General features: G+C 27.5%; 76 protein-coding genes and 4 tRNA genes (1 of these 80 running past the window's edge). 56 read left to right on the forward strand and 24 right to left on the reverse strand.

All coding sequences use genetic code 4. The features are described from left to right. The 6 genes from V2E24_RS00005 to trpS all read right to left on the reverse strand — a co-directional run. A partial coding sequence (locus V2E24_RS00005) for a hypothetical protein (RefSeq protein ID WP_330500378.1) occupies positions 1 to 2,224 on the reverse strand: 2,224 nt, incomplete at its 3' end. A gap of 276 nt (positions 2,225 to 2,500) precedes the next feature. Next, complete coding sequence (locus V2E24_RS00010; RefSeq protein ID WP_330500379.1) at positions 2,501 to 11,269, reverse strand: hypothetical protein; 8,769 nt, start codon at positions 11,267 to 11,269, stop codon at positions 2,501 to 2,503. Positions 11,270 to 11,484: 215 nt separating this feature from the next. Continuing rightward, positions 11,485 to 12,672 carry a phosphopentomutase gene (locus tag V2E24_RS00015; protein ID WP_330500380.1) on the reverse strand — a complete coding sequence of 396 codons (1,188 nt, stop codon included), beginning with the start codon at positions 12,670 to 12,672 and terminating at the stop codon, positions 11,485 to 11,487. A 134-nt stretch (positions 12,673 to 12,806) separates the two neighbouring features. Beyond that, a complete protein-coding gene (locus V2E24_RS00020; RefSeq protein ID WP_330500381.1) occupies positions 12,807 to 13,226 on the reverse strand; it encodes an MAG3450 family membrane protein in 420 nt (139 codons plus the stop codon). Further along, a complete protein-coding gene (gene thrS, locus V2E24_RS00025; RefSeq protein WP_330500382.1) occupies positions 13,219 to 14,961 on the reverse strand; it encodes a threonine--tRNA ligase in 1,743 nt (580 codons plus the stop codon). The genes V2E24_RS00020 and thrS overlap by 8 nt, the downstream gene beginning before the upstream one ends. A gap of 9 nt (positions 14,962 to 14,970) precedes the next feature. Beyond that, entirely contained in the window at positions 14,971 to 15,963 is a 993-nt protein-coding gene (gene trpS / locus V2E24_RS00030) for a tryptophan--tRNA ligase (protein ID WP_330500383.1), read from the reverse strand. 757 nt (positions 15,964 to 16,720) lie between these two features. On the opposite strand from trpS, the gene V2E24_RS00035 reads away from it, so the two are divergent. The 3 genes from V2E24_RS00035 to V2E24_RS00045 all read left to right on the forward strand — a co-directional run bounded on the left by V2E24_RS00035 (position 16,721) and on the right by V2E24_RS00045 (position 17,666). Next, positions 16,721 to 16,795, forward strand: a tRNA-Cys gene (locus tag V2E24_RS00035). Between the two features lie 5 nt (positions 16,796 to 16,800). Next, positions 16,801 to 16,877 (forward strand) — tRNA-Arg (locus V2E24_RS00040). Between the two features lie 93 nt (positions 16,878 to 16,970). After that, a complete protein-coding gene (locus V2E24_RS00045; protein ID WP_330500384.1) occupies positions 16,971 to 17,666 on the forward strand; it encodes a hypothetical protein in 696 nt (231 codons plus the stop codon). Here V2E24_RS00045 and V2E24_RS00050 read toward each other — a convergent pair. Beyond that, a complete protein-coding gene (locus V2E24_RS00050) occupies positions 17,650 to 18,678 on the reverse strand; it encodes an Eco57I restriction-modification methylase domain-containing protein (RefSeq protein WP_330500385.1) in 1,029 nt (342 codons plus the stop codon). The two genes, V2E24_RS00045 and V2E24_RS00050, sit on opposite strands and share 17 nt — an antisense overlap. Positions 18,679 to 19,056: 378 nt before the next feature. Between V2E24_RS00050 and V2E24_RS00055 the strand changes: the two genes are divergently transcribed. Beyond that, positions 19,057 to 19,632 carry a hypothetical protein gene (locus V2E24_RS00055; RefSeq protein WP_330500386.1) on the forward strand — a complete coding sequence of 192 codons (576 nt, stop codon included), beginning with the start codon at positions 19,057 to 19,059 and terminating at the stop codon, positions 19,630 to 19,632. Between the two features lie 163 nt (positions 19,633 to 19,795). After that, the gene (locus tag V2E24_RS00060; RefSeq protein ID WP_330500387.1) at positions 19,796 to 20,821 is read left to right on the forward strand and encodes an ATP-binding protein; all 1,026 of its coding nucleotides are present in this window, start codon (positions 19,796 to 19,798) and stop codon (positions 20,819 to 20,821) included. Between the two features lie 88 nt (positions 20,822 to 20,909). Here V2E24_RS00060 and V2E24_RS00065 read toward each other — a convergent pair whose 3' ends face one another. From V2E24_RS00065 to V2E24_RS00080, 4 genes are all read right to left on the reverse strand, one after another. After that, a complete protein-coding gene (locus V2E24_RS00065; RefSeq protein WP_330500388.1) occupies positions 20,910 to 21,461 on the reverse strand; it encodes a type III toxin-antitoxin system ToxN/AbiQ family toxin in 552 nt (183 codons plus the stop codon). Positions 21,462 to 21,649: 188 nt separating this feature from the next. Then, a complete protein-coding gene (gene der / locus V2E24_RS00070) occupies positions 21,650 to 22,954 on the reverse strand; it encodes a ribosome biogenesis GTPase Der (protein ID WP_330500389.1) in 1,305 nt (434 codons plus the stop codon). Further along, positions 22,954 to 23,619, reverse strand: coding sequence for a (d)CMP kinase (gene cmk, locus V2E24_RS00075; RefSeq protein ID WP_330500390.1), 666 nt, complete (start codon positions 23,617 to 23,619; stop codon positions 22,954 to 22,956). Before cmk ends, der begins: the two co-directional genes overlap by 1 nt. A gap of 11 nt (positions 23,620 to 23,630) precedes the next feature. Continuing rightward, positions 23,631 to 24,077 carry a hypothetical protein gene (locus V2E24_RS00080; RefSeq protein ID WP_330500391.1) on the reverse strand — a complete coding sequence of 149 codons (447 nt, stop codon included), beginning with the start codon at positions 24,075 to 24,077 and terminating at the stop codon, positions 23,631 to 23,633. 51 nt (positions 24,078 to 24,128) lie between these two features. Here V2E24_RS00080 and ftsY point away from each other — a divergent pair, with 51 nt between their 5' ends. The 31 genes from ftsY to V2E24_RS00235 all read left to right on the forward strand — a co-directional run bounded on the left by ftsY (position 24,129) and on the right by V2E24_RS00235 (position 57,621). Then, on the forward strand, positions 24,129 to 25,121 hold the full coding sequence (gene ftsY / locus V2E24_RS00085) for a signal recognition particle-docking protein FtsY (protein ID WP_330500392.1): 993 nt from the start codon (positions 24,129 to 24,131) through the stop codon (positions 25,119 to 25,121). After that, positions 25,114 to 25,344 carry a sigma-70 family RNA polymerase sigma factor gene (locus V2E24_RS00090; protein WP_330500393.1) on the forward strand — a complete coding sequence of 77 codons (231 nt, stop codon included), beginning with the start codon at positions 25,114 to 25,116 and terminating at the stop codon, positions 25,342 to 25,344. Before ftsY ends, V2E24_RS00090 begins: the two co-directional genes overlap by 8 nt. Before the next feature lie 61 nt (positions 25,345 to 25,405). Next, positions 25,406 to 25,813: a large conductance mechanosensitive channel protein MscL gene (locus V2E24_RS00095; RefSeq protein WP_330500394.1), complete on the forward strand. Its 408-nt coding sequence runs from the start codon at positions 25,406 to 25,408 to the stop codon at positions 25,811 to 25,813. Between the two features lie 199 nt (positions 25,814 to 26,012). Continuing rightward, entirely contained in the window at positions 26,013 to 26,957 is a 945-nt protein-coding gene (locus V2E24_RS00100; protein ID WP_330500395.1) for a hypothetical protein, read from the forward strand. Between the two features lie 19 nt (positions 26,958 to 26,976). Further along, positions 26,977 to 27,414: a transcription antitermination factor NusB gene (locus V2E24_RS00105; protein ID WP_330500396.1), complete on the forward strand. Its 438-nt coding sequence runs from the start codon at positions 26,977 to 26,979 to the stop codon at positions 27,412 to 27,414. 47 nt (positions 27,415 to 27,461) lie between these two features. Further along, positions 27,462 to 27,887, forward strand: a complete 426-nt coding sequence (locus V2E24_RS00110) for a hypothetical protein (RefSeq protein ID WP_330500397.1) — start codon at positions 27,462 to 27,464, stop codon at positions 27,885 to 27,887. Between the two features lie 9 nt (positions 27,888 to 27,896). After that, positions 27,897 to 29,051: an aminotransferase class V-fold PLP-dependent enzyme gene (locus V2E24_RS00115; protein ID WP_330500398.1), complete on the forward strand. Its 1,155-nt coding sequence runs from the start codon at positions 27,897 to 27,899 to the stop codon at positions 29,049 to 29,051. After that, on the forward strand, positions 29,041 to 29,475 hold the full coding sequence (locus tag V2E24_RS00120) for an iron-sulfur cluster assembly scaffold protein (protein ID WP_330500399.1): 435 nt from the start codon (positions 29,041 to 29,043) through the stop codon (positions 29,473 to 29,475). The genes V2E24_RS00115 and V2E24_RS00120 overlap by 11 nt, the downstream gene beginning before the upstream one ends. After that, positions 29,456 to 30,703: a Y-family DNA polymerase gene (locus V2E24_RS00125; protein ID WP_330500400.1), complete on the forward strand. Its 1,248-nt coding sequence runs from the start codon at positions 29,456 to 29,458 to the stop codon at positions 30,701 to 30,703. Before V2E24_RS00120 ends, V2E24_RS00125 begins: the two co-directional genes overlap by 20 nt. An 8-nt stretch (positions 30,704 to 30,711) precedes the next feature. After that, the gene (locus V2E24_RS00130) at positions 30,712 to 31,818 is read left to right on the forward strand and encodes a nicotinate-nucleotide adenylyltransferase (RefSeq protein ID WP_330500401.1); all 1,107 of its coding nucleotides are present in this window, start codon (positions 30,712 to 30,714) and stop codon (positions 31,816 to 31,818) included. Then, complete coding sequence (locus V2E24_RS00135; protein ID WP_330500402.1) at positions 31,808 to 32,518, forward strand: pseudouridine synthase; 711 nt, start codon at positions 31,808 to 31,810, stop codon at positions 32,516 to 32,518. Before V2E24_RS00130 ends, V2E24_RS00135 begins: the two co-directional genes overlap by 11 nt. Continuing rightward, positions 32,505 to 33,593, forward strand: coding sequence for an MAG0770 family lipoprotein (locus V2E24_RS00140; protein ID WP_330500403.1), 1,089 nt, complete (start codon positions 32,505 to 32,507; stop codon positions 33,591 to 33,593). Before V2E24_RS00135 ends, V2E24_RS00140 begins: the two co-directional genes overlap by 14 nt. Before the next feature lie 6 nt (positions 33,594 to 33,599). Further along, positions 33,600 to 34,073 (forward strand): YhcH/YjgK/YiaL family protein, encoded by a 474-nt coding sequence (locus V2E24_RS00145; RefSeq protein ID WP_330500404.1) that lies wholly within the window; start codon positions 33,600 to 33,602, stop codon positions 34,071 to 34,073. 241 nt (positions 34,074 to 34,314) lie between these two features. Further along, entirely contained in the window at positions 34,315 to 34,458 is a 144-nt protein-coding gene (locus V2E24_RS00150; RefSeq protein WP_330500405.1) for a hypothetical protein, read from the forward strand. 79 nt (positions 34,459 to 34,537) lie between these two features. Further along, the gene (locus V2E24_RS00155) at positions 34,538 to 35,920 is read left to right on the forward strand and encodes an ABC transporter ATP-binding protein (RefSeq protein WP_330500406.1); all 1,383 of its coding nucleotides are present in this window, start codon (positions 34,538 to 34,540) and stop codon (positions 35,918 to 35,920) included. Beyond that, the gene (locus V2E24_RS00160) at positions 35,904 to 36,755 is read left to right on the forward strand and encodes an ABC transporter permease (RefSeq protein WP_330500407.1); all 852 of its coding nucleotides are present in this window, start codon (positions 35,904 to 35,906) and stop codon (positions 36,753 to 36,755) included. Before V2E24_RS00155 ends, V2E24_RS00160 begins: the two co-directional genes overlap by 17 nt. After that, a complete protein-coding gene (locus tag V2E24_RS00165; protein ID WP_330500408.1) occupies positions 36,748 to 37,647 on the forward strand; it encodes an ABC transporter permease in 900 nt (299 codons plus the stop codon). Before V2E24_RS00160 ends, V2E24_RS00165 begins: the two co-directional genes overlap by 8 nt. After that, positions 37,623 to 39,614: a hypothetical protein gene (locus V2E24_RS00170; protein WP_330500409.1), complete on the forward strand. Its 1,992-nt coding sequence runs from the start codon at positions 37,623 to 37,625 to the stop codon at positions 39,612 to 39,614. Before V2E24_RS00165 ends, V2E24_RS00170 begins: the two co-directional genes overlap by 25 nt. A gap of 17 nt (positions 39,615 to 39,631) precedes the next feature. Next, positions 39,632 to 41,428 (forward strand): hypothetical protein, encoded by a 1,797-nt coding sequence (locus V2E24_RS00175; RefSeq protein ID WP_330500410.1) that lies wholly within the window; start codon positions 39,632 to 39,634, stop codon positions 41,426 to 41,428. A gap of 492 nt (positions 41,429 to 41,920) precedes the next feature. Continuing rightward, the gene (locus tag V2E24_RS00180; protein ID WP_330500411.1) at positions 41,921 to 42,676 is read left to right on the forward strand and encodes a hypothetical protein; all 756 of its coding nucleotides are present in this window, start codon (positions 41,921 to 41,923) and stop codon (positions 42,674 to 42,676) included. A 155-nt stretch (positions 42,677 to 42,831) separates the two neighbouring features. Then, the gene (dnaJ, locus tag V2E24_RS00185) at positions 42,832 to 43,947 is read left to right on the forward strand and encodes a molecular chaperone DnaJ (protein ID WP_330500412.1); all 1,116 of its coding nucleotides are present in this window, start codon (positions 42,832 to 42,834) and stop codon (positions 43,945 to 43,947) included. A gap of 334 nt (positions 43,948 to 44,281) precedes the next feature. Then, positions 44,282 to 44,365 (forward strand) — tRNA-Tyr (locus V2E24_RS00190). Between the two features lie 5 nt (positions 44,366 to 44,370). After that, a tRNA-Gln gene (locus tag V2E24_RS00195) sits at positions 44,371 to 44,445 on the forward strand. 166 nt (positions 44,446 to 44,611) lie between these two features. After that, on the forward strand, positions 44,612 to 47,380 hold the full coding sequence (locus V2E24_RS00200; protein ID WP_407940483.1) for a cation-translocating P-type ATPase: 2,769 nt from the start codon (positions 44,612 to 44,614) through the stop codon (positions 47,378 to 47,380). Positions 47,381 to 47,786: 406 nt separating this feature from the next. Beyond that, complete coding sequence (locus V2E24_RS00205; RefSeq protein WP_330500414.1) at positions 47,787 to 50,087, forward strand: P68 family surface lipoprotein; 2,301 nt, start codon at positions 47,787 to 47,789, stop codon at positions 50,085 to 50,087. A gap of 87 nt (positions 50,088 to 50,174) precedes the next feature. Next, positions 50,175 to 51,536 (forward strand): thermonuclease family protein, encoded by a 1,362-nt coding sequence (locus tag V2E24_RS00210; protein ID WP_330500415.1) that lies wholly within the window; start codon positions 50,175 to 50,177, stop codon positions 51,534 to 51,536. A gap of 44 nt (positions 51,537 to 51,580) precedes the next feature. Continuing rightward, complete coding sequence (locus tag V2E24_RS00215) at positions 51,581 to 53,671, forward strand: ATP-binding cassette domain-containing protein (protein ID WP_330500416.1); 2,091 nt, start codon at positions 51,581 to 51,583, stop codon at positions 53,669 to 53,671. Beyond that, entirely contained in the window at positions 53,655 to 54,689 is a 1,035-nt protein-coding gene (locus V2E24_RS00220; protein WP_330500417.1) for a carbohydrate ABC transporter permease, read from the forward strand. Before V2E24_RS00215 ends, V2E24_RS00220 begins: the two co-directional genes overlap by 17 nt. Beyond that, positions 54,649 to 55,689, forward strand: a complete 1,041-nt coding sequence (locus tag V2E24_RS00225) for a carbohydrate ABC transporter permease (RefSeq protein ID WP_330500418.1) — start codon at positions 54,649 to 54,651, stop codon at positions 55,687 to 55,689. Before V2E24_RS00220 ends, V2E24_RS00225 begins: the two co-directional genes overlap by 41 nt. Before the next feature lie 8 nt (positions 55,690 to 55,697). Next, positions 55,698 to 55,973: a hypothetical protein gene (locus tag V2E24_RS00230; RefSeq protein ID WP_330500419.1), complete on the forward strand. Its 276-nt coding sequence runs from the start codon at positions 55,698 to 55,700 to the stop codon at positions 55,971 to 55,973. A 1-nt stretch (position 55,974) separates the two neighbouring features. Continuing rightward, the gene (locus V2E24_RS00235; RefSeq protein ID WP_330500420.1) at positions 55,975 to 57,621 is read left to right on the forward strand and encodes a hypothetical protein; all 1,647 of its coding nucleotides are present in this window, start codon (positions 55,975 to 55,977) and stop codon (positions 57,619 to 57,621) included. Positions 57,622 to 57,674: 53 nt separating this feature from the next. On the opposite strand, the gene V2E24_RS00240 is transcribed toward V2E24_RS00235, so the two are convergent. After that, the gene (locus V2E24_RS00240; protein ID WP_330500421.1) at positions 57,675 to 59,048 is read right to left on the reverse strand and encodes a hypothetical protein; all 1,374 of its coding nucleotides are present in this window, start codon (positions 59,046 to 59,048) and stop codon (positions 57,675 to 57,677) included. After that, the gene (holA, locus tag V2E24_RS00245) at positions 58,999 to 59,943 is read right to left on the reverse strand and encodes a DNA polymerase III subunit delta (protein ID WP_330500422.1); all 945 of its coding nucleotides are present in this window, start codon (positions 59,941 to 59,943) and stop codon (positions 58,999 to 59,001) included. The genes V2E24_RS00240 and holA overlap by 50 nt, the downstream gene beginning before the upstream one ends. A gap of 291 nt (positions 59,944 to 60,234) precedes the next feature. Between holA and rplJ the strand changes: the two genes are divergently transcribed. The 8 genes from rplJ (at position 60,235) to V2E24_RS00285 (ending at position 74,287) form a co-directional block, all read left to right on the forward strand. Beyond that, the gene (rplJ, locus tag V2E24_RS00250; protein ID WP_330500423.1) at positions 60,235 to 60,732 is read left to right on the forward strand and encodes a 50S ribosomal protein L10; all 498 of its coding nucleotides are present in this window, start codon (positions 60,235 to 60,237) and stop codon (positions 60,730 to 60,732) included. A gap of 36 nt (positions 60,733 to 60,768) precedes the next feature. After that, positions 60,769 to 61,134: a 50S ribosomal protein L7/L12 gene (gene rplL, locus V2E24_RS00255; RefSeq protein WP_330500424.1), complete on the forward strand. Its 366-nt coding sequence runs from the start codon at positions 60,769 to 60,771 to the stop codon at positions 61,132 to 61,134. 349 nt (positions 61,135 to 61,483) lie between these two features. Continuing rightward, positions 61,484 to 65,083: a DNA-directed RNA polymerase subunit beta gene (gene rpoB, locus V2E24_RS00260; protein ID WP_330500425.1), complete on the forward strand. Its 3,600-nt coding sequence runs from the start codon at positions 61,484 to 61,486 to the stop codon at positions 65,081 to 65,083. After that, positions 65,076 to 69,482, forward strand: a complete 4,407-nt coding sequence (locus V2E24_RS00265; RefSeq protein WP_330500426.1) for a DNA-directed RNA polymerase subunit beta' — start codon at positions 65,076 to 65,078, stop codon at positions 69,480 to 69,482. The genes rpoB and V2E24_RS00265 overlap by 8 nt, the downstream gene beginning before the upstream one ends. Before the next feature lie 416 nt (positions 69,483 to 69,898). Continuing rightward, a complete protein-coding gene (locus tag V2E24_RS00270) occupies positions 69,899 to 70,048 on the forward strand; it encodes a variable surface lipoprotein (RefSeq protein ID WP_330500427.1) in 150 nt (49 codons plus the stop codon). Positions 70,049 to 70,111: 63 nt separating this feature from the next. Further along, positions 70,112 to 71,443, forward strand: coding sequence for an IS1634 family transposase (locus V2E24_RS00275; protein ID WP_330500428.1), 1,332 nt, complete (start codon positions 70,112 to 70,114; stop codon positions 71,441 to 71,443). After that, entirely contained in the window at positions 71,413 to 71,757 is a 345-nt protein-coding gene (locus tag V2E24_RS00280; protein ID WP_330500429.1) for a hypothetical protein, read from the forward strand. The genes V2E24_RS00275 and V2E24_RS00280 overlap by 31 nt, the downstream gene beginning before the upstream one ends. Before the next feature lie 196 nt (positions 71,758 to 71,953). After that, complete coding sequence (locus V2E24_RS00285) at positions 71,954 to 74,287, forward strand: hypothetical protein (protein WP_330500430.1); 2,334 nt, start codon at positions 71,954 to 71,956, stop codon at positions 74,285 to 74,287. A 41-nt stretch (positions 74,288 to 74,328) separates the two neighbouring features. Here V2E24_RS00285 and V2E24_RS00290 read toward each other — a convergent pair whose 3' ends face one another. Next, on the reverse strand, positions 74,329 to 75,510 hold the full coding sequence (locus V2E24_RS00290) for a restriction endonuclease subunit S (RefSeq protein WP_330500431.1): 1,182 nt from the start codon (positions 75,508 to 75,510) through the stop codon (positions 74,329 to 74,331). 237 nt (positions 75,511 to 75,747) lie between these two features. Between V2E24_RS00290 and prfA the strand changes: the two genes are divergently transcribed. From prfA to V2E24_RS00340, 10 genes are all read left to right on the forward strand, one after another. Next, positions 75,748 to 76,830 carry a peptide chain release factor 1 gene (prfA, locus tag V2E24_RS00295; RefSeq protein ID WP_330500432.1) on the forward strand — a complete coding sequence of 361 codons (1,083 nt, stop codon included), beginning with the start codon at positions 75,748 to 75,750 and terminating at the stop codon, positions 76,828 to 76,830. A 1-nt stretch (position 76,831) separates the two neighbouring features. Then, positions 76,832 to 77,563: a peptide chain release factor N(5)-glutamine methyltransferase gene (locus V2E24_RS00300; protein ID WP_330500433.1), complete on the forward strand. Its 732-nt coding sequence runs from the start codon at positions 76,832 to 76,834 to the stop codon at positions 77,561 to 77,563. 178 nt (positions 77,564 to 77,741) lie between these two features. Then, on the forward strand, positions 77,742 to 77,972 hold the full coding sequence (gene secG, locus V2E24_RS00305; protein WP_330500434.1) for a preprotein translocase subunit SecG: 231 nt from the start codon (positions 77,742 to 77,744) through the stop codon (positions 77,970 to 77,972). Between the two features lie 13 nt (positions 77,973 to 77,985). Further along, a complete protein-coding gene (gene rnr / locus V2E24_RS00310) occupies positions 77,986 to 80,169 on the forward strand; it encodes a ribonuclease R (RefSeq protein WP_330500435.1) in 2,184 nt (727 codons plus the stop codon). A 2-nt stretch (positions 80,170 to 80,171) separates the two neighbouring features. Next, positions 80,172 to 80,951, forward strand: a complete 780-nt coding sequence (locus V2E24_RS00315) for a tRNA1(Val) (adenine(37)-N6)-methyltransferase (protein ID WP_330500436.1) — start codon at positions 80,172 to 80,174, stop codon at positions 80,949 to 80,951. After that, positions 80,944 to 82,482 (forward strand): methionine--tRNA ligase, encoded by a 1,539-nt coding sequence (metG, locus tag V2E24_RS00320; protein WP_330500437.1) that lies wholly within the window; start codon positions 80,944 to 80,946, stop codon positions 82,480 to 82,482. The genes V2E24_RS00315 and metG overlap by 8 nt, the downstream gene beginning before the upstream one ends. 12 nt (positions 82,483 to 82,494) lie before the next feature. After that, entirely contained in the window at positions 82,495 to 82,779 is a 285-nt protein-coding gene (locus tag V2E24_RS00325; protein ID WP_330500438.1) for an antibiotic biosynthesis monooxygenase, read from the forward strand. 67 nt (positions 82,780 to 82,846) lie between these two features. After that, positions 82,847 to 83,401 (forward strand): inorganic diphosphatase, encoded by a 555-nt coding sequence (locus tag V2E24_RS00330; protein WP_330500439.1) that lies wholly within the window; start codon positions 82,847 to 82,849, stop codon positions 83,399 to 83,401. Between the two features lie 256 nt (positions 83,402 to 83,657). Further along, positions 83,658 to 92,195, forward strand: a complete 8,538-nt coding sequence (locus V2E24_RS00335; protein ID WP_330500440.1) for a hypothetical protein — start codon at positions 83,658 to 83,660, stop codon at positions 92,193 to 92,195. 15 nt (positions 92,196 to 92,210) lie between these two features. Then, positions 92,211 to 100,733 (forward strand): coiled-coil domain-containing protein, encoded by an 8,523-nt coding sequence (locus V2E24_RS00340; protein ID WP_330500441.1) that lies wholly within the window; start codon positions 92,211 to 92,213, stop codon positions 100,731 to 100,733. 43 nt (positions 100,734 to 100,776) lie between these two features. Here V2E24_RS00340 and fmt read toward each other — a convergent pair whose 3' ends face one another. From fmt to V2E24_RS00375, 7 genes are all read right to left on the reverse strand, one after another. Continuing rightward, a complete protein-coding gene (gene fmt / locus V2E24_RS00345) occupies positions 100,777 to 101,619 on the reverse strand; it encodes a methionyl-tRNA formyltransferase (RefSeq protein WP_330500442.1) in 843 nt (280 codons plus the stop codon). Then, positions 101,620 to 102,501: a DnaA ATPase domain-containing protein gene (locus V2E24_RS00350; protein WP_330500443.1), complete on the reverse strand. Its 882-nt coding sequence runs from the start codon at positions 102,499 to 102,501 to the stop codon at positions 101,620 to 101,622. Continuing rightward, positions 102,494 to 103,489 carry a replication initiation and membrane attachment family protein gene (locus V2E24_RS00355; protein WP_330500444.1) on the reverse strand — a complete coding sequence of 332 codons (996 nt, stop codon included), beginning with the start codon at positions 103,487 to 103,489 and terminating at the stop codon, positions 102,494 to 102,496. The genes V2E24_RS00350 and V2E24_RS00355 overlap by 8 nt, the downstream gene beginning before the upstream one ends. Positions 103,490 to 103,523: 34 nt before the next feature. Then, positions 103,524 to 104,099: a dephospho-CoA kinase gene (locus tag V2E24_RS00360; protein WP_330500445.1), complete on the reverse strand. Its 576-nt coding sequence runs from the start codon at positions 104,097 to 104,099 to the stop codon at positions 103,524 to 103,526. Next, positions 104,077 to 104,958, reverse strand: a complete 882-nt coding sequence (locus V2E24_RS00365) for a 5'-3' exonuclease (protein ID WP_330500446.1) — start codon at positions 104,956 to 104,958, stop codon at positions 104,077 to 104,079. Before V2E24_RS00365 ends, V2E24_RS00360 begins: the two co-directional genes overlap by 23 nt. Then, positions 104,930 to 107,896 carry a DNA polymerase III subunit alpha gene (gene dnaE, locus V2E24_RS00370; RefSeq protein ID WP_330500447.1) on the reverse strand — a complete coding sequence of 989 codons (2,967 nt, stop codon included), beginning with the start codon at positions 107,894 to 107,896 and terminating at the stop codon, positions 104,930 to 104,932. The genes V2E24_RS00365 and dnaE overlap by 29 nt, the downstream gene beginning before the upstream one ends. Positions 107,897 to 107,973: 77 nt before the next feature. After that, complete coding sequence (locus V2E24_RS00375; protein ID WP_330500448.1) at positions 107,974 to 109,632, reverse strand: hypothetical protein; 1,659 nt, start codon at positions 109,630 to 109,632, stop codon at positions 107,974 to 107,976. 277 nt (positions 109,633 to 109,909) lie between these two features. Here V2E24_RS00375 and V2E24_RS00380 point away from each other — a divergent pair, with 277 nt between their 5' ends. Beyond that, entirely contained in the window at positions 109,910 to 112,396 is a 2,487-nt protein-coding gene (locus V2E24_RS00380) for a valine--tRNA ligase (protein WP_330500449.1), read from the forward strand. Beyond that, positions 112,384 to 113,223 carry a bifunctional 5,10-methylenetetrahydrofolate dehydrogenase/5,10-methenyltetrahydrofolate cyclohydrolase gene (locus V2E24_RS00385; RefSeq protein ID WP_330500450.1) on the forward strand — a complete coding sequence of 280 codons (840 nt, stop codon included), beginning with the start codon at positions 112,384 to 112,386 and terminating at the stop codon, positions 113,221 to 113,223. The genes V2E24_RS00380 and V2E24_RS00385 overlap by 13 nt, the downstream gene beginning before the upstream one ends. Positions 113,224 to 113,265: 42 nt before the next feature. Here V2E24_RS00385 and V2E24_RS00390 read toward each other — a convergent pair whose 3' ends face one another. The 3 genes in view from V2E24_RS00390 to mnmG are tightly spaced (at most 51 nt apart) and all read right to left on the reverse strand, a layout consistent with a single transcriptional unit that may run on beyond the window. Continuing rightward, positions 113,266 to 113,424: a hypothetical protein gene (locus V2E24_RS00390; protein WP_330500451.1), complete on the reverse strand. Its 159-nt coding sequence runs from the start codon at positions 113,422 to 113,424 to the stop codon at positions 113,266 to 113,268. Between the two features lie 51 nt (positions 113,425 to 113,475). Further along, positions 113,476 to 113,913 carry a 23S rRNA (pseudouridine(1915)-N(3))-methyltransferase RlmH gene (locus V2E24_RS00395; protein WP_330500452.1) on the reverse strand — a complete coding sequence of 146 codons (438 nt, stop codon included), beginning with the start codon at positions 113,911 to 113,913 and terminating at the stop codon, positions 113,476 to 113,478. Continuing rightward, on the reverse strand, positions 113,903 to 115,343 hold the 3' portion of the coding sequence (gene mnmG, locus V2E24_RS00400) for a tRNA uridine-5-carboxymethylaminomethyl(34) synthesis enzyme MnmG (protein WP_330500453.1). It continues 398 nt past the right edge of the window; only the last 1,441 of its 1,839 coding nucleotides appear in the window; its start codon lies off the right edge, out of view; the stop codon is at positions 113,903 to 113,905. The genes V2E24_RS00395 and mnmG overlap by 11 nt, the downstream gene beginning before the upstream one ends.

Below are 115,343 nucleotides of genomic sequence, written 5' to 3' on the forward strand. Positions count from 1 at the left end.
TAATAATTTCTTCTTTTTGAGATTCATCTAATAAGCTATGAGGATTAGTTTGAACGCTTTGGATTAATTCATCTATTTTAGAAGAAGTTTGTAGTTTGTAATCAGATAATTCTTGTGCAGCAGCATCATTTTGTTGTTTTGCAATCTCAAGTGCTTGATCTAGTGATTCTATCGAAGTTTTTATATTTTGTAAAACAGTATTATTATCTTGACCGGCACTAAAATTATTTGATGTTAAAGTGGATTCGAGAGATTGAATTTTTGAGTTTAAATCACTGTATTGTTGTGGTGTTAAAAGGTTCTTGTATTCTTCTAATTTTTTCTTTGCTTCTTCAATATTGGTGTTTGCTGTTTGTTTAGCTATATTTATTTCTGGTAATATTCTTAAATTATCAACTGCATTCTGCAGTAAAGAAGATTCTGTATCTTGGGATAACAAAGATCCCGATACTAATTTTTCTTTTATTAAATTCAATTGATCTTTTTGTTGTGGTGTCAAAGCGTTATTAAAAATTTCATTTTGATCATTTTTAGCATTTTCTAATTCAATTAATTGTTTAAATTGCTCAACCTGATTATTGTAGTTTGTAGCTTTTGTTGCTAGAGCTTCAAGTGTTGGAATATCTACAACTAAATTTGAATTGTTTATTTCATCTATTATTTTTTGATAATAATTGGATAATTCTTTATTATTAGTATTTTCATCGATTATATTTTGCAACGAAGTTTTTAATTGTTCAATATTACTTTTTTGATCATCATATAGTTGTTGACCATTTAAGGCTTGAATTTGTCTATTTATTCCGTCAGTAGAAGTAAGATTCGAAAATTGTGTCCATAATTTGGTGTCAGAGAAATTCAGATTACCAGTTGATCCAGATAAATTAATGTAAGCTGATACTTGCTTTGTTTTACCACCACCAATTACTTCAGAATTATTTAGCTGTTTTGTAAAAACGGTACCACTAAAATTTTCTGGAAATGCACTACCGGTTTTATACAAGTTAAATGTGAAATAAATATAATCGTATTTAAAATTAAAATTTTCAACAAAAAAGCTATATCTATAAAATTTATCTAAAATATCTTGGGCAGATTTATAAATATTTTCTGCATTTAGGTTTGTAGATTGTGAAAAATTAATGTCATTATTATAATAGTGTTTATATATATTAGCAAAAGCGGGTAAGATATATGTTACATAAATTCTGTTTTGTCTATTATTTGTATACAATATTTGTCTACTTTGTATTATACCATTAGCATTTGCTCTACTATAAGCCATATTGAAATAACCTAATCATTTAGTAACTGAAAAATTGGTTATATTGGTATTTATTTGATTCTCCTGTGCATCAGTTTGTAAAAATAGGAGTAAATCGTTTTCGTTTCTTAGCATCCCTATAACTAACACTAACTGTGATGTAATAATACCACCTTGTATATTGCTTAGTTCATTATCTTTATCAACAGTTCAATTATTAGGGTCACCATCAATAAAATACTTTTGGCTTTTAAATGTAAAATTTTTGATTATTGTATCGTATAAAAAATCATCTTTAAAGAGAAATTTTAAATATTTAAATTTATCTTCCCCTTGACCTTCCGGTAATGCCAAAACAGCGTCTTTAAAAATTTCATAATTATTAAAAGCTTCATTTAAAAATGAATTTATTTCGCTTGGGCTTGATAAAGGATTTGTATTTTTGTATGAATCTCAAAGTTCAGAATTTTTAAGTTTATAATTCTCGAATGCATTTTTATATGTTTCGTTTTCTAAATATTCTGGATTTGAAAGCAATTTATATGTATTTAAACCACCTTCAATTGTATTGTTTAGAGCGGATAATTCATCTGTATTTTGTGAAAATTCCGTACCTCCAAATGTAAAAATAATTAAGTTAGAATAAACTTGTATAGATTCAAAATACATTTTAAGAACTTCTTTTCTTAATTCTGTATAAGATTGATAATCATTTATAGAATCCAACTTGTTTAATAAATAAGTTTTTTGACCAGCTGTAATCCCTGGTGTAAAGCGTTTATAAGTTTTCGCTTCAATTAATTCTTTTATTTGTTGCTTAAACTTTTCTATTTGTTGATCATTCAGATTTTGCTGTGTATTTACACTTTGCTCACTAGAAGATATAACAAAAGGTGCCATAGCTGTTGGGCCAATTCCAGCTAAAACCCCTGTTAAAATAATCTTTTTATTTTTCTTCATTTTTTATCCTTATAAGTTTAAAAATGCATCAAAATTTTTATGATTAAAATCACAAAAGCTTTTTGTGCACTTTCATTATATATATTGAAAATAATGACTAATATATATATATATATATATATAAGTGTGTATTTATAGAATTATTGCCATATTTTTGTTGAAAAATATTTACATATATATTAAATTTTGAATTAATTATATATTTAGAATTAATTCAATTTTTGTAATAAACAAAAAAGAAACTAAGTTATTCTTAGTTTCTTTTCTTTTACTTAATTATTTTCTACGTTTTTTAGCTAATAAGTAAATTCCGTATGTTCCTAAACTTAAGGCGATAGCAATAATTGAAATACCAACAATTAAAGCAACTTTAGCTGGAGAATTAGTTTGTGATTTTTGAGGTAATAATTGACTAATTTCTTGTTCGAGTTTGTTTTGAATTTCTTTTAATGATGAAAGCGAATTTGCATCCTTGATGTTTTGGTTTATTAAATCATTAACTTGTTTTTCTAATTGTTGTTTTTGTTCTTCGCTTAAGTTAGGATTTTGTTTAATTTCTTTTTCGATTAAATCGTTAATTTCATTAACTAATTTATCTTTAGCATTGTTTACTTCTAGACCTTTAACCTCATTTGAGTTAACGTAGTTGTAAATGTTTTGTAATTGTTGTTGTAATTGTTCTGAAGTGTTAGACTCATGCGCTTGTTGTTGTTTTTGCTTGATGTTGTTGATAATTTCTTGTTTTTGAGTTTCATTTAAATATTTATTGTCACTAATTGATTTGATTATGTCTTCAATTTTGTTATCAACATTAGCTTTTTCAATATTTAATTCTCTGTTTTTAACAATCTCTTGAGCTATTAAGCTTGTGATTTTGGCTTTTATTGCTTCAACTACAACATCAACATCACTAAAGTTGTTAATTTGATCCACTTTAGCTTTTTCAGTGTTAACTACTTCATTTAAGCTTTGTTTTTGATTTGGAGTTAAATCATTTTGTTGATTAATGCTTTGATTAATATTATCTAACGCATCTAAGAATTTTTCTCTAGCACTATTAAGTGCTTGATCACTTTCTTGTGCTTTTGCTAAGTTTTCTTTAGCTTCTTGCACAACTCTGTTAACATCAGGAATAATCTCTTGATTATTTAGCGTATCTTTAATTTGTTGCGCTTGAGTGCTTAAGTTTTGTTTTTGTTGTTCACTTAAGTTTGGATTATTGTTGATTTGTTCTAATAATTTATCAATTTCTGCTTTAGCTTCTTCTTTAGCGTTATTAAGTGGAATATTAGTTTCTTTATCATTTTGAACTGAATTATTAGCGCTTTGAGCAGCGTCTTTAGTAATTTGAGCTACGTTTTGAATATCAGCAGAATTGTTAATATCATTAATAGCTTCTTTGATTTTGTTAATGATATCCGCTTTTTGAGTTGGTGTTAATTCTTCATTGTTTTGAATTGAATTAATTAAGTTGTTTAACTGATCTTTAGCATTAGCTTTATTTTCGTTTAATTCTTTGTTAGTTTCTTTAAATTCTTGCACTTTATTTTCCGCTGATTCTAAAGATTGAGCAGTTAAATTATCTTCTACGCTAGTGTTGTTTTCTAGTGCTTGATCTAATTTGTCTTTAGTGTTGTTAAGAGCGTTGATTAACTCTTGTTTTTGAGCTGGTGTTAATAAGTCATTGTTTTGGATTTTATCAATTTCATTATCTACAAGTGCTTTTTGAGTTTCGATGTTTTCAACTGCTTTAGCTTTTTCAACACTTGAGTTTATTGAATCACTATCTTTAGCGTTTTCAATTTGCACTTTAGTGTTATTTAACTCATTTATAATTTCGTGTTTTTGTGATTCACTTAAATTAGGGTTATTTTGAACACTTTCAATAAGCTGATTAACTTGTTGTTGTGCTTGGTTTTTGTCATTGTTTAATTTAATATTAGCTTGTGATTCTTCACTAGCTAAGTTTTTAGCTTGTTGCAATGTATTTTGCACATCTGTGTTGTTTTCAGCGTTATTTAAGTTATTAATTTGTTCTTGTAATTTGTTTGCTAATTCTTGTTTTTGAGCTGGAGTTAATTGTTCGTTTGTTTGAATGTTATTAATAAGTTGTTGAATTTCTTCTTTAGCTGAGTTTTTAGCAGTGTTTAATTCGGTGTTTTGAGATTTGTCAGCTTCTAAAGCTTTATTAGCTTCGTTTCTAGCTTCTGCAGCGATTTGTTCAACATTAGGAATTTCTGAAGCGTTATTGATGTTATTTAATGCTTCATTAACCTTGTTGATAATTTCAGCTTTTTGAGTTGGTGTTAATTCTTCATTGTTTTGAATTGAATTAATTAAGTTATTTAATTGATCTTTAGCGTCAACTTTAGTGTTATTTAGTTCTTTATTAGTATCTTTAAACTCATCAACTTTAGTTTGAGTTGAATCTAAAGCGTTTTGCGCTAGATCAGCAGAAGGGTTTTGATTTGAATTAAGCGCTTGCTGTAATTGATCTTTAGCTGTGTTTAAGTTATTTACTAACTCTTGTTTTTGAGCTGGTGTTAATAAGTCATTATTTTGAACATTATTAATTTCATTATCTACAAGTGCTTTTTGAGTATCAACATTTTCAATAACTTTAGCTTTGTCTAATATTGAAGGTATTTGTGATTGTTCAGAATTATCAATTAAATCTTTTTGTTTTTGTAAATCGCTTACAATATTTTGTTTTTGTTCTTGGCTTAAGTTTGGATTATTATTAACTTTATCGATTAAATTATCTACTTGTGCTTTAGCGGTATCTTTATTTTGTTTTGCTAATGCCTGTTCCACAGCTTTATTAATTTCATCAGCGTTTTGCGCAGAATCAATCTCATCTTTAGCTTGTGTTAAGTTATTAATAATTTCTTGTTTTTGAGCTGGAGTTAATTGATCATTGTTATTTGTGTTTTCAATAGCTTGATCAATTTTTTCTTTAGCTTCTACTTGATTTTGAGCCAATTCTTTTTGTTCATTAATTTGAGCATTGATTTTAGCTACTTCAATGTTTTTGTTTAATTCTTTAAGAGTATCTTCGATGAATTTTGGATAATCTTGAGGGGTACCTTCATAATTATTAATAGCGTTTTTAGCGTTATTAATTTGTTGTTGAATTTGTGCGTTTTGTGCTATAGATAAGTTATTTTGAATGTTAGCATAATCGCTAAGCGCATTTTCAACTTGTTCTTTAGCTGTTTGCAGACTTTCATTTATTTGTTGCGCTAGTTGCTTAATAGCCTCAATTTCTTCTTTTGTTTTAGCATTGTTAATTAAATCTTCAAGTGCTTTTTGTAATGCTTCAGGAATATCTTTAGATATAGTATCTTTTGCATCATCTTTTTGATTTTTGTTTTGACTTTCAAAAATTTCTCTAGCTTTATTAATAGCTTGATTTAAAGCTTCTTGAGCGGCGTTTAAATTATTGGCTGCTTCAGTGTTGTGAGTTGAGTTTGCATTTTCAAAAGTATTATCTTGCACAGCCATTTTAGCTGCTTCTAAAGCTTCATTTAACTCTTGCATTTGCTCTGGAGTTAAATATTTAGCATATTCTTCGTTTAATTTTTCTTGTTCGCTTACAGCATCATTAATCTGATGTGTTGGTGTGTCAATGTTTTTAAACTCTTCAACGTTATTTTTTATTGTTTGTAATAATTGATTATCTTCATCACTTAAGATTGTACCCTCATTAAGTTTTTGTTTGATTTGTTCAAGTTTTTGTTGTTGCTCAGGTGTAATAACTTTTGATATTTCTTCTTGAGGGATGCCTAAATCATTTAATGATTCAATTGCTTTAGCTACATCATTTGCTTGAGCGTTTGATTTAGTTAGTGATAATTGTTTTGCTAATTCAGCGGCTTTAGTTTCTAGTAATTGTTTATAAGCTTCAGCCCCTTGATCAAAATTATTTAATTGATCTTTAGTTTGATTAATTAAAGAATTAAATTGTTGTTGTTGCTCATCTGTTAAAGAATTTTTTATTTGTTCAAACTCTTGAGCAGCGGTTTCTAAAGAGTTATTTAATGTAGATTGCTCACTTGCTAAAAATTGATTTAAATCACTAATTGCATCTAATTTATCTTTAGTGTTAGCTTGATCTATTTGAGTATTTAAATCTTGTTTTACACTTTCAGGTAAGTTAGCATTAATTGAATCTCTAACACTTGCTTTTTGCTCTTGGTTTTTAGAATTGTAAATATCTCTAGCTGCTTGTAATGCTTTTTCTAAGTTAGTCTTAGCAACCTCTAAAGCTTCTTTAGCTTCGGTGTTGTGATCTGTATCGTTATTGGTGAATACATTTTGGCTTACAGCTTGTTGTGCAGCGCTTAAAGCATCATTTAAAGCTTGTTGTTGATCTGAATTTAAATATTTATTATATTCATCTGATAATTTTTCTTGTTCGCTTATAGCGTTTGAAATATTTTTAGCCAAAGTGTTAATATTACTAAATTGTTCAATGTTATTAGGAATATCTTCTAATAATTTGGTTTCTTCGGCTTCTAATGTTTGACCAGCTTCTAATTTTTGCTGAATCTGACTTAATTGTTCTTTTTGGGCCGGTGTTAGCACTTTATCTAATTGTTCTTGAGGTAAATTTAAATTATTTAACTGTTCAATAGCTTTATTTACATTATTATTTTGTGCTGTTGCTTTTGCTAATTTTAAAGTTTTTAGTAAATTGTTTTGAGACTCACTCAATAACTCTTGATATTTTTGTGCGTCGCCATTAAAGTCATTTAATTTTGTTTCAATTTCAGAAATTTGTGAGTTAAAACTTTGTTGTTGAACTTCAGTTAATTGATCTACAATACCTTGATATTGATCTTTAGTATTTTGTAATTGGTCTCTAGTTTGGTTTTGTGTTTGTGTCAATTGATCAACTTGGCTCTGAATAGACTCTAATTTATTTTTATCGGCGTTTTGTGCTTGCGCAGTTAAATCTTGTTTTACACTTTCTGGTAAGTTAGATGAACTAATAACTTCTAAAGTATCTTGTTTTAAATCACCACTTTTACGTACATAAATATCACTAGCTGTTTTGATAGCTTCGTTTAATTGTGTTAAAGCGTTATTTAAATTTTCAATTCTTCCCAAGTTTTCAGGTGTATCACCAGCAACATACTGATTTTCATTTTTAACTTGTTTAGCATTTTCAAAAGCTTGATTTAAGTTTCTTAATTCTTCCTCGGTTAAATAAGGTGAATATTTAGCTACTAAAGGATCTTGATTATTGATTCTTGATTGCAATTTTTGAGCAACTTTGTACACATCCTTCAAGTCTTGAGCATTGTGTTGTAAAGTTGTTAGTAAAGAATCTTGTGACGGACTAATTGGGTTGCCCTCATCTAGTTCATTTTTAATTTGTTGAAGTTGTTGTTTTTGTTCTTCGCTTATAGCTTTGTTTATTTCGCTTTGAGGAATTTGCGATTCATTTAAATCGTTTATAGCTTTTTGTGCATCATTATATTTTGCCAATGATTGCGCAACACTTATTTTTTTATTTAATTCAGCAGTTTTATCATCTAAGAATTGTTTGTAATCTTGAGCTTCTCCACTAAAATTATTCACATCTTGTTTAAGATTATCTAAATACTGTTGAAGTTTTTGTGACTCCTCATCACCTAAAGATTCTCTAATAGTTCCGTAGATTGTCTTACCGTGTTCGATAGCCTCATTTAAAGAACTTTGTTTTTGGTTTAATTCATTAGCCAACGATTTTATTTGATCAACATCGTTTTTAAAAGCGGCTGAGTCAATTTGTGAAATTAAATTGTTTTTAACTGCTTGGGGTAAATTCTCTTGTAATTGATTTATAGCTTCTTGTTTATAAGAATTAGAAGAGTCTTGATATTGTTGTTTAGCCTCTTCTAAAGCTGTGTTAAGTTGTTCTTTAGCTTGTTGTAATTCCTGAATCAGAGCATTATTTTCATTTTTTGAATCTATTGCAAAATTACTACTTTGCAATGTATTGCTTGCGTTTTCAATAGCGGTTGTTAATTTTTGTTGTTGTTCTTCGCTTAAATATGAATTATATTGAGGGTTAAGATCGTTTTGCTTGTCAATAGCTGATTGCATAAAATCTTTTAATGATTTTATTTGTGCATATTGATTAATATTATTACTAATTACTTCTAATTTATTTTCATCATCAGGTGAAAGATTTTCCCCTCTTTTTATTTTTTCTTGTATATCTTGCAGATCTTGTTGTTGCTGTGTTGTTAAAACAGAATTTAAATCACCCTCATTTAAGTTTAATGACTCAATAATATCATTTACTTTATTTACGTTATTTTTATTTTCTACAGCCGAAACCATAGAATTAGCTTCATTTACAATTGAGTTTATTGTAGATGTTAGTGAATTTTCTTGAGGTTGTTGATCTTGTGAGTTTGATGAGATTGCATCAAGTGCTTTTTGTTTTTCTTGCTGTAATCTCGAAACTAAATCTTGAATCTGATCCTCTTGGAAATTATTATCTTCGTTATCTTGAACTTTTTGAATTAAGTTATCAATAGTATTATTTGCTATTGATTTGTTAGCTTCGGTTATTGCTGTATTAAAACTATCTTTAGCATTTTGGAGAGTAAGAGCGCTTTCAAGAGAATCTTTTTGATTTTCTAAATTTCTAATGATCTCAGATTTTTGTTCTTCGGTCAATAAACTATTAGGGTTATTTTTTACATTTTGAATTAAATCAGCAATTTTATTATTTGCTTGAGATTTGTATTCATTTAATTGTTCTTCAGCTACTTGATTTTGGTGTTCAGCCTTTTGTGCGGCAGCTTGAATGTTTGCCAATATTTGGTTTAGGTTGTCTATTTTTGCTTGATTATTTTCTTGGTTATTATCAGCACTAGTACTTGGTGAAAATGTGTTATTTGTTAAACCATCTCTAGCTGATTGTAATGCTGATTCTAATTCAGAATATTCTGAAGCAGATAATAAGTTTTTGTAACCCTCTAGCTTTGAATTTATATCATCTATTTGTGTTTGTATTTGAGTGTTTGCGTTTTGAATTTCATTATATTCTCTTACATTATTTTCAGACACTGTAAGAATATTTTTATCGTCTTCGCTTAGTTGCTCACCACTCAAGACTTTTTGTTTGATTAAAGGTATTTGTGTAATTTGCTCTTGAGTTAAACCAGCATAACCTTGATTTGAAGGATTAGATATTGTTTGTTGTAATTCTAATGCTTGTTTTACTTGTTGTTCATTTGTAATTAAGTTAGCGTTTACGTAATTATTTAATTCTAATTGTGGTAAAGTAACATCATTTGGAGAATATGGCGAATAAACATTAAGTGAACTTATATTTTGAATATTTTCATTTATTTTGTTTAATATTTTTGTGTATTCCTCTACCATTTGAGGGTTGTTTTGGTTATTTGCAATGATTTGATCTATTTGAGTTTTTTGCTCCTCTAATTTAGATTTTTGTTCTTCTAATTTAGAAAAACCGTTTAAGATTGTTAAACCTTTTCTTCAGTTATCTGCAGTAGGTGTAACGTTAGCTTGTGCTTCGATTTGCGCTAAATCATTAATTAGATTATTTAATGTATTAGCTTTAGAAATTTCTAAAGTTTTGTACGGAATAACATTTTCAAATCTTTGGCCATTATATGTGGCTGAAGAAGGGGCGTTATTTGCTGTACCATCTTGTCAAAAAAATATGCTTAGAGGATATCATTCTTGTTTAAAGTTAAAATTCTCAATAAAGAATTTTTTACTATTTATTTTATCGATAATATCTTTTGCTTGTGTATATTTTTGTTTAAATTCATATAAAACATCAGGACTAGAATTAAGCTGATTTACGTTTGTGTTGTAAAAATTATTGTAAAGAATAGCGTAATTTTGTGCAGTTGTTGCATTAGTATGCAATAAAGCAGAGGCACCTTTAATTCTAAATGGTGTATCTGATCCAAAAGCGTAAACTCTATAACCTTGAGTTGTAATATTACCTATATTAGCGTAATTTGAATTACCTATAGCTATGAATAAATTAGCAATTACCCCCCTAGTAAAAGTGAAACCAGATATTCATCCTATGCTGTTTCTTCCTTGTAAATCACCATTAAGTGGCGCGTTTGAGTTTTGCTGGGTTGTCACAGATAGTAAACCATAAACAAATGATCCGCGCCCATCATTCTTATTAACAAATGTATTGATTGTTTGTATATTTTGATTATCAGGGTTAGAACTTGATAAGCTTGCTAAACTTGTTCCAAAATTCAATATAGCACTTCTTGATTGATTAACAATATCTAATAAATTTTGCAAAGTAAAATTAGTTTCTGGGTTTTTTAGAGAATTTCATGCCGCTTGTGATTGATTTTTGTAAGTGTTTAAAGCTTGCGCATACTCTTGGTCAGATTCTCAATTTGGATATTCAAAAATTCTATATGTGTTAAATGAATCTTGAATAGTATCATTAAAAGAATTACCACTAAAAATTTCGTTAAAGTGTGGTCCTCCAAAAGTGTAGATAGTTACTAAATTAAATGCATCTTTTACCTGTAGAACCATTTGAAGTATTTGATCTCTAAGTTGGTAAATACTTTGAAAGTCATTGTCTTGTTTTTCGTCTAACTGACTAATATAACTATTTACTTGAGCTTGATTTAATCCACCTTCGTATTGATTTCATGTGTTTTGGTAGATAATCATTTTAACTCTTATTTTTACCATTAACTGTTCTATTGTTTCAAATAATTGGATTGATTGAATAAGAGTAGCTTTTGGATTTACTAATAAATCATCGCTTTGTTGTTTTAATTCTTTCAATTTTTGCAATTGTTCAGAATTTAATGGATAAGATTTTGAATTTATTTCATTCAAAATATCTTGCATTTCAAGGTTTTGATAATATAAATTTTGAAACCTTGCTTTTAAATCATTATTTGTGGAATTAGATTCTGTAGTATCAGAATTTTCTAATTCAGCAGATAATGTTAACGGAGTAATAGCTGTTAGGCCAGTTCCAGCTATAACCCCCGTTAAAATAATCTTTTTATTTTTCTTCATAATTTTTATCCTTATAAGTTTAAAAATGCTACAAAAATGTGTGCTAAAAAGCACAAAGTTATTTTTTGTGCTTTTTTATTATAAATAACTATTATTTCATTACTGATATATATATATATATATCAAGTAATATAGAATAATTTCCATTTTATTTATGGAAATTTATGAAAAAATAAAAAAACCAACACTTTTTTATAGTGTTGGAAAATTGATTATTAAACTAATTGTTCAAAAATATCATCACCTGTTTCGCTAACAATATCAGCACCAAAGTTTCTTGCAACTATGTTTCCAAGTGTTCCTAAACCTTCAAAATTAGGTAAGACTTTTGGTTTTTTAAATTGTTTGGAATAAATTGTTGCAGGTAAAAATTCTCTAGTGTGATTAAAACCAGGATAAAGTGGATCATTACCATGATCACTTGTCATGATTAATAAATCATCTTCTTTTAAAGAATTAATTAATTTGCCAAGTTTAACATCTAAGTTAGCAATATTTTGAGCGTATCCATGTACATCTCTTCTGTGTCCATAATGCGAGTCAAATTGAACTAAATTAGTAAAAATAAATTGATTTTTACCGTCAGCGTTAGCTAAGTCAATAGTAACATCCATTCCTTTATCATCACTACCGCTAGCGTAGTGTTTTGTTATTCCTTGTCCTACGAAAATATCATTAATTTTTCCGACACTAATAACTTCTACACCTTTTTTTTGCAATTCATTTAAAATCATCTCACGTGGTTGGTTAGCGTAATCGTGACGATTAAATGTTCTTGTGTATTTACCATTGTCACCTAAAAATGGTCTAGCTATAATTCTTCCTACGTTTCACTCAGGTTTGCTTGAACAAATTCTTCTAGCTTCTTTTGCGTAACGATATAAGTTGTCTAAACCAATTCACTCTTCGTGAGCGGCTATTTGTAAAACTGAGTCCATAGAAGTGTATACAATAATTGCTCCTGTGTCTTTTTGGATTTGAGCAAATTCATCAATAACTTCAGTTCCGCTACCGCTTCTGTTACATACAATTTTTCTACCATCAAAAGCTTTTTGTAATTCTTCAATTAACTCTTGAGGGAATCCATTTTCTGTAAAAGTAGGAAATGGAACAAGTGTTTTAATTCCCATCATTTCTCAGTGTCCTGCTAAAGTGTCTTTAGCGTTTGAAACTTCTTGTACTTTTGCCATATATGCAAGCGGTTTAGTAACATGATAGTTTCCGTTTAATTTTGTAATGTTACCAATTCCTAATTTTTTTCAGTTGTCAATTTTAAACTCTTCAGCTAAACTAGCTGAGTAAATTGTGTTGGCTCCTTTATCACCAAAGGCATTTTGATCACGATCAGCCCCAATTCCAAGCCCATCAGTAACGATCATAAAAATACGATTAAATTTAGGCATGTGCCTCCTTCATATTAATATTTTAAACTAAAATAACAACTGTGTTATTTTTAGATTAAAAATACCATATTTTTAGCCTTTGTTATTGTTCTAAAAACAAAATCAGCGCTAAGTGGCGCTGATTTTATTCTTAATTAATTATTGTTTGGTGACTTAAGATTTGTTTGTTTAGTTTTTAGTTTATTTGCAATATACATAAACAAAATAGTAGAAGCTATAAAAGGTAAAAGACAAACAAATCTGATTATTATATTTAAAGTTTCAGAATTAATTATAAAAGCGCTACATAAAAGCAAAGGCATAGTATAACTTAAACTTGAAACATCAATTTTGTTAAATTTATATAGTAAAACCCACAAGCATATAACACAGCTAACTCAAGCTAGTGTTATTGAAATTAAAATAACATTAGATTCAGACAACAATCAAATTTTATTAGCAATATACAAAATTACAGCAGGTAGCAAAATAGCTAATAAAACAAAAATAATTGCTGTATAGCGTTTTATTAAAATTTGCTTATTAAGCAAATTTTGTTTAATTTTATTATTCATACGAATTTTTTAATTTGACTAATTTTAAGATAAATTGATCAAGATCACAAGTGTGAGTTTCTTGTTTTCCATACTCACGATATGAAATTAAGTTTTCTTGTTGCTCTTTATCACCTAAAACTAAAATAAATTTAGCTTTAGACATTTGTGCTTCACGCATTTTTTTAGATAAACGTTCTTCGCGTAAGTCTACTTTTGATCTAAAATCTAAATCAAATAAGATTTGGTTAATTTTTTGAGCGTATTGAGCATGAGTTTTTTCATTAACAGGTATTACGCAAATTTGTTTAGGGGCTAACCAAAAAGGTAAATTACCTTTTTTTTGTTCTAACATTGTAGCAACAAATCTTTCATAAGTACCAATTAAACCTCTATGTAGCATTACTGGTGTTTCATCTTCGTTGTTTTTGTTTGTGAAAGAAATATTAAATCTTTGTGGAAGTAAAAAGTCTAATTGTAAAGTACTAATAGTAATTTCGTGACCTAAAGCTGTAAAAACCTGAATATCCATTTTTGGACCATAAAAAGCAGCTTCGCCGACTTTTTCTTCGTATCTAACGTCTAGATCGTTTAATACACTTCTTAATTCATTTTCAGCGTATTCTCACAATTTATCATCGTCATAATATTTAACCTTATCTTCTTTATCTCTTAAGCTTAAAGAAATGTAACTAATTTCTAATTTAAACACATCTAAAGTTTCTTTAATCATTTTATACATGTGTTTAAATTCTTCTCTAATTTGATCTTTTCTTAAAAATAAATGACCTTCAGTTAAAAGCATTCCTCTAACACGCTCAAGTCCAGTTAAAGCTCCTGATTTTTCATATCTATATAATTGTGATTGTTCACTGTAGCGAATTGGTAAATCTTTGTATGAACGTTTTTGGCTTTCAAAACATAAAATATGGTGCGGACATGTCATTGGTCTAGGGATTAATCTTTCATTTTCAACAACTATAGGCGCAAACATATCATCTTTATAATGTGCTAAGTGCCCACTTGTCACGTATAAGTGTTCTTCACCAAAGTGTGGTGTAAGCACTTCAGTAAAGCCATATTTACGATCCATTTTTAAAACGAAATTTCTAATTTCGTTGTGAATGTACATTCCATCTTCAAGTCAAAAAGGCATTCCTTGACCACCTAAACGATTGAACATAAAAAGGTTCATTTCTTTACCGATTTTTCTGTGGTCTCTTTCTTTACGATCTTTTAAAATTTCTAGATATTGTTGTAACTGCTCAGAAGTGTCTCAACTTGTACCATAAATTCTAGTTAGTTGAATATTATCACTATTTCCTCTTCAGTAAGCTCCGGCTAAATTAAGTAATTTAAAGTTTTTAATATTTTTAGTTGACTCAAGGTGATTTCCAGCACACAGGTCCACAAAAACCACTTCATCATTTAAAGGATCAACTAAAGCATAAAAAGTAATTACTTTATTTTGTGCTTTTAATTCATCATAAAGTTCTTTTTTGTAAGGTTTATCGCTAAAATCATAAGCTGATTCATCCACTTGCTTCATTATTAAATTTCTTGAAGCTAATTTTTTCATCATTTTTTCAATTTTAGGCAATTCTGTATCACTTAGAGGTTCTTTAAATTCAAAATCGTAGTAAAAACCCTCTTCAGTAGCAGGCCCAAAACCTAATTTTGTTTCGGGGTATAATTTTAAAATTGCAGCTGCTAAAAGGTGACTGCTTGTGTGATTTAGTTGCTTGTTAGCTTTCATTTATTTCTCCTAAAAACCCATTTTTTTCATTAATTTGCTAAGGGTATAATTTGCAGTTATTCTGGCTTTTTCAGCGGCTTTTTCAGTAATAGAATCAACCATTTCTAAAGCTTGCTTATAGTTATTTTGAATATCAATTAATAGTTGTTTTACAACGGTTGCTACTTCTATTTTAAAGTCTTTGTAATTGTAATCTTTAAAATATTCACACGCTTGCTCAAGCGTGATATTTTTTAAAGATGCGTAAATATTTAGTAAATTTACAACACCTGGTTTTTCATCACTAATATAAATTTTATTTTCACTATCTGTTACACTTTTAAGAATTTTTTTGTAAGCACTTTCAGGATCTTCTAATAAATAAATTGTTCCTTTTTGTGAGTGTTCGCTTTTAGACATTTTTGTTGTTGGGTCGCTTAATGATTTAATTCTAGCGCCAACTTCAGACACATAAGCTTTAGGAATAATAAAATCACTTTTATATTTATTATTTAATCTTGTTGCTAAATTGCGTGTAAGTTCTAAGTGTTGCGTTTGATCTTCGCCAACAGGAACTAAGTGTGGATTATATAATAAAATATCTGCTGCCATTAGTGTTGGATACATTAATAATCCTGTAGGAATTTTTTCAGTTCCGTTTGCTTGTTTGATGGCTTTTTGACTTTTATCTTTAAATTGCGTCATTCTTTCTAATTCGCCCAAAGAAGTTTCGCAAGTTAAAAGTCACTGTAACATACCATGTTCTTGAACTTGAGATTGGTAAAAAATTGTACATTTATTAGGATCCAATCCACATGCTAAATATAAAGCGACAACCTCTTTTCTTCTTTTTAGTAATTCTTTAGGATTATTATCACCCATAGTTAAACTATGCAAGTCAGCCACAAAAAAATATGAATCATATTCTTCTTGTAGATGTAAAAAGTTTCTTATTGCACCAATGTAATTACCCAATGTTAAATCGCCTGTAGGTTTAATCCCACTAACTAATCTTTGTTTCATAAAAACTCCTAAAAATATATTTATTATTTTATATTTTTTTGCTCAAAAAATTGAAATTTTAGTTATGAATTTAATAAAAATACCGATATTTAAAACATTTATAATTATCCAATTGCTTTTAAGTTATGTTTTATTGTATAAATGAATTTATAAATATAAATGTAAAACTAAAGTTTAACTCAAACAGATCATTTTATTTTTAATTTCAAAAGCTCGATACTATTTTGCTTAAAAATAAAAATGACAATAATTTTAAAAAATAAATAAACAATTAAACACTTAAATTAATAACTAAATTTACAACAAAGTTTCAAACTTTTACAAAATGTTTTATCTTTAAAATAGTTACTTTATGATACATATATTTGTTAATTTGCATTTCTTGGGTAGTTTCTTGAGTAATTTCTTGGGTAATTAAGCGCTTTCTTGGGTAGTTTCTTGAGTAATTTCTTGGGTGTTAATTAAATCCAATTCTTTTAAAATAACTTTTTTATTTATAAGCATAATAAGTCAAAAAAGTGTCGCTAACGTTAGTTATTTTTTTAAGAGAACACAATTAATAAATTTTTAGATATTTTATATAACAGTGATTTTTAATTTAAATTTATTGATTTTTTATTAATAAAAACTTAATTGAACACAAATAGTTTTAAAACAAAAGTGCATAAATCAAAAATATAAAAATTGTTCTTATCATTTATCAAAAATATGGTATTATTATTTTGCACCATTAATGGTTATGCTAATAATTAATGATGGCACCATAGCCAAACGGCCAAGGCATGGGTCTGCAAAACCTTGATTACGGGTTCGAATCCCGTTGGTGCCTCCAAATATGCGCTCGTAGCTCAATTGGACAGAGTGTCAGGTTACGGCCCTGAAGGTTGCGGGTTCGACTCCTGCCGAGCGCGCCATATCATTAATGACCAAAAACATCCAAATAATTTGGATGTTTTTTCTTTATTTTATTGCGTGTTAATATCTTTGCTTTTAATATAATTAAGTTAATGAAATATAAATTAAATGATTATGATTTAGTTCTTCAAAATCTCATTGATGAACTAAAAAAGGAAAATATATATTTTTCTAAATCAAGTTCTGATGGAAGATTAAACTCAATTATTAACGAGATAGAGATAGTTGAAGTTTTACTTAAAATATATAAAAGAATACCAATTTTTAATAAGTGAAATCTTTCTTTATCTGCTCATCCTACACCAAGATATTGGTACGATATTTTAATAAGTGACCCAGAAAAAGAATTCTACTGTCCTATAAACATAAAAATAACTAATTTAAATAAAGCTTCGGCTGATAATATAAGTTCTAAGGAGGGTCTTTATTTTTCTTTAACTGGTGAAATTAAAGAAAAATGTCCTAATTCTTGATCCGAATATCTTGAACTTTTATCAAAAAATATTAAAGAACACGAGCGTGATTATTATTTTTTGGTTTTTGACAAAATCGATAATAAAAAAATTATATTTAACTCTATGAGAAGAATAAAATCACTTACACCAAATGGAAATAATCTTCCGTTTCAGTGCAAGTGATTTGATAATACAATTCCATATAATAGAAACTTTGAGGAAGCTCAAAATTTTCTTATTGAAAATTTATATATAAGCATTAATAAGCGAGCCAAAATTTTAGAAGATTTTAATAACGCTTTTAAAGAGTATATTGCTAAGATTCAAAAATAGCACTTAATACACTTTGACTAAAATGATATCTTCCATCTCTAAGAATTCCCATTTTTTCTCAATTCATATTATTCAATCTATCAATAATTTGGTAAGTTTGTTTTTTAGAACAATTTACAAATAAACTCAAAACAGAAGCATCATAATAGATAAATTGATTTTTATTTTGAAAGTCTAATAAATAAAAAGGTTTTGTGTTTCTGGTTTTGCAATTCACAAAAATTTGATAAGTAAAATTATCAGGAGCCTTAGGTACTGCTCTTATTCATTTTTGTGGCTCATACAAAATTGATTTAAGTTTTTTTGTTCTTTCAGTTGAAGAAACTACAAAATCACTTGAACCCTTTATTAATTTTTCATTAAAACCTGATGCTCCACCAACTTTAACGATTATTTTCGAATCAAAATGTTCTTTTTTACCAAAAATAATTTTCCCGTTAGCTAGAAAATAGTCTTTTTTGTCTGGATGATTTTCTTGTTTGACAATTTTAATTATTGCAGTAGGAATAGATGCGTTTTCTCAAACGTTTTCAGCGATTAATTCAAAATGAGTAATTGAAAAATCTTTATAAATTAATTCATTTAACTTTTTTGAACTAGAATTTGTAAAAACAGATGCGGGAACAATTCAAATGAGCTCCCCATTTACATTTAAATCGTTTAGTGCTTTTTCTAAAAAATATAAATATAAATTAGGTTTATGAATCAAAATCGTATTTTTAGGTTTGTCGCTAATATTTTTAAAATCAACATATGGGGGATTTCCAATAATTACATCAGCCTTAAAGTTTGTATCAAAATATGATTTTATAATTGCTCCTTGGTGTGCAATTTTTGTATCAATCTCTACACCAATAACGTTTTTAAATTTTTTTGTTAAAGGATGATAAAAATTACCTGAACCTGAACTAGGTTCTAAAATTAAGTTTGGATTTGTTTTAGAAATTAGTTTTATCATTTTATCAACTATAAAAGCTGGTGTAAAAACTTGTCCTAGTAATTTCTTATCCATTTTTAACCTCTATATTTATATTTTTATCTAACATTAAATAATTTAACATAAGTATATTTTAATCATATCTATATATTTCACCAACAAAATAATATTTTAAAAAAATTTTCCTAAAGATTTATTTTTTTCATTTATATTCTTGTTTCAAGAACGCCAAAATAAAATAAATTAAAATCCTCCGCGACTCGTGCCAAAAAGTTAAATAATTTTAAACAAAAATGAAAAAATTAATTTTTATGGAAAATTTATTGCATTTTTCTATTTTTTGTTTTTTTGTAATATTATAAAAATGAGGGGTAGTAATTTGAATAAAAAACAAAAAAGAGCTAAATTTTCTAGCCCTAGACAATTACACGAAAGAGAAGAGTCAACTTTAACATGAACAATAAAAAATTAATTAGAAAACCCAGTATCATTTTCTTAATAATTTGATTACTTTTAAGCGTAATAACAAATATTGCTTTGGTTAGTTCCTATGTAAGCGGAAAATTGGATGATATATATGTTTTCACATATTTACATTCAATTAACCTTTTATTGACAGGTATTTTGGTCATTGCCAGCGTTATAAAATTAGACTTTTTAAAATTTAATTTCAAAGAAAAATTAAAATCTAAAGTTTGATTCAATGTATTAATTAATGTTATTTATGTAATTTTTTTCTTTTTATTTATAGCAGTTATTTTTGCGACTATATACAATTCTTTTCACTATTATGAAAAGGTAACTGAAACTAATAATGTAAGTAATGATCCTCGCTATCAAAATATTAGCCAAAGATACATATATATTGAATTCAGTGTGGAATATTGATTATTTTTAGTTGTTTTATCATTAGCATTAATTATTAAGAAAAGTTTAAATATCAAAAAAACATATAAATTTGTATTACCGTTTTACATTCAAAAAAACAAAAATGATTCAATAACTTTATATACAAAAACAACACAATAAAAGTGTTGTTTTTGTATAAACAGATACCGATTAAAAACAATTGTACTTTAATTAACTTTGGTGAATAAATATTTTGTAAATATATAAAAAATTAATTTTGCTGCAAAAAATCTTTTTTGTTTTAATCATTCTATAATTAAAACACAATAAAATGGTGGTTTTTATGACAAAAGGTAACATAATTAATTTAATTAAGTATCATAGTGAAAACAATGATATAGCTTTTAGAAAAGAAGCATATATTATTGCAGATGAGTTTGATAAAAGTGGCGATTTTGAATTATCTAAGTATATTATGTCTTTAATGAGTGGTAATAATGTTTGAACTACCGCATACGAAATAGATAATATTCCTTTTCTAGAAAAAGTTACACTTAATACTTCTTCCTTACCTTTACCTAGTGTTATTAATGACGAAATTATAGGAATAATAAACGCATGCAAACACAATGTTGGTGTTAATAAATTTTTATTTGAAGGATTACCAGGAAGTGGTAAAACTGAATCCACAAAACATATAGCCAGAATTTTACAAAGAGATTTGTACAAAGTGAATTTTAACACTTTAATAGATAGCAAATTAGGTCAGACCAACAAAAATATCGATTCTTTATTTAAGGAAATTAATAATTTATCCGCACCTGATAAAATAATTATTTTGTTTGATGAAATTGATGCGTTAGCGCTAGATAGATTAAATTCTGCCGATATAAGAGAAATGGGTAGAGCTACAAGTGCAGTTTTAAAGGGGTTGGATGAATTGGATGAAAAGATATTGTTAATAGCGACAACTAATTTATATGAATTTTTTGACAAAGCTTTAAAAAGAAGATTTGACAAAGTAATTAATTTTGATCGCTACACATATGAAGATTTATTAAGCGTAGCTCTAAAGATATATGAGGAATTTTTAGTTAAATTTAATAATTTAGCAAGTAACAAAAAAGTATTTCAAAAAATTATTAAATTGTACAAAAACATTCCGTATCCAGGCGAATTAAAAAACATTATCAAAACATCTTTAGCCTTCAGTAATTTTGATGATAAATACGATTATCTACGAAAACTTTATTTTAACGTAACAAAAAGTAATCAACTTGATGTTGAATTTATGAAAAAATCAGGTTTTACATCAAAAGAAATTGAACTTTTAAGTGGTGTTTCAAAAAGCACATTAACTCGTGACTAAAAGGTAACTAAAAATGATAGTGAATATAAACCAGGACAGTAAAAACTGACAATTTCTGGTCAACTTTTACTGTCCTGGTTTATTAGTTTTAATGAACTTTTTTATAGTTTTTCGCGAAATTCTCGAGTTTTTGATAATCACAAAAACCTAAAGGCACTTTGTTTTTATTTTTTTGTGTTAAATAATTTTTTAAAGCGCTTTTAATGATGTAATCTTGCTGAGATTTGCAAAAATTAAATTCTTTTATCAATAGTGATTTATATTTTAAATCACTTATTTGCTCAAAATCAATTAGTTTAAACATCCCTTTAGCCACCGGAATCATTTTTTTAATATCTAAAACAGCCAAATAATGCAATTGAGTATTTGGTTTTTGTAAATCACATTCTTTTATTTTTATTTGCTCGTAAATCAAAATCTGCTGATTAGTTTTTTTAGGCAGTTTGTAATGCTTGAGTTTAAAAGAAGTTAATGGAATAAAGTAATTTTGATCTGATATATAAACCAATATCCCTAAATATGGTTTTGGCGTGTGTTTATAATTGTTGTTAAAATAAACTTCTTTATCTATTTTGGATATTTGCTCCAAGTAAGAATAATTTATTTCGTATAAACCAAATTTATCAATTTTTGCAACCATACGTTCCTTAAAAAATAAAAGCAGGAATTTATCCTGCACCTTTAAAATCTCGCATTTTTCACACGGTAGCGAAACACCAATCTTAAAATCTCGCATTTTGAACACGGTAGCGAAACACCAACTTTATATAAAAATTTTACTATTGTTTTTTTGGTTAACTCAAAATAATTTAAAAAAGTTTTTTAAATTTATTCTAATCCAGATTTGTTTTTATAAATAATTCTAATAGGGCAACCTTTAAAGTTAAAAGTTGATCTTAATTGATTTTCTAAAAATCTTGTGTATGAAAAGTGGACAAATTTTTTGTTGTTAACATAGAAGTTAAATGTTGGGATTTTATCAAGTGTCTTTCTAACAAAATAAATATTTAATCTTCCACCGTTATATGGCGCTGAAGGTTGTATCATTTGTGTTTCCATAACAAATTTACTTAAAAGTGATGGTTTAATATCTCTAGTTAAATTCTCACGAACTTCATTTAAAGTATTTTCTAATTTATTTAATCTTTGATTGTATTTAGCGCTTATAAACACAAAAGGTACTCACGGCACAAAGTGTAATTTATGTCTTAAGTTTTTTTCGTATTCAGCCATTGTGTTAGTTTGTTTTTCTACTAAGTCTCATTTGTTAATAACAACAATTATAGGTTTGTCGTTTTCTAAAGCATAACCAATAATTCTTGCGTCAAAGTGACTAATTTCACTCGTAGCATCTATTACTATTAAGCTTAAATCAGATTCACTTAAAGAATTCATTGCACGCATTAATGCATAATGGTCAACACTTTCGACTAATTTTGACTTACGCATAATTCCAGCAGTGTCAATAACATTGTATTGTTTATCACCGATAGTAACTACACTTTTAACGCTATCTCTAGTGGTTCCGGCAATTTCACTAACTATAGATCTATTTTCTTTTGCTAAATTATTTAATAAACTACTTTTACCCGCGTTAGGTCTTCCGATAATACTTAATTTAAATAATTCAGGGTCATCAGAATTTTCAAAGTCTAAAAATTCAACACACTTATCTAAAACCTCTCCTACACCTTCACCATGAAGCGCACTAATGGGGAAGATAAAATCTGCCCCTAATTTATATCAACTAAAATCAAAATTTTGGTTAGATTCTAGTTTGTTGGCTGCGATTATGATAGGTTTGTGACTTTTTCTTAAAATACTCATAATAAAAGCATCATCATTAGTCATTTCCATTAAACCATCAATTAAAAAGATAATAACATCAGCCTCTTCAATAGCTATTTTAGCTTGAATTTGGATTTGTTCTTGAAAGGGTTTGTTTTCGATTTCAATTCCACCTGTATCAATGATATTTAAAGTGTGCCCAGATCATTCAACTTTTTCGTATAATCTGTCTCTAGTGACTCCTGGTTGATCATAGACAATAGAAACTTTTTTACCTACTAAACGGTTGAATAAAGTACTTTTACCAACATTTGGTTTACCTATTAAAGCAATTGTATTTTTCATTATTTAGCCCTTTCATTTACTATCGAAATTATTTCATTAACCACTTCATCAAAACTCATAAATGTACAATCAATTTCAATTGCATCTTCAGTCTTATGTAATGGATCTACTTCGCGATTCATATCTTGTGCATCACGCATTTTAACTTCGTATAAAACTTCTTCATAATTGGTTTTATAACCCATTTCTTCGTTTTGCGCCACTCTTCTTCTTGCTCTTTCTTCAGGTTGAGCTCATAAAAATATTTTAACTTCTGCGTGCGGCAATAATTTAAAGGTAGTATCTCTTCCATCAACTACAAAACCTTTTGTTTTTTTAGTCATATGTTGCACATAATCAACAACAAAATTTCTCACTTGTTGATATTTAGCCACCTTAGCTGCTGCTTGAGATACATAATCGGCTCTAATATCATGTGAAACATCTAATCCATATAACCAAACGCTTTCGTCTTTTTTAATTTCAATCATCCCTTTTTCTAACGTTTTTAAAACTTCTTCTTGGTTAAGTAATTCCGCATTATGTCTAACTGCATTTAGTGCAATAGCTCGATAAATACTACCACTATTAATTGGGCAATATCCCAATCGTTTAGATAATTCTTTGCTTACTGAACTCTTACCAGCACCACTAGGACCATCAATTGCTATATTTACTTTTTTCATAATCACCACCTTTAAATGTACACTTGTTTAACTTTTATTTCACTTGTATTTTTTTTCTTTTTCTCAACTAATTCTTGTTTTTTTATTAAATTAAGAATTTGATTAAATTCATTTGATGAAAATTTATATGTATCTAAAAAAAAGTCATTTTGTTCAATATCAATTTTTAGTAATTCAAAATCGTACTTTAAATATTCTAATAAAAATTCCAATTTAAGCAGATCGTTATTCAAATTCGATAATTTTTGGGTTTTTGAATTAACGTCATATTCTGAAATTGGAATTTTTGAATTATTTAATTTTATATTAATGTTATATTCTTGACTAAATTTATTAATAATGTTTTTAAATGCTGAGTCGGTTATTAAAGATAAAGAGGCCAAATCCTCTAAATTATAAGTGTCGATGTTTTCTAAACTATATTTTTTTTCAATTTCTTTAATATCACTTTCACGCATATATATTCTAAATTTTACATAATTATTTTTAAAATATTCTAAAATATTAATATGAATTTTTTAAAGAAACTTACTAATAAAATTTTTAATAAAAACAGCAAAGACCAAAGCCCAAAATTTAACACTTATAGTGAAGGTTTAGCAAAAACTTCTTCATTAGGAAAACAAATTTTAGAACTTCAAAATAAACATCATCAACTTGATCAAAAATATTTTGAGGAGTTGGAAGAAATTTTAATTATGAGCGATATTAACTATTTTTTAGTTGAGCAAATTGTTGAAAATATTAAAAAAGAAGTTAAAATCAATAAAATTTCAGACCCAAAATTAATTGGTGAAATAGTCGCTGAAAGTTTATTTATAGCTTATACAAATAATACATTAATAGATACTAACTTAAATTTTCAAGATCAAAGATTAAATGTTTTTATAATGGTTGGTGTTAATGGTTCAGGAAAAACAACATCAATTGCAAAATTAGCATATAAATATAAAAATATGAACAAAAAAGTTTTAATAGCTGCAGCAGATACTTTTAGAGCTGCTGCTGTTGAACAACTTAGTGAGTGAGCTAGCAGAATTGGTGTTGATATAGTTAAACCAGATGAAAAAACAAAAGATCCTAGCGCAGTTGTATATAAAGCCTTAAAACAAGCTAAAGAAAACAATTATGATCTTTTAATTATCGATACAGCCGGAAGATTACAAAACAAAGTTAATTTAATGAATGAATTAAATAAAATGGTTTCAGTTGTACAAAAATTTGAGCCTAGTGCTCCACATGAATCTCTTTTAGTTTTAGATGCAACCACTGGACAAAATGGATTAATGCAAGCTAAAGTATTTAAAGAAGTAGCAAATTTAAGTGGAATTATTTTAACTAAATTAGATGGAAGTAGCAAGGGTGGAATTGTTTTAAGTATTAAAAATGAATTTGATCTTAATGTCAAATATGTAGGTTTAGGTGAAAAATTAGAAGATTTACAAGAATTTGATTTAGATTTATTTATTTACCATATGACAAAGGATCTAACTAATGCCTAGTAATTTACAAGATATAGAAACTATAGAAGAGTACACACTTTTATTCGAAAAGTACCAAAATTTTTTAACACAAAACCAAAAACAAGTTTTTATGCTTTATTTTTTTGAAAATTTAAGTTACTCAGAAATAGCTGAAATTATGGCCACAAGTCGCTCAGCAGTTTATGATACTTTGAAAAAAGCAATGACTAAATTAAAAAAAATAAGTGTAAATATTTCCTAGTTTCAGAAGTTTTTTTAATTAAATAAAGCTTTTATGTGATTTTAAATGTTAGAATTTTTTCATGTTTAAAAAATCAGTATCACAAGCTAAAGGTTTCTTTAAAAAAGGAAACATCTTAATGTTAGCTATAGGATTGTTATTAGGAACAGTTTTCTCTGCATTAGTTGCTAGTTTAGCAAACGATGTTATTATGCCAATTATTTTTAAACAATTATCTTTAGGTGACGTAGATAAAACACAAAGTCCTTCAGGAGCTTTCTGAGGAAAATTCTTTGGAGCTTTAATTAACTTTTTAATCGTATCTGCAGTATTATTCGTTTTCTTAGTTACTTACTTTGTAGTAATTAACGCAATCGAACACCAAAGAAATAAAAATAAACCAGCACAAGAACCTGCACCAGCTAAACCAACTACAGAAGAATTAATCCTAGAACAATTAAAACTAATGAATGAAAACCTAAAAAAATAATAAAACAAGGAGAATAAATTCACTAAAATGGTCATTTTTGTGGCCATTTTTTATTTAAAACTAAAGTTTTAATAAAAACAATAATGCTCTTTTATTTTTGTTTTATAATTTTGATGATTTTATAATCAATGTTTTTGAATTTTTTTTATCCTTTGGATAAACATTTAAGCAAAAATAAAAAATAAAAGAGGTAATTATTATGAAATGATTCAATAAAAATAAAAAAAATCACGACAGCACGAGTATCGATTTTAAAGATTCTCAAGCAATGACTATAAAAACACCAAAATTTTTAAAATTTAGATTAATTGAGATACCTATTTCAGCTTTTTTGGTCGCATTAAGCTTGATTGTAGGTGCAATTGTCAAATTTACACCATTAAGATTTTTAGGATTAAATAGCGATATAGAGTTAGTTTTTTATACACTTATGGGCTTTTTCTTAAATCTTTTTCCAGCTATGATTGCTGCTTTTGTTAGCGATTTTATTAGTGTTTTATATACTGGAGGACTAGGTACATATTTTTGAACATATGCACTAGTTCCACCACTAGCGGCAGCATGTAGTTATTTATTTTTTAGATTAATAAGATCTAAATTCACTAATTTAAAGTTAATTTTGCCAAATTTAATAATATTGGTTGCATCTGTGGTTATGATCGCGGTTGTGCAAGTTAAAATTTCTGAAACTAAAGTTGATTCAGGTAGTTTAAGTGTTAGATTAATTGAAGGAAGAAATAATCCATTAAGATTTTTAAATAATGTTCCTTTTGTTGTATTTTACTCACTTATTACAATCTTAATTTTGTTAAATTTCTTTTCGTGAGCACTCACAGGTTATTATTACATTTTCAGAGAACAAAAAAGCTTATTGACACTTAATTCATTTACTGTTTTAGTGTTTATACTACTTGTTTTTAGATGAATTTGAGGACCAATTGCTTTTATTGAGTACTTCAACGCTTATATAGCTAAGTCAAATAATGTTAAATCATATGGTAAAGATTATTTAATCATTATGGTTCCAATCGTTATCAAAAGTTTATTTAGTTTAGCTTTATTTACACCGATTTTAATTTCTATGATCGTTCCGTTTGAATGATTATACAAACGTTATTTACAAAACAAATATAGTATTTATTAAAAATATTTTAAGGAGCACCATGAACAAATCACGCCGTCACAATAGAGTTGAGGTAATTCAAGTATTATATAAATATATGTTATTAAACGAAACTATTGATGCTATTGAAGCTTTTCATGAATTTGATTTTTTAGAAGCTGAACAAGTTCAAACCATTGACAAAATAGCTAAAAACTTTGAAAGTTACAAAAAAGTGATTATGTCTTTTAATCGTCAAGAGCGTTCTTGAGAAAGAATTGACCCTATAATAAGGGCTATTTTGTTAAATGCTGCTAATGAATTAATCACAATTCCACCTAAAATTGTAATCAACGAGGCGTTAGAAATTACAAAATTATTTTTTAAAAATGACCCTGAGTGTGACAAATTAAAAAATTTTGTTAATGCATTATTACAAAACATTTACAAATTTATTGTTTTTAAAGCTTCACAAAAAAAAGAAAATAATAATCAATAATGCTCCATTGACTAGAAAAAATTTATCGCAAAATTCAAGCCAAAAAAATGGCTTACAAAATCAATTTTTATAAAGAGGCTTTAAAAATCTCAGCTACTTTTTTTTCGGATAATTCTATAGCGCAATTAGATTTGGAAAAAATAAATAAAATTTTAGTTCAGAAAAGATTTAAAAATTACAAGCAATTAGTGTCTTTTTTAACTGCAAGTGTCGAAGAAAATGCTCACAAACAAGTGCTTAATGATTTTTTTCATTTTTTTGTATTGCAAACATACAAAAAACTAAAAACAAAAAACATTATTTTTCATATAAAAGTTTTTAGGAATAATCCATATTGAATTAGAAATAAACAAAATGATAAATATGACTTAGATAAAGAAAAATTATTTCATTATTGAAGATTTTTGGATTTTATCAAAGATTATCCAAAGTCAAATACATATATAGTTAATTTACTAACTTACCTAAAATAAGAGGTCAAAGTGAAAGAAAATTTAATTAGACAACAATTTCCTATTTTAAAAGAAATAGTTTATTTTGATAGTGCAGCTTTAGTTTTAAAACCTCTTAGAGCTATTGAAGCTTCAAATAATTTTTACTTACACAATAGTATATCTTCGCGTACGGCCGATACACCAAAAGGGATCATAGTTAATCAAAAAATTAACCAATTAAGACAAAAGGTTGCGGATTTAATTGATACAAAAAGCGATAATGTAATTTTTACAAGTGGCACAACTGATTCGCTTAATATTTTTGCTTCTATGGCTAAGCAAATTTTAAAAGAAGGTGATGAATTTTTAATTAGCGCTTATAATCACTCTTCAAATATTTTGCCTTGAATTGAAATTTGTAACGAAACAAAAGCTAAAGTAATTATTTCTGAAAATATTTTGCAAGATATCAACCCTCAGACTAAATTTATTGCGCTAAGTCAAGAAACAAATAATTTTAATCTCGCTTTAGATTACGTTAATATCTATAAAAAAGCTAAAGAAAATAACGCTTTTGTGATTAATGATGCAGCTCAAGCGATAGTTCATCAAAAAGTTTCGATGAATTATTGTGATGTTGTAGTTTTTAGTTCAAATAAAATGTATGGACCTACTGGAATGGGTGTTTTAGCTGTAAAAGATCAAATTTTAAAGCAAATAAAACCAACACGCTTTGGCGGTGGAAGTGTTCATGAAATTAAAAAAGATAATACTTGAATAGCGAAAGAAACTATTCAAGTATTTGAACCAGGCACACCTAATTTAGCTGGTATTTTTATGTTTGATGAGGCAATTAATTTTTTAAACGAATTAACTTACGCCAAAACTGAGCAAATTCTTCGGGAATTAAGTTTTTATCTTCATGAAAAATTAGCTTCTTTAGAAAATGTAACACTTTACACACAAAAAGGTGATTATATAGCTTTAATAAATGTTAAAGGTGTCAATTCACAAGATGTTTGTACATATTTAGGGGAAAGAAATATTTATACTATTTCTGGGATTTTTTGTGCTCCATATCTTAGAAATATTAAAGATAGTTTTTCTTATTTACGTATAAGTTTGGGTGTTTACAACACAAAAGAAGATATTGATAAATTAATTTTTGAATTAAAAAACGGAGGTGATTTTTATGCATTTTAATGATAATTTAGCTAGAGAAGTAATAATGAAAAGCTATATTAGTCCTGAAAACAAGGATAATTTGGAAAACAAGCAAAATATTATTACTAAGTTTTCAACTACATGTGCTGACAAATTACAATATGTTTTTGAAGTTCAAAATAACGTTATTAAAAATTTAAATTTTGATGCACAAGGTTGTGCAATTTTTTTAGCTAGCACTGATATTTTATTTTCTACAATTAAAAATAAAAGTGTTGAACAAGCGCTAGAAATTATAGATATTTACAATAATTTTGTTGATAATAATGACTCAATAACACAAGAACAATTGCAAAAAATAGGTAATTTATGAGTGTTTTTTAATGTCAAAAAACACTTAAATAGACTAGTTTGTGCACGTTTAAGTTCTAATTCGCTAAAAGATGAATTATCTAAAAAATAATAAAATTATTTTTCATGTTGATTTTGATTCATATTTTGTCAATGCTTCGTTAGTTCATTTTCCTAGTCTCAAAAATAAAGATATAGTTATTAGTAGAAAAAATGATAATTCAATTATAACTAGTGCCAGCTACTCACTTAAAAATATCGGTATAAAAGCGGGTATGCCTTTGTGAATGGCTAGAAAAATTAAAAGAGATTTTATTGTAATTGAACCAAAACTAGGACTTTATTCAGCTTACAGCGCAAAGATTTTTGAATATGTATCAAAAAAATATTGCAAGCATATGGAAGTGGCTAGCATCGATGAGTTTTATTTAGATTTAACAAATAAAATAACAAATAAAATTGAGGCATTAGAATTTGCTAAAGTATTACAAAATGATATTTTACAAACATTCAAAATACCTTGCACAATCGGAATAAGTTTTAGTAAGTTTTACGCAAAAATGACAACAAATTTAATTAAACCTTTTAATTATAAATTTGTTGCTTATGAAGATATAAGTGATATTTTTTATGACTTAGACATAAGCGAAATACATGGAGTAGGTAAAAATACAGAAGCTATTTTAAGAGAGATGGGCATTAATAAAATTGGTGATTTAGCCAAAAGAAAAGATTTTGACATCCACATTAAAGAGGCTTTGGGTATTGTTGGTTGAAAATTAATTTCTGAAGTGAAAGGGTATGGAAATGAGCAAGTAGCTTCTAAGGCTGCCGAGTACAAAGTTATAGGTAATGAAACTAGTTTTTCGCACCAAGGTTGTGATGATTATTGAACTTTAATCGATACTCTTAAACAACTTACTAAAAAAGTTTGTTTAAGGGCACAAAATAGAAATTTAGTTGGTGATTCTATTGTTTTAATCAATAAGAAAAATCATAAAAAATGAACTAATAAATCAGTTAGATTAGATGAATTCACCAATGATTATGAGCAAATAATTCAAAAAGCTATTGGCTCTTTTAGAAAAAATTATAATGGCGAAGCACTTAAGGGAATTGGTATTAGGCTTTGCAATCTACACAACAATTCAACTATTAAAAAAAATATTAGTATTTTTGAGGCTAACAGTGTTGTTAATAATAATTCAAAAGTTATCAGTATAATTGAAGATATTAATAATAAAATGGGTGAAAGAGTATTGAACACATTAGAAGAAAGTTCAAAAGACAAAACCAAACACCTACCACAAAAAAGATTTTTGTTGGAAGATTTGGATTAGGAGAGATAATGAGAAAAATAGGAATATACGGCGGTAGTTTTGACCCTGTACACAAGGGTCATACTAAAATGATGAAGGAAGCGATTGATTTATTAGATTTAGATATTTTAAATGTTGTTCCAGCTTTTATATCGCCTTTTAAAACTAAAAAAGATAACGCTAAAGCTGAAGATAGAATCAAAATGTTAGAATTAGTTTTACCACCTAAGGCGCAAATATGTGATTTTGAGATCAAAAGAAATAACGTCAGCTATACAATTGATACAGTTAAATATATCAAAAATAAATATCCTGATTGTGAGCTTTATCTAATAATTGGCAGCGATAATTTAACAAAATTACATAAGTGAAAAGACATTGATTTAATTGCTCAATTAGCCAAAATAGCTGTTTTAAGAAGATCTAAAAACATTAACAAAATCAATCTTAAAAAATACAATGGTATTTTATTAAATAACAAAATACACGAATTTTCTTCAAGTGAATATAAAAAAGGTGCTATGGATACTGTCGCTAGCTCTGTAGCTGAGTATATTGGTCACAATTTATTATACGCAAAAGATATTGTTCATAATTGTTTAAGCGCCAAAAGAGCAAAACACTCACAAGCTGCTGCGACTTTTGCTGCTAATTTAGCTAAAAAGCATGGTTATGACGCAAAAGTAGCTTATCATGCTGGTTTGTTTCATGATATTGCAAAAGAGTGAAGTGCACAAAACTCAACTGCATATATGCAATATTGCAATGTTGATCCTAATCAATACAAAAAATTTCAATATCACCAAATTTGTGGTTATTTATGATTAAAAAATGAATATAAATGTGACAACCAAGAACTTTTACACGCTATAAAAGTTCACACATCCATGGAAGATTTAGGCGATACTAATTTATCAACATTAGATAAAATCGTTTACATAGCAGATAAAATTTGCGAAGGACGTAAATATCCAGGTATTCAAAAAGTAAGAGAATTAGTTTTTGAAGATTTAGATAAAGGTTTTAAGGAAGTTGTTAAAAACAACCTAATTTTAGAAAAACAAAAAGGTACCAAATTTGATGCTTTAGCTCAAAGTGTTTATAAAAATATTTTAGGAGATGAATATGAATGTTAGATTACAAAAATTACTTTCGCAAGCTGGTATAGCTTCGCGTCGCGAAGCTGAATCGCTTATTTTAAAGGGTGTTGTTAAGGTAAATGGTAAAGTTGCTAACCTAGGTGATAAAGCTTCATTTAAAGATAATGTTACTGTTAATGACATTCCAATTCAAGAAGAAAACAAAGTTTATTTTGTTTTAAACAAACCTCCTAAAACAATCTGTTCACTTAAAGATAATTTTAATCGTCCTTTAGTTACAGACATAATCGATACACCTTATAAAGTTTTTCCTGTAGGTAGATTGGATTACGATACAACAGGTGTTTTATTAATTACAAATGATGGTGAATTAGCAAATAAACTTATTCACCCTAAATACGGGATTATTCGTAAATATCGTGCGAGATTAGACAAACCTTTAACTGATGCGGAGTTAAAATTATTAAACAAACCAGTTATGATTAAAAATGCTTTATCTTACCAAAGTGTTTTTCAATTAGATACAAAAACATATTTAGTGAGCTTAAGTGTCGGTACTTATCACCACGTTAAAGAATTATTTATGAGTGTTAATCGTAAGGTTATTAATCTTAAAAGAGTTGAATTTGCTGGCTTAACTGTTGAGAAAATTCCTGTTGGTGAATACAGAAGATTAAATGGTAAAGAATTAAAAATGTTAAAAAACTTAACTAGAGAAGCTAATGTTAAAGAATAAGACTAAATTTAAAAAAATTCTGTTTTGCTTAATTACTGTTTCTTCGATGCCGATTTTTTTAAGTTCATGTTCAAGTACTTTTGATAAAAAAGTACAAACTCAACAAGATCTTTTAATAAAAAATGTAAGAAATATTAATTCTCAACTTTCACAAAAATGAGATGAATTTAGTAATTTTATTTCTAATAAAAACAAATCAACTCCTAGTCAAAATATTGAATTTTACTACTTAAAAATAGCTCAACAAGCTCAAGAAGTGGCAAAAAAATTCAACGACTTATCCAAATTTTTATCTACTCAAAAATATGGAAGTGAATTTGTATTTGTAAACAATTGAAAAAATTTAATTACTGATAACAAAGATGAAAATTCTTTATTTCAAATTATGGACAAATTTAACTATATCAACTCTGATTTAATGAAATTAGTTAAAGATAAAGAAGACTTAAAAGACAGCTATTATAAATCCTTAATTGATGAAATAAAACTATTTTTAGATATTGAAGATGGTAGATACTTTATTAACAATAAAGAACAAATAATTAAAATGATTCTTGAAATTAAAAATTTTGAGCAACCTAATTCACAAACTTTAGATCAATACTCAAAAAATTGATTTAATAAAAGAATTGAAAATGTTAATTATGATTTAATCAAAGCTTTTGTTGAAAATTCTAGTGATTTTGAACAAAAAGCAACATTCCACTCTCATGCAATCGGTAACATTTTTAGAGAGTGAGTTTATGTGGTGGTTGAAAAACAAAATCCAGATTCAAGTGTTAATGGTTTAGATAACCTTGAAAAATTTATTAATGATGTGGAAGCCAACAAAGATCAAAATAATTTATTTATTTACCAAGCTGATTTAAAACAAAATTTCGACAATTTAAAAGAAGCTGTACAACAACTAAAGGCAGCTATTTTAGAAATATCAAAAGGTTTTAATGGACACTTTCCTATTAGTAAAATTTTAGAGTTTTTCATTGATCAAAATGACCAAAATCAATATACATCAGGTTATTTTGGAGTTTTAAATAGTTTGCTTTTTGATTTATATAATCAACTTAAAAAGTAGGTGTGAATGATTTTTGACAACATTAAAAATATTAGTAAATACCAAAATTTAAACGCTGATATTAAAGTTGCTTTAGAATGAGTAAAAAATAATCCTAATTACAAAGAATTAGTAAATGACATCTTTTATATTAAAGACAACATTTTTATTGTTAAAAAAACTCTACAAACAACTTCTTTAGATCAAGTAACATGTGAATATCATTATAATCAAATAGATATTCACCTATATGGCACTCAAAAAGAGTACATCGCTTTTTGTGATTATGACAAATTGGACTCAAGTGTTAAATACATTAAAGAATATGATCCACAAAGTGATTTAGCTTTATTTTCGTTTAACAGACCTGATAATTTAGTTTTACTTCAACCAAATTATTTTGCTTTATTTTTTGAAAAAGAAATACACTGTCCTAAAATTAGATACAACAACACAAGTGAAAGTATTGATAAATTCATTATTAAAATAGTTAAAAAATAGCATAAACACCTTAAATTAAGGTGTTTTTTTAATTCTTGTGTTTTTTGATGTTAAAAACACAAGAATAACACTGCAAAAGCAGCAAAAGTTAAAAATTTTATTTTTTGACAAAATAAAAAAATAACGATGTTGTTTTTGTTGTTATTTTTTTGACATTAACAGCTATTTTATAGTTAAAAAAGTCAATAAAAAAAATTAAAAAAATATCTTGAAAAAAACATATTTTAATATAATAAATAACATGAAAAATATAGCTAATTTACTAAAGGAATCTCGTTTAAAAACAAGAAGTATTCTTGTTTGTTTTTGCGATTTAGAATACCCTTTATTACAATTTAGCGCTGAAGAATTTAGTAAAGATTTATTCGATTGTGCCTCCCTGTAGAGCATGCGTGAATAAATTTTTAATTTATTCATAGTGCTCCGTTTTGATATTACTTTTTTATTAAGAAAGGGGTTTAGTGATGCAATCAAATAAAAATGCAAAAAATAATAAAGCTATCATCGAACTTAAAGAAGTTGTTAAGCAGTTCGATGAAAAAATCGTTTTAGATAATGTCGACTTAAAAATTAATAAAGGAGACTTTGTTACACTTTTAGGTCCTAGTGGTAGTGGTAAAACTACAATTTTACGTTTAATTGGTGGGTTTGAATGATTAACCCGTGGAGAAATATTTTTTAATGGTAAAGACATTAAAGATTTACCAGCGTACAAAAGAAATCTTTCGACAATTTTCCAAGATTACGCTTTATTTCCTCATTTGAATGTTGAAGGAAATATTCGTTATGGATTAAAACTTAAAAAAGTTAGAAAAGAAACAATTGACAGCAGACATGTGCAATTGTTAGAAAAAAAATTAAGTCAATGAAACTTTAAAGCTCAAAGTAAAATGAAAGAACTTGATAAATTACAAGAACAATATGAAAATGAACTTGAAACATTGACACCCGGAACATATCAATACAAAAAACGTCAAAATTGACTTGATGATTCGGATTTTAAATATAGTTATTGAGAAAACTATGTAGCTCTTAAAAAAGAATCTTTTGAAAATCGTTATTTCAAAAGAAAAATGTCTAAAAAAGAAATGGATGAAAAAATTTCTAAAATTATTGATTTAGTAGGTCTTAAAGGTAACGAAACAAAACCTATTACATCTTTAAGTGGAGGAATGCGTCAACGTGTTGCCTTAGCTAGAAGTTTAGTTATTGAGCCTGAAATTTTACTTTTAGATGAACCTCTTAGTGCTTTAGATGCAAAAATTAGAAAAAAAATGCAAGTTTTATTAAGAAGTGTGCAAAAAGAATTAGGACTAACTTTTATTTTTGTTACTCACGATCAAGATGAAGCTCTAGAGTTATCTGACAAAATTGCTGTTGTTAGAGATGGAAAAATCGAACAATATGACTCACCTAAACACATTTATGACTACCCAGTTAATAAATGAGTGGCCACATTTATTGGTGATTCAAACATATTTAATGCAAAATTCTTAGGTGATAACAAAGTTGAATTACTTAATAAAGAATTCAAAACAGTCCATACAGAAGAAGAATTTGCAATTGATCAAGAAGTGGATGCTTTAATTAGACCTGAAGATATTGACATCACAAATAAATCTGAAAAAACAAAAAACAAAATTAAAGGTGTTGTTAATGAAATGTCTTACAGAGGAAGTTATTACTTTATTGAGGTTATCAGTGAAGATGATGATACTTTTTATGTTGAAACATCTAAGAAATTTGAAGTCGGTGAAACAGTATATTTAAGCTGAACAATTGATTCAATTCATTTAATGGCTAAAGATAAAAAATGGGATTACGAATCTAATGTTTTCAAGAATTAATTCTAAATTACATTTAAACAAAAGATTATATTTGTTAGTACCATTTTTAGTCATTACAATTTTACTTATTATTTTACCGATTATTTTAATTATCAACAGCTCCCTTAGACCACTTGAGAGCAATGGCGAGTTAAATGATAATTGAGAATTATTAAAACAACCAACAACCTGAACAATTATCTTTAGAAGTTTAAGAATTGGGATTTGATCAAGTATTTTATGTTTAGTGGTTGGATTCCCTTATGCTTATTTTGTCTCAAGTTCAGATTCTAAGATTTTTAAAATTTATGCAATTAGCTTAATTTTAAGTCCTTTAGCAATTTTTACTATTGCAAGAATTTATTCAGTTAGAACATTTTTTGTTAATGTTGTTGATAGTGAATACATAAACTCATTAAATAGCGAATGATTCTTAGTTATAGGTCTTTTTTACTTAAATTTACCGCTTATGGTTATGCCTTTATACACTGTTTTAAAAGATATGCCCAAAAACATTTTAGAAGCTAGCGCTGATATGGGATACAATACTTTCCAAACATTATTAAAAGTGGTTGTTCCGTATTCACTTAAAGCGATTTTAGCTGGTTTTGGAATGATCTTTTTAAGCAGTGCCACAACATTTATAGTTAGCGCTAAACTACTACCAAATGGTTCTCAACACCAAACTATTGGAGATATTATTAACTCTAGAATTAATCCTGGTAACCCTTTTGATTTAGCAAAAGGAAGCAGTTTAGTTATTGTGGTTTCAGGAATATTTATTGGTATATATAGTTTAGTTTTAGTTTTACCTAGAATTATTATGAAGTTTAAAAAAGGGGCTTATTATGAGTAAATTAGTCAAAATTTTAAAACATTCATATATTTACATAATTTTAGGTTTAATGTACATTCCTTTAGCTACAGGTGCGCTTTTTAGTTTTAATGACAACTCTAAAAAAGGTGGTTTTTTAACTAATTTTGACCGTTTTACTTTTAAACATTGAGCTAATTTATTTGAAGATGGTAGAGATATAGCTTTAGTCAATTCAGTAATTATTGCGATTTTAGTTTCAGTAATTGTTATTACTTTAAGCTTATTAACCGTTTATTCAATTTACAAACAAAAAACTAAATTTATAAGAGGATTTGTAACAGGTAATTCTAACATCCCTTTAATTAATCCAGATAACATTACAGCTATAGGATTAGTTTTATTTTTTGGAGCTTTATTTGGAGTTATCTCAAGTGACTCAGAAGGATTGTGAAGAGTTATTATTGCCCAAACTATTATGGCTCTGCCATATGGAATTAGTTTAATGCTCCCAAGAAGTGATAAATTTAATTGAAACTTATTTGAGGCTAGTCAAGATTTAGGATATTCTCCATTTAAAAGTTGATTTAAAACTTATTTTATATACATGATACCTTCAATTATTATGGTATTTATTGTTACTTCATTTTTAAGTATTGATGATTTTATTATCACAAGAACAGTTTCAAATACAACAACACTTGGATTGAAACTTTATGAAGGAGCTTTTGAGCCTTGAGCGTTAGTTCTAGGAACAATTCTTTTATTATTCACATTAGTTGGAAATGCAATTTATGTTATTGTTAAAAAAGCAAGTGTAAGTAGAAATAAAATTGTTGTTTTAGACACAAATGTCATTAAAAAAACAAGAAAAAATAAAAATAATAATTTAAAAACTAATACAACAAAATGAAAAAAAGAAGCATTAGAGTAACTCTTTTTGCTACACTTGCTTTATTAGCCGCAATTATTGGTGCCTTTTCTACAGCTTTAACACTTAAGTACAAAACTCCATTTAGACCAAGCTTTTTTAATTACAAAGCTTCAATGAGCAAAAGAAATCAAGAGTTAGTATTTAAAACTTTTGATTACAAACAATTTTCCGAAATTAACGAATTTACAGTCGCTTTGATTAATAATCACGCTGTTGCGGGAATAGGAACTGACTATTTAGCAGCCAGTTTAATCAAAAGAGGTGTTTTAAAGAAAATTGATTATGCCTCACTTTTAGATATTCCAGATTTAAAAGAAGATGAAGTTGAAGAAGCTTTAAAAGTTATTTTAGCTCCTGAAGTTTTTAATCACTTACAAAAATATGATCAATTTTTAAATCAAAATAACACAAGCGACAAAAAAATTCATTTATATGATTACTTTTTTCCTTATTTTGCTCAAGATGCAGTTATTGCATATAATCCTTTAAAAGTTCAAAACGCTTTTAGTGAATCAAATGAAGGAAAAATAGATTTTGAAAGCGAAACAAAACGCCTAAATTTAGAGGGCGATGCGCATAAAATGATTAATATTTTAAAAGTTTTAAGCGCAAATAACTACAACAAATGAGTTATAACTGATGCTGTAAGAGATAATATGCTTTATGGTTCAGGTTATGATTTACCAATTAACTCTGATAAAAGAACAGATGAAAATTTCACAGGTAAGGTAGATGTTGAAAACTACATTACCTTAATTGATAACTTCAAAGACCTTATTAAAGATGGAACAGGTTTTGATGTTAAAGATACAAATAATATATCTTTCAAAGGGGATGGATTAGAAGTTTTAAACAACCTAATCAGCCCAAGTGAAAAAAATGCCAACGTTACAATTATGTATAACGGGGATGCTATTGATGCTTATTATAGCGAAGACAATAATAAAGATGTTGAAGCTGGTACAGCAATCAAAATCATAAGACCAAACAAAAATATATTCTTGGTAGATGGTTTAGTTTTAAGTTCAAGTATTGATGTTGAAAATGAAAAACAATACTTGCGTAATTTATCTCAAAATGTCTACAAAAACGCAAATAAAGCTTATTTGCAGTATAGAAATTTAAAACAAATTTATCCTAATTATTCATTTGAGCAACTTAGAAAAATGGCTCAAATAAAAGCTGAAGAATCATATTTTAACGACTGACAAAATCCATATTTTGAAAGTGTAATAAGCGAATATTATTCTGAAGATGATTCAAATTCAGTGAAACAAGCGTCAAAAAATTTAACAGATAATTTAAACCAAAAACACTTTGAAATAGCACTAAAAAGTGAAGATGAATATCTTAACTTTTACAAGGATGTTATTTATTCATATTTTGAAAATCTTTTGGAAAAATTCAAAGAAAGTGTCGGTGAAATTAAATTACAAGATTCTGAAAAAATTGCGGATAAATTAAAAGACAATAAGCAATTAATCTTATTTTATGATGCTATTGTCAAAATCTTAGATAAAAATGAAACACAAACACAAAAACAAAAAACCAATGATGATTACCAAAATAGTAATTTAAGCGAAGCTTTAAATAAAGAATTATTAAGTGAAGAACAAATTCTAACCTTTTTAGTAAATACTTATTCATGAGTTGACTTAAGTTATGGTGATGATGATGGGGATCACAAAAATGATTTACCTAAATGAAAACAAAGTTTATGAATGGATAAATACACAAATATAGATAATTTTGACTATATTAATTACTCATTAGTTATTGATGCGGATAAACGTTTTATCTATAAAAACTACTTCTACGATGGAGATGGTGAAGATAACCAAGAGTTACAAGAGATGTTTAAAATTACGCCTGATAGTGATGATTCAGTTCATGAAGCTTTAATGCCAGTTGATGGTTACTTAAATAGTGCCATAGCTACTGAATACTACAAAAAAACAAAGTCATAATATTTACAAAGGGAACGATGAAACATAGTAAAAAAATTTGATTATCACTTATTTCTTTTATCAGTGTTGTTGCAATATTAGGCGGAAGCTTAATTTATAAATCTACACACGGATATAAACCAAATTTTTATAATTACAAATCATATATTTCAAAACATAATCGTGAAGTTGTATCGCAAAAGTTACAATATACAGTTTTTAACGAAATTAACGAGTTTAACACAGCCTTAATAAACAACAAAACAGTTGGTGGTATTGGAAGTGATTTTCAAGTAGCAGCTTTAGTTAAACAAGGTTATTTAGCAAAAATTAATTATTCTAAATTATTTGATATGCCAGAATTAGAAGAAAAAGACTATGAAACAGCCTTAAAAACAGTTATGTCTCCTGCTATTTGAGAGCATATTAATTCATATGATGCATATTTAAATGAAAATAACACTTCTAAACCAATTCACTTGTGAGAGTATTTTTACCCTTACTACTCACAAGACGCTACCATAACTTATAACACTAAAAAAGCACGAAACAATGATTCTTTTGCTCAAATCACCGAACAGGATTTAGAAAATAATTTAGCTACAATCAATAATCCTTTAGGAATCAAAGATGCTTATTCGATGTTTAATATTCTTAACACTTTAAGTAAAAATGGCTACACTCATTTATACTTAACTGATGCACTTAGGGATAATTTACTTTATGGTTCTGCTTACAAAGTTGTAACTCCTGAACAAGGTAATACAATCATAAGAAGTGATAAAGAATTTAGTGGTAAGGTTTTAAGAGAAAATTATAAAAGTTTAATTAATGATTTTAGAGATTTGATTAAAGATAGTTTTAATCAAAGTATTAACGATAGCCAGCACATTACTTTCAAAGGTGATGGGCTGGAGATGTTAACTACAGTTTTAGATCCTAAACAACCTCTAGCACAAATGGCAATTATGTATAACGGTGATGCTTTGGATTCTTATTATTCTAGTGATAATTTCACAGATGTAGAAGAAGGAACTGTGGATGTTATCAAACCATCTAAAAATATCTTGCTTGTAGATGGTTTGGTTATAAACAAAAATATTAAAGAAGAAAATCAAGATAGAATTTATTCTTCATTAAATAGTGCTTTTTATAAAAATCACTCTTTAGTTTATAAACAAATGATCAAGAATAAAATAAATAAACAGCAAGCTTTTTTAAAAGTAGCCAGCGAAATTTATCAAGATTTTATCAATGATTTTATAAGCGCTAAAATTCAAGAATTAGATGAACAAATAGCCAAAACCCAAGATCAAGACTCCTTGGAAAAACTAAAACAAAGAAGAGAGATTTTAAATAAAAGTAATATTGAAAAATTAGTTACAAATTTAACTAAAAATTATCAAGTTGATTATTCATATCAAAACCCTTTTGCTCTAAAACTTTTCCAAGAAAATAATGACTTATTAGCTTATGCTCAGGCTATATTGGGTGAAGATGACGTTGAATTATTGGCTAGAATTTTTTCGATTATCCACTTTGATAGACTTGAAAAAGATCAAACCAATTATTTAAAAGAAAAATATTCTAACCTAAATAATTTTGATCTTATTAACTACACACCTACTAATGATTTAGAATATATTTTATTTAGAAATAATTATTTTGTTGATTATGAAACAGGTGAAATTGACGAAAAAGCTCGTTATATATACACAATTGATTTTGAAAAAGACAAAAATAACCCTAATTTTGCACATGCGGCTATCGAACCAATTGATAGACAATTGTTGTCAGATGTAAATACATATTACTATGAAGTGACAAAGAACTAAAAAAGTTCAAAACTTTAATTAATGTGAAACAAACTATTTATAGTTTGTTTTTTTTATTGATTTAAAATATTTTTGTAATTTCGTAATTCTTTTTTAGCCTTAAAATAAGCTAAAAAACAACATGTTTCCATTATGTTTGCAAAAATAATAATTTTTTTAACCTAATAAAAAAATTACATGTAGAAACAAAAACAAAAGGTAAATTATTTGGTAATTTAATTGAATTTTAAAAGACTTTTTTGTGACCCTTTTCTAAAAAAAAAAAAAAAAGTTGATTATTTCAGCCCAAAAATGCGTTTTTTGAACTTTTTGGAAATTTTCCGTAATTTTAGACCTACTAAAATTTTTTTATGAAATTTTTCTAATATATGACCCCTAACAAAGCATTTGTATATTAACTTAATATGGAAACGTGCCACAATAAATGGTAAAATGCCGTTTGAGGCTATTAAATAGAATTAAAAGGTTAAAAATATTTTAAAATTATATTGTATGAACAATGATAATATGTACGAAAAAGAAGATTATATCAACAAGTTGTACGATATGATAAATGAGTCGGATAACATCTATCAATATATCGCTACAAAATTAATGGAAAGGATTAAAAACAAACAATCAGTTATAAAAGGGGGAGAATTCTGTACAGAAATTGGTGTAAGTGCTTCAAGTTTAAGTAACTTCGCCACAACAATTAAGTTTCAAAACATTAAAGAAATGTTTTACATTCACAACTCAATTGTTGCCCACAAAAATAAAAAACCTCTTAAAAATACAGATCAGCAGATAGTCAAAGCTGCTGAATTAATAAGCAAAGCTAACAAAATTTTATTCATTGGTATTAGTGGAGCGGTTGGAATTAATTTTGACTTCCACATTAAATTATTAAGAATGAATAAAAATTCAATTTTTGTTTGTGATAAATACGAGCAAGTTGGTTTATCAAAATTATTAACTTTTAATGATTTAATAATCGTAAACTCAACTTCTTTACAACATAAATGAATGATAGATATACTTAAAAAAACAAACGCAAAAGTTATTTTAATATCTTCAAGATTGCCAGAACCTATCAAAGATAAAGTAACTTTTTACTTTGAATTAGAAAATGAGCAAAAATTTGATGCTATGCGGATTTTTATAACTGAAGGGCGTGTAGAAGCAGCTAGAATATTACATACTTTATTCATAGAGATGCAGAAAAATCCACAAAACCAAAAATTCCTTGAAATTTCTTCATATAGATAATTATCATACGAAAAAGAAAAAAGAATTTTTTATAGGGACATTTTCGTTCCTATTTTTTCTACTTTTTTGTCTAAAAATAAAGACAAAAAGTTAATTATTATTTTTTAGCAAACTTTTTATTCAATTGCTAAAAAAATGTTAAAATATATATCATTATGGCAACAAAAAGAGATTATTATGAAGTATTAGGTATCAAAAAAGATGCCACTGAAAGCGAAATTAAATCAGCATACAGAAAATTAGCAATGAAGTATCACCCTGACAAATTAAAAGACGGCTCAAGTGATGAAAAAATGCGTGAATTAAACGAAGCTTATGAAGTTTTAAAAGATTCAGAAAAAAGAAAAATGTACGACGCTTATGGTCATGATGGAGTTAATGGTCAAGCTGGATTTAACCAAGGAGGCTTCCAAGGGTTTTCTGGAATGGATTTTAGTGATATTTTCGGAGATATTTTCGGAAGTTTTGGTGGATTTGGTTTTGGTTCAAGCAAACAACACAATGGCCCACAAAGAGGGCAAGATGCTAAAACAGTTTTAAAAATAAAATTTTTAGACGCGATTTTAGGTGTAAATCTTAGAGAATCTTTTAAAAAATGAGAAATTTGTGAACATTGTCAAGGTTCATGCAGCGAAGATAATGATGTTGCCCAATGTGACAAATGTAATGGAAGTGGAGTTGAAAAAGTTGTAAGAAGAACAATTTTAGGTCAAAGCATTTCTGCTCAAGATTGTTCTAAGTGCCACGGTTTAGGTAAAATCATTAAAAATCCATGTAAAAGTTGTAAGGGTAACGGATATATTCAAGTTACCAGAAATGTCCAAATTCCAATCCCAGCAGGTGCACAAACAGGAATGAGTTTAGTTTTAAGAGGTTTTGGAGAAAAAGGTACTAAAGGTGGAGAACCGGGTGATTTATATGTTGTTATTGATGTTGAAGAACACAAATATTACAAAAGAGTTAATGATGATTTATATATAGATTTACCAGTTTCTTTTATTGACATTATTAATGAAAAGACAATTTTAATTCCAACTCCTTATGGAAATGAAGAATTAAAACTTAAAAAATCATATAATAAACAAAAACTTCTTAAATTGCCTAAAAAAGGAATTAAAACATCTAAAAGACAAGGTGATTTATACGTTAATTTAAATATTATTATCCCTGATCTTTCTAAGAAGGATTTAAGTCAAATTATTAAAGCTACTGAAGAGGTTAATGATTCATCTAACGCTGATTTTAACGCTGAAGTTAAAAAAGCTAAATAAATATAAAAAAGCAGAGTTTTTAAAAAACTTTGCTTTTTTAATTAACATATTTATTTCACTTAAGTATATTCAAACACACAAAACGTTGTTTTAAAAATCAAAATTATTAATTTATCTAAATAAATAATCTAAGTTTTTTTGGATCAAAAAGGATTTCATAAACAAAGGGTGTGAGTTTTAACTAAAATTTTATTTTTTAATTAGCTTTTTACCATTTTTGTCATATAATTTTATAGCTATTTGTAAAAACATATATTTCAAAAATATTAAAAAAATAATTTCAAAAAAATTATTTTTAATATATAATAATAATGCTAACCAATAGCGAATAAATGGGGGGATAGCAAAGCGGCCAAATGCGGGTGGCTGTAACCCACTTTCTTAGGATTCGGGGGTTCGAATCCCTCTCCCCCCACCATTTTTTGCCCCATAGCCAAGCGGTAAGGCATCGGGTTTTGGTTCCGACACGCGTTAGTTCGAATCTAACTGGGGCAGCCATATCACCTTAAAAGGTGATTTTTTTTATTTTATTTTTAACCTATAATAATTTTTGTACTTTAGAGCCTAATTTATAGGTTTTTTATTTTCTTTAATATTAGATTACTCAAATCTTTTTTATATATAATTAATTAACAAATATCAAGGAGGATATATGTCAAAAAAAATGGATGTCAAAACATCTGAAGATGCAGAAGTTTTTGATTATGAAAACTTTGAAGTTGATACCAATTTTGGTTTAAGCGACCAACAAGTACACTCTCAAAGACAAAAATACGGATTTAATAAATTAACATCATCCAAAAAAATAAATCCTTTTATGGCTTTTGTTAATCAATTTAAAGATTTTATGATTATATTACTACTTATAGCAGCGGCTATAAGTATAGCAGTAGCTATTTACGAACAAGTTACCAAAAGTGACTCTTCAACAACAGACACAATAATAAGATTTGTTGAACCTTTTATTATTTTATTGGTTGTTGTCTTAAATAGTATTTTAGGCGCATATCAAGAAGTTAAAAGTGATCAAGCTGTAAAAGCGCTTGAAAAGGTTAATGCTTCTAATTCCAAAGTAATAAGAAATGGAAAAATGATCAATATTTTAAGTATTGATATTGTTCCAGGCGATATTATTGTTGTAGAAGCTGGTGACACAATTAATGCAGACGCTATCTTAAAAAATAGTTCTAATTTGCAAGTTGTAGAAGCTAGTTTGACTGGAGAGTCTACAGCTGTAGATAAAGATTATTTAGCGCAAGAGAGTGATTCAGAAATTTTAGCAGAACAAAAAAATAAAATTTTTTCTGGCACATATGTAACAAATGGTAGAGCTGTAGCTTTGGTTGTAGCAACAGGTAAAAATACAGTTATAGGTAGAGTTAACTCACTTATTCAAAACGAAGTTCAAACTCAAACACCATTGCAAATTAAACTTAATAAATTAAGTAAAATATTTGGTTATTCAGGTATTGTTTTATTATTTGTTAGTTTAGTAGCGCAAATTTTATTAAATAATGTAATTTCAGGGGTGTGAAATAACCCAGAAATTTACACAAATAGCTTAATTACAGCTATTTCCTTGGCTGTGGCAGCTATTCCTGAAGGTTTAATTACTTTTACAACAGTTTTATTAGCTATTGGTGTAGCTTATATGACTAAAGAAAATGCTATTATAAAAAATTTACCAGCAATTGAAACTTTAGGAAGTACAAATATCATCTGTAGCGACAAAACAGGTACATTAACACAAAATAAAATGTTAATTCAAGATTTATATTTTGAAAATCAACTTTTAAGCGAAAATGATAATAATTATTCTAAGTTTAATTTACTTGTAAAACAAGCGCTTTTGTGTACAGATGCGCAAGTGCATTTTAAAAATAAAAATGATTTTGAAGAAGTGGGAGATCCTACTGAAACTGGAATTATAATTTCAGCTTATCAAAATTCTATCGATAAAAATACTGTTGAAAAAGAAAATAAAAGACTATTTTCTTTACCGTTTGACAGTAACAGAAAAATGATGTCAGTTTTAGTGGAATATCCTGAATACAATTTAGTAATTACCAAAGGTGCTCCTGATGTTATTTTTTCTAAATTAAAGGAAAATACTGACTTTTTTAATGCTCAAAAAATCAATGAAATTTGAGCTAATAAAGCATATAGGGTTTTAGCTGTAGCAACCAAAAAAGTTGCTAAAGACAAAACTACATTAACATTTGAAGATGAAAATAACCTTGAATTTAGCGGTTTAGTTGCATTAATGGATCCTCCTAGAGTTGAGGTTAAAGAATCTATTAAAGAATGTCTAAGAGCTGGAATTAAACCGGTTATGATAACTGGAGATCACTTAACTACAGCTGTAGCTATAGCTAAAGAGTTAAACATTTATCATGAAGGTGATTTAGCTATTAACGGAAGTGATTTAGCTAAAATGTCAGATCAAGAGTTGTTTGAACAAGTGCAAAAAATTAGTGTTTATGCACGTGTAAATCCTGAAGATAAATTAAGAATAGTCAAAGCCTGACAAAAACACAACCAAGTAGTTGCTATGACAGGGGATGGAGTTAATGACGCTCCAGCTCTTAAGGCTAGTGATATAGGTTGTGCAATGGGAATTACAGGAACAGATGTTTCTAAACAAGCGGCAAATATCATTTTAACTGATGATAATTTCAGCACCATAGTTAAGGCTGTAAAAGGTGGAAGAGAAATTTTTGACAAAATTAAAACAGTGATTTTAAACTTGTTAATTAGTTCTTTAAGCGAGATTATTGTTATGTTATTTGGTTTATTTGCATTTAGATTTATTTTTAATCAGCAAATAGGTGCTGATACAGATTTTTGAGTTTTAAGCGCAACACAACTTTTATGAATTAATCTTTTAACTCATGGGCTACCAGCCATAGCCTTGGGTATGGTACATAGTGGTGATGATGTTATGAATCGTAAACCATTTAATAAGAATGAATCAATTTTTGCGCGTGGAATGGGCAAAAATTTAATATTCCAATCACTTGTTTTATCATTTTTAGGTTTATTAAGTTATTTTGTTGTAGCGATTATAGCAACAAGTCTAAATATAAGAGGCGAAGAATTTGTTAAAGTTACTTCAACAGCGTGCTTTGTTAGTGTCGGGATCGCCGCTAGTCTAAGTGCACTTAATTTAATGAGCCAAAAAAGTTTATTTAAATGTTCACTTAAAACATATAAATTAGTTTATTTAGCTTCAATTTTTTCACTTTTATGCGTAGTTTTTGCTGCGTATGTTCCTGGTGTGAGAACAGTATTTAAAATGTATGATCCACTTTCAGCTTATGATTATAGATTATGATTAATACCAGTGTTTTTAGGAATGGGATTAATATTAGCTAATGAAATAAAGAAACTTTTTAGTTTAAAAATGAACAAAATTAGACTACCAAAACTTTAATAATACCATTGAAAGCAAGCGTAAATACACGCTTGCTTTTTTTGTTTTTTTACTCAAAAATATATATGTAAAAAAGTGTGAAAAACCAACGAATTTTTTTATGGAAATATATGAAAAATATTTTTTATTAGCATAAATATATATAGAATTATATTGTATGTTAATACAAAAAGGTGTTTTATATGTTTGATATTTTAAAGACTAAATTATACTTATAAGCCTATAAAATAGCCATTAATGTTATAGCAAAGTAATTTTGTTATAACTTATTATTTTTACAATCTTGAATAGTCAAATTGAGTGTTAATCAAAAAAACTAAAGGATACGATTTAGAAAACAATTTCATTATTACTTATTGAGATTTAAAAATAACTAACATATAAATTATTTATACAAGGGGAATTTATGTTTTCAAAGAAAAAAATTAAGCAATTTGCGATTTCTGCAGCTATTTTATCTTCAGCAACCGCATTGTTAGCAGCTGTTTCATGTGGAAGTGGGCCATCATCATCTAGTTCAGGTTCAGGTTCTAGTTCAGGTTCAGACCAAAAAGGACGTTTCACCGTTCCTGAAAGTAACGAAATCAAATTTGGTACTACTTGAAGTCAAACTGGATTCCAGTACAGAGCATTTGAAAAAATTATAGCTCAATACAATAAAGTGGGTGCACAAAAATACCCTAATATCTTTAAACCTGTTGCTTTATATAACATCGGTAGTGGATATAGTGAAGGAGTAACCAAAGTTTCTCAGTTTCTTGATACCAAAAAAGAAGGATATCACATTTATTTTGGATATCCAGTAATTGCTTCTTTATTAGCTAAAAGTGACATGTTATTGGATTTTAATGGTGGTAACTCAAAAGTTTCTTTAAAAAGAGAACAATTTGATAGCCAATTTTTAAAATCAAATAGTGAAACACAATTTGTAAGCGAAGGTTCAAATACCTTATACATTTTACCAATGGCAAAAAGTACTCAGGTTTTATCATTTAACTCTCCGGTAACACTTTATGCTTTTGAAACTTTACTTAGTAAAGGTGCTAAGTTAAAAGAGGGTGATGAAAAAATTAAACAATTTTACGAAACTATAAAATCTAAAGGTCAAAATGACTTAGAAACAGTTAAAAAGATTTGAGGAGAACCTGTTGTAAAAGATAATGAGTTTGATGGATACATAATAGGATACGACTCAATTAATACATATAGTGGTATTTTTACATTAGCCGAAAAAATTCAATCTTTATTTAAAAATGCTAAAGATAATCCATTAAATGGTGATTTACACGCAATGGGAATTGATGATGTAACTGGTGTTTTTGAGACAGCGGTATCACAAATGGCTGATGGTAATATAGACCAAACGTTAATAGTTCCGACACAAAATGATGAATCTACAGATATCGATTACACAAAAATAACCAACAGATCAAGTGCAACATTTACCAATGCACAACAAGTTTATAACTTAATTAGTAATACAACAAAAAGTGGTGCATTAGTTTTACAACCTGGTGGAGCGTATTCATCAGCAAATCAGTTAAATCATAAATTTGCGTTTAGTATCGGTTCTACAGCGGGATACAGTCATAATTTCACTAAAAATGGTGTCAATGCTTTAACAATCACAAATAATCAATTTTTAGGAGCAGAAGTTCCTCAGAGTATTATAAATGACTTAACTGTTGATTTGAATTCAATTAAATTAAATGAAGCATTCTATTATTCTATTGAAGGTAATGAAGTACCCGGGACAAAAGGAAAATCTGCTGGTTCAAATGCGATTATTGGTTTAGGAAATTATGCTAATGCAGTTTTCCCAAGCAATTACACTAAGGCAGATAAATACGATTTAGTACTATCATCTGACGAACAAAAAACAATGATTGAGCAATTTGTTAATGAGAACAAAGGTGATTCAACAGCTAATAAATTTAACTCTGATAGATCATTAAAATACGGATTACTTGTTTTTGCAAAAGATAAAGTTATTCCACAAGAATTTGTAGAGCGAGTAAAAACAGCTTCATCATCAAAAAGTGATTTAAAATTCTTAGGAACTTTAAAAGATTCTAAAGGTTTAGTGTTCCTAGTTAAAAATGATAGTTTTTCAGAATCAACAACACTTGACCAAATAGAATCATACGTAAAAGAAACATTCGGATTTACTAAGGTAACAAAAGATACAACAAATACGCTTCAAGAAAATGAATTATACACACTGCCTACACCTTCAAAAACATATACAAGTAACCAAAAGAATGTATTCTATCTTCAAGGGCCCTCATTCATAGGTGCTCGTTCTAATCGTATAGACGAAAATGCAACTAGAGCGTTTATGCACTGAATGATGACAGACCAAGATACATATGAATTCGACAAAGGTAAACCTATGAAAATCCTTGATTTTTATCAAAAATCATTGTCATACGTTGTTGGAGCTAATATTAGCCAATTAGTTGCTTCAAAGGTTGCGGGAAATAACGAATATTTAACAACAGCTATACAAATGTTTAAAGATGTCGTAGAAAAAGATGATTATATCTTATATGAAACACCTTCTGGTATAAATTCAGATAATTACAGAAAAGAAATTGAATCAGCATTTAACAATGTTCAAACAGCGGTTAAAGATAATAAAGATGTTCCAAATATAATTGATAACTTAGTTCAAAAATTACAAGAAAGCGCTTGATTCAAAAAATAAAACATACCTATAACTTAAAAATTACAAATAATTTGCTTCTGGCAAATTATTTATTTATATATTTAAGAAAATAAGAAAAGAGCAATTGTGAAAAGAAAATTAAAATTTAAAAAAATTCTTTTGTGTTCTTCATTTGGGTTTTTGATCGCTGCACCAGTTATTGCTTCATCATGTAATTCGATAAGCTCAAAAAGCAATATACATATTTCCTTAGAAATAACTGAACCAAACCAAACAAACCCAATTAAGATTGAACCAAGATATGAAGATAAAGAATTCGTGTTATACAATAAAGACACAAATGAGCTGTTAGACAGTAAATTGTTACAAAACATAGCAAAAGAATTAACAAGTAAATTAACCCAAGCATTTGATAATTTAAATCTTGTCTCAATAAAAAAATCTAGTTCTTTAATACCTACCACTAACGATTTTTCTTTTAAAAACGAGACTGTAAGTGTAGATATTAATGGCGTAAAATTTTATTTAGAATTAGTTAAACCTCTAAGAGATACAGTGACCTTTAATAACGGCACCACAGATAAAATATCTGAATATAAAGGTCTTAATGGCGACTCAAATAAACTTATTTCAGACAATTTAATTTCGTTTAAATTAATGTATAAAGATGAAAATAATATTTATTCAAATGTTTATGAATTCAATGGTAATATAGGATATAAAAAAGCTGTTGAAAAAGATATAAATCCTACATTAAACAACTATTTAAATAGTTATCAAATAGATCAATCTAAATTCAAAAAATTGAATATCGATTGAAACACTATTCCGTACGTAGACGTTAGAGTTGTTGATGTTAGCGATGGTGATACTTTTAAACTTCAATTAGTTAACCCAGAACAAAAAAATAACTTTAGTGGGATAAACTTAAGTAATACTTTTACTGTTAGACTTACTGGTGTTGACACCCCTGAAAAAGGTGTTGGAAGAGGTGCGGAAAGAGTTGAAGCAACAAATTGAGAATATTCTTTTGCCTCAATGTCGACAAAATTTGCGCAGTTATTATTTTCAAACACAAACAAAAATTCATCTAATAGTGTTGTAAGATTAGCTTTTGTGGAAAGTGCTGATGCTTATAATAGAATTGTAGGTGATGTGTTTTTTGGAGAAAATTACCAATATTCATACACATCTGAAATCGTTAGAGCAGGATTAACATTACCTTATACAACTTATTCTACATTCAAACCAAGTGATTTTAACAATAAAAAAAGTTACGAATACAATGTTTATCCTTCTATAGCACAAGCTTTTAGGGAGGCTATAGCTAACAAAAATGGATTTTTCTATTACTTTGCTAGTCCAAATGATGTTCAATCATATATTTATTTAATAAAAGTAAATTCAAAATGAATAGGATTTTCTCTAGACCCAACTCAAGTTGGAAGTATTGAATATTCTATAGCTGAATTAAATAACAAAAAATAGTAGTTAAGCAATAATATATAATATTAATTAAACAAAAGGAGATTATGAAACTAAAAGAATATTTTAAAAGTCTTCAAAGCGATCTTTTAACAAAAGTAAACAACGAAGATTTAGATAAGATTGCTAAATACTATAGCGAAATAAAAGAAATTGATAAAACGGATATTCCTTCAATAGAATTAAAAAATCTAAATATTGATTTTGGAGAAACATTAGCTGTTGATAATGTTAGTTTTAAGATTCCTGAAGGGAAATTGGTTACCCTTTTAGGGCCTAGTGGTAGTGGTAAAACAACAACTCTTAATGCTATTGCTGGATTATTAACACCAACATCAGGGAAAATTTATTTTAGAGGTAAGGATGTAACAGACTTTTCTCCTCAAAGAAGAAAACTTGGTTTTGTTTTTCAAAACTACGCATTATACCCTCATTTAAGTGTTTATGATAACATTGCTTTCCCATTAAAAAATGACACCGAATGACAATTTAAGATTTTCTTAAATAAAGTCCAAGCTAAATTAAATATTGACTCTGTATATTTAAAAAGAGCTGGTGCCTCACAAGAAGAAATTGATAAAGTAAACCTTGCTTTAGATCAATGAAGATTATTATCTGAAGAATTGCAATATAAAGCTAATGATTACTATACAAGAATGTCAAACTCTTATGAAAAAGCTAAAATTGATAAAAAAATGGTTGAAATTCACGAAAATTCTGAGTTATCAATTTTATCTAAAAATATCGTTAAAGAGCTCGAAATTGTAAAACAAGAATCTAAAACAAAAATTAATGAAGCTAAAACTAAATTCGAAATTGCGAAAGCAAGTAATTTATTAGGTGATTTAGAACCTTCTAAAGAGTTAAATGAAGTTTTAAAAATGCTTCCTGAATTAAAATTCAAAAAAATCACTGATATTGATACAAATCAACAAAAAGTTGATTTAATTCAAAAAACTATTTTAAAATTAACAAGTGTTGATTTTGATTCTTTACTTTTAAAAGATAGAATTAAAATTTTAGAAACCGAAGAAAAGCTTATTAAATTCATGCTTGCTTACAAACATGTTATTAATACAAATAAAGTTATTGAAAAATATAAAGCTGAAAGAATTAAGGTTAATGAAGAATTCTTAAAACAACAAAAAGAATTTACGCAATTAATTAAAAGTGACAAAGTGTACGTAGAATTACGTAATGATGCCAAAAAATTACCTTTAGTAGCTAGAAAAAATTTCTATAACTTATATCAAGAGATTACAAATAAATACAACATAAAAGATTTGAAAAATTCAAGCAACAAAACAGGGGCTGCATCTCTTACAGAAGAAGAAAAACTTTTAATTAAAGAAAATTCAAAAGATATTATTCCACTTAAAAAAGCCATTCACTTAGCTGTTATGGAAGTTGCTAAACGTGTTGAAATTATTCCTATTTTACAGAAAAAACCAACTCGTTTAAGTGGAGGTCAACAACAACGTGTTTCTATAGCGCGTGCTATTGTTAAAAAACCTCATATTCTTTTAATGGATGAACCTTTATCAAACCTTGATGCTAAATTACGTATTTCTACACGTCAGTGAATTAGAGAAATTCAACAATCATTAGGAATAACAACTGTTTTTGTTACCCACGATCAAGAAGAAGCTATGTCTATTAGCGATATTATCGTATGTATGTCAATGGCTAAAGTTCAACAAATGGGTTCACCAATGCAGTTATACAACAAACCTAAAAATCAATTCGTTGCTCGTTTCTTAGGTATGCCAGAAATGGGACTTTTCAAAGCTGTTTATGACAGTGGAATAGTTAAATTAGGTGATAAAAAAATTGATAAAATTAAACTTTCTAATAAAGAATATATTGACTTAAACATCGGTGTTCGTAGTGAAGATTTTATTATTAAAGATAAAGATTCTTCTTCAATGTTAAGCGGAACAGTAATTGTTGTTGAAAACTTTGGTAAAGAAAGTAAATTAGTTGTTGATGTTGAAGGATTCGGAAGAATAAACTTCTTATTAGGGAATGAATATAACTTCAAATTAAATGATCAAATTTACTTTGATTTACCGCTTAATAAATTACACATTTTCGATCAATTAACAGAAGAGAGATTATCATATGAAATTAGTGAATAATCGTTTATATGAAAAAATAGGGCAAAACGTCCCACTCTTAAGAAAATGAGCTTATAAGAAACAAACCAAAAGAACTCAAAGTTTAAGTATTTCTATTTTAGACAAAAGAACACCTTTTGTCATACCGTTCTTATTATTGTTGCCATCAATTGTAATTATTAGTATCTTTACAATTGTGCCAATGATTTACAACTTACAAAAAGCCTTTACTGTAGATGAAGATTACACAATTTTTCGTAATTTTGCTTTAACATTGGCTGACCCTAGATTTTCTATTGGTTTTAGAAACTCGTTTATATATGGTATTTTTGCACTACCTGTTGTTATGAGTTTATCATTAGTTATTTCCAGTTTAATTGCAAAACTATCTAGAAAAGCTTCTAAAGGATTTTGACAGTCAGTATTTTTTATGCCATACGTTACAAATGGTGTCGCTGTTAGTTTAACATTTATCCAAGTGTTTTCAACAAATGGATTATTTAACCAAATAATTGACTCAAAAATTAACTGATTAAAAAGCGGTGATCAATCTTCTTTTGCGGCGTTAGTGCCTATTATGATTAATGGTGTATGAAACGGACTAGCATTTAATGTTTTAATCTTTACGACTGCAATGATGGGTGTAGATAAAAACTTATATCGTTCAGCTTCCATTGATGGAAGTAGTGGTTTTAAACAATTTTTTTATATAACATTGCCATCTATTAAAGGTACATTTAATTTCTTAATTACAATATCAATTATCGGTGGAATAAAAGTTTTCCCACTTGCTTTATACGAAAACAAACCAATAGATGCATTCTCTAACGGAGCATCAACATTAATGATGTATGTTTATTTTACAGCAACAGTATCTGATCAAGAATTAAGTGGAGCAGCAAGTATCTTGCTATTCCTAATTGGATTCACTTTCCAAGCTATTTTACGTGGTGGAATGTTTATGGCGCAACTAACAATGAATTATTTAGGAGAAAGTAATGTTTGAAACAAAGTTAATAGTAAAAAATTACTTCATTAGAAAAAAACTTAGAAAAAACACCGAAAGAGTTTCTTCTCAAGTTTCTGAAACTAAAAATTTAAAGCCAATATTAGCCACAATCACCAAAATAATTTTTCTTTGTTTATTAGGTTGCATAGTTTTATTACCGTTTTTCATGATGTTGTCTATATCGTTTATGCCTGACAATGAAGTTGAAGGATTGAAAAAAACCTTTCACTTATTACCTTCATTTGGTCCGGGTCAATCTTATTTTAATGAAGGTTCTTCAACTTATGAACATGGTATTAATAGTGATGTTCCATGAGCGGATGTAGTAGCTAACACATATAAAAAAGCTTTTAGTAGTGGATACGGAACAGCGATTTTATTTACTTCGTTAAACGTTGTTATTTCTGTTATTTTAAAGGTAATTATAGTTACATTAATGGGTTATGCATTTTCATTAAGAAACTGAAGAGGAAAAAATATAATTTTTTCATCTGCTTTAGCGTTATTAGTTTTACCTGAAGTAGCTTTATTATACGGACAAAAAATAGTTATTACACAATTAGGTATAACAGCAACTTATGTAGGATTCCTCTTTGCTGTTGCTTTACCATTTGTGGCAAGTATATTTAATGGATTAATGTATAAAAATGCATTTGAAAGTATTCCTGGAAGAATTAAAGAAGTTTCATTAATCGATGGTGCTGCAGGTTGAAAATATTTATTTAAAGTAGCTATTCCAATGGTTGTACCAACAACTTTAACTGTCGTAATTCTTACAGCATTAGCTTCTTGAAATGCTTACTTATGACCTCTAAGTATTAAACCAGACAGTATAAAAGTGGAAGTTATTTCTGTTTGATTATTTAAAGCTGGATTATCTGACAATTCAAGTGATCAACCGCTAGTTTACTACAACGTAAAAATGGCCGCTAGCTTAATTGCTATTTTTCCGATGATGCTTGTTTACTTCATTTTTAGAAAATACATTATGAGAGCTATAGGAAGACAAGGTTCAACAATTAAAGGATAGGAGAGAAAATGCAAAATTATAAAAGTCGTGTTATAAAATGATCTATTGTTTTAGTTATTTCTTTTGTAGCTATTATAGTGTTTTCAGTGATCATATCTTATTCTGATTATTATGTTAATCTAGCTAAATACGTTTCATACGAATCTAAAATTCAAAGTTTTTTTGTTAATTTAAAATCTTATTCTGTGGGGTTATTAGCATTTTCATGTATTTTATTAGTATTTAGTTCGATAATTACATACGCAGGATTTAGATCACTTAAGTATGTGGGGATGTTTTATTAATATGAAAATAAAATTTAAAAAATTATTATTCGTTTCAGCTTCTTTACTAGCTTCAACAACCCCTTTAATTGCTAATAGCTGTTTTTATGCTAATGATCCAAGTATTTTATTTGCTGAAAACTATATAAAAAATAATCCTATATTTAACTCGTCAGAAAACGAATTTAAAACAGAAAATCCAAAAGTAAAAGAATTTATTGAAAAAATAAAACAAATTAGAAGGTTTTCATTTAGCGGTGTTTTTTACAATTATGAGTTCCTAAATAACATAGTTATTGATTTTGATTCTCAAGAAGAATTAAAACAAACATTACCAGAGATAAAAGCTGCTTTTGAACATTATTATAAAAATACACCTATGATGTTTTATTATTTATTCAATAAACAAAATTATACTTTTAGCGCAAGTACCGATGCATTTTTAACAATAAACATGACATCATTAACTTATAGTCTACAAGATTATAAAAGTTCTACTCAAGAGAAAAAAAATGATAACACTAGCGATAAAAGTGAAGATGAAGATAAAGGTAAAGATGAAAATAAAAATAAGGATACAAAAAAAACAGCCACTCAATCCACTCAAGGTGGACTTATTGCGATACCTTATAACATTTCTTATCTTAATTTATTTTTGGACATAACATCAAATAAATTCGGAAGTCAAGAACTAAATAACACTTTTAATAATTATTTAAAACTTTATAATCAATTAAGATCGCTTTATTTAAATGTTAAACCAATAACAGATAATAATAAACCTGAAGGGATCTTTAAAGCTTTTGCTCCGATATATTTATTAAAAGGTGTATCAATTGACGGTATAGGTGCTGAAGGAGCTACTAAACAAAATAACGCATATAAAATATTTGCTAAGCCAATGGATATAAATGATCCTGATATTATTAAAGCCTTTAACGATTCGCCTATTGGTTTTTTTGAAAATAATTTAGATTTAATGTTTTTTTCTAGTCTAATTACTTTGAAAAAAGAATTAGATAAAACATTAAACGATTATAATAATCAGATAGAATATTACGATTACTCAGAGCGTACTGAATTTGATAAATTGGAATTAGAAGAAAAAAAAGAAAAGTATGAACAAGTAAAATTTAAATACGATCAAAAACTCCAAGAAAAAGATGAGTTTATCGCTAAGTTTAAACAAGTTCAAGAAGCAAAATTAAAATTCCTGAAAGCTAGAGAAGAATTAAAAATATCTACTTCAGCAGAGTTAGAATCTAAAGTTGAACAACTTAAAATGGAATTTGAAACAAGGGAAGAAGAATTCGCACCAATAAAAGCGATTTTTCAAAAAGATATAGATGCTAATATCGCAAAAATTACCAAACAATTAGATGCAAACCATGGTTCGCTTGAGTTATATGTATTAATGATAAGCAAATATTTATATGGTGCTAACTTTGAAAAGGTTCAAGTTATCAGAGGAAAAAAAGACGGTACCCAAGAATATGGTGCTTGATTAGAATATTGAGATAAAGAGCAAAATAAATGATTTGTATTAGATGTATACAAAGATTATTTAAATAAATCTCAAAGCGATTACACCCCTCAACCTCAAGAGACAATTCCTTCTGGATACACAATTTTAGAAGAGTTTAAACCATTTGCAAATATCAAAAATTAATTAATAAAAATAACAATTTTTAAATTGTTATTTTTTTATATTGATAAATTAAACTATTTAGCTATTAACAATTTCAATTCAAAGGGTCTTACAACATTTGTGTTATTAGTGTTGTTAGTTGAATAAAGTAAATTGAATTGTGAATCAATGTTAAGACGCTTTAGAGATTTAGATGAATTAAAAATAATCAAATACTCTTTAGCGGTTTCAGTTTTTAGTTTGAAAAAATTTAAATTATATTTATTGTAGTAATTAACACTTATTTGTTCGCTAACACTTAAATCGCTTTCTAGAATGATCTTTTTGATTTGACTTATAACATCAAAAAAGATTTGTTCAATATTAATTCTTTTTTGGATGATATCTTTTTTAAGCGAAAAATCTTCAAACAAGCACTCTTGAGTATCTGGACTAAAGCTACTGATGTTAAAAATCATACTTAAATCACTACTTTTGGATAATAAACAATTAAGCGCTACATATGATTTAATAATTTCAACAAAATAAAAATTACTTTTGTGGAAATTTTGAAAAAACATCACATCTAAAGAATTGTTATAGTTAAATGATACATTCATCTTATTTAATTCAGCTAAAAACTCGAAAATGAGTTTTGATGAAGAATTGAAATCATGGATTTGAAGATCATAAATAAAGTCATTGAAAAACGAAAGTTTAAACATTTTTTGATTAATTTGTGAATTAGCGTAAAACTTATTAAAAGCAACAAATTTGATTTTTAAATTTCGTTGCACAAATTTAAATGAGTCATTTATTTGAATTATCTTTTCCTCAAAATTATTTTTTTGTTCTTGGAAGAGGTAGTTTTGAATATTTTCAATAAATATACCTTCAGCCACAAAAGAACTTTTGTAAAAATCACAAACAAAACCTAAAGCCCTTTTAAAGGGATTTTGACCTTTAGTATCTAAAGATAAATTTAATTCCTTAGTTTTAATAAAGTCACTAATGTTATAACCTTTTTTATGAGTGTAATCATTTCAAAAATTTTCGTTTACTAAATTATTTTGATTAAAATCCTTAATTCTTTGAATAAACTTTTCTAGTGAAAATATCTGGTAAATATCAATGCTAAAATAAATTTTAATCCCACTATTTCTTAAAATTTTGCTGAAGTTTTTAATGTTAAAAATAATTTCTTTTTTGTTTTTAATTTCTGATATTTTATCACTGTAAGTAAAATTTAGAATCTGTGCTAAATTCGGGAAAACTAAAACAATTTTGTTATCAATTAAAATTTGTTGAAAAGTCATTATTTTTTTTAAATACTCTTTGATAATTTCAGTGTCAGCAGACTCAAAAATTTCCTTATTTAGGTGTAAATATGTTGAATTACTACTAAAGGGTTTATGTTTATTAAAAGTCAATAAACTCTTTAATGATGAAATTTTTGAATTTGTCAGCATCACTATCTCCTACATTTTTATAGTAAAAATCAAGTTTTTGTAATTCTTTTATTAAATGAATAACTTTTTTAATTCCGTACCTTCTTAATAAAATTCCTGCACTTTTAATTCTAAAGGGATGAATTTTTTCAAGATTAGCCATTTGCGCTTCTTTTAAGTCAATTTTAGCGTAAGCATAATATTTATACGCATTAATTACTAAATCACTAAATTGAGCAATTAAGCTAATTACATCCGTATTTTCATTTAGTCTCTCAAGTAATTTGCGGTAAATACTTTCGAAATTAGCCGAACTTAAAGAATTTGAAAAAGCAAAAATATCGTTTTTATTATATACAGAAATTGAGTTGTTAATCATTTGTGCACTTATGTTTTTATTCTCTAAAAGTAATTTATTAACTTCATTAATAATTACATTTAAATCATCAGGCATAATTTCTAAAAAATATGTTAAATTATCATGCGAAATTTCACCGTTATTTTTTTTGATATAGTTTTGTATCACGCTAAAAAGCGATTTTTTCTCAAGCGATTTAGCTAAAAAAACTTGTGAATTATCTAATAAAAAAGCACTAAAACTATTTGAATTTAATTTATCTACGTTAGCTACAAAAACCACTGTATTTTTGTAGTTATTTTGATTAATATTCTTAAGTAGCCTCAATAATGATTGATAATTATCCATTTTTGCGCCTTTAGAAGCTAAAATATCTAAATTTTTGATAATAAAAAGTTTCGCTTGGTCAAAAATGTTGTTGTTAGCTATTTTTTCTTCAATCTCATTTACAGGTGTGTTAGGCTCAAAAATAACAATATTTTGATCATCAAATTTTTTCTTAATTTTTGTTATCTCGTTTTCAATAAAAAAATTTTCAATTCCATATATAAGTTTCATATAACAATTATAAATTTATTTTACTTATGTTGTTTTAGTTTTTGTTTTATTTGCAAAATAAAAATTATTTTTTTACTCAAGATTAAACAAAAACTTATTAATATTTTTAAGTTATTAATAACTTAAAAAATAAGTTGAAAATCTTTGAAAAATTAATTTTATTAAAATTATAAATTCGATATAATTGTGAAGCAATACATTAAGACAGTAACTGCCAAGCTTAATATGTTACCGAGTGTATATCCTTAATTTAATGTGTTGCGTTCTTAAATATTTGTGGAAGGAGGCAAGATGTCAGAATCAAATTTTAAATTAGCAAAAAGACAAGTTGTTAGCGAAATTAAAAACAAAATTTCTGCTGCTCAGTCATTAGCTTTTGCTGAATACCGTGGATTAACAGTTTCACAATTGGCTGAATTAAGAAAAATGGCTAAAGAGCACGGAGTTGAAATTAAAGTTTACAAAAACCGTTTATTCAAAATCGCTGCTAACGAATTACATTTAGGTGATTTAAGTGATCACTTAGTAGGACCAAACATTTTTGCTTTTTCAAATCAAGATCCTATGTCTGCTGCAAAAGTTTTAGTTAAATTTGCAAAAGAAAACAAACTTATGGTGATTAAAGCCGGAACATACGAAGGCAAAGTTATCGATGCTAAAGGTGTTAGCGAAGTTGCTTCATTACCTTCATATGAAGAATCACTTGCTATTCTTGGGCGTTCATTATTGGCACCATTACAAATGTTATCTCTTTCTCTTAAATTAGTAAGTGAAGGAAAAACTGAATAATCTAAAATTTTATAATTTTAAACGAAAGGAATTATTATGGCTAAATTAACAAAAGAATCATTTATTGAATCATTAAAAGAAATGTCAATTAAAGAAGTTATGGAATTAGTTGACGCAATGAAAGAAGAATTCGGAATCGACCCTATGGCTGCTGTTGCTGTTGCTGCTCCTGCTGGAGAAGCTGCTGAAGAAAAATCAGAAGTTACAGTTACATTACAATCAGCTTCAAACAAAGTTGCTGTTATTAAAGTAGTTAAAGAAATCTTAGGTGTTGGATTAATGGATGCTAAAAAAGTTGTAGATTCATTACCAGCTAAAATTAAAGAAAACATCAAACCAGAAGAAGCTGAAGCTATTAAAGCTCAATTAGTTGAAGCTGGTGCTGAAGTTTCTATTGACTAATTTTTTCTCAAATAAATGAACATTTTTATTCAAAAATCGCACTAATAAGTGTGATTTTTTATTTTTGTAAATCAGAGGAAAATAATCTTAAAAATATTCAATTTTTGCCTTAAAAATTTTTGTTTTTTTGTAGTAAAATAAAAACAAGAATATATTAAAAGAAAATATTTAACTTAAACCCCTTTAAACATGGTTTTAATGCTTAATGGGTATTTTTCATATTTTCTAATTTTTTATTTCCAAAAAAATAATTTAGTAGTAAAATTTATATGCTTTATTAGACAAAGTATATTTTTTGCTATCAATTATTGAATAATTGAAGCGATTTTTAAATAGTAAAAGGAGTGCGATGAATAAAAATTACAAACTTCGTAAATTTGGTCCCAAAACAGAAAGACGTGATTATTCAATCACTAAATATTCTTTACCTGTTTTTGACATTTTAACAACAAGTAAAGATAGTTTCGAAAAGTTTTTAAAAGAAGGAATTGAAGAACTTCTTTTAGAACACTATCCAATTGAAGCGGCAGATAAAAAAGTTAAATTAGACTATGTTAAAAAATCACTTCGTATAGAATATCCATACAAAAAGGCAACTAGCGAAAGTGAAGAAATTAAAAAATGTAAAGCTAAAGGAATCAATTTTGCTGCACGTTTATATGTAACATTAAAACGTGAAATCACAGGAACTGGGGAAGTTAAACAAGATGATGTTTTACTTGGTGAAATTCCTTTAATGACAAGTGGAGGGAGTTTCATAATTAACGGATCTGAAAAAGTTATCGTTAGTCAGCTTATTCGTTCACCAGGTGCTTATTTTGGACGTGGTGTGCGTAACAAGCAAAGTGATGACCTTTTTAACAAAGTTGAGGTTTTACCTAGAATTGGTAGTTGATTAGAAATTTCCCATAAAGTTACTTCTTCAAATACTGACTCAGTTAAAGTTAAAATTGATAAAAATAAAAATGTTAACTTGACAACATTTTTAGGTGCTCTAGGTTTAATGCCAAAACAAATTAAAAAGCTTTTTGGTGAAAGTGAAGAGTTAATTGAGACATTAAACAGAGATAAATTTATTAATAATCCTGATTTAACTGAAGCCGAAATTATCGATCAAATTCAAGAAGAATTGTTTAGAGGAATTAGAAAAGGGGACCGTATTAGCGATGATGCTAAACGTTCATTAATTCCAAATATCTTTTTCGATAAGAAAAGATATAACCTTTCAGCTACAGGACGTTATATGTTAAACAATAAATTAAGTGTTGTTGATCGTATAACAAATACATACTTAGCTGAAGATATCAAAAATAAACAAGGTGAAGTTTTATACACAAAAGGAACATTCATCACACACAATATAGCCAAAGAAATTAGCGATGGTTTTAAAAATGGTATTTTACCTTTAGATGTAATTGACGGCATTAATACAGAATTAGTTTATTATAGACTAATTGAACAAAACAAACAATTACTTAAAAGAAACAAAATCGCTAAAGTTAAAGTATATCCAAACAGAAAAGCAATGGAAAACAAAGATGTAAAACCTACTCTTGTTATTGCTAATGACCCAAGAGCTACAGAGCAACATTTATTAGTTTCTGATATAGTTGCTGTTGTAAGTTATTACTTCAACTTAATTGAAGGAATTGGGCAAGATGATGATCCAGACTCAATGATTAATAAACGTATTGTTAGTGTTGGAGAATTATTAGAAAATCAACTTAATGTTGCTTTAACTAAATTAGAAAAAACAACACGTGAAAGAATGGGGGCTAAAGAGCCTGAAAAAGTAACTGCTAAAAATGTTACAAATAACAAATTGGTTACTAACCAAATGAAAACATTCTTTAACTCATCAAAATTATCTCAATTCATGGACCAAATTAATCCTTTAGCTGAGGTTTCAAATAAACGTCGTGTTACAAGTTTAGGGCCAGGTGGATTGAACCGTGATACAGCGCAATTTGAAGTTCGGGATGTGCATTCAACCCACTATGGAAGAATTTGTCCAATCGAAACTCCTGAGGGACAAAACATCGGTCTTATTTTAAACTATGCTATTTATGCAAAAGTTAATGAAATGGGATTCTTACAAACTCCTTACTTTAAAGTTAATAATGGTGTTGTTGATTATAATGATGTTCATTATTTAACAGCAAGCGAAGAAATTGGAAGTAAATTCGCGCAATCATCAGTTCATGTTGATCAAGACAACAAAATTATTGATGAAAACTTAACAATTAGACATAATTACAACTATATTATTGGAAAACCTGAAGATGTTGATTTTCTTGAGGTTAGTTCTAAACAAATGGTTTCAGTAGCTGCTGGTGCTATTCCTTTCTTAGAAAACGACGATGCCAACCGTGCACTTATGGGAAGTAACATGCAACGTCAAGCAGTTCCTTTACTTGAAGCTGAAGCTCCATATGTTGCAACAGGAATTGAGTGTGACATTGCTAAATATTCTGCATATAACATTGTAGCTAGAAATGCTGGTGAAGTTGTTTATGTTGATTCACAAAAAATTCACGTTAAAAATGAAAAAGGTGTAACTGACAAATATTCACTTAGAAGTTTTGAACGTTCAAACCAAGGAACAGTAGTTAACCAAAGACCATTAGTACAATTAGGTGATTTTGTTGAAAAAGGTGACTTATTAGTTGATGGTAGTTCATTTAAAGATGGTGAATTAGCCTTAGGTAAAAACGTTTTAGTTGCATTTACAACATGAAACGGTTATAACTATGAGGATGCTGTTATTATCAATGAAAGATTAGTAAAAGATGATGTTTATACATCAATTCACATTGAAGAACAAACAATTCAATTTAGAAATTCAAAGGCTGGAGACGATAGATTAACAGCTGAAATTCCAAACGCAAGCAAATTTTCATTACGTAATTTAGATGAAAATGGAATTGTTAAAGTTGGAAGTGAAGTTGTAGCTGGGGATGTTTTAGTTGGAAGAGTTTCTCCTAAAGGTGAAGAAAACCCTTCGCAAGAAGAGAAATTATTGATGGCTATTTTACAACAAAGACCTTCAAATGACAAAGACACATCTCTTAAAGTTAAAAACGGACACAATGGAACAGTTATAGGGATTGAGGTTTTAAGTCGTGAAACAGGTGATGTTTTAGAAGATGGTATTGACAAAATCGTTAAAGTATCAATCGCCCAAAAAAGAAAAATTAAAGTTGGTGATAAGATGGCAGGACGTCACGGAAACAAAGGGGTTATCTCTATTGTTTTACCAGAAGAAGATATGCCACACTTAGAAGATGGAACACCTGTTGATATTATGCTTAACCCACAAGGGGTTCCTTCACGTATGAACATTGGTCAAGTTCTTGAGTTGCACTTAGGAATGGCAGCTAGAAAATTAAATACAAAATTCGTTACACCTTCTTTTGATGGGGTTAAAAAAACTGATATTGAAAACGCTTTAATTGAAGCAAACTTATCAAAAACAGGAAAACAAATATTAATTGACCCAATTACAGGTAGAAAATTCGATAACCCAGTTAGTGTTGGGGTTATGTACATGTTAAAACTTAACCATATGGTTGATGATAAAATGCACGCGCGTAGTGTAGGACCTTACTCACTTATTACTCAACAACCTCTTGGAGGAAAGAGTCAAAACGGGGGACAAAGATTCGGGGAAATGGAAACATGAGCTATTGAATCTTATGGAGCTACAAACGTATTGCAAGAAATTTTAACTTATAAATCTGATGATATTAATGGAAGAAACATGCTTTATAGTGCATTAGCACAAGGTAAAGAACTTCCAAAACCAGGAACACCTGAATCATTTAACGTTTTAAGTTATGAATTAAGAGGTTTAGGAATTAAACTTGAACCTATTACTGTTGATGAAGCATCTATCGAAGAAAACGAAGAAATTATGCAACACTTAGAAGGAGATATTGACAATGAGTAATTTTGATAAAGATAATAAAAAAGTTATTGAACGTATAGCTCTAAGTTTAGCAACTAACGAAGATGTTTTAAGTTGATCAAACGGGGAAGTTACAAAACCTGAAACAATTAATTATAAATCATATAAACCTGAAAGAGATGGATTGTTTGATGAATTAATTTTTGGGCCTACAACAGATTACAAATGTCCTATTTGTAATACAAAATACAAAAGAAGCGACGAAAACACAATTTGTTCAAAAACTCCCGCTTGTGAAAAATACAAACCAAAAATTTTACCTAAAATCACACGTAGAAGCAGAATGGGACACATTCGTCTACACAATCCAGTAGTGCATTTTTGATTCTTTAAAATTGACCACTCAATTATTTCTAAATTATTAGGACTTAAAGTTCAAGGTTCAAACAAGGCTGTGGCCAAGGGAGATTTAGAAAAACTTATTTACTATAAATCACATATAGTTTTAGAAGATGGTGGACTAAAAAGCTTGAAGAAAAACTCAATTATTGATATTAATGAAGCTGCTACTACATATGAGCAATGTTTAATGGAAATGCTTACTATGTATGAACCTGATACTGAAGAGTATGAAGACATTAAAGTGGCTTTAGATGAGTTACGTGAATACGCTTCAAGTAAAATGGGGAAAGATTACGGGATTGATTTTTATGAATATAATGACATTATTCATGAATATTCAGACGCTAAAATCGGAACAGGTAGTCAAGCAATCGAATACTTGTTAACTCATATTGATTTACATAAAGAAGCTGAAGAAGTTCAAAAAGAAATTAATGCTATAAACAGCGAAATTCCTGCTGGAGAAATTTTAACAGGAACTAAAGCTCAAGATAGAGCCAAATTATATAAACGTTTAACTATTATTAATTCATTTATTAAATCAGGACAAAAACCAACAAGTATGTTAATTTACAACTTACCTGTTATTCCTGCTGATTTACGTCCTTTAATCCAACTGGATGGAGGAAGACACTCAACAAGTGATATTAACGAGTTATACCGTCGTATAATTATTAGAAACAATCGTTTAGAAAAATGAAACGAATCAGATGCTCCGATGTTAATTAAACAAAATGAGTACCGTATGATTCAAGAGGCTGTTGATGCTTTAATTGATAACGCACGTAAAAAACCAAGCCCAGTTGTTTCAAAAGATTCAAGACCGCTTAAATCTATTTCAGACGCAATTACAGGGAAAAAAGGTCGTTTCCGTCAAAACCTTTTAGGAAAACGTGTTGATTATTCAGGACGTAGTGTTATTGTTGTTGGGCCTAGCTTAAGAATGCACCAAGTAGGTATTCCTCGTGATATGGCTGCTAAATTATTTGAGCCATGAATTGTAAGAGAAATTATTAAAAATGACCCTTCAATTAAATCAATTAAAGCCGCAAAGAAAAAAGTAGAATCATTAGATCCGATGATTTGACCATATGTGGAAAGAGCAATTGAAGGTAGACCAGTTTTACTTAACCGTGCTCCTACACTACACCGTCTTAGTATTCAAGCGTTTGAACCTGTTTTAATCAGAGGAAAAGCTATTAAACTTCATCCACTTGTAACAACAGCGTTTAACGCCGACTTTGATGGGGACCAGATGGCTGTTCACGTTCCTATTTCTGATCAAGCAGTTAGAGAAGCTAATGAATTGATGTTAGCCTCAAAAAACATTTTAGGTCCTAAAGATGGAGAACCAATTATTAACCCTTCACAGGATATGATTTTGGGTCTTTATTATTTAACAATGGAAAAAGCTCAAGCTAAAGGTGAAGGTAATTACTACTCAAGCTTTGATGATATGATGAGCGCTTATGAAGAAGGATTTATTACACTTCACACAAGAGTTGTTTTACCAATTGACTCATTAAAAAAGAATGGTTTATCACAAGATAAAAACAAAAAATATGTTGTATCAACAGTAGGAAAATTCATTTTAAACAATGTTTTCCCTGAAGATTTTGAATTTATTTTTGGTAAAAGAGTAACTAAAATTACAAAAGCTAATCCAGATGGAAGCATATCAACTAAAGAAGTGGAAAAAATTCACACTTCTGAAAATGCTGCAGATGAATATACATTTGGATATGGACACAATTTCAAAGAATTTATTGACAATTTACCTGTAAACAACGCTTTAAGCAAAAAAGACATAGCTAAAATTGTTCAAAAAGTTTACGAAAAATATGTTGCTGTTGTAACAATGCAAGACATAGCTGAAGTTATTAATCAAGTTGATAAAGATAACTATCAAGATATGTTTATTGAATGTGCTGAGTTGGTTGATTACAAAGGTGATAAAATCAACACAGTTCACGCAAAAACTCTTGCAAACATGATTAAAGATAATTTCAGAAAAATTGATTATGAATTATCTCGTAAAAAAGCTAATGCTGAAACACAATGAAACATTAACGACTACACAAAATTACTTGAAAGAGTTTGATTTGATTACTCAAACAAAGTTGCTTCTATTCTAGATAAAATTAAAAATATCGGATTTAAGTTTTCAACTATTTCGGGTACAACAATTTCAATGAACGACATCACAACAGTTCCAAGTACAAAACAAAAAATTAAAGAAGGTGAAGAATACACAGATAAATTAAAAGAATTCTTTGCCGATGGGTATTTAACTGATGATGAACGTTATACTTTAACAATTCAAAAATGATCTAAAGTTAAAGAAAGCATTGAAAACGATCTTAAGGAAGTTACTAAATCAGATCCATACAACCCATTATTTATGATGTTTACTTCAGGAGCTCGTGGTAACTCATCTAACTTTGTTCAGTTAGCTGGTATGCGTGGATTGATGAACAACAACACCAAAGTTTTAAAAGCCGATGCGGCTAACGATAGGGTTGTTCGTAGTACTGTTGAAATTCCTGTTAAGTCATCATTCTTGGATGGTCTTACAGCTTATGAATTCTACTCTTCAACTCACGGGGCTCGTAAGGGACTTACCGATACAGCCTTAAACACAGCTAAATCAGGGTACTTAACACGTCGTTTAGTTGATGTGGCTCAAGGGATAGTTGTTAGAGAAGAAGATTGTGGAAGTGATTTTGGATTTGTGGTTAAAGATATTAAAGATACAAAAACCGATACAGTTATTGAAAGTATTAGAGAAAGAATTGAAGGTAGATTCACAAACCGTGAAATTTATGATCAAGACAATAATTTAATTGTAGCTTCTAATACTTTGATCACACCAGAATTGGCTGATGAAATAGTAAATAAACATAACATCAAAGAAGTGGAAATACGTAGTGTTCTTTCATGTCATACACGTAATGGGGTATGTAAAAAATGTTATGGTAAAGATATGGCAACTAACAGAATAGTTAACATTGGTGAAGCTGTTGGAGTTGTTGCTGCTCAAAGTATCGGAGAACCTGGAACTCAGCTTACAATGCGTACATTCCATACCGGAGGGGTTGCTGGGGTTGAAGATATTACAGGTGGATTTGGTCGTTTAATCGAACTTATCGATGCTTATGACTCGCCTTGAGGTCGTCCAGCTGTTATTAGTGAACACACTGGAGTTGTTAAGTCTATTGTTGTTGCTAAAGATAAAGATAACAAAGAAACAGATACACAATTAATCACAGTTGAATTCTTAAACCACAATGACGAGTTAGAAGAAAAAATATATTCAGTTAAACTAAGTCAAAAATTACGTGTAAGTGTTGGTTCAAAAGTTGTGCCTGGACAAAAATTAGTTGAGGGTCCAATTGTATTAACTCACTTATTAGAAACAGTGGATACACGTGCTGTTCAAAACTATTTATTAAAAGAAATTCAAAGACTATACCGTTTACAAGGTATTACTATTAGTGATAAATATATCGAAATTATTATTCGTCAAATGTTATCTAAAATTATGATTACCGATCCAGGAGATTCTAACTTCTTTACAGGTAGTTTAGTAGATACATTTGTATATCAAAGAGAAAATGGTCGTTTATTAAGTGAAGGTAAAAAACCAGCTTATGGAGAAGTAAAAATCCGTGGAGCTAAACAAACACCTTTATTAAGTGATTCATTCTTAGCAGCTGCTTCATACCAAGAAACAGCTAAAATTCTTGTTAATTCATCAGTTTCTGAAAGAGTAGATAATCTTGAAGGTCTTAAAGAAAATATTATTTTAGGACATAAAATTCCTGCTGGAACAAACATCAACTATGAAATTAAAGGAAAATATGATATTAGAGATCCTAAGTCATACTTTAAAGATAAAGTGCAAGTGCTTGACGAAAACGAAAGCGTTGACATTGATGAAGAGTTTGATGATTTCTTAAGTTCTGATATTTTCGAAGATAACGAATTAGCAATGGAAACTATGGAGTTTGAAGACGATAGTTTCGACGATTTTGAATAATTATTAAAATAACCAAAAATATCGATTTTTAGTAAAAATCGATATTTTTTTTAACTTTTCCAAAAAAAATATCGAATATGATGTTTCCACATTAGCTCCAAATGCATTTGCACTTTTGTTTTTAAAATAACTAAATTAACTATAAAATAATATCTTTTGAGTGTCATTAATAAAAATCTTGGGTTTAAAAATATGGAAAAGTTACCCAAAAAAATTTTTTCACAAGCTCAAGAAATTTATTTTTTATGTGCTATATTTATGTAGGTGTTTTTTTAAAAATGCCAAAAAGTTAAAAAAAGCGACTTTAACTAAGCGAAAAACAACTTTTTCGCAAAAACATATTTTTCTTATTTTTGGTTATTCGTTTATAAAAATAAGAAAAAAGCACTAATAAAACTATAAAGAAAGAAGAAATAATGAAACTAAAAAACAAAAAAATAGCTTTTTCATTGTTGGTTACTTCTTCTGCTTTAGTAATTCCGCTAATTGCAGCAAGTTGCAATTCAACCCAAGTTTCCAAGTTAGAGCCCATTTTTAGTGTTTTTTTAAAAGTTATTTATATATAAATATATAAATAAAAAAAATAATTTTTTTACATAATTACATTGTAATTATGGTATAATATAAGAATGACAGAAAAGTGACTTCTTATTAAAAGAAAAAATAAAAATTCCACATACTTATCTTTAGCGATATCTGGTGGGTTCGGTAAAGGGTATAAAAAAAGTATTGGAATAGGCACTTTAGAAAAGTGAAGTGAATATACAGATGATCCCTTTGAAAAAATTAAGGAGTTAGTTAAAAATTATTCGACCGAATGAGAAAGAGAACAAATAATTCGTAAATTAGAAATTGATATTAAGAAAGTAAATAAAGAATTGGTCAATATCAATTATGGTTATGAATTTATTTATTCATTTTTACAAAAACTTAATCCATTTGAAAATTGTTCTCCAACTAAATCTAAATATATGTTGGACATTCTTAAGTATTTAACAATTTCAAGAATCATAAACCCTGGAAGCATGATTAATTTATATGAGTCAAAAAGTAAATTTGATATTGATTTAGAAGCTAAAAAAAGCACTTTTTACAATTCTTTAGATTATTTAGCTCAAAATAAAAACGAAATATTAAATTCAATAAACGCTAAACTAGTGAACAGGAATAATAGAAAAATCGATATTATCTGATATGACTCGTCTACAGTTTATTTTGAATCATTTACTAGAGAAGGTTTGAGACATCCAGGTTATTCCAAAGATGGAAAATTTAAAGAAGATCAAATTGTAATAGGAATGGCCACCGATGCAAATGGAATTCCATTTCACTATAAATTATTCAAAGGTAATACACCAGATTCATCAACGTTCATAAATTTTGTTTTGGAAATTAAAAAAGAATACCAAATAAATAAGCTTACGATAATTGCCGATAGAGGAATGAGCACAAATAAAAATATCAGATTTTTAGAAGATAACAATATTGACTATATTCTTTCTTATAGGCTTAAAAGCAGTTCAGAAGCTAGAAAAACATATTCTTTAGACGAAACTGGATATAAAGGTGATGAGAACTTCAAGTACAAAGAGGTTGAATTTGCTTCACTATGAAAAAATAAAAGAAATAACGGACATAAAAGACGTTTTGTGGTTACTTACAGCAAAAAAAGAGCAATTAAAGACAGAAATGATCGCCAAATATTAATTGATAATTTTATTAAACTTCAAGATAAAAATGGTTTAGTAAGTGAAAAAGATATGAGTTCAAATAAAAAATTCAGATTTTTCGAAAAAATTGGTGGTAAAGGGTTTTATAAACTAAACACACAAAAAATAGATGAGGATTCTAAATATGATGGATATTACGCTTATGAAACCTCGAGATTTGACTTAAAACCCAATGAAATAGTCGAATTATACGCAAAGCAATGGCAAATGAAAGTAACTTTAGGGTTTTAAAAGACGCTTTATCTGTTAGACCTGTTTATGTTTGGACACAAAAACATATAGAAGGTCATTTCTTACTATGTTTTTTATCAACTGTTTTAGTAAATTACATTTTAAATGTTTTAAACTCCAAACTAATTGAGTACGGTGTAGTCGGAGAAAAAGTTACTTTGCACTATTTTAGAAAAGTGATTTCAGAAACACTCAAGGTTGTAGAAATAGTTAATGATAAAAAAATAAGCCAAAATTACATTATTAATAAAGATAACGAAAAATTAATTAACGATTTCTTTTCTTGAAAAGATTTAGTAAAAGACCAAATATAAAAAACCAACGCTGACTTAAAGTCAACGTTAGTTTAAAATTACATAACAACTTGGAAACTCGGGAAAAAGTTAAAAAAAGCGACTTTAACTAAGCGAAAAACAACTTTTTCGCAAAAACATATTTTTCTTATTTTTGGTTATTCGTTTATAAAAATAAGAAAAAAGCACTAATAAAACTATAAAGAAAGAAGAAATAATGAAACTAAAAAACAAAAAAATAGCTTTTTCATTGTTGGTTACTTCTTCTGCTTTAGTAATTCCGCTAATTGCAGCAAGTTGCAATTCAACACAAGCTAACCCAAAAAACCCAGTTACTGAACCATCACTTCCATCAACACCTAATACAAATAACGCTTCAGTAACACAAACTCCTAACATTGGATCAACATATTTAATTGATGCCAATGATGAACAAATGTTAAATCAAATGCCTTTTAGTTATTTTATTAGCGAGCCTAATTATTTTAAAAGTGTAATTCTAAAACCAATACTCGCAAAAGAAGCCAACAAACAATTCAGGGAAAAAGACTTTAACATCTCTATAAGTGCTGATCAATTTAAAAACATTCAAGTTACTAAAAATGCAGATAATACAGCTTCATACACAATCGATGTAACATTTATGCCTGCTAATTTATCAAATAAAAAATTCGAGCCCAAGAATTCAAAATACACATTTAGTAACATTCATTATTCTCAATTAAGTGGTATTAATCATGAATTAAAAGCCACAAGAAACTCTACATTTAACACAAATACATTATTTAATAAGATCATTACTTTAGATATAAATTTAAAAAACAATTCGTTTTTAGGGTATTTATCTAATAAAGATAACTACAATAAAATAATTAAAGATATAGAATCACATCTAAACTTAAAAAACGCAAAAGTAGTCAATGCAGCAGTTGATTTTACAAAGTTTAGAAAAACAGCCGCTGACACATTTGTTTTAGATTTTTGGGTTGTAGGTGTTAATGAAAGTGCACACTCTAACGGTGCTAAAGCTATTAAATTAGAAGTCGCTTTTAAAGTTTCAAACGAATTTAATATCATACAAGATGCATCAAAAGCAACAGAGCAAACATACCAAATAGCACAATTATATAATTATCCTGCTATTGGTTTAGCCAGTGATACAAAATTGGAAAACTATAGAATTCAAGACTTATTAATTTCTGATCCACAGTTAAGAAAAAGATATCTACACATTTTTGAAAAAAATCTTGGATTAGTAGATTTAGGTTACGAAATTCACTACGCAGGTGCGGCAGATATAAATAATTCTCATGAATTAGTTCCTGGTATGTCTGTTGCTAGATTATGACTTGCTAAAGGTAGTGGAAGTGTTCCGGGGATTAGCTCAAGCACTAAAGCAATATACATTTTAGTGCCAACAGTAAAAGTTGTTGCTAATAATGTTTTTGCCAACACAAAATTAGAGTTTTCTCAAACAATAAGTCAACAAGACACATTAGGCTCATTTTTAGCTAATCCCACAACACAAAAGCAAGTACTTCAAGAAGTTAAAAACACTTTAGTCCAAGCTAACAAAAACTTAGAAAATGCAACATTATTTGTTGATGAAGAAACTTTTACATCTTTCGAAGAAGTTCCTTCTACTGAAGCAAACACAAAAACTTACAAAGCCAAAATTAAGTTATTAACTGATTTTGGTCAAACATCAATCGCCAACAATCAAGTCAAAATTTTAGAAGATTCAAGAGCGCTTGTTACTTTAGAAGTATTACTAAAACAAGCTCATACTCCTTTTAAAAATAATCCAAATACACCAAATTTAGCAACTTTTGATGAATCTAAATTGACTAACTTATTTGTTTATAATGTTGATTTATCGCAAGCTTCGACAATGACAAACAATTTATCAAGTCAAACACTCCCAATTTATTATGCTGATGCTAATTTACGCTCAAAAATTATCGAAAGTTTATTAACTTCTTTAAAAGGTAAAAATATCACAGTGGTTTCAGCAGCAAAAGATTTTGATAACTTCCACAGAATCAGTAATGACGCTTTTGTTTTAGATTTTTGAATTGTCCCTATTAATAATCATCAATTAACTAACCAAGCAAAAGCGCAAAAAGTTAATGTTTTAGTGAAAGTTCAAAACGAAACACCTAATGATAAAATTGTTGCCAATGATTTAGCTGCCAACTATAATGCAGCATTAATTCAAAACCAATTCGTAAGTTTTAATGACACTAATGCACCACTAATAATCAGTGACTTTTCAGGATATTATCAAAATTCAGACAACAGATTAAACTTAATAAAAACACTTAAAAATAAATTAAATATATCTGAAGATTCTGAAGTTGATATTGTTAATGCTCAAGATTTAAGCGTCGATAGCAACGCTTCAAAAGTACTTATAGAACCATTTGAAAATAATCCTGGTGTCGCGATTGCGCAATTTTGAATTGTTTCTAAAAAAGAATCAAAATTATTCACAAATGCACAAAAAACACCAGTACAATTGCAAGCGCTTGTATGATTTAAAAAACAGTAATTCTTATTTGTAGCAAAAAAGCTGGATAAATTCCGGCTTTTTTAAATAAATATTTTCTTTGCGATGTTATTTTTTATTTGTTCAATTTTACTTATTTTATTGTTGTATAGGCTTATAAGTGTATTTAAAACATGTATAAAATGTGCAATTTTATTTTGTTCTTTTATATTTGTAGTTATTTTATATTTTGTTTTAGCTAAATCTTTAGCATACATATGTGAAATTACACTTCCTGATATTCATTGATAAAGTTTTTGTTTTTGAGAGTTAATTAAGTAACTCATAAAATCAGAATTAATATTATCTTGTTGGAGTTTTGAGGCTATGATAATATCGGCACCAATGTTTACCCCTTCAATGTTAATGCTAGCACATTGAGCTGTTCCATTTTTAACTGTGCTTGAAGAAGGAAAAAGTAAATCTCCGTATTTACTTTGAGAAGTTGTTGAATAATTGCAGCTATATTTAACTTGATTGATTATTTGGTCATAAATTGTAAAAAGTTGTGGATATGAAATTGATAAATTAATTTTAGATTCAAAGATATCATTATTGCTTATTTGTTTACCTTTAGAAAAAATATAAAAATCACTTAAAGTAAATTCGATCCACTCATTTTTAAAATCATTGAATCTTATTTGCGGAAAATTAGAATTATCTAAGCAAAACATTTTGGTTAAAAAATTACTTTTAAGCCTGTTAATAAGCATTATTTTTTGATTTAAATTATTTAAGTGTTTGTCAATGGATTCAAATAAATTGGCTATTTTATTTTGTTGATCAAGGTTTGTTAAAAGTATTTTTGTTGAGAGCACATCTTCTTTTAATAATGATGGAATATTCGCTGATTGAAGTGTAGAAGAAAAAGAATTAACAGTTTTAAAAAAATAATAAACGAAAATATCATTAACTTGATTTGATTTTTTATTTATTAACACATATGCACTATTACCTAATCAAAAATTTTTTCTAACAAAATTAACGCTTCCTGCTGCACCTCTAGCGCTAACAACAATTTTGTTAGCCAAATTATTATAAGAATGATAAAAACCTGTATTACTTGTTCCACCATTGTAGACAGGATAAACTCAAATAGGGTTTTGTTCTTCTTTTATAACGAATTCTCCTGATTTAACTGTGTACAAGTCTTTTAATTCAAATTCTTCTCAATTTTTATGATCAGAGTTAAAGCTAATTTTAGGAATATGTGTTTTGTGTTTCATGCTTCTCCAATTACAATATAGGCAAATTGTTTATAAATATTTTATATAAAATATTGGGCAAAAATTTTATTTTTAACGATTAAAAAAAGTTGTTTACTCGCTTATAAGTTTTTAGAAATACATGATAAAAATATTTTTCAAATAAGTAATACTAAACCTATAAAAAATTACTTTTTATTAGTTATGAGCCTAAAAAAGATTATCAATAAAATATGCATTTGATATAATAAAAAAACTATGGAAAATACAATGTATAAATCTTTACTAAGCATCAAAGAAAAATATGATCAAATGCAACAAATGCTTTCAGATCCAGAAGTTATTTCTGATATTAAAAAGTACACAAAACTAACAAAAGAAATTAACTCAATTGAAGATATCGTAGAGGCTTTTAATAATTATCAACAACACGAAAGCGATTTAAAAAGTGCTAAAGAATTACTTACTTTAGAAAGTGATGAAGAATTAATTTCTCTAGCTAAAATGGAAATTTCTGAAAGTGAACAGGCCCTTGAAAAACTTGAACAAGAACTTAAGATTTTAATTTTACCTAAAGATGAAAATGACAATAGAGACGTTATTGTCGAAATAAGGGGTGCAGCCGGAGGTGACGAGGCTAATATTTTTGCGGGTGATTTATTTAGAATGTACACAAAATGATGTGATCAAAATAACATGAAGTGAAAATTAATTGACTCAAGTGCAGCTGAATCTGGTGGTTTTACACTTGTTACCTTTAGTGTTACAGGTGATAAACCATATTCTAAATTAAAATTTGAAAGTGGAGTTCATAGAGTTCAAAGAGTCCCTGTTACAGAAACAAAAGGAAGAGTTCACACATCTACTGCAACAGTTACGGTTATGCCCGAAATTGATGATCAAATTGAAATTGAAGTGAAACCAGAAGATATTAGAGTTGATGTGTTTAGATCAAGTGGTAACGGTGGTCAAAGTGTTAATACAACAGATAGTGCTGTAAGAATTACACACTTTCCAACAAATATAGTTGTATCATGTCAAGAAGGTAAATCACAAATACAAAACAGAGAATTAGCTATGCGTGTTTTAAAATCTAAATTATACGAATTAGAATTACAAAAAAAACACGAAGAAGAATCAGGATATAGAAAATTAGCAGGAAGCGGAGCTAGAAGCGAAAAAATTAGAACATACAACTATCCTCAAGATAGAGTAACTGATCATAGAATTAGCTATTCAACTAGCTTATATCCAGTTATGGAAGGTAAAATTAACAACATTATTGATGCTTTATTAACCGAAGAACAAAACGAAAAAATCAAAGAAGCGGGTTTTAATTAAAATGCCAACTATTGAAGATTTATTAAGAGAAAAACGTAGATATAATCTTAAAGAAGAAGTTACACAAGCGGAAGAGTATTTACTACAAAAAAACACTCCAGTTCAAAAAATTATTGGGTATGTTGATATGGCTAATGTCAGAATTGATGTTAGAAATAAAGTTTTAATTCCTCGTTATGAAACTGAAGAGTTGATCATGCGTTTAATTAATGAAATTCCTAAAAATTCACGTGTTTTAGATTTAGGTTGCGGTAGTGGTTTTATAGCCATAGCTTTAAAATATAATCGTCCTGATTTAGAAGTTGTAGCCAGCGACATAGATGAAGTAGCTATTAAAACAACAAAAATGAATGCACTTTTAAATGGCGTTAAAATAGAAGTAATTCAAAGTTCTTATTTTTACGAATTGTCCAAGTTTCAAGGCGCAAACGCATTTGATGTTATTGTAAGTAATCCACCGTATTTACAACCTAGTGAAGTAAGTGATTTGTCTGTTTTAGAACATGAGCCACACTTAGCATTATTTAGCGATAGATTAGGTTGAGATACAACATATAGAATTTTAAAAAACTTTAGAGCTTATGTTAAAGATAACGCAACATTATATTTTGAAATAAATCCTAATCATATTCATTTGTGAGAACAATTAAAAGACGCTTTTGATATTGAAATAACCAAAGATATGGAAAAAAGAGACAGATTTGTCAAAATACAAATGCATCCAAAATTTTAAAAAACCTTAAGAATTTAAAAATTATAAACATATAAAAAATTAACATTTTTGCGATGTTAATTTTTATTTTATTTTTTGTATTAACTTTAGATGTACTTAATAGATTTTTTAAAATTTAGGCAAATAATAATATAAAATATTATATATTTTATTTTTTAAAAACATCAAAGGGGTTTAAATGAACACATTGATTATATTTTTAATGATTTTTTCAGTCATAATAATAATCGTTTCCTTTTTAATGTCTCCAGATTCTAATGCTTTTAGTGGTGCTTTAGTAGGTAGTGGAGATTTAGAATTATTCAAAACTTCAAAAGAGAAAGGGGTTAAAAAAATTCTCAAATACACTATGTTTGCTTTTGGATTTCTGCTTTTTTTTGCAGCATTAGCAATTAGATTATTTATGTAGAATTAAACAAAAAATGATAAATAAAGAACAGATAATTAATTTTTTAATTAAAAACAAAAGTGCAACTTTTATCGAAATAGTTAAAAACTTTAAAATAAAACCCGACCAAAACAAAAGTGTTACAAGTTTGTTGCAACAAATGTTGCAAGATTTTGATATTTTTAAAAATCGTCAAGATAAGTATTATGTTGCTAAATTTATTAAAAATGGAATAGGTGAAATTAACATTAATTCTTCAGGAAAATTTGCTTTTGTTGACTTAGAAACTGAAGATGAGTCTACAAAAGAAGGTATTTTTGTGCCAAAAAATAATTTTAACGGCGCTTTACACAAAGATATTGTTGAAATTAAAGTTTTCGAAGGAACTGAAGAAAATGATTCAAAAAGCTACGGAGTTGTTTCTAAAATAGTTTCTAGAACTAATGAAAAATTAGTCGGTTTTTTAAAGCAAAATAATAAATTCGTGGATTTTGAGCCATTAGATAAGCGTTTTTGTACTTATAGATATAGAATCAATAACGTTGTTTATGGTGCTTTAGTTAATGATTTAGTAACAGCTAAAATAATAAGATATGATCGTAATTTTATTTATGTAGATATTGTCGAAGTAATTACAAACGAAACAGATCCTAAAGTGTTTTTAAAGGCTTTTATTGAGAGTGTTAATTTACCTAAAGGCTTCCCTGAAGAGTTAAATGAAGAATTAAACAAGATACCAGATGTGATCGATCATGAAGACAAAAGCAATCGTGTTGATTTATCTAACGAACTAATAGTTACTATTGATGGTGAATCGACAAAAGATTTTGACGACGCTATTAATGTTAAAAAAATAGACGAAAATACTTATAAACTTTGAGTGCATATCGCAGACGTGTCACACTATGTCAAAGAAAATACACAAATAGACAAAGAAGCATTAAAAAGAGGAACAAGTATTTATTTAGTTGATCGCGTTATTCCGATGCTTCCTGAAAAATTAAGTAATGGAATTTGTAGTTTAAACCCTAATGTCAAACGTTTTACCATTACTTGTGAAATGCTAATCAATAATTTAGGTGAAACTTTAGATGTTAAAATTTATCCGTCAATCATTGAAAGTAAATACCGTTTAACTTACAAACAAGTTAATGAATTTTTAGTAGATCAAAATGTAAGTGTTATTAACCAAAAAGACTTGCAAACAATGTTAAAAGATGCTTATGAACTTTCTCAAATAATTCATAAATACAAAGAAAATCAAGGTTATATTGATTTTGAAATAACTGAACCTAAGATCATTTTAAATGAGGATGGAAGCGTTAAAGATATTTATATAAACGAAAGAGGAGTAAGTGAAGTTTTAATTGAAGATTTCATGGTCAGAGCTAACGAAAGCGTTGCTAAGTTTCTTTTCGATTTAAGATATCCTGTTATGTACAGAATTCACGAAGCACCTGATGAAGAAAAAATGAATAATTTTAGAATGGTTCTAGATGCGTTAAGCATTAGAGCAAAAGTTCCACTTAGTGATATAACACCTAAAAAATTCGCTTCAATTATCGAATCTATTAAAGTTCAAAGAGATGATGAATTTTTAAAATTATTATTTTTAAGAACAATGCAAAAAGCTAAGTATAGTTCTTTTAATATTGGGCATTTTGGTTTAGCTAGTGAATTTTATTGCCATTTTACAAGTCCTATTAGAAGATATCCTGATTTAATTATTCACAGACTCTTAAGAGAATTAGTTTTCAAAAACAATAAAAAATTATTACCTCACTTTGAAGAAATTTTAGAAGATGTAGCAACCTTAAATAGTGCTAGTGAACAAAAGAGTGTCGAAATTGAACGTAGTTCTAATGACTTAATGTACGCTGAATATTTCAAAAATAAAATTGGACAAAGATACCGTGCACAAGTTATTAGTGTTGTTAAATTTGGTTTATTTGTCGAATTCGAAAATAAAACAGATGCGTTGATTCACAAATCAACACTTTTTGATGGTGAGTATGAGCCTAATGAAAATATGACTGAATTAATAAGTGAAAAACGTAAATTTAAATTAGGTGATTTTGTTGATGTAATAATTAGTGGTGTGGACTTAGTTGAAGGTAAGGTCGATTGTATTTTAGTCGAATTTTACAATGAATTCCTTCAAAAAGGTCACAATTCAAATTACAAAAAAGTTGATAATTCTAACGCAAGAAAGAGTTAATAATGCAAAGAAATATTGTTAAAAATTCTTTGGGTTTTGATGATGAATTATTTATTTATCAAGACAAAGATATGTTTAATTATTCTGTAGATACTATTTTGTTAGGTAATTTTGTTGCTTTAAATCATAAAACAAAGTATTTACTAGAGATAGGAACTAACAACGCCGCTTTGTCGATATTTTTAGCCGCAAGATATAAAGACTTAAAAATTAAAGCAGTAGAAATACAAAAAAGCGCAGCAGAATTAGCTCAAAAAAATGTTGAATTAAATAATATGCAGCAGCAGATTGAAATCATTAATAATGATTTTAATGACTATTGAAAAACTTATAACAAAACAATTAATAAAAAGTTTCAAATAATTGTATGTAACCCACCTTTTTATATTTATGATAAAAGCAAAATTAAAAAGAAAATTTCTCAAGAAAAATTAATAGCGACACACGAAATTCACTTAAATTTAGCGCAAATAATGGAAGGAAGCGCTAAGTTATTAGAACAAAAAGGTTATCTTTACTTGGTTTTACCAGTTGAAAGAATGGTTGATGCTTTTTGTGAAATGAGAAAAACAAAAATTGAACCAAAAAGAGTTCAATTAATTGTTCCTAGAGTAGATGATAAACCAAAATTTGTCTTAATTGAAGGTAGATATCAGGGTGGTTATGGTGTTCATTTTTTACCTAATTTATATTTACACGATAATAACGATAAATTAAACCATGACTATTTACCAGAAATTAAAAAGTTATATGTTCCTAGAAAGGTATTTGAAAATGAGTAGAAAAACTTGCTATATTACAACACCACTATATTATGCTTCGGGTAACTTACACATTGGACATTTATACACAACAACACTTGCTTGAGTTATTTCAAATTACAAAAAATTAAATAATTATGAAGTTATTTTATTGACTGGTTCAGATGAACATGGTCAAAAAATCCAACAAAAAGCTAAAGAAGCTAATTTAACTCCACAAGAATTTACTGATAAAGTTTCACAAACTTTTATGCAACTTTGAAAAGCTTACGGAATGGATGCTGATTTTCAAACTTGAAGAACATCAAACAAAAAACACGTACAAACAGTTCAAAAAGCTTTTAGTTACTTTGTAAATAAAGGGTTAATTTATAAATCTAAATACGAAGGTTTATACTCAATTAGCGATGAAGAGTTTTTAACTAAATCACAAGCTAATTTAGGTGAAGATGGAAATTATTATCACCCTAGTAGCGGTCATAAGTTAGAGTTTGTTTCTGAAGAAAGCTACTTTTTTAAAATTTCAGCTTTTAAAGAATGAATTTCTGAATATATTGAACAACATCCTAATTTTTTAGCTCCAGAAAAAACTATTAATGAGATTAAAAACAGTTTTTTAGATAATCTTTTAGATTTATCAGTAACAAGAACAAATATTGAATGAGGAATACCTGTAAAAGAAGATCCTACACATACTATTTACGTGTGATTAGATGCGCTTTTAAGTTATATTATTGCACTAGGATTTGATTTTGATGATTCAAGTGAAACATTCCAAAAGTTTTGAAATGAAGGTGATGAAATTATTCAACTTTTAGGAAAAGAAATTGCTAGATTTCACTTTATTTATTGACCAATTTTCCTTAAATCACTTGATTTAAGGCTTCCAAGTAAAATTCAAAGTCACGGATGAATAATAACACCAACTGGTAAAATGTCTAAATCTAAAGGTAATACAATTGACCCATATCAACTTTTAGAAAATTATCACCCAGAAATGATTAAGTACTTTTTTGCTTCACAAATTCCTTTAGGAGATGATGGTGTTTTTGAAGCCGAAAGATTAAAAAATACTATAAATGCTGATTTAATTAATAATTACGGAAATTTAGTATCTAGAACTTTAAAAATGATTTCCAACTCTTTTGATAGACCTTTGGTATACAAAAAAAGTTTAAATGATTTAGATATTGAAATTGAAAATAAGATTTTAGAATCTAAAGATCAATTTATCAGTTATTTTGATAAATTGGATTTAGCTAATGGTTTTGCTAGCGCTATTAAATTAAGTAGTTCACTTAATAAATATATAGATGAAACAAAACCTTGAACTCTTAAAGAAAATCTTGATGATTTAGAGCAAATTTTAGTAAGACTTTTAAATGGTATATATGCAGTTTCTACATATTTATCTGTTGTAATGCCCGACAAAATGAAAGAAGTTTCACAAGCTTTAAACATAGATTTTTCTATAAATTATTTAGAAAATTTCGCCAAATTTGATAACATTAAAACAGCAAAAACATTTATGTTTTTCGAGCGCATAAAATAGGAGCAAACAGTTATGATTTATACAAAAGCAACTAAATACAAAGTTAAAGATGAAAAAATGAAAGGTTTTGTTGATTACTTATACGTTTTTGTTAAAAAAGCAAGAATGGAAACACAAAACTTATCTTTCGAGTATGGTTTAAACGATCATGATGAAGTAGTTGTAATCCAAAGATGAAGCTCAATTCAAGACGAAATAGATTTCGCAAACAAACCAGAATTTAAAAAAGAGTTAGAAACTTTAGAAAAAATGGCCAAAGAAGTAACAACTCTTTATTCTTTTACCACTATAAAATAACGCTAAAGGCGTTATTTTATTTTTTTGTTTTCTTTTAAAAAATAACCTTTAATGATAAAATAAAACTATGAAAAATATTGTAGAAGTAAAAATTGAAATACAAAAAGATTCTCGTATTAAATATGAATACAACCGTAAAACAAAACAAATAGAAGTAGATAGAATTTTACGTGGTGATTTTAAATATCCATGCAACTATGGATTTATTCCAAATGCACTTGATTGAGATGGTGATGAGTTAGACGTTTTATTATATTCAAGCGAAACATTCATCCCTGGTGTTTCTTTAAACGCTAGAATAATTGGTGCAATGAAAATGATTGATGATGGTGAAACTGACACAAAATTAATTGCTGTTCATGCTGATGATTACCGTTTAGATTACATTCAAAACTTAGAAGATTTACCACTACCATTTTTAGATACAGTTAAAACATTCTTTAGTACATACAAAAACTGAAAACGTCCAGGAATTACAAAGGTTAGTGGTTTTGAAAATGTTGAATATGCACTAAAAGAATATGACGAGTGCGTTGAATTGATGCAAAAATACGGTGAAATGGATAAAAAAGAATTCATTAAATTAATGCAACAAAAGCACCCAGAAAAATACGAGATTTAATAATTTTAAATACTGTTATTGTTGATGCAATAGCAGTATTTTTTATTGTTTGAGAAAAAAATTAATAAGTTATTTAAGCTTAAATAATGAGCGTTTTTAAGAGATTATGTGATTTAACTAATACAGTGTTTTTACTTTTTAACCTATTTTATAGTGCTTTTAGTCATTTTCGTTTTTTGACTTTTTTGATATACTTAGAACAATTTAGGATTATTTTTAAGTTCAATAATTAATTATTGAAATCAAAGGAGAAAAAATGAATAAGAAAAACAAAGCCTTAACAGCAACGGCTATAAGTGCACTAGCTTTATCAGCTGGTGCTGGTGCTTTTCTATTTAATTTAAGCGAAAAATCTCAAGTTAAAGATGTAATAATATCTGATACTTCTAGATTTGAGTTTTTAAACCAAAAAATTAAACAAATATATGAAAAAATACAAGATCCGAATTTAACAGAAGAAGAGAAAATCAAATTATTAGAGTTAGCTAAAGAAGCACAAGAAATACTTGATAATTCAAACTCTACATACACTCAAGCGTATAATAAAGCACAAGAAATTGATTTTTATTTAAATTCTCTTGAATTGCAAAAAGGAATCGAGCAAAATAATGTTACTGAAATTTCTAAAGCTTTAGATGAGTTAGCTAATATGATTAACGATCCTAACATTAAAGAAGAATTTGAGAAGAATACACAAACAATAACTGATAAGTTAAAAGATCCAAATATTTCAACCAAAGAAAAAGATCAACTATATCAAGATTATATTAATGCTTTAGATGATGCACTAAACAATCAAAGTAATATTCAAAAACCTTTAGTGGATAATTTGAACAAAATTGACAATTTACTAAACCAAGACAATAATTTCTTAAGTGTTGAAGATAAAGCGGTTTTAAAAAATTATTTAAAAGAAGCTGAAGAAAAGTTAACTTCAACTTCTCTTTCAGCACAAGATGTGCAGGTTTTATCTAAAAACATTGAAGAAGTTTTTAATTTAATGCTCAACAAAAACACTTCATCTATTGAAGATATTAATGCCTTTAACAAAAAAATTGAACAAGCTATTGTCGAAATTTCTAATGCGCAATTACCACAAGAGCAAAAAGACAAATTATTATCTGAGATTACTCAAATCAAAGCTCAAGCAAACACTACAGAATCAGTTTTTGGTGTAAGTAAACAAAATGATATTAGTGTTTTAGATGAACAACTTAAAGGTGTTTTAAATCATTTAAGTGACGCTTTTTTAACTAAAGAAGAATTAATTGCAAAACTTAATAAAGTTTTTGATAGCAATGTTATTTTAAATAATGTTCCTTTAAATCAACAATACAAAAACTACATTAACGCCCAAAAACAAATGTTAAATGATTTGTTATCTTCAACTAACAAAGATGAAACTCAGATTAAAAATGCTTTATTAGATTTATTATTACAAACAACAAAAGATCAAATAACCGCAAAAGCTCTAGATCAAGCTATCGATCAAATGATTGATAAGGCAACTGAAGCAAAAAATACTAATTTAATAAACCGAAGTGATTTAGAAAATATCAAAAGCGATTTATCTTCCTTTGATGTTTCTTCATTAGAAGAAGCCTTTAAAGAAGTTCAGAAATTATTAGGTAACGACGCAATTGTTCTTCAAAGATCACAACAATTAAACACAAATATTGATCAATTACAAAAAGAGTTAGAAACAGTTTTAACTAATTCTATAAATCCAAATTTAACTTTAGCAAACTCAATCAAACAACAAATTGCTCAACTTAAAACTCAAAACAGATATTCTTTAAGTGTTTTAGAACAACAACAAAATAAATTTTTAGACGCTTCTAACGATTTAAAAGATTTAGAAAAACAAATCCTAAATGAATTAATTAACGAGGGTGATAATTTAGTTCAAAATTCTTATTTACCACAATCGCTTAAAGATAGAATTAATCAACTTAAAATCATTAGCAAACCATTAGCTAATTCTTTAAGTGGTTCAACTAGAAATCAATTAGTTCCTAGAATTGAACAATATAAAGAATTAATATCTCAAGCGTCTGTTTATAAAATTTATGACAAAGTTGAAAAACAAGCAAACGATCTTAAACAAAAAACAAGTGATTTACTTTCAAATAGCCCAAGAGAACAAGAGGCAGCAGTTTTAGTAGAAAAACAAATAGATCAGATATTAGATAATATCGAAGCTACTAAAAATAATCTAGCCATAAGTGATCAACAAAAAGAACAACAAATCCAACAAGCTAGTGATGCGCTTAATAATATTGATAGTAAGTTAGCGGATGTTAAAAATTTAAGCACTTTAGAGCAAAGTATATTAGATGAAATTAACTCTGATAAAGATCAAGATGAAAAAGCTATTTTAACAAGTCAAATCGAAAGAATAAAAAATATTATTCAAAATAACTCAAACGCATATGCACATTTAAATGAAGAATATGACTTTGAAGCAGTCGCAAAACAATTAAACGATTTATTCCAAGAATATCTAAAAGATAAAAATGAATTAATTAAACAAAGAACTTATAACTCAATACTAAGACACATTAACAACACTTTTGCTCCATTAAGATTTAACGGACAAAATACACCAATGCAACAATCATTTATTAATGAGTTAAACAAACTTCAAGAACACTTAAACGATCCAAATGTTTCTGATGAAATATTTGATGAATATCGTCAAAAAATGATTGATTTAGATTCTAGAGTAGAAAACGCTTATCTTTTTGAGGTTGCAGCCAATAACTTAAATAAAGCTATTGACGTGGCTCAAAGTTATACATACGGACAATACGAGCCAACAACAGCCATAAATCAAGCTAAAGCAACCGCGCAAAACGCGAGTGAAATTTTTGAAAAAGCCCAAGGTGGTGACTTTTTAAATGCTGAAGAATTTTTAGAAAAACAACAACAACTTGAAAATGAATTAGCGCAATTAAAATTAGCTCAAGCTCAATCACTTTTAAAATTTGCTGCAAGCAAATTAACACCATATTTATATACTGATACAAACTCAAATGCAGCTTTAAGTGAAATCATTAATGTGGTTAACTCTAACATTAACTCAGTAATTAATGATGCTTTTGAATTAGCTAATAATCCTCAAGCTAACATTGAAGAATTAAAAAGCTTTAGCGAAAAAGTCGAAAACACTTACAAATTAGCAAGTGTTTTAAATGGCGCGCTTTTAACATATCAATCTCAAGCTAATGACCCAAAATATGATTTAGTTTTTGAAAGATATAAAGATGTAATTTTGAGTAATTTACTTAATACCAATGACTCTTTAAGTGAAATAGGTGCTAAAATCAGAAATATCGATGCAGAAACATCTAAAATAACTCCACAAAAAAATGTTATTGATAATTTGATTTTAATTAAGCAAGTTTATCCAAATACATTTATTTCTAATAATTTAGAACAACAAAACTCTAACATTCAAGCACAAAGAGTATTTTATCGTCCTTATATTAGTGAATTAAATGCAAAAATTAGTGAATATCAAGAAACTTTTAGTGATAAAAATTTAAGCGTCCCTCAATTAATTGAACTAAATAACAATATCATTGATACAACACTAAAAGCCCAATCAACAAAAGAAGATTTAACTAATAAATGAAATAATTTAACCCAAGAAGTCGAAACAACATATCAAAACTATAGAGCTTTATCAACTCAATTATCATTTAATACTCCAATTATGGACAAGTATTATAATGAAGTTTATTTAAGTGCTAAAGAATCTTTAGAAACTACATTTGATGATTTAAACCAAATAAATACTGATTTAATAATTGCTTATTGAAAAGACAAATTTGACAATCAATACACAAAATTAAAATTAGATATTGAAATAGCTTACCCTGATAATAGCGACCCAATTTTTTCTGCAACTATAGCAGCTAAAACTGATTTATTAGAATCATTAGAATTTGTTAATAACTTAGTTCATCCAGAAAATATTACACCAAAATTAAGTGATGCAGAATTAAAAGAAAAAGAATCACAAATTAGTGCCTTATTTGTAAATAACCAAATTTCAGTTTTACAAAGTATTGAAGCTTATTCAAAACAAGCTTTAAAATTAATTCAAAAAATTAACGAATACAATAATAATCAAGATGAAAACGCAAATTCATTAGAAGCTTTAAGTGGCGCACTGCAAGCAAATAGACTTTCAAAAGTTGTGGTAAATAGCTCTTCAGATTTAGATGTTATAGCACAGATTCAAACATTAATTGATAATCTTAATGAAGCTTACAGAAATAACATAAGCTTTAATGATTATAAAAATGAATCCATTTTAAGTGTTAATGAACTTATTAAAAAATATGAAGCTCAAATAAACGAAGCAAACGTTAGCTCATATCCTTTAAACTTCAAAGAAGAACAAATTGATTATTTAACTAATTTATCTAATGAAATTGAATCTATTGAATATACTCAAAACACTCCACAAGAGATATTAGCAGCTAGAAATAAAGTAAAACAATTAATGGATCGTTATGATCAAATTGCAAATAATTTCTTAGTTATAGATGAATTGGCCCAACAAGTAAAATTAGTTACAGATACAGTTGGAGCTAAAGTAGAAAATGATAAAACCAATATTTTGTCAATGATCAATAACGATGTTTACAATTTAGTAAATAATCAAGATCAACCACAAAATTCAATTACAAATCAATACACAAATCCTAATTCAACACAAATTAGTCAATTTATTTCTGAGTTAAAATCACTTCAAAATATTTATTATTCAGCTGTTAAATACACACAATCATTTGAAAATTTACAAGCTGAATTTAATAAAATAGCTGCAAATAACGATTATCCAAATGGTCTGTTTTATGAATCTAGTGTCCAAAAACAAAAATTCCAAGACTACATTAGTGCATTTAACAAAAAAACTTTAAATATTGATGAAAATGGATTTATTTCAAACTTACCAACTTCACTGACATTAGACACAGCAAAAGCTATTAATGATCAAAGTATCGCTTTAATAAAAGAACAAATCACTCAATTAACTCAATACAATATAATCAACAATGAAGCTAGCGGGCTATACACTTGAGATGCTAAAAATGTAGCTGACTCAATTTTAAATTCAGTTTTAGTAATACCAAGTAATAATCAATGATCAAATGTAAGTGATATTCGTCAAATCATCAATACAATGAAAGCAAGTGTATCTAAGAAATTTAACTTGTTTACAAGTAGAAAAGAAGCTGTTGAAAATATAACAACTAAATTAAATTCACTTGATAATTCTTCAAATGTTTACTCTATTTTGAATCAAAAATATACACAAAAATACAACGAACTAAAAGAGCAAATTTTATCAGCTCAGAGTGAAATTTCAAATTCTTATCCAAATACACAACAAGAAAATCAATACATTATTGAAATTTCACAAATAATTAATGATTTAAATAGAATGGCAAACAATTTATTTAATGTTTATCCACTATACAAAAATATTGCCGAAGCTATTAATTTACAAAAGCAACAAATTGCTCAAGTGCAATTAAATCCAAATATTTCTGATTCTAATAATGTAATCAACCCACAAGCTTTAGCACAGTTGAATGCTATGATTGCTAATGTCGAAAAAGTTCAACAAGCTTATACAAAAGAAACAAACGAAGCGCAACTAAAATTAATTCAAACAAACATTTTGGCTTTAACTCAAAAAAGCAAAGTGGTTACTTTATATGCTGAATTATTTACAAAATTAACCAAAGATGTTCAACAAACCCCTCAAACAAGTGTTAATATTCAAACAAATAAATTTAATTTAGCTCAAAATCAATACACAAATTTAATTGCGCAACCGTTATTTAACATTTTGCAAGAGTTTATTACACAAGCTAACGATTCGGCTAATTTTGATGTTGAAAAATTAATTAATTTACAAACTAGATATTTAAATGGTGATGCGCCAAGTTCATTTAAAGTTGCGTTAGCTAACACAAACTTATTAATTAATTCAATTAATGAAGCTGTTCAATACTCTAACACAAAAGCTCAAAACGAAACAGTGGCTATGAATGATTTATACACTCAATTAGGAACTTTAAATTCTTTACAAGCATCAATTCTTTCTCAAGCTTACCAAGCGTTAGTTAATGTTAATAGAAATGAAATAAGCAAAACAAATGCAATTAATAGTATCTCAAACGATTTTAATGGTATTTTAGTTCGCCTTCAAAGACAAAAATACACAGAAGTGCAAAATCAATTGTCTATGGCTAGTGCTTTAAATTCATATTTAAATGCTAACTACCAAAGTAAAACAAAATCAGCTACCCCAGTTATTAGTTCATATGTAAGCGAGGCTATTGATAATCTAAAAGCTCTTAATATCAACACACCAATTAGCCAAATGAACGAACAAATAAATATTAGCTACCAAAAAATGAAACAGCAAATTGATGCTGTTTATGAATACGAAAAAGCTAATTTAAACGCGCAAATAGCTAATGTTCAAAAATATTTAGCTTTATATGGAAAAATGAGCGTTGACTCAATTGATTCTTCCCAAGCTAATGTTTTAAAACAGATGTTGAATATTTCAGAAGAGGCACTTAATTCGCTTTTAGAGTCTGTAAACAACACTTCTAATAATGCGCAATTACCTACAAATCAAGCGGAATTAACTAAGTTTTATGAACAAGATTATCAAATTTTTATCTTAAATAACCTTAAAACACCATTGCAAAATTTAACTTCTTCACTTGAATCTTTCAGAAACTCAACACTCTTAAGCGCAACAAATATTAAAAACGGATTTGAAAACTTTAATCAACAATTAAGTACAAATTCATTAATGGAAAATGGACAAGCTTCATTATTAATGATGATTGAAGCTATTTTATGAAACTCACAAGTTCAAAATAATGATTACTTACCACAAAATTATGAGCAAACTTTCACATTAATACGTAATTTTACAAGTAATTACGCAACTAATAAAGAGTCACTAAATTTTGATAACTTAAGTCAAAACTTTGATGATTACCAAACATTTATTTTAAATTTATACAAAGTATTTCCTTCATTACAAGAAATGATTTTTAACCAAAATGGCGGTCTTAAAAATACATATTCAACATATTTAAACAGCAGAAAAAACATTTCAACATTTTTAAATACAGTTGCTGGTCAAAATTATCGTTCAACAGATATAAATGAAAGTTCTCCTTTTTCAGAGTTTTTAAATTCATATAACACTCAAACAGCTACAGCCGAATCAGTTTATACACAAACTTTTGAGCAAATTTCACAAAACTCATCTATTTCAAGAAATTTATTAAACTTAAACATAGCTATAACATCCTTGTATAACTTTAAATTGTGATTACAGCAAATAGTTAATATTTCGCAAATTTTCAACTATTTAAACGAAAATCACGCAGATACACAAACACCAAATTACTTATATTCTGATATTAAAGAAGATGTTATTGCCGAAAAATTCATCGAAAGTTTTGAGGCTATAAAAAATTACAACGCTAACGAACAAGAAAGAGCTAAAATTCACAAAGTCTTAAATATTGCTGGTAAAAACTATAATTCTGTGCTAATTAATCCTAATCGTGGAAGTGTTGCTAACATTAGTGCGGAATTAGAGAATTTAGCTAATAACTTAAAAAACTTATTTAATGAATTTTCAATTTTAAATCAACCTAACTTTGTTTATAACTTAGAAAACATAAGAATTTACTTATATGCCTTTGGAGAAGTAGGAAGCGCAAATGAAAACGATTATCTTCAAGCGATTTTCCAAACTAATAGTAACTACAAAGCTGTTAAGTATAACATAGCATTTGAATATGTAAATCCTTTTAGTGTTTCTGCACCTACTCAATATGCATCGGTTTTTGGTGATTTACCAAACTTCATTTTTAATTACGACAATGTCCAAACTTACTTTAAAACAGTTCAATATCTTAAAGTAACAAAAGATAATTTACCTTTTTATGGTCGCGGAGATCGTCAGTATTTACCAAACGCTGAAATGTATAGCGTTTACAACCAAATAACAGATTTATATCCTCAAAGAGCTATATTTAAATATACTGAAGCAGGTTGAAGTCCTCAAACAGCAGTTACAAACTTATTTACTTCATTTGTTAATTACTCTAACAAAGGAACAAATAACTGATTCTTAACTGACTTTAGTAATGCAGCCGTAAATCAATCTACATCAACACAGGATTTTAACATTAAAATTAAACCTAAATTACCAGATGGAAAAATAACTCTTGATGGTGTAAATTACAGAATTTACAAAGACTGAACATTCTGATCAACAATTCAACCAGACAACCAAGGAACAATTGCGTGAATGCCTATAACAGTGGCTATTCCTTTAATTAGTGAAGATAATTCTAAAATTGGTTGAATAACATATATGTTCCAATTAACAACATATTTTGATTCTTCAAAACCAAATAACTTTACTACTTTTAATGTTGTAGCTAATCAAGCTGTTGTATCAAGCTTTTTAGGTAAAAACATTGATAAATCAGGTAATTTAGATCAAATTATTAAAGATAACGCTACATGAATTTTTGGTAATTCTTTATCTAACAAAAATGTTTATATTTGATTCAATAGTGACTACAAATACTACCCAGGAAGCTTCAACTTTAACTTCTGAACCACAGATACACAAAATCCTCAACAAACCACACAACAATATAAAGATAAATTTGAAGTATTTGACATCAATTTAAAACTTCACTCAGACATTCTTAATCAAAAGTAGAAATTAGGAGAAATTATGAATAAAAAATTAAAAACTACTCTTTATACCAGTAGTGCAATCTTAGGGGTTGCCACAGCCATTGGTGCGGGTTTTTTAACTTCATTAAAAGAAACTCGTAATGTATCCAATTTAACATACCAACAACAAATTTTTTATGATTATACTGATGTTATTTCTGAGTATAAAAATACTGATAAATTTAAAGATGTTGTCAATGCACAAGTGAGCGATTTAATCGAACAAGCTCATGATGAGGTTTTTAATCAAGATAGCACAAATGAGCAAAAACAAGAGGCTTTAGATAAGTTAAATGATCAAATATTACAAAATATAATTGATGCCATTTCTAATCCTCTAAGCGTAAAAGATTTAGAGTTTTTAGAAAAAATAGCCAATTCTCAAAGTGAAAGAATTAGAGAAATAACTTTAAAAGAAAATTTTACTAATTCAGCTTTAAACAAGTTAAATGCAACATTAGAATTAGCTAAAAATAATTCAAATGTTGATGTAAAAAAAGCTTTTGAGTCATTTGTTAGTGATTTAAATGAAACATTAAAAAAACAAAATCAAATAATTGTTGAATACAATCAAAAAGTTGCTGACAATAACACTTGAATAAAAGAGGTTAAATATCCGTTTTTAGCTACTGAAGTTCAAAAACAAAATCAAATTCTTAATAATTTATTGTGAGATGGACCTTTTAGAGAAAACTCTTTAGAAAATCAACAACTTTTAATCGAAAATTTAAAACAACAATATCAACAACAAGCTAAAGAATATGAGCAAAAACAAAAACTTATAGAAGATTTAATTAAACAAAATCAAAATGCGCTCCAAAACATAAATAATCCTGAATTAGAGCAAAAAATAAAAGATGCAATTTTTAAATATCCTGAATCAATTAATTCTTTAGCTGATGCTGATGAATTAATTGATGATTTACAACAAAATTTAACTCAATGAAGCGACTCACAAAAACCTTCTAATGAGTTAAAAGATTCTATTAACAGCTTTGTTAAAGACAATTTAAATAATTTAGATTTTTACAAAAAAAGCTTTGAAATGCTTGCTAATAATTTAGTCCAAGCTTCTAAAGAAACGGATAATTCAACTAAATTAGCGCAAATTAAAAGAGATTTAGTTGATGCTTATAATCAATATGAAAAACTAGAGAATAAAGTAAATGAATTAAATAGCAAAATTGACCAAGCGATTTTTAATTCTAATTTAGCGCCATCTGAAGCTAGTTTACTTAAAGATAAAATAAATCAAACTTCTGAATTAACAAACCCACAACAAATAAGTGATGTTCTTTCAAATGTTGAGCAAGAAATTAACCAAAAACTTAATTTATCTTCAAATAATTACCAATTATCAAAATTTATTGAAGATGATATTGAGTTTTTAAGAAATTCTGAACGTGTGACATCATTGGTTGTTTTAAATCTTGATAATATTGTTTTAGCTTTAGATAGAACAAATAATGACCCATCTTTAAGTGTTACAGAAAAAAACGTTTTATATGCTAATTATGAAGAAGCTGTAAGAAATGAATATAAAAAACAAGTAAATAATTTAAACCAAATTGCTACACAAAAAATTGAATATTTAGAATCGTTTTCTAATGAGAATGCTTCTGCACTTATTGATGCGTTAAAAGCAACTGTAAAAAATAATGCCATCTTAGCACAAGCTGATTCTTTAACAACTACAAATAAATTAAAAGAGTTAATTATTCAAGAAAATGAATTATTAAATAAAGCTGATAAATTAGAAATAACATTGAGTTTATATTCAAGAAATAGTAATTTAGTAGATTACTTAAATAACACTTTTAGTAATAATATTATCCCTTATGATTTTACTGTTGCTGAGCAAACTATATTAGCTAAAAGCAATCAGATAAAAGAACAAATTGATGAACTTAATTCATTAATTTATTCAGATAATTCTTTAAGTATTGAGCAAATTGAACAAAAGAAAAATCAAATTATTGAGCAACAAAATCACTTGTATGAATTAGCGCAACCATATATTAATGCCCAAAACACAATTAACTTAGCTAAAAATGCTTTAGATTCAGTAGATCAACTGCCACAATTAAAAAATGCTGTTAATAACGAATACAAAGCTCTTGAAGCTCAAATGAGCAAATTAGAAGATATTTTAGTGTCTGATGAGGCCACAAGTGAAGTTATTACTCAACAACAACAAAAAATAAAAGAAGCTATTGATAATCTTGAAAAAGCAAAATTAAAATACGCTGATCAAATTGATTTAGACATAACATTACAAAAAATTAATGAATTTTTCCCTGATGATAAAAATAATGAAAATGATTCAATAGCCGAAGAATCATTAAGACAAAAGTGAGCAACACTAAAAGAACAACTTTTAAATCCTTCAACTACACAAGATGTTAAAGATCAAATTAAACAAGATTTATTTGACATTAGACAAATTGTTGAAGCAGTTAAAAAAGATTATGATTTAGTGCAAAAGCTACAACAAATGATTTCTTTTGCTAATGGCGTAGAACATGGTAATTTAACTGATATACAATTAGAATCGTCACAAAAATTAATCGAACAAGTAAATGAGCAATTTAGTAACATTAATTCAGCGAATATCCCTAATTTACAAGTGTTTTTAAATTATCAATTTGAAATACAAGATCAAACAAATAATTTAGAATTAGCCGTATACAAAGACAGAATAGTAAAAAATAATAAAATTTTACAAAGTTTAAATATTAATGCTGAAGATTCTTCATATGCATATTTAAAAAGTGCATTTAGTTCTGTAAATGATTTTGCCACTGATTATTTAGGTCAATCAAACATACCTAGCGTAATTGACGCCTCAGAAAAAATTTCAGCATTAATACCGTTATTTAATACTTATTTACAAGCTTATGAGTTAGAAAAAGAACTTCAAAACAATAATTCAATAGAGTTATTAACACAGCTAAAAAATTTATTAGCTTCAAACCCAATTAACCCAAATAATTCAGTTAATGTTATTGACCAAACTAAAAATAACATTGAAAGTGGTTTATCAATATTAAAAAATAAAGTAATTTTAAAATCTTTAACCGAAGAATTAAAAACAATTTTAATAGTTCAAAAAAATCCAAATTATGATCCTTCTCAAGAAGCTACAGCTCAAGAATATTTAATTAATGAACCAGCTAAAGCTATATTCGCCAATCTTTTAAACCAAATTAACAACACTATCAATAAATTTGAAGGAATATATAATTTAAGTTTTGTTAATGAAGAATTAGTTTTAAATGCAATCAATGAAGCTAAACAAAAGTTACAAGAATATAGACAAACAAGATTACAAATCATTGAACAATATGAAAAATTAACACAATTAAATAATGATGAAATTAACAAAATAGATCAGTTAATTAGGGCTGAATCACAAAAAGTCGACACAAACGGAATCATTATTTATTCAAACTTTACTTATCAAAATTATGATAAAGTTGTTGCAGAATATAAAGCACAATTAGATACAAATCCAAGTACTATGGCAAATATGCAAGCTTATTTAGATAAGTTTGCTGCTGCTTTTAATAGAGATTTAACAATAAATTATGTTAAATATTTAAATGATTATGTCAATGGCAAGGGTGAATTTGCAGCTAATTCACAGACAAACCCACCTAAATTAACTCCTTTTGATCCAACTAAAAAACCTGATCAAGTGGTTCAGTCATCACAAAATACTTTAATTGAGTATTTACAAAATATTACCGATAACGCTAACTCAAGCGCTTCAATGTTAAAAAGCGCCAGAGAAGTTGCTTTTAATGCAATTAACTTAGCTTATGTTGAAAATAAAGTAACAAAACAATTAAATAAAATTGAAAGTAACCCAGAAAAAGAAACAGATTATCAATTATTGTATGATGCCTTAGTTCAAAATTTACCTGACCCACTTAGAAAATATTCAAATTTAATTGTTCAAGCAAATAATTTACAAACTCAATATGATAAATTAGTTTCTATTGAAGAATTAAGAGTTTCTAACTTTGAAATCATTGGGGAATCAGCTAATGATTCTTCAAATGCAAGCGGGCTTTATGCTGGTTATGAAAGCCGTTTAAATGATGCCAATTTAAATGATCCACAAGCGTTAGAAATTATTAAAAATTACTTATCAAACATTTATCAACAAAACAATTTAGCAACAACTAAAAATCAACTAGAAAATATTAGTCAAAATATCAACTCTTTAAAAACTAATATCGAAAAAGTTTCTGAATTGTCACAAAAAGTACATGATTCTTTAGAAATAATTTCTTCACAAACACCAGTTTACTTATACATTCAACCATTTATTTCAATGTTAAATGTTTTAATAGCCCAATCTCGAGAAGCTTATATTGACACAGGTGTTGGTTCAATTGATAAAATCAACAATTTAATTGAGCAGTTAGACTCAGTAAATCAAAAAACACAAATAGCTATTTCAATTTATCAAGAATTTACAAAAGCAGCAAAAATCAATGCCCAAAATAATTTAAATTATTATCAAAATAATGGTGTTGAAGGTTCAGTAAACAACGAAACTAATAATCAATTTTTAAATAATATTTTGTTAGTTGCTAAGGTTAAAAATACTGCTGAGATATTGAATGAATATTTATATTTAATCAACAAAGATTTAGGTCCAGATGCAGCAGATAGCGAATTAGTTGATTTTAACATGTATTTAAATAAAGCTATTGAGCTGTCAAATCAATATAACACATGAGCTTCTTCAGATTACGCAGGAGAGCAATTTGACGCTCAGTTGTTGTTAAATAAATTATGGGAATTTGTTGTAAATCCAAGAGTTGTTAGCGAAAACGCTACAATTGAACAAATTTACAATAACATTGATTTTAACTACAACAATCTTTCATCATCCTTAGAAACAATTATTCAATTAAACAACAAAAAGAATGAAACTAATCAAACTTTAATTAACTACACTAACCAAAAACTTTTTGCAAATGATGCACAAAAACAAGCATCCTTTATTGATCAACATAACACTTTATATCAAGTTTTAAATAACCGTGTAAGTAATATTAATAGCGATATTGTTAACTCTGAAAGTTTAAATAATTTACAATTACAAACTAATAAAATTAACGAATTAGACTTAATAACAGATTATTTAGTAAATTTAGACACTTTAGTAAATACAGCCAATACAATAATTAACTCAACAGCTGTTGACTCATCAAAAGTTAACTTAACTCAAGCTATACAAGAGTTAAAACAAATGATTACTTTTATAATTAACAAATATAATACTTATTCAAGTATTGAAGATATTGAAAATGATCAACAAAACTTAAATAATCAATTAGGTAAAGTTAATTTCTTTGTTGGTTTTGAAAATATAAAATCACAAATAACAAATAATTCAATTTTAAATTCACAACAAAAAGAACCGATTTTAGCGATATTAAATCATGTTAGTGATTTAGCTAACGAAGCTAACCCAAATTACCCACAAATAAATGAAAAATACCTACAAAACAGCACTCAAGCTATCGACCAAACAACTAAAGATAATGAATTTGTAAATACAAGTGTTTTACAAATTCTTAATGATTCTGTTAAACTTCAAGAGACTATTTTGGTAGCTTCACAGATTTTGGCGTTACAAGATTCTAATTATGATTCAGCTATTACTAAACAAAATTATTCAAATTTACAAAATAAAATAGAAGAAGCTAAAAATATATTAGTTCAACAACCTGTTAATTTTGAGATTAACGAAGAAGCTAAATTTAATTTATGAAATCAATTAAATTCTTTAATTATTGAAATTAGAGACTCTAAAAAAACAGAATTAAATAATTTATATGAATCTAATAAACAACTTTTAGAATATTTCACAAACCCACTTAACAATTTTAACGTTGAAGAAGTTAGATTATTAAGCTTTGCTGATGTGCAAAGTGGAAATTCACAAGCTGGACTAGCTTTAGGTCAATTAAAAAATGCGCTTGATCAAAGTTATGAAACTAATTCTGAAATAGCAAATATGATTTCAACATTTAACACATTCTTGAATTTAGCTAATGCAGCAAGAGAATTCCAAATTTTGAATTTATTTGCCTATAAAAAAGAGAAGCTTGCATCAGCTTTAGCTGAAGTTAATAATTACTTAACTCAATTTGACAACACTCAAATTTTATCTGGAGCAAATCTAAATAAAAATTCTGGAACATATAAAACTAATTTAGATAATTACAATTTATATGCAGCTAATTTATCATTACAAAACACAAGCGATGATATTAGCGATTATCAAAATGTAATTAATACTAGATATAATTTACCAATATCCACTTTAGAACAAAACAAAAATAACTTTGTCTCAAGTGTCCAAAGTTATATTAATAAATTCTTAAAAACAACCGCTAGTGAATTAGCTCAAGCAGGAAACGAAGATAATGAAGGATCAATTTTTGTTTTAAATAAATTTTTAAATCCATATTTAGATCAAAATAATAATTCAAGTGCTCAATTACAATTATTTAATAATATTTTAATGAATGATGCAATTGGTTTTTATGCAAATACTTATTCGTTGTTAATTTTAAATACACTAGCTAGATATAATGATTTAAAAAATAATTCAGATGCTATCAGTTTATCAACACTAGCAAGTCAAAATAACGAAATTATTATAGCTACAAATCAACTTTTAAGCCTTATTTACAGCGGAATTAAGTCTTTTGAAAATTCAAGAAGTAATTTAAATCAAATTATTAATCAAATCGCTATTAATGCATCAGATTCCTCTTTTAATTTAATAAAAGAACAATATTCAAATATTTACAATCAAATTTCAACTCAAAGTCAAAGTTTAAATAATTTAAATATTATTAATATGAGCGACAATCTTGCACAAAATCACTCTTATTTAGTTATTAAAAAACTTTTAGATGTGTCACAAAACACTTCTGATAATTCAACAATCACATTAAAACAATTTTATGAGTGACCTGAAAATAATAAAAACTTATTATTAAATTTCTTAAATATGGATATTAGCTCAATACCTAATCAAAGTGTAAGTGACTACCCAGGTTTAAGTTCACTTAAAAGATACCAATATGTTGTAACCAAGAAAACAACAACTAAAAAAGATTTAATTAGTAATCTTATTAAATTAGGCGAAAACACTAATGAAATTGATATAACAAATGCAGCTTCATTTTTAAATTTATTTAACGCATTTGCCTTTACACAAATAGGATTAGGAGAAAATAATACATTAGCATCTTCTCCATATAACTCAAATGAATTAAGAGTGATTATTAAAAAATTAAATGATAATTCTTGATATGAAAATGTTCCAGTTGACGTTAATAGCGATTTACAAAAAATCAAAATTAAAGTGAAATATTCATATACACCAACTAATTTACAAAACTTTAGTAACTTAACAGCATTAGAACAAGAAAGTGAAATTGTTTTATCTTTTGATAAAGATTTACATGTGCAAATTCCTTCTGGAACAAGTTCAATTTTCTATCAAACAAATGATCAAAACAAAAATCTATTTTCTAAAAATGCAAAAGTTGAAGTTTTAGATTTATTTAATGCTGGTTTAATAAGCGATTCTGAAACAACCCTAAGCGAGCAAAGAAAACAAGAAATTATTAAAACTATTTTCTCAGGATTTAAAAATAATGTTTTAGGTGCGGCAGATAGCGACACTAACGTTGGATATACATCGAGATTTGTGCAAAGTGTAAATCCAAATTCTCAATACTCATTAAGCATTTTAAACCAACTTTCATATACAGTTTCAGGGTATGTTACTGTTGGAGAGGATTGAGATAACACAATAACAAAAGTTTTTGGTGATAATAATAACCAAGAAATTCAAGTCTTAAGCATTGTTCCGGCTAAGTCTTCTTCATATGTTTTAATTAGTCAAGATATGGAATTAAACAACAACAGATACTTCTATGAAAATCCAAAAAATAATAATGGCTTTTCAACTGGACTATGATTCTTAAAAAATAATGGTAACTTAGCTAACACAATGCCTCAAGCGGTTATAAACTTGTATAAATTTAAATTTACAATTGAAAATGGTAAATTATATATGTATATAAGTTATTTTGAAACTCAAATGGCAACAAGAGTCAGAGATTCAGCCGCTAGCGGAGTAGATCAATATAGTCCTTTAGTATTTGCTAATGAATTGGCAAATAACATTAGCTCAATCTTACAAATAGATTCACAAAAAGGAACAATAATAAATACAACTAATACAAATAAACACATTTTCTTATTCAATGGTAACTCCCAAAGTAACGAAGATGGATTATTCTATCTAAGAGGTGGAGGAGTTCTTATTGATGAAAATAGTAACCAAACAAATGCAGATATATCTAAACAATATATTTCTGAGCAAGTTTTTGGGGCTAATGGAAAATGAGAAGTATTAAAATACACTTCAATCTTAAACTCAGGTATTGTTGATTTTAAATTCAAGTGAAAAAAATAATTCAAAAAAGACTGGAATAATCCAGTCTTTTTTAATTGGGTGACTAATAAGGTTTAATAACGACACGTTTTTTGCTTTCGAATTGATAGTCAATTGCATACAATTGCCCATCACAACAAGGAACAATAATTGCATTTTTAACATGTTTTTTACTTGCGTAATAAATCTTAACACGTTTACCATCGACAAACATATAAGCACCAGGATTAGAACTATAAGCTCTGATTTTACCAAAATTCTCCAAAACACTTTTGGTATGATCAATTAAAGCTTCTTCTTTTTTTAGTTTTGGACTAAGTGTAACGAGTGTTGGATCTTGTTTTATAGCATTTTTTTGTAAATGCTCAAAATTATTTAACCACTTTGTAATGTGATTGGTGGCTAATTTAGACATTTTAACAAATAATCTATCACTTGTGTCGTATTCATCTATTTCCAATTGTGCACTAGCTAAAATATCACCAGCATCCATGTCTTTTGTCATATAAATTAAATTTATACCAGTTTTTTTGTCATTATTAAGTAGTGAATATTGAATTGGTGCGGCGCCACGATACTTAGGTAATAAGCTACCGTGGATGTTAATTGATGCTATTTTTGGTAAATTTAATATTTTTTCAGGGATGTACTGACCAAATGCACAAGTTAAAAATATATCAAAATCAATTTCCTTGAGTTCTTCATAAATATTAGATATTTTTTCAGGTTGAAAAAGTTTAATATTATATTTTTGAGCTAAAAGTTTAACTGGAGTAGGTATTAACTTATATCCCCTGTTTGCAGGTTTATCAGGCTGACTAATTATAGCCACAACATTAAAATGATTAATGATTTCTTCGAAAACTTCGACACTAAATTCAGGTGTTCCTGCTAAGACTATTTTCATTTATCTCCTTTTGAATTCAAAATAATTAGGCATTAATTTTTTTATTTTATTAATCATCTTCTCTAATTTTAACGAATCTATTTTATTATTTGTGTATTTGCTTGTGATTTCTTCTAGACTATAGTCACTAGCTATAGCTGTTAAAAGATTTTTTTCATATCTATATTCAAAAAGTTCATATAAAAATGTTTCTCTGAATCAATTATTTGGTTTTTCTAAACCAAAATCATCTATAAATAACACATCAACATTAAATAATTTATTTTTAAAATCATTTAATGTAGTTTCTTTAGAGTTAAAAATATTATTTGTTATATATTCGAATAAATTATTAATATTTAAGTAAGCAACTTTTATGTCTTTTTTAGCAAGTTCATTAGCAAAATTACTTAAAACAAAACTTTTACCAAAAAAAGGATAAGCCTTTAAATAAAAACCTCTTAAATTTTTTAAATCATCCTTGTTTTTAATTTTAGTTATTAAATCTCTAAACGATTCAAAATCAGGATTGTCAACATATTTTTTTATTCTTTTTCCTAAAGTATCACTAACTGAAGATATATCATTAAAAACTAAATTTTGTTTGATTTTTAGTTGCGCACCGTATTTATTTTTAGCAATATAGTCAACAAAGTAAAGTTTGTTATTTTCTCTTATTATTTTTGTTCAGTATGTTTCTTTATCTTTGTTTTTAAGTCTTTGGTTCATTTTAAGTAATTCAGTTGAATAAGTTAAAATTTCGTCATCTTTTAAATCATAGTTATGAATAATCAGAGGTATATTTTCAAAAGTCTTCAAAAATGATAATACACTCTCTAAAGAGAGAGTGTCGTCATTATTTATCATTTTGTTAAATTCTAAAAATTCATCATTTTTATGCATTTTTAGCTTTGGTTCCTTCGTAATAAAAACCTCTTAAAAGACTTTTTTCTTCATAAGCGTTTGAAAGAGACATAGCTTTAAAATAATAATCTAAAAAGCTTTCAGCTTCAGAGAAAGTTACAAAACTCATTTCAATAAGTTGAGTAATTAATTTTTCAGATAATTTGAATGAAAAATTAGATTTATTTTTTAAATGTGTGTATAAAAATACCAAATTTAAAATTTGTTCATCTTTTATTTTTAACAATAAAGTTTGAATTTTTTGAGATTCTTCAATTTTTATCTCTGTGTTTTTGCTAATTTGTGCATAAAATTCAAAATTATCTAATTTAAAGATCGCTTCGTATAAATTAGTATATTTGATGTTATTCATTTTCAGAGGTTGTGAGATATTTAATTGAGGTAAATTGTCAATTTGAATTTTAGCTGATTGCATATTTAAAGAACTTTGTTGAAGATTGTTTGTGTAGTTTATTTGTTCTTGTAAATCCTTAGAAGGATTGCCAAAATATTCAAAAAATGTTGTTGAAATTTCTTCGTATGAATTTTTGTTTCTTTCAATTTGTTTATTATTGTTAGCCATTAAAAGCTCAAAATTTCACTGTCCTAATTTATTTTTTAAAAGATCACTAATATATTTGTTTTTTGTAATTGCGTATTGATCAAGAGGTTTTAATAAGTAAAAAACTGTTCTGTGATTTTGATCATCAACAAAAGTCTCAATTAAACCAGCGGCTTCTAAAGCGACTCTAGCCTCGTTAATTTGCGCATAATTTTGGTTAATAAAAGTTGCTAAATTATTAAAATCAAAATTTGATGTATATGAATTTGATTCTGCAACCAAATCTCATAAATACTCATATAAAATTATTGAGTTTGGATTTAAAAAAGGAGTATAAAATTTTCTTAAATTTTTAAAATCTTCACTATTAACTTTGTATTCTTTTTCAATTTTAAAGAATGGATAAACTAGTGTGTTAGAGTTCATAAAATATCTCCTTTTTTGTTTATGTATATTAATTTTAAATGGCTCATTTGAATTCTTCAACAATTTTTTGAATATCTTGAATGTTTAAGCGTTTTTCCAAAGGGATATTCACAATTGGGACATTATTAAAAAGCTGATTTTTGCTAAAAAAATCGTCATTTTTTGCATCTATTGCCTTAATTGTTAAGTTATCCACATTTCTTTTTTGAAGAAATTCGCGCCTTTTTTGATCACTTATTTGCATATTGAAAATAACTGAAAAAAATATTGAAAAATCAAAAAATATGTTATTAAGAATCGGTATTTCAACAAAGTCATACTTATTTTCTTGAAGGTGTTTATACAAGTAAGAATACGTAAGGCTTTGTAGATAAGTTAAATACGATGAATCTTCGATAATTTTTGCTTTTATAAAGTGTTTATTAATTATATTATTAGAGTAAGCTTCCTCACCAAATTTTTCCATAATTTGCTTTTTAATGTGAGAATTTTGCACATATAATTCATTGACAAAGTCGTCGCATATTAAAACTTTGTAATTTAATTTTTTTAAGTAGGAAACAAAATAACTTTTACCTGAAGCCATTCTACCTGTTATTGCTATTGACATAATCTTTAATCTTCTTTATTATTCTATTTAATTGTAATTTCTCAAGTGTTTGGAAATTAGGTTGTAGATTTAGCTGATATGTTTGTAAATTTGTACTTAAATTTGGTACATTTTTTTCTAATAAAGCTAATTTTTTGCATAAAAAAGCATTTTCTTTATCATTTGCTAATTTAGTTTTAAGAGCTGGAGTTAATTTATCTAAATTTTGGTAAATGTTTTCTAAATTTTTATATTCGGCTAATAATTTAATCGCTGTCTTTTCTCCAACGCCTTTAACTCCACTTAAATTATCACTTGTATCACCAAAAAGACCTTTAAAATCAGGGATTTGATCCGGTTGCATTTGATATTTATCAAAAAAGTTATCAATATTGGTAAAAACAAAATCGTTTATTTTTGTGTCTTTTAGAATTATTTGAGTATTAGGTTGTACAAGTTGTAACAAATCTTTATCTTTTGAATAAATAAATTTATCGGCTTCAATATTTGAATTAAGTGTTGCAATTAAGTCATCAGCTTCGTATGACACTATTTCTGAGTGTTTAATGTTTAACTCGTCTAAAATTTGCTTAGTGTTTTTGAATTGATCAAAAATAATTTCAGGTGCTTTAGATCTACCTGCTTTATAATCTTGAATCTGCTGATGTCTAAAAGTTTTGCCAGGAGCGTCAAAAGCAATAAATAAATACTCTGGCCTTAAATAATCAATCAAATTAAATAACATATTAAAAAATTGATATGTTCCATTGGTTGTGACACCTTCTGAATTTTGCATTATATACGAATTATATGGATTATAAGTGGCATAAAAACTTTGAAACATTAAAAAATTACCATCTATCAATAACATTCTCTTCATTATTTAACTCCTTTATTTGACTTACTCAATATAGACCTTGTTTAGTCTTTTTAATTAAAAAACGATATATTTTTTTATTTTGAACAGGGACTGACATTTCATAATCATTCAAACTCATGAATGAGTCAATAACTAAAGAACTATCCATTAAGTTTAAATACACCATTTGCTTGTTTTTTAAATTTTTGAAATTAACAACTTCAGCTACAACATACATATTTTCATTAACAACGTTAACTAATCTTTTTTGAGACACTTCAAAATTTTTGGTTGCAAATGTATTGTATAAATTACCTAAGTATTCCATTTCACATTTTTGTTCAAACTCTAAATTAACTTCTTTTAGTTTTGTGTTTTTATTTTTAAAATCATGCTCATTGGCAATTCGGTTAATGAAGTTAAATTTTTCGTAATCATCATCAATTTTATCAATGAGTTTTTTGTAAAGTTCGTATATTTGTGAAGCTTCTATAAAAACATAAATAACGCTTTCAATATTGCTAAAGTTTCTAAAAACATTAGCATAAGCTAAAGATTGTAAAGCTTTATCACCTATTCCACAACTTCTTAATCTTAAATAAGTTGAGTATAAATCACTAAAAATACCATTACTAATTCTTTCTTTAATAATTTTATTTACGACCGCTTCACCAATTCCTTTAATAGTTTTAAAAGATAAATAAATAGAATCATTTACAATCTTAGCTTCTAAACTACTTTTGTTAATCTCTGGTGAAAAAACACTGATGTTTTGTTTTTTAGCTTCGTTTACGTATTTGTTAATTGTTGCGTGAGCACCTTGGGCGTTAGTAATAAGCGCTTTAAAAAAAGCTAAAGGGAATCTCGCTTTATAATAAGCCATTTTAAAAGTTAAAAAAGCGTATGCTACAGCGTGAGATTTATTAAAACCATAATCAGCAAATTTTTCAATATTCGAATAAACTTCTTCTAAAACATTTTCGGGAATATTGTTTTTTATTCCGTTACTAAAAAAAGTTTGTTTATATTTATGCATTAAATCAGCGTCTTTTTTTGAGATTGCTCTTCTTAGCAAATCAGCCTGTGCATAAGACATATTTGCTAATTTTTGAGCTATAAGCATTATTTGTTCTTGGTAAACGATTATCCCGTTTGTGTTTTTAACTATTTCATCATATTGAGGCCAGATTTTTTTGATTAATTTTTTTCCACTTTTAATTTGGCTGTACAAATCAATATATTGCATAGGACCTGGTCTAAAAAGCGAAATAATTGCGTAAAGATCATCAAAGTGATCAATTTTAACCTTGTTGATAGTCCTTTGCATTCCTTCGCTTTCTAATTGGAAAATACCTTCGCTGTTGTTATCGTTTAAAAACATAAGTGTTCTAAAGTCATTTAAAATATTTTGATCTTTTTTATAAAGGTTTTCGAAAATGAAATCATCTTTTAAATTTCTTTCGATATTTTTAATTATTGTTAATGTTTTTAAACCTAAAAAGTCTATTTTTAACAATCCAAAACTCTCTAAATATTCTAAAGGTAATTGAATTTGATTTAAAAGTGTTTGGTTATATGAAACAGGCGCGACGTTGGTGATTTTTTGATCACAAATTATGATTCCAGCTGGATGAATTCCTTCTTGTCTAGGTAATCCTTCAATTTGTGAAGCGTATTCGTGTAATTCTGGAAATTTTAAAATTAACTTCTGGTAAACTTTATTTTTTTGATTTGCTTGTTCAAGTGTTTCGTTTATTTCGATACTTTTACTTATAGCATCAACATCCCTAAGAGGAATATTTAAAATTCTCCCCATGTCCCTAATAGCCATTTTTGCACCAATGCTTTGGAAGGTCGAAATATAGCAAACATTTTCATTATTATACTTGTTTGCAATGTAATTGGCAATTTCATCCCTTCTATCATCTTGAATATCAATGTCTATATCTGGCATAGTTATACGATCAGGGTTTAAAAATCTTTCAAAAAGTAAATCGAATCTTAAAGGGTTAATTTTAGTAATTCCAAGTAAAAAACACACTAGCGAACCACTAGCACTTCCTCTTCCTGGACCAACACTAATATCATTTTTGTTGGCAAAGTCAATGATATCGGCAATAACTAAAAAATAGTTGCTAAACTTCATTTTTCTAATAACATCTAACTCATAATCTACTCTATCATAAACCTGTGCAAATTCTTCATCGCTAAAAAGATCTCTTTTGAGTTTTATTCTTTCATAAACTCATTCTTGTAAAATAAAATCTGGATTTGAATCATAATCATTATTCAAAGCGGCTAACTTTAAATATGGATCTTTATATTGAATATTAATTGAATCTACAAGTGTGTTTATATTTTCTAAAACGCTTGCGTCAACGCCATAAAAGTCATTTTCATCAAAATAATCACCACTTTGAAAAACACTATTAGATTCAGGGTTTTTTCAACTAATTAGTTTACTTAAAATATCTTTTTGCGCAGAAAAAAGAAATTGTTTAGTAGGTGCATAAACAACATTTTTTAAATTATAAGGATTGATTTTTGAGTTAAAGTAGAAGTTTTGGATTACAGGTACTTCAATATTTTGTGCCTCAAAACCTAAATTATAGTGGTCTATAACTATTAAATCTTCATTGTCTAGTAAATGTGAATCAACATAAGAGTTTTTAGAAATTAAGTAAGCGATATTGTTTAATAAAATATAGCCTTTTTTATTTTTGGCCAAAACAATAACTCTAGCTTTTTGATCAACTAAAACATCCATACCTATGATTGCTTTTATATTGTATTTGTTGGCTAAATCTAAAAATTTACCCATCCCAAACATATTATCTCTATCAGTTAAAACAAGTGTTTTAATATTATTTTTGTGAGCTAAGTCAAATCACTCTTGCATTCTAATCATTGAATTTAAAAAAGAATATTCGCTATTGGTGTGTAAATAAGTGTATTTCATATTATTATTTTAAAGCAAAGAATATTAAACCTTTTAATATTTATTAAATATTAAATGCTATTAAAAAATATGCAATTTTATTGCATATTTGTTTTTACAAAAATATATCCATGATAAGGTCTGGTAATAGGTTGTTGCGATTGTGGTGTGTATGACAATCTAGCTAAATAAAAATCAATAAAGTTTTCTAAAGAAAAATTAAATAATAAGTCAGTTTTTATATTCCCGTCTGTATCAGTAAAAGATGCTAATTTTTCTTGTGCTTGCTCTTCTGTTAAAGTTGAATTTGGTACTTCTTTTTTATTAATATTTAAATTAATTTTTAATTTATCATCTTCAAAAGTGGAGCTAACAGAATTTAAATTAAACTCAGAGAGTGGGTTAGCTGTATTTGTGACATCCACACCAAAAAGACCTGAAGAAAAAATTTGAGTAGCTTTTTGGTTGTTTATTGCGTTGATAAAATCAACAACATTAGTTCTTTTGTTTACATCTAAAAAACTAATTTGTTTATCATTAATTTTAATGTTAAATGCTTCTTGCATTAACAATAAAGATATCGTTTGAGGATCATCATTTTGCTCTACCCCATACTGTTTTAATCTTTCTAATATTTGTTGGTCAATATCATCTTCATCTAAATCATCGTCTAACGCTTCAAACATTTTAGTTTCAGGGTTTGCTGGAATTAAATAACCATTAGAAAATACTTTTGATTTACTAGTATCTAGATAATCATTAAAGATTAAATTATATACAGATGCAGAACCTAAAGCTTCTGGATTTAAACCGTTAATAGCAGGTGCATACATTTGAAAATTAAAGCTATCACTAGAAAAAATTAATGCTTCTTTAGTGTTGATAATAGGATTTATGTATTGTTTAAAAATTAAATCCACACCATTTAATAGAGTTCTAAAATTATAGAAAGCTATTTGCTCATCCATATTTATTTCAAATTGACTCATTTCCTCTATAAATAAGCTTAATTTTTCAATCGGAGAATACTTAAGTAAACTCAATTTATCTAAATTTTGTTTTTGAGTGAAATTAGAAATATAAATTGATAAATCAATCATTTTTACATATAAAGATATTCAATTTTGAGTTCATAATGAAATAATTCCGTCGGCCACTTGTTTAAAAGCTTGAGAATTTTTATAGTTTTCTCTTTGAGACATTGCTATTATATCAGCGGCTAAATTTTTAAGCGAATATAAAATGTCATCTTTGTTTTTTGAGGAACCAACCTCAGAATATTTATTGAAAATGTTAGATAAATATTCAATTTCTTCCTCAGGAAATAAAGGAGATTTTTGTTCTTCTGGTAGTTGTTTAATTTCATCATTTATGCTTTTTATGTGTTCAATTTGTAATTTTAATCAACTAAGTGAATAAACAATTATACTTTTGGCTAATCAAGCATCTGAATTTTGAACAAATTTAGCAATGGAATTAGCTAAATTAGCATATTTTTCATTATCTTTAGGGAACTCTAATGATGCTAAGTTACCTAAATAATTACTAGATTTTTGATAATTATAAAAAGTGTTTTGTTGGCTTTGGGAAGTTATTTCAACGTCGTTAGCTTTTATGTTTTGTTCTTGATCTGGGTTAGGTTTTTTTGAATCTTCAGGATCATTATTTTTATCCTTTATTTGGCAAGAGGCACTCATTAAAAAAGTTGTTAGCGTTGAAAAAATAGATAAGCTTAATAGTGTTTTTTTTATTTTCATTTTACCTCTTTAACATTTATATATAAATATATAAATTAAAATTAATATTTAATAATTTAACCATTTTTTAAGCAATCTTTAAAAAATAAAATTATTTTCCATAAAGATTTTTGAATTATTAATTTAATTATTAAATAATCGCTCACTTATGTTAATTATTCACAAAATAGACTCAAAAAATCACTTAAAAATGCGCTTATTTTATTACTTTTTTTGGAAATTCAAAATAAAAAAGTGATTTTTTGCTTATTTTGATATAATTGCAAAGAGGTATAGAATGGAAAAAATTTACAACCACAAACAAGTTGAAGCTAACACGGAATTAAAATGAAGACAAAAAGGATATTTTTCTAAACACGACACTAGAAAGAAACCTTTTTCGATATTATTACCTCCTCCTAACGTAACTGGAAAATTACACTTAGGGCACGCTTTGGATAATTTAATTCAAGATACAGTAATTAGGTATAAAAAATTACAAGATTACGATGTTTTTTGAATTTCAGGAATGGATCACGCTGGTATTGCCACTCAAGCTAAAGTTGAGCAAAACTTATATGAAGAATCAAAACTGACTAAACATGATTTAGGTAGGGAAAAATTCTTAGAAAAAGTTTGAGAATGAAAAGATAAATATGCTAATTTATTCAGAAAACAGTGGCAGTCATTGGGTTTAGCTTTAGATTACGAAAATGAAAGATTTACTTTGGATGAAAAAGCTAATGAAGCAGTCTTAAAAGTTTTTGTCGATTTATACAACAAAGGATTAATCTACAAAGGATCAAAAGCTATATATTGAGACCCTGTTTTACAAACGGCTTTATCTAATATCGAAGTTGAAAACAAAGACACAGATCAAAACATGTATTACATAAAATATCCAGTTAAAGATTCAAATGAATTTTTAATTGTGGCAACAGTCAGAACAGAAACGCTTTTAAGTGATGTAGCTTTGGTATATAACCCAAATGACCAAAGATATAAACATTTAAAAAACAAGGTTGCATTGCACCCTATTACCAAAAAAGAATTACCTATTATCGAAGATGAGTACGTAAGTGTTGATTTTGGTAGCGGTGTTATGAAACTTAGTGCGCACGCTGAAGCTGATATTGATATTATCAAAAAACAGAATTTGGAAATAATTGAGACAATTGACAAAAAAGGATACATTAATTATCCAAATTCTGAATTTGATAAATTAGAGCGCTTTGAAGCTAGAAAAGTAATAGCCAAATACTTAGAAGATAATAATTTTTTAGAAAAAGTTGTACCAAACACTTCTGCTGTTGGTTACTCTCAAAGAAGTGGTGCACCAGTAGAGATTTTGGTTACTGATCAGTGATTTGTAAAAATGGACAAATTTGCTTCAGATATTTTAAAACACTTAAACACAGAAGAAAAAGTTAAATTCTATCCAAAAAGATTTGAAAATATTTTGATTCAATGGATGGAAAATATTCATGATTGAACCATATCAAGACAATTATGATGAGGGCACAGAATTCCAGCCTGATATAAAGATGGACAAATGAAAGTTCAAATTGATTCACCTGGACAAGGATGGGTTCAAGATGAAGATGTTTTAGATACTTGGTTTTCAAGTGGAATTAGTCCTTTTGCTTTTTTAGGATGACCTCAAAGTCAAGAAATGTTAAAAAGATACTACCCTACAAATCTTTTAGTAACAGGTTATGATCTTATTTTCTTTTGAATTGCTCGTATGTATTTATTTGGTTTAGAGTTTATGAACCAAAAACCTTTTGATGATATTTTAATTCACGGATTAATTAGAGACGAACAAAATAGAAAAATGTCAAAAAGTTTAAATAATGGAATTGATCCTTTGGATGTTGTGGATGAATATGGTTCAGATGCCTTAAGATGATTTTTAATCACTAACACAACACCAGGAACAGACATTAGATTTAGTACAGAAAAAATTAAGGCAGCTTGAGCACTAAACAATAAGCTTTGAAATATTTGTAGATACATCAATGAAATGCCTGATCAAGAAAACAATACTTTAAGTGACGCTGACAAATGAATACACAATAAAGTTTATTTTTTAAGTAAAAATATTGAAGAAGCAATGAATAAATACGAATTTCCGATTATAGGAAATGAAATTTCTAAATTTATTTACAATGACTTAAGTGGTTGATATATTGAATTATTAAAAAACAATCCTTCTAAAAAACAAGCTTTAAAAGTACTTGATAATGTTTTAGTTTTATTACATCCGTTTTTACCTTTTATTACTGATAAAATTTATTCTCAAATTTTTGATAAAGAAATTTTAGAACAACGTTTTAAAGAATTACCTCATTACTCAGATGTTGATTATATTGATGATGTTATTGAAATTGTTACAATAATTAGAAAATATCGTGAGGATCAATCTTTATCTAAAAAAGACTTAATTGAATATTACTTAGATTTTGAACTACCATCAATTGCTTTAGAGTCTATTAACAAGTTAGGATATGCAGCAATTAAAGAAAACAAAGATGCTTTCTTTAATTTAAATAGAGGACATATGTTCATAAAAATGGATCAAAATTTAAAAGACGAAAACAAAAAACGTCTTTTAGAAAAAATTGATTCAATTAAATTTGAAATTAATCGTGCTCAAAATATGTTAAATAACCCTAGATTTGTTGAAAAGGCGCCAGCTCAAAAAGTTGAAGAAGAAAAAAATAAATTAGCTAAATATCAAGAAGAATTAGCTAAATATGAAAAGGAGCTAGAATGCAAATATTAAGTGGTAAAGAATTAGCTGCTAAAAATTTAGAAGAGTTAAAACAAGAAATAATTGATATGAAATTACCAAGAAAAATTAGATTATCAATTATTCAAGTAGGAGATAATGAAGCTTCTAATAAATATGTGGCAGCAAAATTAAAAAAAGCTGAAATGTTAGGGGTAGAAGCTAAATTACACAAATTCCCAGAACGTATATCTCAAGATAGATTACTTAAAAAAATGGATGATATTAATGAGTGAAGTGATGGTGTAATTGTGCAATTACCTTTACCTTCACACATTCCTACACAAGTTATCATGGATGCTATTCCTTATGATAAAGATATTGACGGATTAAGTAACAGAAATGAATTTGCTTTATACAATAGCTCTAGAAATGATGATAAATTTTTCGTGCCAGCAACTGCAAGAGCGGTTTTAGAATTGTTAGATCACTATAAAATAGATGTAGAAGGAAAACGTGTTGCTGTTATTGGTAGAAGTTATTTAGTTGGAAAACCAGTAGCACACATAATTAAAAGACGTGGTGCTAATGTCGCTACATACGATGAACATACTGGAATTAAAGGTGTTGAAAACGCTGATATAGTGATAGTGGCAGCAGGTGAAGCTAAATTAGTTAAAGCCAACAACGTAAAACAAGGTGCAGTTGTTATTGATGTGGGTACAAATTTAGACAGCAAACTAAACCAAGAATTATGCGGCGATGTTGATTTTGAAGATGTTAAAGATAAAGTTAGTGCTATTACACCAGTTCCAGGTGGAGTGGGACCTATGACTGTAGCTTGTTTAATGAAAAATTTAGTCGACGCCATTAGAGGTTAAAAGAAAAAAGTTAGTTTATTTGATAAACTAACTTTTTTATTATTATTCTTCATCATCATTTAAGTCAAAATCTTCATAATTTTCTAGATCTGACTTTCTTGGACGTGTATTTTTAATTTTTTTTGGCTTTTTGCCAAATTCTCTTTGTTCGTAAAAATTTGATTGTTGTTTTTTGGAATCTTTATTTTTTGTTTTACTCATATATATAATTATAAAATACCTATTTATTTTTTATTTGAAACTTTAGCGATTTTACTTGTGATATTTTTTGTTGTTAATAATGCTAAAAGCTCTATAAATTTGTTCTGAAAGCATAACTTTAAATAACTGATGAGGAAATGTCATTTTACTAAAATTAATTTTTTTAGCAAAAGCAAATTCATTTTCATTAACTCCATCACTGCCACCGATGACAAAAGTTATATTATCAACATTGAAAATATTACTAAATTCAACACTATCATACATCTTCCCTTGTAAGGAACACAAAAATGTAGGAGAATTTTTTGGAATTTTTTCTAAAATACTCTGTGTTTCTTTATTTTTTCTAGTTTCAATATTTTTATCTTTTACTTCTTTAACTTCAATGACGTTAATTTGTGCAAAAGCTCCTGTTTTTCTGATATATTCGTCAAAAAGAACTTTAAAATTCTTCTCTAATGTACCTACACTTATAATGTTAATTTTCATTTTTAGTTTGCAAATAGAATAAAAGCATTTGAATGTCAGCGGGATTTATTCCACTAATTCTTGAGGCTTGACCGATTGTTAAAGGTCTAACTTTATCTAGTTTTTGCTTAGCTTCTGTAGCGACATTAGGTACTGAGAAATAATCAATATCAGCTGGTATTTTGTGATTTTCTAATTTAGCCATTTTTTTAGCTTGAGCTTCTTGTTTTTTAATATAACCATCTAATCTAACTTTTGTCACCAATTCATTTTTAAAAGGGAAATTGCTTAAAATATCGTTTGCAGCATCAACTTCTGGTCTAGCTATTACCTTAAGTCAGCTGGTTCCGTTAACGATGTTATATTTTAAAGCAATAGGATCTTTGGTTGAGATATAAATATTAGATAACTCTTGAATTTTTTGATCTATTAAATTATATTTATCAACCACTTGTTTATAGTATTTTTCATCTAATAAACCAATTTCGTAACCGTGTTTAGCCAATCTTAAGTCTGGGTTATCGTTTCTTAATAATAATCTATATTCAGCTCTACTTGTGAGCATTCTATAAGGCTCTTTTGTACCTTTGGTTACTAAATCATCAACCAAAACACCAATGTAAGCTTCATCTCTTCGTAAAATTAATGGTTTTTGATTTTTGAATTTTAAAGCAGCGTTTATCCCTGCTATTAACCCTTGAGCAGCTGCTTCTTCATATCCGCTGGTTCCATTAATTTGTCCAGCTGTAAAAAGATTATGTATTTTTTTAGTTTCTAAAGAAGGGTATAAATCAAGCGGATCTAATGCATCATATTCGATAGCATAAGCTCATTTTTGAACTCTAGCGTTTTCTAAACCAGGTATTGTTTTAATCATTTTTTCTTGGACAGATATAGGCATTGATGTGCTTAAGCCGTTTATGTACATAATATCGCCCTCTAAAGTTTCGGGCTCAAAAAATATCTGATGACGTTCTTTTTCTTTAAAACGCATTATTTTATCTTCAACACTTGGGCAGTATCTAGGACCTATACCTTCAATAACGCCCGAATACATTCCTGAAAGATGTATGTTTTCCTCTAATAATTTGTGTGTTTGTGGTGTTGTATATGTTAAGTAACAAGAAATTTGTTCATTTAATTTCACATTAGAGTGATTAGAAAAAGTTAAATCAGTATCGTCAATAATTTCTTTTTCGACTTTTGAAAAGTCAATAGAATCAGTATAAATACGTGGAGGTGTCCCGGTTTTTAATCTTTGTAAATTAAAACCTAATTGTTTAAGTGACTCACTTAAAAGGTTAGTTGTTTTTTCTCCGTCTGGTCCGCTTGAGTGAACTTCTTGTCCTCTAATAATACGACTACTCATGTATGTTCCGGTAGTTACAACTAACATTTTAGTTTCTATTGTCTCAGTATTATTATTTACTTTTATACCTGTAACACAATTA

The sequence above is a fragment of the Mycoplasmopsis ciconiae genome, assembly GCF_036350065.1.
In the GTDB taxonomy this organism is placed as follows: domain Bacteria; phylum Bacillota_I; class Bacilli_A; order Mycoplasmatales; family Metamycoplasmataceae; genus Mycoplasmopsis; species Mycoplasmopsis ciconiae.